The 112,165-nt window shown below is 68.0% G+C and carries 115 protein-coding genes and 1 pseudogene (1 of these 116 cut by a window edge); 39 read left to right on the top strand and 77 right to left on the bottom strand.

All coding sequences use genetic code 11. The features are described from left to right. Positions 1 to 1,233: the 3' portion of an ATP-dependent RNA helicase HrpA gene (hrpA, locus tag ACFVJ3_RS01715; protein WP_378450382.1), read on the top strand. 2,655 nt of this gene lie to the left of the window's left edge; 1,233 of the gene's 3,888 nt are visible here — the last part of the coding sequence; its start codon lies off the left edge, out of view; the stop codon is at positions 1,231 to 1,233. A gap of 124 nt (positions 1,234 to 1,357) precedes the next feature. Here the strand turns inward: hrpA and nrdR are convergent, their stop codons facing one another. Both nrdR and ACFVJ3_RS01705 read right to left on the bottom strand, forming a co-directional pair. Continuing rightward, positions 1,358 to 1,822, bottom strand: coding sequence for a transcriptional regulator NrdR (nrdR, locus tag ACFVJ3_RS01710; RefSeq protein ID WP_015890458.1), 465 nt, complete (start codon positions 1,820 to 1,822; stop codon positions 1,358 to 1,360). A 180-nt stretch (positions 1,823 to 2,002) separates the two neighbouring features. Beyond that, complete coding sequence (locus tag ACFVJ3_RS01705) at positions 2,003 to 2,497, bottom strand: LysM peptidoglycan-binding domain-containing protein (RefSeq protein WP_378450381.1); 495 nt, start codon at positions 2,495 to 2,497, stop codon at positions 2,003 to 2,005. Between the two features lie 264 nt (positions 2,498 to 2,761). Here ACFVJ3_RS01705 and lexA point away from each other — a divergent pair, with 264 nt between their 5' ends. Further along, complete coding sequence (lexA, locus tag ACFVJ3_RS01700; protein ID WP_378450380.1) at positions 2,762 to 3,493, top strand: transcriptional repressor LexA; 732 nt, start codon at positions 2,762 to 2,764, stop codon at positions 3,491 to 3,493. Between the two features lie 88 nt (positions 3,494 to 3,581). Here lexA and ACFVJ3_RS01695 read toward each other — a convergent pair whose 3' ends face one another. The 3 genes from ACFVJ3_RS01695 to ptsP form a co-directional block, all read right to left on the bottom strand. Next, positions 3,582 to 4,724, bottom strand: a complete 1,143-nt coding sequence (locus ACFVJ3_RS01695) for an acyl-CoA dehydrogenase family protein (RefSeq protein WP_378450379.1) — start codon at positions 4,722 to 4,724, stop codon at positions 3,582 to 3,584. Positions 4,725 to 4,835: 111 nt separating this feature from the next. Then, positions 4,836 to 6,152, bottom strand: a complete 1,317-nt coding sequence (locus ACFVJ3_RS01690; protein ID WP_378450378.1) for a uracil-xanthine permease family protein — start codon at positions 6,150 to 6,152, stop codon at positions 4,836 to 4,838. Positions 6,153 to 6,221: 69 nt separating this feature from the next. After that, positions 6,222 to 7,892: a phosphoenolpyruvate--protein phosphotransferase gene (gene ptsP, locus ACFVJ3_RS01685; protein WP_378450377.1), complete on the bottom strand. Its 1,671-nt coding sequence runs from the start codon at positions 7,890 to 7,892 to the stop codon at positions 6,222 to 6,224. A 196-nt stretch (positions 7,893 to 8,088) separates the two neighbouring features. Here ptsP and ACFVJ3_RS01680 point away from each other — a divergent pair, with 196 nt between their 5' ends. From ACFVJ3_RS01680 to ACFVJ3_RS01665, 4 genes are read left to right on the top strand one after another with little or no spacing between them, the layout of a single operon-like run. Then, on the top strand, positions 8,089 to 8,856 hold the full coding sequence (locus tag ACFVJ3_RS01680; protein ID WP_378450411.1) for a DeoR/GlpR family DNA-binding transcription regulator: 768 nt from the start codon (positions 8,089 to 8,091) through the stop codon (positions 8,854 to 8,856). After that, the gene (gene pfkB, locus ACFVJ3_RS01675) at positions 8,853 to 9,833 is read left to right on the top strand and encodes a 1-phosphofructokinase (RefSeq protein WP_378450376.1); all 981 of its coding nucleotides are present in this window, start codon (positions 8,853 to 8,855) and stop codon (positions 9,831 to 9,833) included. Before ACFVJ3_RS01680 ends, pfkB begins: the two co-directional genes overlap by 4 nt. Positions 9,834 to 9,849: 16 nt before the next feature. Next, positions 9,850 to 11,940 (top strand): fructose-specific PTS transporter subunit EIIC, encoded by a 2,091-nt coding sequence (locus tag ACFVJ3_RS01670; protein WP_378450375.1) that lies wholly within the window; start codon positions 9,850 to 9,852, stop codon positions 11,938 to 11,940. A 57-nt stretch (positions 11,941 to 11,997) separates the two neighbouring features. Continuing rightward, the gene (locus tag ACFVJ3_RS01665) at positions 11,998 to 12,255 is read left to right on the top strand and encodes an HPr family phosphocarrier protein (RefSeq protein WP_005261132.1); all 258 of its coding nucleotides are present in this window, start codon (positions 11,998 to 12,000) and stop codon (positions 12,253 to 12,255) included. Between the two features lie 13 nt (positions 12,256 to 12,268). Here the strand turns inward: ACFVJ3_RS01665 and ACFVJ3_RS01660 are convergent, their stop codons facing one another. The 7 genes from ACFVJ3_RS01660 to ACFVJ3_RS01630 form a co-directional block, all read right to left on the bottom strand. Beyond that, positions 12,269 to 13,591 carry an alpha/beta hydrolase gene (locus ACFVJ3_RS01660; protein ID WP_378450374.1) on the bottom strand — a complete coding sequence of 441 codons (1,323 nt, stop codon included), beginning with the start codon at positions 13,589 to 13,591 and terminating at the stop codon, positions 12,269 to 12,271. 68 nt (positions 13,592 to 13,659) lie between these two features. Further along, positions 13,660 to 14,775: a hypothetical protein gene (locus tag ACFVJ3_RS01655; RefSeq protein ID WP_378450373.1), complete on the bottom strand. Its 1,116-nt coding sequence runs from the start codon at positions 14,773 to 14,775 to the stop codon at positions 13,660 to 13,662. Beyond that, a complete protein-coding gene (gene hflX, locus ACFVJ3_RS01650; RefSeq protein ID WP_378450372.1) occupies positions 14,768 to 16,222 on the bottom strand; it encodes a GTPase HflX in 1,455 nt (484 codons plus the stop codon). The genes ACFVJ3_RS01655 and hflX overlap by 8 nt, the downstream gene beginning before the upstream one ends. A gap of 58 nt (positions 16,223 to 16,280) precedes the next feature. Then, positions 16,281 to 17,150, bottom strand: coding sequence for a diaminopimelate epimerase (gene dapF / locus ACFVJ3_RS01645; RefSeq protein ID WP_378450371.1), 870 nt, complete (start codon positions 17,148 to 17,150; stop codon positions 16,281 to 16,283). 60 nt (positions 17,151 to 17,210) lie between these two features. After that, the gene (locus tag ACFVJ3_RS01640; RefSeq protein WP_378450370.1) at positions 17,211 to 18,059 is read right to left on the bottom strand and encodes a TrmH family RNA methyltransferase; all 849 of its coding nucleotides are present in this window, start codon (positions 18,057 to 18,059) and stop codon (positions 17,211 to 17,213) included. After that, positions 18,056 to 18,985, bottom strand: coding sequence for a tRNA (adenosine(37)-N6)-dimethylallyltransferase MiaA (gene miaA, locus ACFVJ3_RS01635; protein WP_378450369.1), 930 nt, complete (start codon positions 18,983 to 18,985; stop codon positions 18,056 to 18,058). The genes ACFVJ3_RS01640 and miaA overlap by 4 nt, the downstream gene beginning before the upstream one ends. Continuing rightward, the gene (locus ACFVJ3_RS01630; protein WP_378450368.1) at positions 18,982 to 19,698 is read right to left on the bottom strand and encodes a class III extradiol dioxygenase subunit B-like domain-containing protein; all 717 of its coding nucleotides are present in this window, start codon (positions 19,696 to 19,698) and stop codon (positions 18,982 to 18,984) included. The genes miaA and ACFVJ3_RS01630 overlap by 4 nt, the downstream gene beginning before the upstream one ends. 203 nt (positions 19,699 to 19,901) lie before the next feature. On the opposite strand from ACFVJ3_RS01630, the gene ACFVJ3_RS01625 reads away from it, so the two are divergent. Continuing rightward, on the top strand, positions 19,902 to 21,287 hold the full coding sequence (locus ACFVJ3_RS01625) for a DUF349 domain-containing protein (RefSeq protein WP_378450367.1): 1,386 nt from the start codon (positions 19,902 to 19,904) through the stop codon (positions 21,285 to 21,287). 6 nt (positions 21,288 to 21,293) lie between these two features. Here ACFVJ3_RS01625 and ACFVJ3_RS01620 read toward each other — a convergent pair whose 3' ends face one another. Together ACFVJ3_RS01620 and miaB are read right to left on the bottom strand one after the other, a co-directional pair. Next, a complete protein-coding gene (locus ACFVJ3_RS01620; RefSeq protein WP_378450366.1) occupies positions 21,294 to 21,914 on the bottom strand; it encodes a hypothetical protein in 621 nt (206 codons plus the stop codon). Then, positions 21,911 to 23,428 carry a tRNA (N6-isopentenyl adenosine(37)-C2)-methylthiotransferase MiaB gene (miaB, locus tag ACFVJ3_RS01615; protein ID WP_378450365.1) on the bottom strand — a complete coding sequence of 506 codons (1,518 nt, stop codon included), beginning with the start codon at positions 23,426 to 23,428 and terminating at the stop codon, positions 21,911 to 21,913. Before miaB ends, ACFVJ3_RS01620 begins: the two co-directional genes overlap by 4 nt. A 210-nt stretch (positions 23,429 to 23,638) precedes the next feature. Between miaB and ACFVJ3_RS01610 the strand changes: the two genes are divergently transcribed. The 4 genes from ACFVJ3_RS01610 to ACFVJ3_RS01595 all read left to right on the top strand — a co-directional run bounded on the left by ACFVJ3_RS01610 (position 23,639) and on the right by ACFVJ3_RS01595 (position 26,951). After that, positions 23,639 to 24,367, top strand: coding sequence for an amino acid ABC transporter ATP-binding protein (locus ACFVJ3_RS01610; protein ID WP_378450410.1), 729 nt, complete (start codon positions 23,639 to 23,641; stop codon positions 24,365 to 24,367). Between the two features lie 82 nt (positions 24,368 to 24,449). Next, positions 24,450 to 25,283, top strand: a complete 834-nt coding sequence (locus ACFVJ3_RS01605) for a glutamate ABC transporter substrate-binding protein (RefSeq protein WP_378450364.1) — start codon at positions 24,450 to 24,452, stop codon at positions 25,281 to 25,283. Positions 25,284 to 25,374: 91 nt separating this feature from the next. Continuing rightward, entirely contained in the window at positions 25,375 to 26,055 is a 681-nt protein-coding gene (locus ACFVJ3_RS01600) for an amino acid ABC transporter permease (protein ID WP_005261143.1), read from the top strand. Next, on the top strand, positions 26,052 to 26,951 hold the full coding sequence (locus ACFVJ3_RS01595) for an amino acid ABC transporter permease (RefSeq protein ID WP_378450363.1): 900 nt from the start codon (positions 26,052 to 26,054) through the stop codon (positions 26,949 to 26,951). The genes ACFVJ3_RS01600 and ACFVJ3_RS01595 overlap by 4 nt, the downstream gene beginning before the upstream one ends. A gap of 91 nt (positions 26,952 to 27,042) precedes the next feature. On the opposite strand, the gene recX is transcribed toward ACFVJ3_RS01595, so the two are convergent. The 13 genes from recX to pgsA form a co-directional block, all read right to left on the bottom strand. Beyond that, complete coding sequence (recX, locus tag ACFVJ3_RS01590) at positions 27,043 to 27,558, bottom strand: recombination regulator RecX (protein ID WP_378450362.1); 516 nt, start codon at positions 27,556 to 27,558, stop codon at positions 27,043 to 27,045. Between the two features lie 9 nt (positions 27,559 to 27,567). Continuing rightward, on the bottom strand, positions 27,568 to 28,611 hold the full coding sequence (recA, locus tag ACFVJ3_RS01585; RefSeq protein ID WP_378450361.1) for a recombinase RecA: 1,044 nt from the start codon (positions 28,609 to 28,611) through the stop codon (positions 27,568 to 27,570). Between the two features lie 145 nt (positions 28,612 to 28,756). Further along, on the bottom strand, positions 28,757 to 28,951 hold the full coding sequence (locus ACFVJ3_RS01580) for a DUF3046 domain-containing protein (protein ID WP_073359969.1): 195 nt from the start codon (positions 28,949 to 28,951) through the stop codon (positions 28,757 to 28,759). 33 nt (positions 28,952 to 28,984) lie between these two features. Then, positions 28,985 to 30,133: a glycosyltransferase gene (locus tag ACFVJ3_RS01575; RefSeq protein ID WP_378450360.1), complete on the bottom strand. Its 1,149-nt coding sequence runs from the start codon at positions 30,131 to 30,133 to the stop codon at positions 28,985 to 28,987. 27 nt (positions 30,134 to 30,160) lie between these two features. Beyond that, entirely contained in the window at positions 30,161 to 31,705 is a 1,545-nt protein-coding gene (locus ACFVJ3_RS01570) for a glycerol-3-phosphate dehydrogenase/oxidase (protein ID WP_378450359.1), read from the bottom strand. Beyond that, positions 31,702 to 32,334 carry a TetR/AcrR family transcriptional regulator gene (locus tag ACFVJ3_RS01565; RefSeq protein WP_378450358.1) on the bottom strand — a complete coding sequence of 211 codons (633 nt, stop codon included), beginning with the start codon at positions 32,332 to 32,334 and terminating at the stop codon, positions 31,702 to 31,704. The genes ACFVJ3_RS01570 and ACFVJ3_RS01565 overlap by 4 nt, the downstream gene beginning before the upstream one ends. 236 nt (positions 32,335 to 32,570) lie before the next feature. Continuing rightward, entirely contained in the window at positions 32,571 to 33,287 is a 717-nt protein-coding gene (locus tag ACFVJ3_RS01560; RefSeq protein WP_378450357.1) for a PIG-L deacetylase family protein, read from the bottom strand. A gap of 16 nt (positions 33,288 to 33,303) precedes the next feature. Beyond that, positions 33,304 to 33,480, bottom strand: coding sequence for a hypothetical protein (locus ACFVJ3_RS01555; RefSeq protein WP_378450356.1), 177 nt, complete (start codon positions 33,478 to 33,480; stop codon positions 33,304 to 33,306). Positions 33,481 to 33,671: 191 nt separating this feature from the next. Next, positions 33,672 to 34,502, bottom strand: a complete 831-nt coding sequence (locus ACFVJ3_RS01550; protein ID WP_378450355.1) for a hypothetical protein — start codon at positions 34,500 to 34,502, stop codon at positions 33,672 to 33,674. Between the two features lie 15 nt (positions 34,503 to 34,517). Beyond that, positions 34,518 to 35,345 carry a PspA/IM30 family protein gene (locus ACFVJ3_RS01545; protein ID WP_009480014.1) on the bottom strand — a complete coding sequence of 276 codons (828 nt, stop codon included), beginning with the start codon at positions 35,343 to 35,345 and terminating at the stop codon, positions 34,518 to 34,520. 157 nt (positions 35,346 to 35,502) lie between these two features. Further along, a complete protein-coding gene (locus ACFVJ3_RS01540) occupies positions 35,503 to 35,889 on the bottom strand; it encodes a helix-turn-helix domain-containing protein (protein ID WP_378450354.1) in 387 nt (128 codons plus the stop codon). Positions 35,890 to 35,960: 71 nt separating this feature from the next. Next, positions 35,961 to 36,461: a CinA family protein gene (locus tag ACFVJ3_RS01535; protein WP_378450353.1), complete on the bottom strand. Its 501-nt coding sequence runs from the start codon at positions 36,459 to 36,461 to the stop codon at positions 35,961 to 35,963. Beyond that, complete coding sequence (pgsA, locus tag ACFVJ3_RS01530; protein WP_378450352.1) at positions 36,458 to 37,120, bottom strand: CDP-diacylglycerol--glycerol-3-phosphate 3-phosphatidyltransferase; 663 nt, start codon at positions 37,118 to 37,120, stop codon at positions 36,458 to 36,460. Before pgsA ends, ACFVJ3_RS01535 begins: the two co-directional genes overlap by 4 nt. Positions 37,121 to 37,237: 117 nt before the next feature. Here pgsA and ACFVJ3_RS01525 point away from each other — a divergent pair, with 117 nt between their 5' ends. Both ACFVJ3_RS01525 and ACFVJ3_RS01520 read left to right on the top strand, forming a co-directional pair. Further along, positions 37,238 to 37,762, top strand: coding sequence for an amino-acid N-acetyltransferase (locus tag ACFVJ3_RS01525; RefSeq protein ID WP_005240737.1), 525 nt, complete (start codon positions 37,238 to 37,240; stop codon positions 37,760 to 37,762). Positions 37,763 to 37,836: 74 nt separating this feature from the next. Beyond that, positions 37,837 to 38,121, top strand: coding sequence for a YciI family protein (locus tag ACFVJ3_RS01520; protein ID WP_005240736.1), 285 nt, complete (start codon positions 37,837 to 37,839; stop codon positions 38,119 to 38,121). Between the two features lie 43 nt (positions 38,122 to 38,164). On the opposite strand, the gene ACFVJ3_RS01515 is transcribed toward ACFVJ3_RS01520, so the two are convergent. The 6 genes from ACFVJ3_RS01515 to thyX all read right to left on the bottom strand — a co-directional run bounded on the left by ACFVJ3_RS01515 (position 38,165) and on the right by thyX (position 46,365). Further along, positions 38,165 to 39,148, bottom strand: a complete 984-nt coding sequence (locus tag ACFVJ3_RS01515; protein WP_378450351.1) for a TerC family protein — start codon at positions 39,146 to 39,148, stop codon at positions 38,165 to 38,167. Between the two features lie 209 nt (positions 39,149 to 39,357). After that, a complete protein-coding gene (locus tag ACFVJ3_RS01510; protein WP_378450350.1) occupies positions 39,358 to 41,928 on the bottom strand; it encodes a DNA translocase FtsK in 2,571 nt (856 codons plus the stop codon). 80 nt (positions 41,929 to 42,008) lie between these two features. Further along, positions 42,009 to 42,632: a TIGR03085 family metal-binding protein gene (locus ACFVJ3_RS01505; RefSeq protein ID WP_378450349.1), complete on the bottom strand. Its 624-nt coding sequence runs from the start codon at positions 42,630 to 42,632 to the stop codon at positions 42,009 to 42,011. A 25-nt stretch (positions 42,633 to 42,657) separates the two neighbouring features. Beyond that, positions 42,658 to 44,664, bottom strand: a complete 2,007-nt coding sequence (locus ACFVJ3_RS01500) for an RNase J family beta-CASP ribonuclease (RefSeq protein WP_378450348.1) — start codon at positions 44,662 to 44,664, stop codon at positions 42,658 to 42,660. Then, a complete protein-coding gene (gene dapA / locus ACFVJ3_RS01495; RefSeq protein WP_378450347.1) occupies positions 44,661 to 45,569 on the bottom strand; it encodes a 4-hydroxy-tetrahydrodipicolinate synthase in 909 nt (302 codons plus the stop codon). The genes ACFVJ3_RS01500 and dapA overlap by 4 nt, the downstream gene beginning before the upstream one ends. A 43-nt stretch (positions 45,570 to 45,612) precedes the next feature. After that, the gene (gene thyX, locus ACFVJ3_RS01490) at positions 45,613 to 46,365 is read right to left on the bottom strand and encodes an FAD-dependent thymidylate synthase (protein ID WP_378450346.1); all 753 of its coding nucleotides are present in this window, start codon (positions 46,363 to 46,365) and stop codon (positions 45,613 to 45,615) included. Between the two features lie 193 nt (positions 46,366 to 46,558). Here thyX and ACFVJ3_RS01485 point away from each other — a divergent pair, with 193 nt between their 5' ends. From ACFVJ3_RS01485 to ACFVJ3_RS01475, 3 genes are all read left to right on the top strand, one after another. Next, positions 46,559 to 47,371 carry a tyrosine-protein phosphatase gene (locus ACFVJ3_RS01485; protein WP_378450345.1) on the top strand — a complete coding sequence of 271 codons (813 nt, stop codon included), beginning with the start codon at positions 46,559 to 46,561 and terminating at the stop codon, positions 47,369 to 47,371. A gap of 27 nt (positions 47,372 to 47,398) precedes the next feature. Next, entirely contained in the window at positions 47,399 to 47,875 is a 477-nt protein-coding gene (locus ACFVJ3_RS01480) for a toxin-antitoxin system HicB family antitoxin (protein WP_378450344.1), read from the top strand. 102 nt (positions 47,876 to 47,977) lie between these two features. Beyond that, the gene (locus ACFVJ3_RS01475) at positions 47,978 to 48,412 is read left to right on the top strand and encodes an SRPBCC family protein (RefSeq protein WP_073359988.1); all 435 of its coding nucleotides are present in this window, start codon (positions 47,978 to 47,980) and stop codon (positions 48,410 to 48,412) included. A 4-nt stretch (positions 48,413 to 48,416) separates the two neighbouring features. Here the strand turns inward: ACFVJ3_RS01475 and ACFVJ3_RS01470 are convergent, their stop codons facing one another. The 5 genes from ACFVJ3_RS01470 to ACFVJ3_RS01450 form a co-directional block, all read right to left on the bottom strand. Then, positions 48,417 to 49,649 (bottom strand): winged helix-turn-helix domain-containing protein, encoded by a 1,233-nt coding sequence (locus tag ACFVJ3_RS01470; protein ID WP_378450343.1) that lies wholly within the window; start codon positions 49,647 to 49,649, stop codon positions 48,417 to 48,419. A gap of 45 nt (positions 49,650 to 49,694) precedes the next feature. Beyond that, positions 49,695 to 50,153, bottom strand: a complete 459-nt coding sequence (locus ACFVJ3_RS01465) for a flavodoxin family protein (RefSeq protein WP_378450342.1) — start codon at positions 50,151 to 50,153, stop codon at positions 49,695 to 49,697. Between the two features lie 29 nt (positions 50,154 to 50,182). Continuing rightward, on the bottom strand, positions 50,183 to 50,662 hold the full coding sequence (locus tag ACFVJ3_RS01460; protein WP_378450341.1) for a hypothetical protein: 480 nt from the start codon (positions 50,660 to 50,662) through the stop codon (positions 50,183 to 50,185). Beyond that, positions 50,659 to 51,417 carry a 4-hydroxy-tetrahydrodipicolinate reductase gene (gene dapB / locus ACFVJ3_RS01455; protein ID WP_378450340.1) on the bottom strand — a complete coding sequence of 253 codons (759 nt, stop codon included), beginning with the start codon at positions 51,415 to 51,417 and terminating at the stop codon, positions 50,659 to 50,661. Before dapB ends, ACFVJ3_RS01460 begins: the two co-directional genes overlap by 4 nt. 103 nt (positions 51,418 to 51,520) lie before the next feature. Further along, positions 51,521 to 52,138: a TIGR03086 family metal-binding protein gene (locus tag ACFVJ3_RS01450; RefSeq protein WP_378450339.1), complete on the bottom strand. Its 618-nt coding sequence runs from the start codon at positions 52,136 to 52,138 to the stop codon at positions 51,521 to 51,523. 90 nt (positions 52,139 to 52,228) lie between these two features. Here ACFVJ3_RS01450 and ACFVJ3_RS01445 point away from each other — a divergent pair, with 90 nt between their 5' ends. Next, entirely contained in the window at positions 52,229 to 52,714 is a 486-nt protein-coding gene (locus ACFVJ3_RS01445) for a MarR family winged helix-turn-helix transcriptional regulator (RefSeq protein ID WP_378450338.1), read from the top strand. Positions 52,715 to 52,728: 14 nt separating this feature from the next. Here the strand turns inward: ACFVJ3_RS01445 and ACFVJ3_RS01440 are convergent, their stop codons facing one another. The 4 genes from ACFVJ3_RS01440 to ACFVJ3_RS01425 all read right to left on the bottom strand — a co-directional run bounded on the left by ACFVJ3_RS01440 (position 52,729) and on the right by ACFVJ3_RS01425 (position 56,159). After that, complete coding sequence (locus tag ACFVJ3_RS01440; RefSeq protein ID WP_378450337.1) at positions 52,729 to 53,835, bottom strand: zinc-binding dehydrogenase; 1,107 nt, start codon at positions 53,833 to 53,835, stop codon at positions 52,729 to 52,731. Between the two features lie 34 nt (positions 53,836 to 53,869). Next, positions 53,870 to 55,216, bottom strand: a complete 1,347-nt coding sequence (locus tag ACFVJ3_RS01435) for a M16 family metallopeptidase (protein WP_378450336.1) — start codon at positions 55,214 to 55,216, stop codon at positions 53,870 to 53,872. Positions 55,217 to 55,289: 73 nt separating this feature from the next. Beyond that, positions 55,290 to 55,418 (bottom strand): hypothetical protein, encoded by a 129-nt coding sequence (locus ACFVJ3_RS01430; RefSeq protein ID WP_378450335.1) that lies wholly within the window; start codon positions 55,416 to 55,418, stop codon positions 55,290 to 55,292. Between the two features lie 69 nt (positions 55,419 to 55,487). Further along, positions 55,488 to 56,159: a HemK2/MTQ2 family protein methyltransferase gene (locus tag ACFVJ3_RS01425; RefSeq protein ID WP_378450334.1), complete on the bottom strand. Its 672-nt coding sequence runs from the start codon at positions 56,157 to 56,159 to the stop codon at positions 55,488 to 55,490. 156 nt (positions 56,160 to 56,315) lie between these two features. Here ACFVJ3_RS01425 and ACFVJ3_RS01420 point away from each other — a divergent pair, with 156 nt between their 5' ends. Next, on the top strand, positions 56,316 to 56,711 hold the full coding sequence (locus tag ACFVJ3_RS01420) for an SRPBCC family protein (RefSeq protein ID WP_378450333.1): 396 nt from the start codon (positions 56,316 to 56,318) through the stop codon (positions 56,709 to 56,711). On the opposite strand, the gene ACFVJ3_RS01415 is transcribed toward ACFVJ3_RS01420, so the two are convergent. The 4 genes from ACFVJ3_RS01415 to ACFVJ3_RS01400 all read right to left on the bottom strand — a co-directional run bounded on the left by ACFVJ3_RS01415 (position 56,708) and on the right by ACFVJ3_RS01400 (position 59,657). Continuing rightward, positions 56,708 to 57,964 (bottom strand): serine hydrolase domain-containing protein, encoded by a 1,257-nt coding sequence (locus tag ACFVJ3_RS01415; RefSeq protein WP_378450332.1) that lies wholly within the window; start codon positions 57,962 to 57,964, stop codon positions 56,708 to 56,710. The genes ACFVJ3_RS01420 and ACFVJ3_RS01415 overlap by 4 nt on opposite strands. A 64-nt stretch (positions 57,965 to 58,028) precedes the next feature. After that, positions 58,029 to 58,586, bottom strand: coding sequence for a DinB family protein (locus ACFVJ3_RS01410; RefSeq protein ID WP_378450331.1), 558 nt, complete (start codon positions 58,584 to 58,586; stop codon positions 58,029 to 58,031). 49 nt (positions 58,587 to 58,635) lie between these two features. Next, positions 58,636 to 59,241 carry a YdeI family protein gene (locus ACFVJ3_RS01405; RefSeq protein WP_378450330.1) on the bottom strand — a complete coding sequence of 202 codons (606 nt, stop codon included), beginning with the start codon at positions 59,239 to 59,241 and terminating at the stop codon, positions 58,636 to 58,638. Continuing rightward, a complete protein-coding gene (locus ACFVJ3_RS01400; protein ID WP_378450329.1) occupies positions 59,241 to 59,657 on the bottom strand; it encodes a VOC family protein in 417 nt (138 codons plus the stop codon). Before ACFVJ3_RS01400 ends, ACFVJ3_RS01405 begins: the two co-directional genes overlap by 1 nt. An 87-nt stretch (positions 59,658 to 59,744) precedes the next feature. Between ACFVJ3_RS01400 and ACFVJ3_RS01395 the strand changes: the two genes are divergently transcribed. Next, positions 59,745 to 60,707: a helix-turn-helix transcriptional regulator gene (locus ACFVJ3_RS01395; protein WP_378450328.1), complete on the top strand. Its 963-nt coding sequence runs from the start codon at positions 59,745 to 59,747 to the stop codon at positions 60,705 to 60,707. A 7-nt stretch (positions 60,708 to 60,714) separates the two neighbouring features. On the opposite strand, the gene ACFVJ3_RS01390 is transcribed toward ACFVJ3_RS01395, so the two are convergent. From ACFVJ3_RS01390 to ACFVJ3_RS01360, 7 genes are all read right to left on the bottom strand, one after another. Further along, the gene (locus ACFVJ3_RS01390; RefSeq protein ID WP_378450327.1) at positions 60,715 to 61,011 is read right to left on the bottom strand and encodes an MTH1187 family thiamine-binding protein; all 297 of its coding nucleotides are present in this window, start codon (positions 61,009 to 61,011) and stop codon (positions 60,715 to 60,717) included. Between the two features lie 903 nt (positions 61,012 to 61,914). After that, a complete protein-coding gene (locus tag ACFVJ3_RS01385) occupies positions 61,915 to 63,003 on the bottom strand; it encodes a DUF2332 domain-containing protein (RefSeq protein WP_378450326.1) in 1,089 nt (362 codons plus the stop codon). 11 nt (positions 63,004 to 63,014) lie between these two features. Further along, positions 63,015 to 64,205, bottom strand: coding sequence for a hemerythrin domain-containing protein (locus ACFVJ3_RS01380; protein ID WP_378450325.1), 1,191 nt, complete (start codon positions 64,203 to 64,205; stop codon positions 63,015 to 63,017). A gap of 29 nt (positions 64,206 to 64,234) precedes the next feature. Further along, positions 64,235 to 64,894 carry a TetR/AcrR family transcriptional regulator gene (locus ACFVJ3_RS01375; protein WP_378450324.1) on the bottom strand — a complete coding sequence of 220 codons (660 nt, stop codon included), beginning with the start codon at positions 64,892 to 64,894 and terminating at the stop codon, positions 64,235 to 64,237. Positions 64,895 to 65,252: 358 nt separating this feature from the next. Next, entirely contained in the window at positions 65,253 to 67,850 is a 2,598-nt protein-coding gene (locus ACFVJ3_RS01370; RefSeq protein WP_378450323.1) for an AMP-binding protein, read from the bottom strand. Beyond that, positions 67,850 to 68,719, bottom strand: coding sequence for an alpha/beta fold hydrolase (locus ACFVJ3_RS01365; protein ID WP_378450322.1), 870 nt, complete (start codon positions 68,717 to 68,719; stop codon positions 67,850 to 67,852). The genes ACFVJ3_RS01370 and ACFVJ3_RS01365 overlap by 1 nt, the downstream gene beginning before the upstream one ends. Then, positions 68,716 to 69,513: an SDR family NAD(P)-dependent oxidoreductase gene (locus ACFVJ3_RS01360; RefSeq protein ID WP_378450321.1), complete on the bottom strand. Its 798-nt coding sequence runs from the start codon at positions 69,511 to 69,513 to the stop codon at positions 68,716 to 68,718. Before ACFVJ3_RS01360 ends, ACFVJ3_RS01365 begins: the two co-directional genes overlap by 4 nt. Positions 69,514 to 69,767: 254 nt before the next feature. Here ACFVJ3_RS01360 and ACFVJ3_RS01355 point away from each other — a divergent pair, with 254 nt between their 5' ends. From ACFVJ3_RS01355 to ACFVJ3_RS01325, 7 genes are read left to right on the top strand one after another with little or no spacing between them, the layout of a single operon-like run. Further along, entirely contained in the window at positions 69,768 to 70,622 is an 855-nt protein-coding gene (locus ACFVJ3_RS01355) for a CoA transferase (RefSeq protein WP_378450320.1), read from the top strand. Continuing rightward, positions 70,619 to 71,794: a thiolase family protein gene (locus ACFVJ3_RS01350; protein WP_378450319.1), complete on the top strand. Its 1,176-nt coding sequence runs from the start codon at positions 70,619 to 70,621 to the stop codon at positions 71,792 to 71,794. The genes ACFVJ3_RS01355 and ACFVJ3_RS01350 overlap by 4 nt, the downstream gene beginning before the upstream one ends. A 9-nt stretch (positions 71,795 to 71,803) precedes the next feature. Further along, positions 71,804 to 73,471 (top strand): long-chain-fatty-acid--CoA ligase, encoded by a 1,668-nt coding sequence (locus ACFVJ3_RS01345; protein ID WP_378450318.1) that lies wholly within the window; start codon positions 71,804 to 71,806, stop codon positions 73,469 to 73,471. After that, positions 73,468 to 74,256 (top strand): enoyl-CoA hydratase/isomerase family protein, encoded by a 789-nt coding sequence (locus tag ACFVJ3_RS01340; protein WP_378450317.1) that lies wholly within the window; start codon positions 73,468 to 73,470, stop codon positions 74,254 to 74,256. Before ACFVJ3_RS01345 ends, ACFVJ3_RS01340 begins: the two co-directional genes overlap by 4 nt. 8 nt (positions 74,257 to 74,264) lie before the next feature. Then, positions 74,265 to 75,425 (top strand): acyl-CoA dehydrogenase family protein, encoded by a 1,161-nt coding sequence (locus ACFVJ3_RS01335; RefSeq protein WP_378450316.1) that lies wholly within the window; start codon positions 74,265 to 74,267, stop codon positions 75,423 to 75,425. Positions 75,426 to 75,471: 46 nt separating this feature from the next. After that, positions 75,472 to 76,230, top strand: a complete 759-nt coding sequence (locus tag ACFVJ3_RS01330) for a 3-hydroxyacyl-CoA dehydrogenase (RefSeq protein ID WP_378450315.1) — start codon at positions 75,472 to 75,474, stop codon at positions 76,228 to 76,230. 28 nt (positions 76,231 to 76,258) lie between these two features. After that, complete coding sequence (locus tag ACFVJ3_RS01325) at positions 76,259 to 77,413, top strand: acetyl-CoA C-acetyltransferase (protein WP_378450314.1); 1,155 nt, start codon at positions 76,259 to 76,261, stop codon at positions 77,411 to 77,413. A gap of 92 nt (positions 77,414 to 77,505) precedes the next feature. Here ACFVJ3_RS01325 and ACFVJ3_RS01320 read toward each other — a convergent pair whose 3' ends face one another. Next, positions 77,506 to 78,123, bottom strand: a complete 618-nt coding sequence (locus ACFVJ3_RS01320) for a TetR/AcrR family transcriptional regulator (protein ID WP_378450313.1) — start codon at positions 78,121 to 78,123, stop codon at positions 77,506 to 77,508. 150 nt (positions 78,124 to 78,273) lie between these two features. On the opposite strand from ACFVJ3_RS01320, the gene ACFVJ3_RS01315 reads away from it, so the two are divergent. Then, positions 78,274 to 78,999, top strand: coding sequence for a class I SAM-dependent methyltransferase (locus tag ACFVJ3_RS01315; RefSeq protein WP_378450312.1), 726 nt, complete (start codon positions 78,274 to 78,276; stop codon positions 78,997 to 78,999). Here ACFVJ3_RS01315 and ACFVJ3_RS01310 read toward each other — a convergent pair. Both ACFVJ3_RS01310 and ACFVJ3_RS01305 read right to left on the bottom strand, forming a co-directional pair. Beyond that, on the bottom strand, positions 78,965 to 79,171 hold the full coding sequence (locus ACFVJ3_RS01310) for a hypothetical protein (RefSeq protein ID WP_025432377.1): 207 nt from the start codon (positions 79,169 to 79,171) through the stop codon (positions 78,965 to 78,967). The two genes, ACFVJ3_RS01315 and ACFVJ3_RS01310, sit on opposite strands and share 35 nt — an antisense overlap. A 308-nt stretch (positions 79,172 to 79,479) precedes the next feature. Further along, complete coding sequence (locus ACFVJ3_RS01305) at positions 79,480 to 81,693, bottom strand: serine/threonine-protein kinase (protein ID WP_378450311.1); 2,214 nt, start codon at positions 81,691 to 81,693, stop codon at positions 79,480 to 79,482. Positions 81,694 to 82,014: 321 nt separating this feature from the next. Between ACFVJ3_RS01305 and ACFVJ3_RS01300 the strand changes: the two genes are divergently transcribed. Continuing rightward, positions 82,015 to 83,370, top strand: a complete 1,356-nt coding sequence (locus tag ACFVJ3_RS01300) for an MCE family protein (protein ID WP_378450310.1) — start codon at positions 82,015 to 82,017, stop codon at positions 83,368 to 83,370. Positions 83,371 to 83,413: 43 nt separating this feature from the next. Here the strand turns inward: ACFVJ3_RS01300 and ACFVJ3_RS01295 are convergent, their stop codons facing one another. The 4 genes from ACFVJ3_RS01295 to ACFVJ3_RS01280 all read right to left on the bottom strand — a co-directional run bounded on the left by ACFVJ3_RS01295 (position 83,414) and on the right by ACFVJ3_RS01280 (position 86,561). Beyond that, on the bottom strand, positions 83,414 to 84,037 hold the full coding sequence (locus ACFVJ3_RS01295; protein ID WP_378450309.1) for a maleylpyruvate isomerase family mycothiol-dependent enzyme: 624 nt from the start codon (positions 84,035 to 84,037) through the stop codon (positions 83,414 to 83,416). A gap of 105 nt (positions 84,038 to 84,142) precedes the next feature. Continuing rightward, positions 84,143 to 84,598 (bottom strand): SRPBCC family protein, encoded by a 456-nt coding sequence (locus ACFVJ3_RS01290; protein ID WP_378450409.1) that lies wholly within the window; start codon positions 84,596 to 84,598, stop codon positions 84,143 to 84,145. Between the two features lie 427 nt (positions 84,599 to 85,025). Beyond that, on the bottom strand, positions 85,026 to 85,172 hold the full coding sequence (locus tag ACFVJ3_RS01285) for a hypothetical protein (RefSeq protein WP_378450308.1): 147 nt from the start codon (positions 85,170 to 85,172) through the stop codon (positions 85,026 to 85,028). An 87-nt stretch (positions 85,173 to 85,259) separates the two neighbouring features. Continuing rightward, a complete protein-coding gene (locus tag ACFVJ3_RS01280) occupies positions 85,260 to 86,561 on the bottom strand; it encodes an MFS transporter (protein ID WP_378450307.1) in 1,302 nt (433 codons plus the stop codon). An 11-nt stretch (positions 86,562 to 86,572) separates the two neighbouring features. Here ACFVJ3_RS01280 and ACFVJ3_RS01275 point away from each other — a divergent pair, with 11 nt between their 5' ends. From ACFVJ3_RS01275 to ACFVJ3_RS01265, 3 genes are read left to right on the top strand one after another with little or no spacing between them, the layout of a single operon-like run. After that, on the top strand, positions 86,573 to 87,487 hold the full coding sequence (locus tag ACFVJ3_RS01275) for a LysR family transcriptional regulator (RefSeq protein ID WP_378450306.1): 915 nt from the start codon (positions 86,573 to 86,575) through the stop codon (positions 87,485 to 87,487). Beyond that, complete coding sequence (locus ACFVJ3_RS01270) at positions 87,484 to 88,122, top strand: 2-phosphosulfolactate phosphatase (protein WP_378450305.1); 639 nt, start codon at positions 87,484 to 87,486, stop codon at positions 88,120 to 88,122. The genes ACFVJ3_RS01275 and ACFVJ3_RS01270 overlap by 4 nt, the downstream gene beginning before the upstream one ends. Before the next feature lie 10 nt (positions 88,123 to 88,132). Then, on the top strand, positions 88,133 to 88,576 hold the full coding sequence (locus tag ACFVJ3_RS01265) for a protein-tyrosine phosphatase family protein (RefSeq protein ID WP_378450304.1): 444 nt from the start codon (positions 88,133 to 88,135) through the stop codon (positions 88,574 to 88,576). A gap of 81 nt (positions 88,577 to 88,657) precedes the next feature. On the opposite strand, the gene ACFVJ3_RS01260 is transcribed toward ACFVJ3_RS01265, so the two are convergent. The 3 genes from ACFVJ3_RS01260 to ACFVJ3_RS01250 form a co-directional block, all read right to left on the bottom strand. Continuing rightward, positions 88,658 to 90,931, bottom strand: coding sequence for a polyribonucleotide nucleotidyltransferase (locus tag ACFVJ3_RS01260; RefSeq protein WP_378450303.1), 2,274 nt, complete (start codon positions 90,929 to 90,931; stop codon positions 88,658 to 88,660). 312 nt (positions 90,932 to 91,243) lie between these two features. Further along, positions 91,244 to 91,513, bottom strand: coding sequence for a 30S ribosomal protein S15 (rpsO, locus tag ACFVJ3_RS01255; RefSeq protein WP_015890377.1), 270 nt, complete (start codon positions 91,511 to 91,513; stop codon positions 91,244 to 91,246). Between the two features lie 110 nt (positions 91,514 to 91,623). Next, positions 91,624 to 92,598 (bottom strand): bifunctional riboflavin kinase/FAD synthetase, encoded by a 975-nt coding sequence (locus tag ACFVJ3_RS01250; RefSeq protein WP_378450302.1) that lies wholly within the window; start codon positions 92,596 to 92,598, stop codon positions 91,624 to 91,626. A gap of 176 nt (positions 92,599 to 92,774) precedes the next feature. On the opposite strand from ACFVJ3_RS01250, the gene ACFVJ3_RS01245 reads away from it, so the two are divergent. After that, on the top strand, positions 92,775 to 93,488 hold the full coding sequence (locus ACFVJ3_RS01245) for a metal-dependent transcriptional regulator (RefSeq protein ID WP_378450301.1): 714 nt from the start codon (positions 92,775 to 92,777) through the stop codon (positions 93,486 to 93,488). Between the two features lie 4 nt (positions 93,489 to 93,492). On the opposite strand, the gene truB is transcribed toward ACFVJ3_RS01245, so the two are convergent. The 11 genes from truB to rimP all read right to left on the bottom strand — a co-directional run bounded on the left by truB (position 93,493) and on the right by rimP (position 104,500). Further along, positions 93,493 to 94,410 (bottom strand): tRNA pseudouridine(55) synthase TruB, encoded by a 918-nt coding sequence (gene truB, locus ACFVJ3_RS01240; protein WP_378450300.1) that lies wholly within the window; start codon positions 94,408 to 94,410, stop codon positions 93,493 to 93,495. A 38-nt stretch (positions 94,411 to 94,448) separates the two neighbouring features. Further along, the gene (gene npt / locus ACFVJ3_RS01235) at positions 94,449 to 95,132 is read right to left on the bottom strand and encodes a 4'-phosphopantetheinyl transferase Npt (protein ID WP_378450299.1); all 684 of its coding nucleotides are present in this window, start codon (positions 95,130 to 95,132) and stop codon (positions 94,449 to 94,451) included. Beyond that, positions 95,129 to 96,058, bottom strand: a complete 930-nt coding sequence (locus tag ACFVJ3_RS01230) for a metallophosphoesterase family protein (RefSeq protein WP_378450298.1) — start codon at positions 96,056 to 96,058, stop codon at positions 95,129 to 95,131. The genes npt and ACFVJ3_RS01230 overlap by 4 nt, the downstream gene beginning before the upstream one ends. Position 96,059: 1 nt before the next feature. Next, complete coding sequence (locus tag ACFVJ3_RS01225; protein ID WP_378450297.1) at positions 96,060 to 97,448, bottom strand: MATE family efflux transporter; 1,389 nt, start codon at positions 97,446 to 97,448, stop codon at positions 96,060 to 96,062. A gap of 12 nt (positions 97,449 to 97,460) precedes the next feature. Next, positions 97,461 to 98,462 carry a bifunctional oligoribonuclease/PAP phosphatase NrnA gene (locus ACFVJ3_RS01220; RefSeq protein WP_378450296.1) on the bottom strand — a complete coding sequence of 334 codons (1,002 nt, stop codon included), beginning with the start codon at positions 98,460 to 98,462 and terminating at the stop codon, positions 97,461 to 97,463. Between the two features lie 11 nt (positions 98,463 to 98,473). After that, positions 98,474 to 98,962, bottom strand: a complete 489-nt coding sequence (rbfA, locus tag ACFVJ3_RS01215; protein ID WP_378450295.1) for a 30S ribosome-binding factor RbfA — start codon at positions 98,960 to 98,962, stop codon at positions 98,474 to 98,476. 114 nt (positions 98,963 to 99,076) lie between these two features. Then, the gene (locus tag ACFVJ3_RS01210) at positions 99,077 to 99,367 is read right to left on the bottom strand and encodes a DUF503 domain-containing protein (protein WP_072937879.1); all 291 of its coding nucleotides are present in this window, start codon (positions 99,365 to 99,367) and stop codon (positions 99,077 to 99,079) included. Between the two features lie 101 nt (positions 99,368 to 99,468). Continuing rightward, positions 99,469 to 102,396 carry a translation initiation factor IF-2 gene (gene infB, locus ACFVJ3_RS01205; RefSeq protein WP_378450294.1) on the bottom strand — a complete coding sequence of 976 codons (2,928 nt, stop codon included), beginning with the start codon at positions 102,394 to 102,396 and terminating at the stop codon, positions 99,469 to 99,471. 105 nt (positions 102,397 to 102,501) lie between these two features. Continuing rightward, positions 102,502 to 102,855, bottom strand: a complete 354-nt coding sequence (locus ACFVJ3_RS01200; RefSeq protein WP_378450293.1) for a YlxR family protein — start codon at positions 102,853 to 102,855, stop codon at positions 102,502 to 102,504. A 44-nt stretch (positions 102,856 to 102,899) separates the two neighbouring features. Continuing rightward, complete coding sequence (gene nusA / locus ACFVJ3_RS01195; RefSeq protein WP_378450292.1) at positions 102,900 to 103,931, bottom strand: transcription termination factor NusA; 1,032 nt, start codon at positions 103,929 to 103,931, stop codon at positions 102,900 to 102,902. Further along, complete coding sequence (rimP, locus tag ACFVJ3_RS01190) at positions 103,928 to 104,500, bottom strand: ribosome maturation factor RimP (RefSeq protein ID WP_378450291.1); 573 nt, start codon at positions 104,498 to 104,500, stop codon at positions 103,928 to 103,930. Before rimP ends, nusA begins: the two co-directional genes overlap by 4 nt. Positions 104,501 to 104,697: 197 nt before the next feature. Here rimP and ACFVJ3_RS01185 point away from each other — a divergent pair, with 197 nt between their 5' ends. The 4 genes from ACFVJ3_RS01185 to ACFVJ3_RS01170 all read left to right on the top strand — a co-directional run bounded on the left by ACFVJ3_RS01185 (position 104,698) and on the right by ACFVJ3_RS01170 (position 107,076). Then, entirely contained in the window at positions 104,698 to 105,225 is a 528-nt protein-coding gene (locus tag ACFVJ3_RS01185; protein WP_378450408.1) for a hypothetical protein, read from the top strand. Beyond that, entirely contained in the window at positions 105,222 to 105,665 is a 444-nt protein-coding gene (locus tag ACFVJ3_RS01180; protein ID WP_112299238.1) for a ferritin-like domain-containing protein, read from the top strand. The genes ACFVJ3_RS01185 and ACFVJ3_RS01180 overlap by 4 nt, the downstream gene beginning before the upstream one ends. A 101-nt stretch (positions 105,666 to 105,766) precedes the next feature. Further along, the gene (locus ACFVJ3_RS01175; protein WP_378450290.1) at positions 105,767 to 106,252 is read left to right on the top strand and encodes a nuclear transport factor 2 family protein; all 486 of its coding nucleotides are present in this window, start codon (positions 105,767 to 105,769) and stop codon (positions 106,250 to 106,252) included. Continuing rightward, positions 106,249 to 107,076, top strand: a complete 828-nt coding sequence (locus tag ACFVJ3_RS01170; RefSeq protein WP_378450289.1) for an SDR family NAD(P)-dependent oxidoreductase — start codon at positions 106,249 to 106,251, stop codon at positions 107,074 to 107,076. Before ACFVJ3_RS01175 ends, ACFVJ3_RS01170 begins: the two co-directional genes overlap by 4 nt. Positions 107,077 to 107,085: 9 nt before the next feature. Here the strand turns inward: ACFVJ3_RS01170 and ACFVJ3_RS01165 are convergent, their stop codons facing one another. Next, positions 107,086 to 107,379, bottom strand: coding sequence for a hypothetical protein (locus ACFVJ3_RS01165; protein WP_378450288.1), 294 nt, complete (start codon positions 107,377 to 107,379; stop codon positions 107,086 to 107,088). 2 nt (positions 107,380 to 107,381) lie between these two features. Here ACFVJ3_RS01165 and ACFVJ3_RS01160 point away from each other — a divergent pair. Next, positions 107,382 to 108,077: pseudogene (locus tag ACFVJ3_RS01160) on the top strand (response regulator); the annotation flags it as partial. Here the strand turns inward: ACFVJ3_RS01160 and ACFVJ3_RS01155 are convergent. Beyond that, positions 108,042 to 109,622, bottom strand: a complete 1,581-nt coding sequence (locus ACFVJ3_RS01155; protein WP_378450287.1) for an MFS transporter — start codon at positions 109,620 to 109,622, stop codon at positions 108,042 to 108,044. The pseudogene ACFVJ3_RS01160 and the gene ACFVJ3_RS01155 sit on opposite strands and share 36 nt — an antisense overlap. Positions 109,623 to 109,725: 103 nt before the next feature. Between ACFVJ3_RS01155 and ACFVJ3_RS01150 the strand changes: the two genes are divergently transcribed. Next, the gene (locus ACFVJ3_RS01150; protein WP_378450286.1) at positions 109,726 to 110,325 is read left to right on the top strand and encodes a TetR/AcrR family transcriptional regulator; all 600 of its coding nucleotides are present in this window, start codon (positions 109,726 to 109,728) and stop codon (positions 110,323 to 110,325) included. Between the two features lie 57 nt (positions 110,326 to 110,382). Beyond that, positions 110,383 to 111,030, top strand: a complete 648-nt coding sequence (locus tag ACFVJ3_RS01145; RefSeq protein ID WP_378450285.1) for an FHA domain-containing protein — start codon at positions 110,383 to 110,385, stop codon at positions 111,028 to 111,030. Here ACFVJ3_RS01145 and ACFVJ3_RS01140 read toward each other — a convergent pair whose 3' ends face one another. After that, the gene (locus tag ACFVJ3_RS01140; RefSeq protein ID WP_378450284.1) at positions 111,031 to 111,993 is read right to left on the bottom strand and encodes an alpha/beta fold hydrolase; all 963 of its coding nucleotides are present in this window, start codon (positions 111,991 to 111,993) and stop codon (positions 111,031 to 111,033) included. Positions 111,994 to 112,165: the final 172 nt, after the last annotated feature.

The following is a 112,165-nucleotide window of genomic DNA, read 5'->3' as shown; positions in this document are numbered from 1 at the left end:
CCGGTCGGCTTCGACTGGCTGGTCCCCGGCATGCGCGTCGAACTGGTTACCGCCCTGATCAAGACACTCCCGAAGACCCTTCGCCGACAGGTGGTTCCGGCACCGGACTACGCGACCGCCGCGCTGGCCGCCGTGAAACCCCGCTCCGAACCGCTCGCCACGGCGATGGCACGCGAATTGTCGCGGCTCGGCGCCTGTCGCATCGACCCCAAGGACTTCGACGTCACCGCGCTCCCTGACCATCTGCGCATGACGTTCGCTGCCGTGGACGAGAAGGGCGCCGTCCTCGGCCGGGACAAGGACCTCGTGTCGCTGCGCAAGTCGCTCGCTCCCCGCGTCCAGGTGGAAGTGGCGAAAGCGGCCTCGAACTCGGAGCGGCCGCCTGCACTCACGTGGACCCCCGCCACCCTCGGTTCGCTCGAGGCCACCGTGACACGCGAACTCGGCGGCCAGAAGGTCACCGGCTACCCCGCCCTGGTCCCGGAGGGTGACGGTGTCGCCGTCCGCGTGCTCAGCACCGCCGCGGCGCAACGAGGCGCGATGCGCGCCGGAACGCGCCGGCTGCTCCTCGCCGCCGTTCCCACCCAGGCGAAGACGGTCACGTCCGGCCTGAGCAACGCACAGCGATTGGCGCTCGGGCAGAACCCCGACGGCAGCCTCGACGCCCTGATCGACGACTGCCGCAACGCCGCCGCGAACCAGCTGATCGTCGCGCACGGCACTCCGGTGCGCACACCGCAGGAATTCGACGCCCTCGTGGCGACGGCGCGCGCGGCGATGGCCCGGAATGTGGCGGTGCTCCTGCGACTGGTGTCGCCGGTACTCGAGGCGGACCATCGGCTCGCCGTCGTGCTGGACCGTGCCACCGGTGAGGCCGCCGACGACGTGCGGGAACAACGGCAGTCGCTGCTGTTTCCCGGATTCGTCGCCGACATCGGTGCAACACGCCTCCGCGACCTGCCCCGCTACCTCGCCGCCGCGGTGGCACGTCTCGAAGCCCTTCCCGCGAGCGCACCGCGCGACCAGAAGGGGATGGACGTTCTCGACCGGGTGTACGCCGGATACGAACGCATGCTCGCGGGTCTGCCGGAAGAACGACAGCACTCACCCGAGGTCGATGCGATTCACTGGATGATCGAGGAGCTGCGCGTCAGCCTGTTCGCTCAAACGCTCGGGACACCGATCCCGGTCTCGGAGAAGCGCGTGCTCAGTGCCATGGAGAAGGTGCGCTGACGCGCGGGGCCATGGAGAAGGTGCGCTGACGCGCGGGGCCATGGAGAAGGTGCGCTGACGCGCGGGGCCATGGAGAAGGTGCGCTGACGCGCGGGCCATGGAGAAGGTGCGCTGACGCGCCGGCTCAGGCGTCGTCTCGGGACTCGCGATGTTCGCGTAGCTCTTTGATCTCGCGCGCGAAGTCCTCGGCGGAGCTGAACGACCGGTACACGGACGCGAAGCGCAGGTACGCCACCTCGTCGAGATCACGAAGCGGACCGAGAATGGCGAGGCCCACCTCGTTGCTCGGGATCTCCGCGGACCCCGACGCCCGGACCGCGTCTTCGACCTGCTGGGCAAGAAGATTCAGTGCGTCATTGTCCACCTGCCGGCCCTGGCAGGCGCGTCGCACACCCCGCACCACCTTCTCCCGGCTGAACGGCTCGGTGACACCACTGCGCTTGACCACCGACAGGACGGCGGTCTCGACGGTGGTGAATCGGCGACCACACTCGGGGCACGAACGGCGGCGACGGATGGCCTGTCCTTCGTCGGCTTCTCGCGAATCGACCACACGTGAATCGGGGTGCCGGCAGAACGGGCAGTGCATGGCGATTCCTTCGTCGTAGCCGTCGTGGCCGCAACTGTTCGCCTCCCCCGATGGCGAACCGACGAAAACGGATTCACGCAGCGGATGCACGATCTCGACGCGACCACACGAAGTGGTGGGACTGACAGCATCCGAGACTACTCGGCCGGCCGATGGGACAGTCATGCAGAGCCACCCCCGTCACCGGGTAGAGGACGACGGGACGATCAGACTCTGGCCCGGGTGGAGCGCCGAATTGGACATGGCATTCAGCTCCATGATCCGCTCGACCACCTGTGCCACCGGCAATTCCGGGGAGATCCGCGCCGCGACCGCGGCCAGGCTCTCCCCCTGCTGCACCTGCACGACCTCCGTGGCCGCCGAGTTGCTCACACCGTCGGTGGTGGCCAGCTGAGCCACCCCGACGAGCCCGCACAACACACCCGCGGTGATCACGACGCTCGCGAGCACCATCCGCCAGCCGACGTCGTTCGCCCCGCGCGCGTGATCGGCGCGGGAGACACCGGCGTGGGTGGGCCGGTACGCGACGGCGCCGGACGACGGACGTCGCAGCTCGCCGTCGGTGCGACGCCGAGGCTCGGTCCGGTACGACCGTGCGGCCCCGGAACGGACGACACCCCGTTCGAGTGCCTGCCGGTTCAGCACTGCCTGCCGATGGAGAACTGCGTTGCTCATCGGTACCTCCGCTGCTCGTATCCGTTGTCGTATCCGCTACCGCCCCGGTCGGCGTCCGACCCCGCCGGGTGTTCGATCACGCGTTCGAAAGAACACATGTTCGATTTCTACCACGGCACTCCGACAATGTCTCTACTTCTCGCGACACGTGTCGAACAGATGTTTGAAACTCCGAGGAAAGCGGGATAGATTCGTGTCACGCGGCACAGCAGTCACATGCGACCCATACCGAGAAGATCCACATACAGACGGAGGCACCTCGCCATGAAGGACGACAGCTCGACCGACGGTTCGACTCCACGTGTGAGCGGTGGCTCCGCCGCCGGGTTGACCGACCGGCAGCGCCGCGTCCTCGAGGTGATTCGCACGTCCGTGAACGAGCGCGGATATCCGCCGAGCATCCGCGAGATCGGCGACGCCGTGGGGCTCACCTCCACGTCCTCCGTCGCTCATCAGCTGCGCACGCTGGAGCGGAAGGGTTTCCTCCGCCGGGATCCCAATCGTCCGCGCGCCGTGGACGTGCGCGGTCTCGACGAGGTGGCGGCGGGAGCGGCAGCGAACGCGAGCGCCGCCGTCGGGCTGGCCGCGGTCAAGTCCGGCGCCGACGGCGCCCCCCTGCCGGAACCCGCGTTCGTCCCGGTTCTCGGCCGGATCGCCGCCGGTGGCCCGATCCTCGCCGAGGAAGCAGTCGAGGACGTCTTCCCCCTACCCCGTGAACTGGTGGGCCAGGGCTCGCTGTTCCTGCTCAAGGTCGTCGGGGAATCGATGATCGATGCCGCGATCTGCGACGGCGACTGGGTCGTGGTCCGTCAGCAGAACGTGGCGGACAACGGAGACATCGTGGCAGCGATGATCGACGGCGAAGCCACCGTCAAGACGTTCAAGCGCACCGAGAACGAGGTGTGGCTGATGCCGCACAATCCCCTGTTCGATCCGATCCCCGGCAACGACGCAGTCATTCTGGGCAAAGTCGTCACGGTCATGCGCAAGATCTAGTCACTGCCGCTTGCAGACACGAGGAGGCCCCACGGCGATTGCCGTGGGGCCTCCTCGCATCCACCCCGGATACGCAGGTCGTGCCTCGTCAGAGATTGAGGCCGCGACCGATGATTTCCTTCATGATCTCGGTGGTACCGCCATAGATGGTCTGGACACGAGAATCCATGTACGCCTTGGCGATCGGGTACTCCTTCATGTATCCGTAGCCGCCGTGCAGCTGCAGGCACCGGTCGATCAGCCGGACCTGCGCCTCGGTGGTCCACCACTTGGCCATCGCCGCTTCCTGGACCGACAGCTTCTCGTCGTTGAGCAGTTCGATGAACTTGTCGACGAGGACTCGGACGGCCGTTGCCTCGGTGGCGAGTTCGGCGAGCACGAAGCGGGTGTTCTGGAAGCTGCCGATCGACTTGCCGAAGGCCTTCCGGTCGCGGCAGTACTGGATCGTCATGTCCAGTGCCGATTCCATTGCGGCCGCGGCCACCACTGCGATCGACAGCCGCTCCTGGGGAAGGTTCTTCATCAGGTAGAGGAAGCCCATCCCCTCCTCGCCGAGAAGGTTGGCGGCGGGAATACGGACGTCGGTGAAGCTGAGTTCCGCGGTGTCCTGCGCCTTCATCCCGATCTTGTCGAGGTTGCGGCCGCGTTCGAAGCCCGGCATGTCCCGTTCGACGACAAGGAGGCTGAATCCCTGCGCCCCCTTGTCGGGATCGGTACACGCGACAACGATGACGAGGTCGGCGTTGATGCCGTTGGTGATGAAGGTCTTGGAACCGTTGAGGACCCAGTCGTCGCCGTCGCGCACGGCGCGCGTCTTGATGCCCTGCAGGTCGCTGCCGGTGCCCGGTTCGGTCATCGCGATGGCCGTGATCAGCTCGCCCGACGCGAAGCCGGGCAGCCAGCGCTGCTTCTGCTCCTCGTTGCTCAGTTCGAGCAGGTACGGCGCGACGACGTCATTGTGCAGGGTGAAGCCGATGCCGCTGTATCCGCCGCGGGTGGTCTCCTCGGTGACGATCGCGTTGTACCGGAAGTCGCGCACGCCGCCGCCGCCGAATTCTTCCGGCACGGCCATACCGAGGTAGCCCTGTTTGCCGGCCTCGACCCACAGGCTGCGGTCGACGATGTTCTGCTCTTCCCACTTGGCGTGGTTCGGCTCGGCGTGCTGTTCGAGAAACTTGCGGTACGACTCCCGGAACAGTTCGTGCTCCGGTTCGAACAGGGTGCGCTCCACGCCGACTCCTCGTATCAACTATCCGGGTACGTCTCGTTCGACGGTAGAGGCGAGGAACTATGTGGTGAATGACCCAGGTGATCGGGATTCGTGACCCATCCGGTCACAGTGTCAGGGCTTGCGGAACCGCGCGAGCGAGCGCATTACCGGGTAGGCGACGAGGATGCCGACCGAACCCCACGCGATGCCACCGAGTTCCACGGATCCGATCGTCAGCGTGAGGTCGCCGATGCCGGCGACGAGCGCCGCGGCGACCACGGTGAGGTTCACGGGGTCGGTGAAATCCACCTCGGCGTCCATCCAGATGCGCACACCGAGGACGCCGATCAGTCCGTACAGCACGAGGGTGGCGCCGCCGATGACCCCGTTCGGCACGGTGAACACGAGGGCTCCGAACTTCGGTGAGAACGCGAGGACCACGGCGGTGCCGGCCGCGACCCAGTAGGCGGCGGTGGAGTAGACCCGCGTCGCGGCCATCACTCCGATGTTCTCGGCGTAGGTGGTGGTTCCGGAGCCGCCGCCGAATCCGGCGAGAGTGGTGGCCAGCCCGTCCGCGACGAGAGCGTCGCCGGCGACGTCGTCGAGCGAACGACCCGTCATGGCAGACACCGCCTTGACGTGGCCGACGTTCTCGGCGATCAGGACGATCACCACCGGGAGGGTCAGCGCGATCACGGACCATTCGAACGTCGGTCCCCGCAGTTCGGGGACGCCGAACCAGGCCGCATCCCGCAGCGCCGTCACCCGCTCCTCGGCGAGCCCGCCGATCACGGCGGCGAACACCCAGCCGACGACGACACCGACGAGGATGCCGAGACGGCCCAGCAGTCCCGGACCGAGCACTGTCACGAGCAGGATCGCCAGCAGCGTCACCCCGGCGATCAGCGGTTGCGATTCGAACGAATCCACCGCGGTGGGCGCGAGATTGAGCCCGATCAGGGCGACCACGGCGCCGGTGACGACGGGCGGCATGACGGCGTCGATGACCCGCGATCCGGCCAGCTTCACCGCGATACCCACCACGAGCAACAACAGACCCGCAGCGGCGACACCGCCGAGTTGCGCGGCGGGACCGGAACTCTGCGACGCCGTCAGCGGCGCGATGAACGCGAACGACGACCCGAGATAGCTGGGGATGCGGCCGCGGGTGATGAGCAGGAACAGGGCCGTCCCGATACCCGAGAACAGCAGTGTCGTCGTGACCGGAAACCCGGTGATCGTCGGCACCAGGAGGGTGGCGCCGAACATCGCGATGACGTGCTGCATCCCGATTCCGACCGTGCGCGGCCAGGTGAGGCGCTCGCCGGGAGCGACCACCTCACCCTCACCGATCCGCCTGCCGTCGCCGTGCAGCGTCCACCCGAACACCCGCGTGGGAGTGGACGGGCCGGCAGAGCCGCCGGGGGCGTCGGTTTCTTCTTTCGTCACAGTTCGCCAATAGTAGGCACGATCTGGGAGGTTCGCGCCTTCGGGACCGGATCCCGTCGCAAACCGGGACTACGCGCCCAGCACCCGTACCGCCGCGGCGCGCGCCTCCGTGGGATCGCTCGTGGCGAGCACGTCCTCGGCGGCACGACGGCAGTCGTCCAGCGTGACCGATTCCACCTTCGCCCCCACACCGGACACGGCAGCACCCGCGCAGGACAGCGACGTGACCCCAAGTCCGATCAGCACGCAGGCGAGCAGCGGGTCGGCGGCCGCCTCGCCGCAGACGCCGACCGGTTTGCCTGCCGCGATGCCCGCCTCGGCCGTGCGGGCGACGAGCGCGAGGACCGCCGGTTGCCAGGGGTCGGTGAGCGACGCCAGATCGGAGGACATCCGATCGGCGGCCATCGTGTACTGCGCAAGGTCGTTCGTGCCGATGGACAGGAAGTCGACGTGGCGCAGGAGACGGTCGGCCAGAAGCGCGGCGGCCGGTACCTCGACCATCACGCCGGGCACGAGTCCACGAGCGCGGACCTCCGCCGCGAAGGATTCGGCCTCGGCGGGAGTCGAAATCATCGGTGCCATCACCCACGGGTGCGACTGCGTCTGCTTCGCCGCGGCGGCGACGGCGTCGAGTTGCCTGCTGAGGATGCCCGGGTTCTGTTCGGCGATCCGGATTCCGCGGACCCCGAGCGCCGGGTTCGCTTCCTCGGCGTGGTTGGCGAAGCGCAGCGGCTTGTCCGATCCCGCGTCGAGGGTCCGGATCACGACTTTCTTTCCGGCGAACGCGTCGAGCACCTCGCCGTAGATCTCGGCCTGCTCGTCGACACCGGGCTCGGAATCTCGGTCCAGGAAGCACAATTCGGTGCGGAACAGTCCCACGCCGGCGGCAGCCGTCGCGCTCGCCGACCGCGCACCGGCCCCGTCCTGAACGTTGGCCAGAATCGATACGGAATGTCCGTCGCTCGTGCGGCCGGGACCCTCCCACGACTGAATGCGGACCCGTTCGGCGCGGCCGTGTTCGACGGCGGCGCGGGCCTCGACGGGGTCCGGTTCCACCACGAGTTCGCCCGCCGAGCCGTCGAGGAGGACGGGGGTGCCCGATCCGACGGATTCGAGGTCACGAACCGCGACGACACACGGGATTCCCAGCTGCCGCGAGATGATCGCGGTGTGGCTCGTGGGGCCGCCGAGGACGGTCACGAGTCCGACGATCAGCTCGGGATCGAGACCGGCGGTGTCGGCGGGCGCGAGGTCCTGGGCACACAGGATCGACGGTGTCGTCGGCACGGGGATGCCGGGTTCGGGCAGGCCGAGGAGTTCGGACACGACGCGGTCCCGGATGTCGCGCAGGTCGGTCACCCGTTCGGCCATCAGCCCGCCCATCTTGGTGAACAGGGTGGCGAACTGTTCGGTGGCCTCGGCTGCCGCTTCCTCGGCCGGGGTTCCACCGGCGATCAGCTTCTGCGCGGCACCGAGCCAGCCGCGGTCGGCCGCCATCGCCGCGTTCGCCTGCAGCACCTCGGCTGCGGCGCCGGAGACGCTCGCCGCACGGTCGCGCAGTCGTTGCGACACCACGGCGGCCGCTTCCTCGAAGCGGACCTTCTCCGCGTCGCGCGACGCCTCGTCGATCCGGGCCGATCCGGGCGCGACCTCCGGCCGCGGAGCCGGCCAGATCACCGGCGCGTAGGCAATGCCCGGTACCACCGGCGTACCTCGCACGATTTCACGGTCTTCGGTCATCGGGTCCTCCTGGCCGGCTTGTTCTGCTTCACACAGTCGGAAATGCGAATCGACTATGTGACGGAGATTACTCTCAACTCTTGACATGTCAACACACTCGGGCGTAAAACAACATGACACAACATTTCGTGTGATGCAGACCATAACGGATCACGTCACCGAACACTTCACCGACGAGAACAGGAACGGGGTCACGGTGTATCCGGAAGAACGCCAGCAAGCGGTCACGACGCTGATCTCGCAGCGGGGACGCATGTCGGTCGCCGACCTCTCCGACACGTTCGGCGTCACCACCGAAACCGTGCGCCGTGACCTCGCGCTTCTCGAGCGTCTCGGCCACATCCGCCGCGTGCACGGCGGCGCGGTGCCTGCGGGGTCCCTCACGGTCACCGAGCCCGGCATGACGGAGCGCGATCACACCCGCGCCGAGCAGAAGGACCGGATCGCCAAGCGCGCCGCCGCCTACCTGCCGCCGTCCGGTGGCAGCGTGCTGTTCGACGCGGGAACCACGACGGGGCGCATCATCCCGGAACTCCCGTCCGATCTGGACCTCACCGTCATCACCAACTCCGTGCCGATCGCAGCCCGGCTCGCGGGACTCAATTCGGTGACGCTCCACATGCTGGGCGGCCGGGTGCGCGGCATCACGCAGGCCGCCGTCGGCGAGGAGGCGCTGCGCATCCTCGACGTCCTCCGCGTCGACGTCGCGTTCATCGGCACCAACGCGCTCAGCGTCGGCCACGGCTTGTCCACACCGGACACCGAGGAGGCCGCGGTCAAGCGCGCGATGGTCCGGTGCGCCAACCACGTCGTCGTGGTCGCCGACTCGTCGAAGGTCGGCCGGGAGCACCTCGTGAGCTTCGCCCCCATCCACAGCGTCGACATCCTCGTCACCGACGCCGACATCAGTTCCGCAGACCGAGCCCACTTCCACGACCAGGGAATCGAGGTGGTGATCGCATGATCGTCACGCTGACCGCCAATCCGAGCATCGACCGCACCGTCAACCTGGCGGGGCGCCTCGAACGAGGAACCGTCCTGCGCGCGGCCGCCACCCACAGCGACCCCGGAGGCAAAGGCGTCAACGTCGCCCGCGCGCTCACGTCGGCGGGTGTCGCCGCTGTCGCCGTACTTCCGGGCAACGAGGGCGACCCCCTGCTCACCGCCCTGTCCGAGCACGGGATCGAGCACGTGACCGTGGCGACGTCCGGTCCGGCGCGCACCAACATCACCATCACCGAACCCGACGGCACCACCACCAAGGTCAACGAACCCGGCGTCGCGATGACGGCCGAGTCGCTCGCCGATCTGCAGTCGGAGATCATCGAACGCGGCTCGCGGGCCGAGTGGGTGGTGCTGTCCGGTTCCCTTCCCCCCGGCATTCCCACCGACTGGTACGCCACGCTCGTCGAGGCACTGCGCTCGGCGTCGTGCCGGGTCGCCGTCGACACATCGGACGCCCCGCTGCTCGCGCTCGCGGAACGGTTCCCCGCGGCCGCCCCCGACCTCGTGAAACCGAACAGCGAGGAACTCGCGCAGCTCACCGGCGCCGACGGGCAATTGCTCGAGGAGTCCGCGCTGCGCGGAGACCCGACAGCCACCGCCCACGCCGGCAGGCAACTCGTGGACCGCGGGGTCGAAGCCGTCCTCGCCACGCTCGGCGCCGCGGGTGCGGTTCTCGTGACAGAGGCCGGCGCCTGGTGGGCCACGCCACCACCGATTGTCGCCCGCAGCACCGTCGGCGCCGGCGACTCGTCGCTGGCGGGCTACCTGGCAGCGCACATGTCCGGTGCAACGCCCGCGGACTGCCTCCGATCCGCCGTCGCCTACGGCAGCGCGGCGGCAGCCCTTCCCGGCACCACCCTGCCGACCCCCGAACACGTCGACATCGACGCCGTCACTGTCACCGCCCTCAGCTCCCCCGCCCCCGATCCGGCCTGAACCAGAAGGAAACACCATGTCTCACTCGACACCCGCCCGCGATCCGGGGCCGCAGATCATCAGCGAAGATCTGATCTCCCTGGACACCGACCTCGGAGCCTCCAAGGAGGACGTGATCTCCGCGCTCTCCCGGCGTCTGGCCGACGCCGGTCGCGCCACCGAGGCGGACGCTCTCCGCGACGCCGCACTGGCGCGTGAATCACAATCGGCGACAGGACTTCCCGGTGGGATCGCGATCCCCCACTGCCGTTCCGAAGCAGTTGTGGCGGCGTCTCTCGGATTCGCCCGGCTCGCCCCGAAGGTCGACTTCGGCGCCCCCGACGGACCCGCAGATCTGGTGTTCCTCATCGCCGCGCCCGAAGGTGCCGGCGCGGAGCACATGAAGCTGCTCTCATCGCTCGCACGGGCACTGGTGCGCCCCGCCTTCGTCGGGGCCCTCCGCGATGCGAAGACCCCCGCCGAGATCGTCACCCTGGTGAACGACGTCCTGGCACCCGCACCCGCCGCCGCACCGGCGGCCGCGGCTCCCGCCGCCGCAGCACCCGCGGCGGCCGCCGCTGCAGCTCCGAAGCCCGAGCCTGTCACCCCGGAGAAGGAACCCGAGCCCGAAGAGGGACCGAAGCACATCGTCGCGGTCACGGCCTGCCCGACCGGCATCGCCCACACCTACATGGCCGCCGACTCCCTCGTCGCCGCCGGCGAACGCGCAGGCGTCGTCGTCCACGTGGAGACGCAGGGTTCGAGCGGAAGCACGCCGCTGGCACCCGGAGTGATCGCGGGCGCGTCGGCCGTCATCTTCGCCACCGATGTCGGGGTGAAGGGCAAGGAACGCTTCGCAGGCAAGCCGGTGGTGGCGTCGGGCGTCAAGCGCGCCATCAACGAGCCCGACACCATGATCACCGAGGCACTGCGCGCGGGCATGAACCCGTCCGCGGCCACCGTGGACGCGGGTAGCGCCGGCAGCGCGGCGGACGAGCCGGCCGGATCGATCGGCTGGGGCACCCACCTGCGCCAGGTGCTGCTCACCGGTGTCAGTTACATGATCCCGTTCGTCGCCGCCGGCGGTCTGCTGATCGCCCTCGGCTTCCTGCTCGGCGGATACGAGATCTCCGGTCCTGCGGAGGACATCGTCCTCAGCAACTCCCTCGGCCAACTCCCCGACGGTGGCCTGGCGACGTACCTGGGCGCGGTGCTGTTCCAACTGGGTTCGCTGGCGTTCAGCTTCCTCGTGCCCGCTCTGGCCGGTTACATCGCCTTCGCCATCGCCGACCGGCCCGGCCTGGCACCGGGCTTCACCGCGGGTGCCGTGGCGGTCTTCGTCGGCGCCGGATTCATCGGAGGCCTCGTCGGTGGTCTGATCGCCGGTGTGGTCGCGCTGTGGATCAGCCGGATCCCGGTTCCCCAATGGTTGCGCGGCCTGATGCCGGTGGTGATCATCCCGCTGTTCGCGACTCTGATCGTCGGCGCCCTCATGTTCCTGGTCCTGGGCCGTCCGCTCGCTTCGATCACGTCGGGCCTGACGAACTGGCTCAACGGTCTGTCCGGCAGCTCTGTCATCTTCCTCGGCATCATCCTCGGTCTGATGATGTGCTTCGACCTCGGTGGCCCGGTGAACAAGGCCGCATACGCATTCGCGGTGGCCGGCCTCAACGTCAACGATCCCGCCTCGCTGCGGATCATGGCGGCCGTGATGGCTGCGGGCATGGTCCCGCCGCTGGCGATGGCTCTCGCGTCGACCGTCCTGCGTCCCAGCCTGTTCAGCGAGGCGGAACGTGAGAACGGCAAGGCGGCGTGGCTCCTCGGCTCGGCGTTCATCTCCGAAGGTGCCATTCCGTTCGCCGCCGCCGACCCCCTGCGCGTCATCCCCTCGATGATGGCCGGCGGCGCCGTCACCGGCGCCCTGATCATGGCGTTCAACGTCACCCTCAGCGCACCGCACGGCGGAATCTTCGTCTTCTTCGCCATCGGCAACCTGCTCTGGTTCCTGGTGGCGCTGGCCGCCGGTGTCGTCGTCGCCGCACTGTGCGTCGTCGGCGCGAAAGAATTCATCAAGCCCGGCGCGTCCGACGCCGAACTCGACCCCGACGTTGCGACAGTCGCAGCGTAAGAGAAACAGATCGACCCGCTCGCCCCGCATCAACCCCACCGACAGAGGAGAGAGTCCATGCCCAGCACCACAGTCGCCGTCGGTTCGTCCATCGGCCTGCACGCCCGTCCCGCCGCCGTCATCGCCGAAGCGGTTGCCGCCGCCGGTGTGCCCGTCACGCTGGCCGTGGCGGACGGCGAACCCGTGGACGCCGGTTCCGCACTGCTCATCATGACGCTCGGCGCCACCAAGGGCACCGACGTCACGGTCACCAGCGACGACGCCGACGCCGTCGAGAAGGTGGCCCAGCTGGTGGCGGCCGACCTCGACGCCTGACCGGCACCCGCCGTCAGCTGGTGAGACCCAGCTGACGGCCGGTCCAGTCCATCTCCCGTTCGAGCGCCGCGCCCCAAGTGGCGCCCTCGTGCCCACCGGGGAGCTCGTAGTACCGCACGTTCAGACCGGCCGCCCGCGCGGCAGCGAACATCCGCTGCTGCTGCGGGCGGTATTCGTCGTCTGCGGCCCCGGCGACGAACACCCCGGTCACTTCCGGGAACTGCCGCGTCCTCAGCACGTCGACCGGATTGACCGCCGCGAACGCACGCTCGTCGCCGGCGAACGTCGCCGCGACCGTCCCCGCGTGATCGCCCAGCGAGGGCTCGTCCTGACCGAGGAAGTCGAGAAAGGTCGGGTAGATCCGCGGATAGTTCACGGCCAGCTGGATCGAACAGGTTCCCCCGTAGGAGAATCCGCCGATCGCCCACTGCGCCGGATCGTGCGACACCTGCAGGGACTTCTCGATCCACGCGGGGACGTCGCGGGCCACGTAGGTGGCAGCATTGCCCAACACCGAATCCAGACAGAGCGGATTCGCGTCCTGCGACCCCAGCGCGTCGACCACCACGACGACCGGCGCGAGGCCGTCGTGCCGCGCGGCATACGCATCCACCGTGGACCCCAACCGTCCGCTGCTGAACCAGTCCTGGGGCCGTCCCGGCTGCCCGGCGATCATCACCATGACGGGGAGCACCGCGCGGGGTGACGTCAGGTACGCAGGCGGCAGATACAGCACAGCCGGCCGGGCCGAGAATCCGGATTCGGTGCCCGGGATCTCCACTTCCGTCACCACACCGGATCCGGGTGTGCGCACCGGACGTGTCCACACCGAGTCCATCGGAATTCCGGACTGCACCATCGGCTCGAAGCCGGGGACGTCACCGAACGACACCGGCTCGACCACCGTCGACGGGCGGTGCCCGACCAGCGAACCCACGGTCGGGAAGACGCCGACCTCCGCATTGACCTGCCCGACCGCCGCGGCCGCGGCCATGGCCCCCGCCATCCCGATCACCACTACGCGCCGGACGCCGGGCTTTCGGAGCAGGAGAGCCGCGGCGAGTACGAGGATGCCGACGGCGAGCCAGATCCAGGCGTATCCCGCCGGCGGTATCTGATTGGGAAGCGGCCGGTATGTCGCCCACACGGCACCCCCGATCACCGCGGTCACGGGCACCGCGACCGCGGCGGCGCGGAGGATCGGCGGCCGGGCGGAACGCGACGCCGCGAGCATCACGACGGTGCCCGCCACCACGGCGACGGTCGATGCGGTCTGGGCGCGACCGTGCTCGAGCGACAGGTGGGCGATACGCGACAACAACTCGTGGGCCTGCACCCCGCCAGTATTCACACCGTGCCGGCCACCGAAAGAATCAGGCTCGCAACATTTCTCACAAAACAGACCTATCGGGCACGGCGGCGGACCAGGAAGCCGGCGCCGACCACGAGCACGACTGCGCCGCCGGCGACGCCGATCCCCCACAACGTTCCCGGCGACTGCGCCGACACCTCGTCCGCGGCTGTCTGCGTGCGGGCCTGCTCCTGCACCCTCGACACCGCCCCGGGCAGCATCTGAATCGGCGGAACGGGCCCCTCCCGCGCCTCGGAGGCGATCAGCAGGTCGCCGCTCTCGGTGAACGCGATCGACTCCCCCTGCGGCTGCTGCGGCACGTGTGCGCGCACCACAGGCCCCGCGGCGAACGCCGCGGCCAGGTCGCCGTCCGGCGCCGAGAACAGGAACACGTCGGAATAGCTGCGGACGGCGGCCACGGTTCCGTCGGCGGACACGGCGCCGCCGGTGAACATCGTCGAATGCACTGCCGGGGCCGTGGTGCCGCTCCCGGTGGTGGCGTCGTCGGCGCCGTTCGTCTCCGCGACGTCCAGCGTCCCCACCTTCTCGAGCGGGGTCGGGCCGGGGCTCGCGAGGTCGCCCACAGCGGCGCCCCCCGCAGGCCGGTACACGTTGCCCGCCCCGAACACTTCCTTCGTGACGATCAGCGGGGTGCCGTCGCGCTGGACGAGAACGGTCTCGGCGTCGTGTGGGCCGTCCGGATACGTCAGCCGATGCAGTTCTCCCGCGCCGGTGGCACGGTCCATCGCGATCAGTGCCACCGTGTCGCGTCGGCGGCCGTTGTCCCCGGTGTCGGCGAGCCACAGCCGGCCGTCGGGGCCGGACGATATGTCCTCGACGTCGTACGGATCGACCGGCAGCGGAAGCCACCGCTGGACGGCGCAGTTCCCGTCCATCTCCGCGACCGCGCGATCGGACCCGCTGTCACCGACCGCGTAGAGCAGTCCCCCCGCCGACACGAGCCCCGACAGCTCTTTCAGCGAGGCCTCGTCCGGGGTGCCGACCGCCGAATCGTCGGGAGTGCAGAGCGGACCGAACTCCGACGCGTCGACGGCCGTCTGATCGCGGAAGAAGGGCTCGGCGGACACGACCCCCGCCGAGGCGAGCGGTGTACACGCGGCGAGCACTGCGACCGCGACACGGGCCGACCACCGTGAGCGGTCAGGCACTGCCGCTGTACTGAACCAGTGCCGACGCCAGCGCTTCGGGCACCCGAGCATGGACGCGCGTGCCGTCCTCCTCGTGGGACGAGTCGAGGATCTGACCGTCCGAGTGGATCCGGGCCATCAGATCTCCCCTGTTGTACGGGAGGAGAACGCTGACCTCGATCTCCGGGCGGATAAGGACGTCGCTGAGATGCGCTCGCAACTCGGCGATGCCTTCCCCGGTCTGGGCGGACACGAACGACGCACCGGGCAGCAGGCCCCGCAACTGGGTCAACGTGACCGGGTCGGCCGCGTCGATCTTGTTCACCACGATGAGTTCCGGCGGCGCTGCGGCGTCGTTCTCCCGGATCACCTCGGTGATCACCTCGTGGACGGCCCTGATCTGATCCGTGGGCAGCGGATCGGACCCGTCGACGACGTGGAGCAGCAGATCCGCGTCCGTGACTTCCTCCAGCGTCGAGCGGAACGCCTCGATCAGCTGCGTCGGCAGGTGCCGCACGAACCCGACGGTGTCGGTGAGGACGTACTCGCGGCCGTCGTCCAGCGCCGCCCGCCGGGTGGTGGGATCGAGGGTGGCGAACAGCGCGTTCTGCACCAGCACCCCGGACCCGGTCAGCGCGTTGAGCAGGCTCGACTTGCCGGCGTTGGTGTATCCGACGATCGCGATGGACGGGGTCTCGCTGCGCAGACGCCTGGTGCGTTTGGTGTCGCGGGCGGCCTTCATGCCCTTGATCTCGCGCCGCAGCTTCGCCATCCGCTCACGGATTCGCCGACGGTCCGTCTCGATCTTGGTCTCACCGGGACCACGCAGACCCACGCCGCCGTTGCTGCCGGCGCGACCACCCGCCTGCCGGGACATCGATTCACCCCAGCCGCGCAGTCGCGGCAGCATGTACTCCATCTGGGCCAGCGCCACCTGCGCCTTGCCCTCCCTGGACGTCGCATGCTGAGCGAAGATGTCGAGGATGAGGGCCGTCCGGTCGATTACCTTGACCTTGACGACCTTCTCCAGCGCGGTCAGCTGCGCGGGAGTGAGTTCACCGTCGCAGATGACGGTGTCGGCGCCGGTCGAGAGGACGACCTCACGGAGTTCCTCGGCCTTGCCGGAACCGATGTAGGTGGCCGCGTCGGGTTTGTCCCGGCGCTGGACGAGGCCCTCGAGGACCTCGGACCCGGCGGTCTCGGCCAGAGCCGCGAGCTCGGCCATGCTGGATTCGGCCTGCGCCGCGGTTCCCTGCATCCAGACACCGACGAGCACCACGCGTTCGAGACGCAGCTGTCGGTATTCGACCTCGGTGACGTCTGTGAGCTCGGTGGAGAGCCCGGCAACTCGGCGCAGCGCGCTGCGGTCCTCGAGTTGCATCTCGCCGACCGAAGGGCGCCCGTCGTCGTAAGCGAACTCGGTGGAGTCGGAGATCGGCGATTCTTCTGTGCGATGTGTTTTCGTCATACACCCTCATGATCCCACGGAATGACGAGGGCGTGCACGTGCATTTCGCGCAGGGCGATCAGACGAGGCCGTTCCACCAGCCGTCGTCGAGGTTTCCGGACGCCACCAGGACGGACGGTCCACGCAACGTCGCCCGGCCGTCGGACAGCGCCACGGTGACCTGACCACCGGGAATACGGACATTCACCTCACCGGAGTCGGCCCCGTCGAAGCGCAGCGCGGCGGTGGCCGCGGCCACCGTGCCGGTGCCGCACGACCGTGTTTCGCCGACCCCGCGCTCGTGCACCCGCATGTCCACGGCACCGGAATCGATGCGGGTGAGGATCTCCACGTTGACGCCGTGCGGGAAGAAGCCGGGATCGAACCCGGGTGCGGCCGTCAGGTCGAGGGCCGAGAGGGACGCGGCCGTGAGGTGCGCATCGACACAGGCCAGGTGCGGGTTGCCGACGTCGATGCCGATCCCGTTGAACACCTTGCCGTCGATGGTCGCGGCGCTGGTTCCCAGATCCCGCACCACACCCATGTCGACGGTGACCTCGCCGAAGGCGCCGTCGGCCGAGTGCACGATCACCGGTTTGCCGCCGGCCCGGCTGCCGACCACGAACTCGTCGCGCGTCTCGAGGCCCGCCGCCCGGAGGTAGTGGGCGAAGACGCGGACGCCGTTGCCGCACATCTCCGCGATCGAGCCGTCGGCGTTGCGATAGTCCATGAACCAGTCGTCCTCGGACGTGCCGTCGGGGAGTTCGGCGAGCACACCGGCGGCAGCCAGCGCACCGGCCCTCGCGACGCGCAGGATTCCGTCGGCGCCAAGCCCGCGCCTGCGATCGCACAGCGCCGACACCCGCGGGGCCGACAGGTCGATGCGGACGTCGGGATCCGGGAGGACCACGAAGTCGTTCTCGGTGCCGTGTCCCTTGCTGAAATCCATGCGCACCACTCTAACGAATGGTCGAGAGGGTGCGGTTCATCTACGCGACCGCGGTGCGGTTCATCTTCGCTGCCGGGCGATTTCGTAGAGGGCGACGGCGCCGGCGGAGGGGGCGCCGAGGGAACTCGCTGCGCCTCCGATCGGGATGTTGACCACCGTGTCGCAGGCGTTGCGCCACGCGGCGCCCATCCCGCGCGTCTCGTTGCCGATCACGAGCACGGTGCCGCCGCCGAAGTCGTGGGCGTCGATGGTGACGGAGCCGGTTTCGTCGGTGCCGACGATGTGCAGGTCGGTTCCGGACGCGCGCCGGGCGTCGCGGAAGGCGAGGATCTCGTCGACGGACGAGACCGTGACGACGGGCATCGCGAACAGGGATCCGGTGGAGGCGCGGACACTCCGGGGGTCGAACGGATCTGCGCCGTGGCCGACCACCACGACCGCGTCGGCGCCGAACGCGTTGGCGGAACGGAGGAGGGTGCCCAGATTTCCGGGTGAGGCGGGGCGGTCGAACACGACGATCAGGGGGACGGACTGCAGTTGCAGATCCTTCAGTCGCGGGGTTCGTGTCTTCGCGACGGCGATCAGTTCCGGCGCGGTGGTGGTCTTCTCACCCAGTTCGGCCATCAGTTCGGCACTGACCCCGATCTGTTCGACGGACCGGGTCTCGAGCAGTTCCCGCGCCCAGTCGGACAGTGGCGGGCCGTCGATGCGGTGCAGCAGCGATTCGATCGGCCAGTCGTGTTCCAGCGCGAGGTTGAGGGGACGGACGCCCTGGATCAGGAAGCGTCCCGCTTTCGTTCGTTTGGCGCGGTTGGTGAGGTACGACTGCCACTGCTGAAAACGGGCATTGCGGGTGGTCACCAGCAGGGACGGGGCCGGACGGTTGCGTCCGGACGGTGCGCGGCTCATCGTTCTCCCAGTGTTCGGGTCTCGCCGAGGGTGCGGATCGTGGTGTCCGCGAGGTCGGGGTCGCTTCCGTCGACCCAGTGGATGCGGGTGTCGCGGCGGAACCACGACCGTTGCCTGCGCACGTAGCGCCGGGTGCCGATGAATGTGCGTTCCTGCGCCTCGTCGAGGTCGTATTCGCCGTCGAGCCACGCGAGGACCTGTGCGTAGCCGATGGCCCGGGGTGCGGTGACGCCCTCGCGCAGTCCCACGTCGATCAGCCCGCGCACCTCGCCGACGAGTCCCCGTTCGAACATCAGGCGGGTGCGGAGCCGGATCCGGTCGTCGAGGTCGGCGGTATCCCGGTCGACACCGACGATGTGCGTGCCCCAGCGCGGTTCGCCGATGCTAGGGGCCGACGCCGCGAACGGCTTCCCGGTGATCTCGACGACTTCGAGTGCCCGGACCAGGCGCCGGCCGTCGGTGGGGAGGATCGACGCCGCGGCGTCGGGGTCGACCCGGCCCAGTTCGGCGTGGACGGCCGCGACGCCCTTCTCGGCGAGGACGGTCTCCCAGCGCGCCCGGACCGACGCATCGGTGGCGGGGAAGCTCCACTCGTCGAGCAGCGACTGCACGTACATCATCGATCCGCCGACGATGACCGGCACGGCGCCGCGCGCGGCGATCGCCTCGACGTCGCGGACCGCCGCCTGCTGATAGTTCGCGACGGTGGCCGTCTCCGTCACGTCGAGCACGTCGAGCTGGTGGTGCGGGATTCCGCGGCGTTCGGCAGGAGCGAGTTTGGCGGTCCCGATGTCCATGCCCCGGTACAGCTGCATCGCGTCGATGTTGACGATCTCGCCGCCGAGACGTTCGGCCAGGTCCAGTGCGAGATCCGACTTTCCGGTGGCGGTCGGTCCGACGACGGCGATCGGCACGGGTGACGTCACGGACGCCACTCCCCCACGTGGTAGCCGACTCCGTACGGTGCCGCGCTGTACAACGTCCGGCAGGAGGCGGGCGTCGCGTCGAACACGCCGGCGAGAACCTGCCACGGGACGCGCCCGCCGATGCCGAGGGAATCGCACTCCGCGGGGTCGAGGGCCAGCAACGCGTCGCGGTCGCCGGTGTCGAGCGCCGCGTCGATCCTGGCCTGCACGCCTTCCGCACGCGGGTCGAACGCGCCCGGCGCCTTCGCCGTGAGGGTGTTCGCCCCGTCCGCGACGATCACCAGCCCCCGCGGTTCGGGGTCCCGGTCGAGAAGCGTGCGCAGTTCCGCGCCGTACTCGGCGCACTGTTCCGGCGACAGGTCGGCGGCGAGGATCCGCGCGTCGACGACGGCGTCCGGCGCGCACGTCCCCCGGATCCACCCGGCCGTGAGCGCAGCGAGCGGGAGGTCCGAGTCGGGTTCGCCTGCCGGACCGGGCCGCAGCGTGACTCGCACGTCGACGCCGTAGCCGCGATAAGTGCCCTGGGCGTCGGGCCGCACGTCCACCGCGGCGGGTGCCGCTCCGACCGCCACCCACTCGGTGGCGAGCGCGGACAACGCCTTCGCCGCCGTCTGGACCGCATCCCGCAACGGCGCCGTCTCCGCAGCGGCCGCCCCGGTCAGTTCGGGTACCAACAGCGGTGGGGACGGCACGAGGATTGCGGCGGTGAACACACAGTCACGCTAGTCGACCGTCCGCGCGGACCCGACATCCGATTCGGGCGCTGCCGTCAATCGGTACCAACGCGGACCGTCCGACCTGATTCAATAGTCCACAGGGCCCGTACCGGGTTGAATGGAGCCAGCACCCGTCCCGGGTCGTATGGAGCCAGTATTGCGTTCAGGCAGCCGTGACGCGCGGCAGAGATGAGGAACCGATGACCGACAGCAGCGACGCGAAGCCCGCCGTGGAGCCTGCCGCTCAGCAGCACGACACACCGAAGGCCAGCGTCCCGAAGCCCGGTGCCGCCGCGAAACCGGGCGCACCCAAGCCCCACCCCACACCGACACACGCCCTCTCCGCCCCCGCCGTCGCCGCCCCCGCCCACAGTGACCCGAGCAAGTTCGGCCGAGTGGACGACGACGGCACCGCCTGGGTGAAGACCGCAGACGGCGAACGGCAGATCGGGTCGTGGCAGGCCGGAGACGCGGCGGAAGGTCTGGCGCACTTCGGTCGGCGCTTCGACGATCTGGCAACGGAAGTGGCGCTCCTCGAAGCTCGGCTCAGCTCCGGCGCGGGCGACGCGAAGAAGACCAAGGCGGCCGCGCTCGCGCTCGCCGAATCCCTGCCGACCGCCGCGGTGATCGGTGACATCGATTCACTCGCGGCGCGACTCGATGTCATCATCGCCGGATCCGACGAGGCAGCCGCCCACGCCAAGCACGAGAAGGAACTGTCGCGGCAGGCGCACACCGAACGCAAGGAAGCGCTGGCCGCCGAGGCGGAACAGATCGGTGCCGAATCCACGCAGTGGAAGGCCGCCGGCGACCGGTTGCGCGAGATCCTGGACGAATGGAAGACGATCCGCGGTATCGACCGGAAGGTCGACGACGCCCTGTGGAAGCGGTACTCGAAGGCGCGGGAGGCGTTCAACCGGCGCCGCGGAGCCCACTTCGCCGAACTCGACCGCGAGCGCGCCGCCGCCAAGACCAAGAAGGAAGAGCTCGTCACACGGGCCGAGGCACTGTCCGACTCCACCGACTGGGGCCCCACGGCCGGGGCTTTCCGTGATCTGCTCGCCGAGTGGAAGGCCGCCGGCCGCGCACCGCGAGAAGCCGACGACAACCTGTGGAAGCGCTTCAAGGGCGCCCAGGACGTGTTCTTCGCCGCCCGCAACTCCGCGTCCTCCGAACGCGACGCCGAGTTCGAGGAGAACGCGGTCGCCAAGGAAGAGTTGCTGAAGAACGCCGGCCACATCGATCCGGCCAAGGACATCGACGCGGCGCGGGCCGCCCTCCGCGACCTGCAGGAGAAGTGGGACGCCATCGGCAAGGTGCCCCGCGAGCGAATGCACGACCTCGAGGGCAAGCTGCGGGCCATCGAGAAGCGTGTCCGCGACGCCGCCGACGAGGAATGGCGCCGCACCGACCCGGAGGCCCTCGCCCGGGCCGCGCAGTTCCGGGAGCGGGTCACGCAGTTCGAGGAGCAGGCCGCCAAGGCCACCGCGGCGGGCAAGACGAAGGACGCGGAGAGCGCCCTCGCGCAGGCCCAGCAGTGGCGCGAATGGGCCGACGCGGCCGAGGGCGCCGTCAGCGGCCAATAGGCACGATCAACCGACGTTCCAGTCGCCGCGTCGCTCCGCTTCGGCGGCAGCGGCGCGGCGTTCCTCTTCCGCGGCAAGCTGCAGCGCGGTCCGGCTCCAGACCACCTTCAACCAGTGGAACGTGAGCACGATGACGGTGAGCCAGCCGATGATCAGACCGATCCCCGGTCCGGCCGCCTCGACCCCGGGCGCTGGTGTCTGCCGCGACCAGATGGCGAGCATGCCGAACACGATGGACACGGCGGTTCCGGCGAGGGCAACCCAGGCGAGGGCCCAGCGGCGGGTGACGAGCGCCAGCATCGACACGACGACCCCGAACACCACCTCGAACCACACGAACAGCCGCGACGGCAGCGCAATCGTCTCCGCGCGGGCGTCGTCCCCGTACACCAGCACCTCCCAGCCGTTGGCGATGCCGGAGTGCGGCAACGTCAGCGAGCCGAGGAGCACGACCACCGCGACCGCGACGACGAGCGCACGCGCGCCCGGGTCGATCTCACCGGCCACCTTCTTCTCGGCGGCGTCGAAATCCTTCAGGTAACTCTCGATCGGCTCGTTCTCGGCACTCGAACCGTTGTCGCCGGCCCGGTTTCCGTCGTGCCGCTTGTCGTCGAACGGGGAGGTCATGCGTTGCATCCCATCTGGGCGGGTAGTGGTGCGGGCGCACCGATCTGCGGAAGTCCGAGTCCCACGCCGATCGGCGGGGTCTTCGGGGTGACACCCTTCTCGAAGGAGTCGCCCGCGCGGGTGCGGCGGTGGGTCAGGACCGAGGTGTCGGCGACGAGGTGGTGCGGGGCGGCGGCACTGACGACGACGGTGACGACGTCGCCGGGACGGACGTTGCCCTCGAGGTTGCCCTCCGGCCGGAAGTGGACGAGCCGGCCGTCGCGGGCGCGCCCACTCATCCGGGCGGTCGCCGCGTTCTTGCGACCCTCCCCGGCGGCAACGAGCAGTTCCACCTCGGCACCGACGAGCTTCTGGTTCTCCTCGAGGGTGATCTGTTCCTGCAACGCGATGAGACGCTCGTACCGTTCCTGGACGACGGCCTTGGGCAGCTGCTCGTCCATCTCCGCTGCCGGAGTGCCGGGCCGCTTCGAGTACTGGAAGGTGTAGGCGCTGGTGAAGCGCGCCTGCCGGACCACGTCGAGCGTGTCCTGGAAGTCTTCCTCGGTCTCACCCGGGAAGCCAACGATGATGTCGGTGGTGATCGCCGCGTGCGGCATCGCGGCGCGGACCTTGTCGATGATCCCCAGGAACCGCGACTTCCGGTAGGAGCGGCGCATCGCCTTCAGCACCCTGTCCGAACCGGACTGCAGCGGCATGTGCAGCTGGGGACACACGTTGGGGGTCTCGGCCATCGCCTCGATGACGTCGTCGGTGAATTCGGCCGGGTGCGGAGACGTGAAGCGCACCCGCTCGAGCCCGTCGATCTCACCGCACGCGCGCAGCAGCGCGGCGAACGCGCCACGGTCGCGGGGCTGGTCGGGATCGGCGAAGGACACGCCGTACGCGTTGACGTTCTGCCCGAGCAGGGTGACCTCGACGACGCCCTCGTTCACCAGGGCCTGCACCTCGGCCAGAATGTCGCCGGGCCGCCGGTCGACCTCCTTGCCGCGCAGCGCGGGCACGATGCAGAACGTGCAGGTGTTGTTGCATCCCACCGAGATCGACACCCAGCCCGCATACGCCGACTCCCGCTTGGCGGGCAGCGTCGACGGGAACGCCTCCAGCGCGTCGAGGATCTCGACCTCGGCCCGCTGGTTGTGGCGGGCCCGGTCCAGCAACGCGGGGAGCGAACCGATGTTGTGGGTGCCGAACACGACGTCCACCCACGGCGCCTTCTTCACGACGACGTCGCGGTCCTTCTGCGCCAGGCACCCGCCGACCGCGATCTGCATGTCGGGGTTCTGTTCCTTCGCCGGCGCCAGGTGGCTCAGGTTGCCGTACAACTTGTTGTCGGCGTTCTCCCGCACCGCGCAGGTATTGAAGACGACGAGGTCGGGCGCCTGCCCCGCGGCCGCCTTCGTGTAGCCGGCGTCCTCGAGGAGCCCCGACAGGCGCTCGGAGTCGTGCACGTTCATCTGGCAGCCGTACGTGCGCACCTCGTAGCTGCGGTGAGGGGTCTGGTCGATCGTGTCCACGTATGCCAGGGTACGGCCCGCGCCAAATCGCCTCGTCGCGGCCGGTGTGCGCCCGGACACACGCCCGAAGCCGGACAGTAAAGTTTCCGTGACATCCCGAGGATTCTCGGAGCAAATGGCAGGTGCTCCCGCTCCCAACACATAGGGTCATCGACTATGACGCAAGCCGACGACGCGACGCCAACACCCTCCACGGGCGCGGCCCCGTCCATGATCTCGATGAAATCGGTGAACAAACACTTCGGCGCCCTCCACGTCCTCCAGGAGATCGACCTCGAAGTCCCTCGCGGACAGGTTGTGATCGTCCTCGGACCGTCCGGCTCGGGTAAGTCGACGCTGTGCCGCACCATCAACCGCCTCGAGCCCATCGACTCCGGTGAGATCGCGGTGGACGGCAAGGTACTACCGGCCGAGGGCAAGGCCCTGGCGGCGCTGCGCGCCGACGTGGGCATGGTGTTCCAGTCCTTCAACCTGTTCGCCCACAAGACGATCCTCGAGAACGTGATGCTCGCACCGGTCAAGGTGCGGAAGAAGAGCAGCGCCGACGCGAAGGCGAAGGCCTACGAGCTTCTCGAGCGGGTCGGCATCGCCAACCAGGCGGACAAGTACCCGGCGCAGTTGTCGGGCGGTCAGCAGCAGCGCGTCGCGATCGCACGCGCACTCGCCATGAACCCCAAGGTCATGCTGTTCGACGAGCCGACGTCCGCACTCGACCCGGAAATGGTCAACGAGGTCCTGGACGTCATGACCTCGCTCGCCAAGGAAGGCATGACCATGCTCGTGGTGACACACGAGATGGGCTTCGCCCGCAAGGTCGGCCACCGGGTTCTCTTCATGGCCGACGGCCAGATCGTCGAGGACTCCGAGCCCGCCACGTTCTTCACCGCTCCCAAATCCGAGCGCGCGAAGGACTTTCTCGGCAAGATTCTCAGCCACTGACCCGAAGGAGTGCCGCCACGGCGCTCTCTCGGTCCACCGTGCTCCACACGCAAAACCCGTCATTTTCAATTGGAGGAACTCGATGAGGATCAACCGCTCGATTCGCGTGGGAATCGGCGTCATGGCGCTCGCCGTCGTCGCATCTGCCTGTGGCGGAGGTGAAGAGAAGAGCGCCTCCCAGAGCGCGTCCGAGGGAAAGCTCACGGTCGGAATCAAATACGACCAGCCCGGCCTCGGATTGCGCAACCCCGATGGTTCCTTCAGCGGCTTCGACGTCGAGGTCGCCGAGTACGTGGGCGGCAAGCTGGGTGTCGCGCCCGAGAACATCGAGTTCAAGGAGTCCCCGTCGGCTCAGCGCGAGACGTTGATCCAGAACGGTGAGGTCGACTACATCGTCGCCACCTACTCGATCACCGACGCCCGCAAGGAGAAGGTCGACTTCGCCGGTCCGTACTTCATCGCCGGACAGTCGCTCCTGGTGAAGTCCGACAACACCGACATCACCGGCCCCGATTCGCTCAACGGCGGAAAGAAGCTGTGCTCCGTCACCGGGTCCACCCCGGCGCAGAAGGTCAAGGACACGTACGCGCAGGACGTGCAGCTGCAGGAGTTCGACACGTACTCGGCGTGCGTCGAGGCGCTGCGTAACGGTGCGGTGGACGCCGTCACCACCGACGACATCATCCTCGCCGGCTACGCGGCGCAGTACCCCGGCGAGCTGAAGGTGGTCGGCGAGCCGTTCACCGAAGAGCGCTACGGCATCGGCCTGGCCAAGGGCGACGACGAGACCCGCGCCAAGATCAACGACGCCATCGAGGCGATGATCGCGGACGGCTCGTGGGAGCGTGCGTTCAACGAGACCGTCGGCGCGTCGGGCTACCCGATCCCCGCCCCGCCGACCGTCGATCGGTACTGAGCAACTCACTCATCCGGGTCGGACGACTTCCATTCGTGGAGTCGTCCGGCCCGGTTCGACACCAACCACCGGTGACCTGGGGAGACGGTAAGTGGACCTACTGAGCAAATACAGCGATCAGCTGATCGACGCATTCTGGACGACGGTGCAACTCACCGCCTTCTCGGCTGTCGGTGCTCTGATACTCGGCACCATCCTCGCGGCGATGCGGGTGTCACCGATCCCGGTCGCGCGTGGCGTCGGCACGGCGTACGTGACGATCTTCCGCAACACTCCCCTGACGCTCATCATCATTTTCTGCTCCTTCGGGCTCTTCCAGACGATGGGTGTCAAGCTCGCCCCCGAACAGTCGCCGACGTTTTTCGAGGAGAACAACTTCCGGCTCGCCGTGCTCGGACTCAGCGTCTACACCGCGGCCTTCGTCTGCGAGTCGCTGCGGTCCGGAATCAACACCGTGCACGTCGGCCAGGCGGAGGCGGGCCGGTCGCTCGGCCTCACGTTCTCCCAGAATCTGCGGCTGATCGTGCTGCCGCAGGCGTTCCGCGCGGTGACCGCCCCGCTCGGCAGTGTGCTGATCGCCTTGACCAAGAACACGACGATCGCCTCGGTGATCGGTGTGGCGGAGGCGTCGCTGCTGATGAAGGAAATGATCGAGAACGAGGCCGCCATCTTCGTCGTCGGTGGCATCTTCGCGCTCGGGTTCGTGATCCTGACCCTGCCGATGGGGCTTCTCTTCGGATACCTGAGCAAGCGATTCGAGGTTGCACGATGAGCAATTCCGCCACCGTCCTCTACGACGCGCCGGGCCCGAAGGCGAAGAACATCTACCGCCTGATTTCCGTCGCCGTCGCCGTCGCCCTACTGGTAATCGGCTACTTCGTCTACGCCGCGCTCGACGACAAAGGCCAGCTGACGTCGGCGAAATGGGATCCGTTCCTCGAATCGACGTCGTGGACGACGTATCTGATCCCCGGCATCCGCGGCACCCTCGTGGCGGCCGCCGTATCGATCCTGTTCGCGTTGATCCTCGGCGCGATCCTCGGCATCGGACGCCTGTCGGACCACCGGCCGGTGCGATGGGTGGCCGGTGGGATCGTCGAATTGTTCCGCGCCATCCCGGTGCTGATCCTGATGATCTTCTCGTACCAGCTGTTCGCCGAGTACGAGGTTTTCAAGTCGAAATACCTTGCGCTCGCCGCGGTCATCGTGGGTCTCACGCTGTACAACGGCTCGGTGATCGCCGAAATCGTCAGGGCCGGTATCAACTCGCTCCCCAAGGGACAGAGCGAGGCCGCCAAGGCGCTGGGTATGCGCAAGGGCCAGGTCATGCGCACCATCCTGCTTCCTCAGGCCGTCACGGCGATGCTCCCCGCGATCATCTCGCAGATGGTGGTGGCGTTGAAGGACTCCGCACTCGGTTACCTCATCGGCTACGTCGAAGTGGTGCGGTCCGGCCAGCAGCTCGGTGCGTTCTACGGCAATTACCTGCCCGCCCTGATCGTGGTGGCGATCATCATGATCGTCCTCAACTACACGCTCACCGTGGTGGCGACCAAGGTGGAGAAGCGACTGCGGGCCAGCCGGAAGGGCGGAGGCCCCAAGGGAGCCGTTCCCGAGCTTCCGGCGGTGTCGGTTCCGGGCATGGACATCACCGACAAGCGGGTGTGACATGACGCGGTTGTGACATGACACTGCTGTCGGAGGGAAATTACATTCCGTCCGACCGCAGTGTTGTTGTCTTGTCGTCGTCTCGTCGGCGTCAGGTCTCGTCGAACAGGCCGTCGGTTTCCGCATCGACTCGATCGAGTTGTTCCTTGACCACCTCGAAGGCCATGCCCTGGGGGAATCCGCGGCGCGCGAGCATGGACACCAGCCGGCGGACCGCACGGTCCCGATCGTCCGCGGACACCGTGCGCAGTTTCTTCGCGACCAGTTCCGTGGCCCGCGCTCGCTCGTCCTCGCTGTCGATCTGAGCGAGCGCCTCGGTAGCGTCTTCCTGACCGATCCCCTTGCGGCGCAGTTCCAGTGCGAGCGCACGTTTCCCCTTGCCGGAGTACGTGTGCCGCGAATGCACCCACTGCTGGGCGAAGTCGGCGTCGTTGACGAGTCCGACCTCGGTGAGGCGATCCAGTACACGCTCGGCGATGTCGGCCGAGTAGCCCTTCTTCGCCAGGCGCTCGAACAACTCCGCTCGACTCCGGGCACGATCCGTCAGGAGACGCAGGCACAAATCCTTGGCCTGCGTCTCCGTTCCACCTTCGCCCATAGGACGCACGGCGGCGCCTTAGAATTCGACCGGGGCGGCGTCATCCGTAGCAGCAGTGACGTCGGCGCCGATTCCGAGCTTTTCCTTGATCTTCTTCTCGATCTCGTCCCGGACGTCGGTGTTCTCCAACAGGAACTTGCGGGCGTTCTCCTTGCCCTGCCCCAGCTGGTCGCCTTCGTAGGTGTACCAGGAGCCCGACTTGCGGATGAACCCATGCTCGACACCCATGTCGATCAGCGAGCCTTCCTTGCTGATTCCCTGACCGTAGAGAATGTCGAACTCGGCCTGCTTGAACGGCGGGGCGACCTTGTTCTTGACCACCTTGACGCGGGTACGGTTACCCACCGCGTCGGTGCCGTCCTTCAGGGTCTCGATACGCCGCACGTCGAGGCGCACCGACGAGTAGAACTTCAATGCCTTACCACCGGTGGTGGTTTCGGGGGAACCGAACATGACGCCGATCTTCTCGCGCAGCTGGTTGATGAAGATCGCTGTGGTGCCGGAGTTGCTGAGCGCACCGGTCATCTTGCGCAGCGCCTGGCTCATCAGACGCGCCTGCAGACCGACGTGACTATCGCCCATCTCGCCCTCGATCTCGGCGCGGGGGACGAGAGCCGCCACGGAGTCGATCACGAGGATGTCCAGGGCACCCGAACGGATCAGCATGTCTGCGATCTCGAGTGCCTGCTCACCGGTGTCGGGCTGCGACACCAGCAGCGCGTCGGTGTCGACGCCGAGTTTCTGGGCGTAGTCGGGGTCGAGGGCGTGCTCGGCGTCGATGAACGCCGCGATGCCGCCGGCCGCCTGAGCGTTGGCGACGGCATGCAGGGCCACCGTGGTCTTACCCGAGGATTCCGGGCCATAGATCTCGACGACGCGGCCGCGGGGCAATCCTCCTATGCCGAGGGCGACGTCCAGCGCGATGGAGCCGGTGGGGATGACGGCGATCGGCTGACGCACACCTTCGCCCAGGCGCATCACCGAGCCCTTGCCGAAGTTCTTGTCGATCTGCGCCAACGCCAGGTCGAGTGCCTTGTCGCGATCGTGTGCCTGTGGTGCCATCGTCGTCCCCATTCTCGAGTCTCATCAGTGCTCTTCGGTTAGGTTAGATCCGGGTACCGACAAGAACCGTGACCACCGAACAACACCAGCATAGGGGAACGTGTGTTCGATTTGTGCGATCGGGCCCGTTCGACACGCCGGATTTCTACCTTCGTTGCGGTGGGACGTCGAACTCGACGCAGAGTTCACGCCACACCTCGCGGGGTTCCCGGCCGTCCTCGATGGCTTCGGCGGCGGTCTTGCCCCCGAGATTGAGCAGCACGTGGTCGACGAGTAGTGCGTCGCCGCGCATCTGCCCGAACTCTTCGCGGACGAGTTGGTGAAATTCGGTCAGTCGCACACAGCCACGCTAGCCGAACCTCGCGCCGAGCTCTCACCGCAGCGCGTCGCGGCACACCTCCACCGGATCGGCGACATCCGCGATGCTCCGGGCGGCCCGCCGCGCGGCGTCCGCATAGGCGCCGTTCGAGAGCACCAGTTCGACCGCCGCGCGGAGTGCTTCCGCACTCGGGGGACGCACCAGGACGGCGCTCCCCTGCCGCACGGCTCGATTCGCGAGCTCCCACTGATCGCCGCCACCGGGAACCACCACCACCGGGACCCCTGCGAGCAGAGCCTTCGCCAGCATTCCGTGTCCACCGCCGCAGACGACGGCCGAGGCCTCGCGCAGCATCGCGTCCTGACGGCCGAGCCCGGCTCGCGCCCAGGGCGGAACCGTGGCCGGCGATCCGTCCAGTATCGACGCGATCACGCGGACGCCGGCCCCGTCGAGTCCCGCGAGCGTCGTCTCGAGCATGCCCTCGGCGCCGGTGAATGCGGTCGACGGAGCCACCATGACCAGAGGGTCGGCGCCGTCCGGCGCCCCGAGCACCTCGTTCGTGGGTTCCCACAGCAGCGGCCCGACCAGGTGCGCCTCGGCGGGCCAGTCCGGCCTCGGCACCTCGAGCGCGGGGAGTGTCGCGATCAGCCGGCGCACCGGTCCCGGGTCCTTCGCCGGCAGTCCGACGCCGACCCGGGCCTCGGAGCGTTGCCGCTCACCCTGCCGGATCGACCGCGCCGTCGCGGTGCGCATGAGCGTGTCGCGGACCCTGCCCCGAATTCCGACGCCCGGAGCCAATCCGCTTCCGATGGGCGGCAATCCCCTGGACGCGGCGTACAGCGGGTGGGGGGACAGCTCGACCCACGGGATCCCCAGCCGCTCCGCGGCCATACCCCCACCTGCGGTGAGGATGTCCGAGACCACGAGGTCGGGTCCCATCGCGCGCAGGTCGGGGAGCAACTCGGTGGAGATGTGCGCGGCGCGGGCGTGAATGCGCGCTCCCGCATCGCGGTCGTCGTCCGTCGGGCGGGGCGCGAGACCTTTCAGCAACTCGGCCGGCACACCGGCCGCCCGTGCGGGCTCGACCCACCGTGTGCCGGTGAACAGGACCGGTTCGTCCCCGGCCTCGATGAAGGCGAGGCACAACGCAAGGGCAGGAAAGGCATGTCCGGGATCAGGCCCGGCGACCACGGCGACTCGCACGAACCACAGAGTCTCACACGGTCGGCGTCACCGTTTCTCGAACACCGCCTCGGCGGCGCCGAGCGACCGGGCACGGTCGGCGGGGACGAGTCCGATCCGGGTGCGCCGGTCGAGCAGGTCGTCGACGTCGAGTGCCCCCTCGTGGGTCACCGCGAACTCGAGTTCGGCGCGGCTCACGTCCACACCCTCGGCGATCGGCGCCAGCAGTTCGGGGTCGGCGGCGGCGATCAGCGCCGCCTCCGTTCCGTAGCGGGCGAGCAGCGCCGGCGGGGCCGAGACCTTCCGCAGCGCTTCGGGTGTCGCGGCACCGACGAGCGGCAGGGCCCGCGTCCGGCACGGGCCCGCGTCCAGTCCTGCCACCTCGACCGCGGCGTCGACGGCGTCCTCCGCCATCTTGCGGTAGGTGGTCAGCTTGCCGCCGACCACACTGACGAGACCCGTGTCCGAGCGCAGGATGGCGTGGTTGCGCGAGAGGTCCGCGGTGGATCCGTCCCCGGTGTCGAGCAGAGGTCGCAGCCCGGCGAACGTCCCGAGGACGTCCGAGCGCTGCAACGGAACCTCGAGCGCGGTGTTGACCGTGTCGAGAAGGAAGTCGATCTCCTGCTCCGATGCCACCGGAACGTCCGGAACGGGTCCCGGCGCCGCCTCGTCGGTCAGGCCGAGATACACGCGGCCGAGCTGTGCGGGCAGCGCGAAGACGAAGCGATTGGTCTCACCGGGGATCGGAACCGTGAGCGCCGCGGTCGGGTTCCCGAGCCGCTCGGCCGGGAGCACCAGATGCGTGCCGCGACTGGGCCGCAACGTGATCCCGGGATCGATCTCACCCGACCACACGCCCGCCGCGTTGACCACGGTGCGCGCCCTGATCGGCAGTTCCGAGCCGGTCAGCTCGTCGCGCAGGGTCGCGGACGTCCCGGTCACGTCGTACGCGCCCGCCCGGGTGAGCACCGTCGCACCGTGAAGCGCGGCGGTGCGGGCGAGGGACACCACGAGCCTGGCGTCGTCGATGAGCTGGCCGTCGAATGCCATCAGGCCGCCGCGCAGGCCTTGCCGCCGCACCGCGGGGGCTAGTTCGACCACCCGGTCGGCCCGGACCGTCCGTGATCGCGGCAGGACCGACGACGGTGTGCGCGCACTTGCACGCAGCAGGTCACCGGCCAGGAATCCCGTGCGGACGAGGGACTTGCCGAACAGCGTCGTCGAATCGAGGACGGGCACGAGCTGCGGGAGAGCCCGGACGAGGTGGGGGGCCGTGCGGGTCATGAGGATTCCGCGCTCGACCGCGCTCTCGCGGGCGATGCCGACGTTGCCCGATGCCAGGTACCGCAACCCGCCGTGGGCGAGTTTCGAACTCCACCGGCTGGTCCCGAACGCGAGATCCCGCTTCTCCACGAGCACGACGTCGAGGCCGCGTGACGCCGCGTCGAGCGCGACACCGACGCCGGTCACTCCGCCGCCGATCACCAGGACGTCGACGACTGCACCGTCCGACAGCTGGTCGAGTTCGCGCGCCCTTCGCGCGGCATTCAGAGCCGACGAGCGGCTCACGGGCGGCGTGTTCGGGTGGTTCACCGGTCTCCTCGATCTGTCGGGTGGTTGTCGGCGGCGTCCGGTGCCAGATAGGCGCCGACAGCGTGCCGGAGTTGCTCCGTCAGGGCGTCGCCGGGAAGTTCCTCGGCCACCATCACGGCAGACTGGACCGCGGACTGTGCGATGAGCAGCACCATCGTGGCGATCTGACGGCTGTCCCCCGCGCGGATCGAGCCCTGGTCCTGCCCCGTCGACACTGCGAACGCGACCTGGTCGATGATCGCCCGCTGGCTCGTACCCAGCCGCTCGAGGATGTAGGTCGTGAACAGTTCCTGATCCGAACGCAGAATCTTCACGAACAGCGGATGGTCGCGCACCTCGGTGGACACGTCGACCACGGCGTCGACCAGCTGGCGGTGGACCGATTCCTCGGCGGAGAAATCGGGCATCACGGCAGCGATCTCGCGAGTCATGAGATCGGCGACCACGGCCCTGGTGTCCGACCAGCGCCGGTAGACGGTCGGCCTGCTGACCCCGGCGCGCCGGGCGACCTCCGCCAGTGTGGTGCGGCGCAGTCCGAAATCGAGGATGCACGAGCGTGCGGCGTCGAGAATGGAGTCCTCGACGCTCGCTGAGGTGTCGTCACGCGACGGAGAATTACGAATAGACATTGTGTGTAACACCGTAACGCATGAATCCCCTGGCGGCACCGAACCGGCACTCGAATCGCATCACGCAGGCCGGCCACGAGGCCCAGCCCTCCCCGACGTCCGGGATTCGAGCAGCGCATGCACGGCCGGAGGGTGAGGTGACAGGAGGCGCTTGCGCGTTGGAGGAAAGCCGAGGAAACCACGCTCCTACGCCCGCAGAGATCGGGGCATCGTCACGATTGCGATGGCTCCCGGCCTCAGCCGAAGAAGTAGAGCTCGAATCCCACCGCGCGCTCGGCGTCGAATCCCGGTTGCGGCCCGGTCACCATCTCGACCTGGGCCCTCGCCTGCTGCCCCACCGGGACGTCGCTGAGCGCTTCGAGGTAGCGGACGTGCTCGGCCAGCGAGAGCACTGCACGATCCACCGTATGGGTGACGTCCACCGCGTGGGTGGGGGTCATCGTGTTGACCGCGACCCAGCGGACACCGCGCCACGGCGGCAGCCCGGACTCCCCCAGCTCAGGAAAAATCCATTCGTTCGCGGCGTCCGCTGTGGCGTCGAGTACGGAACGTCCGAGTGCGCGGTGGTCCGCACTGTTCAGCTGGCCGGGCCCCCAGGTGTCCGCGAAGTTCGCCGTCACCACGAGATCCGGGCGATGACGACGGATCGCCGTGGCGAGGTCGCGGCGGAGCGCGAGACTTTCCACGAGAGTGCCGTCGGGGTACCCGAGGAACGCGACATCGGTCACTCCCACCACGGCCGCGGAACGCCGCTCCTCCGCCTCCCGCAGCGGGCCCGACTCCGTGGGGTGCAGGCCCGCGATCCCCGCCTCCCCGCTGGTGGCGAGCACGTAGCGGATGTCCTTGCCCTGCTCGGTCCAGCGCGCTACGGCCGCCGCTGCGCCGTATTCGATGTCGTCGGGGTGCGCGACGACGACGAGCCCACGATGCCAGTCCTCCGGTACCGGTTCCATGGGTAGAGCATGCCTGTCAGCTCCGCGTGATGTCCGATTTCTCGCCGGATCCGGACATCGCCTTGATCAACAGGTACACGCCGAAGATCACGGCGCTGACCACGAGAATCCAGAACAGACCCTTGACGAGGGTACCGACGACCGCCAATGCGATCCAGATCGCCGCGACCGCCAGAACAATCTTCCAGAACATGATTTCCTCCACTCACGTCTCCCCGATCGATTTCTGCGCCCGACATCTGGTCGACCCCACTTATCGGGTACGCACACCAGCCTGGCACGGCGGAGCGAGTAAATCACCAGGTCAGCGTAAAGATCAGGGAAAGATCAGGGTTCTCCCCCACACGATTTCCCGGAAGTCACCGGACGGGTCGATCGACGACATCAGCGGTAGCGGCGAACGATGTCGTCGATCTCGCCGAGAGCCGCCGCGAGGCCGGCGAGCTTTTCCGTCGCCGACACCAGTTCTGCACGTTCGTACGCCAGTTCGCCGACGGCACTTGTCGTTCCGGGAACGGCGACCTCCGCGGCGGCGGCCACCAGTTCTTCGAACTGGTCGACGCCGTCGTCGAGTTGCGCGGCGGCGGAGGCGATCGCCCGGTGGAGCGGTGCTGCCGCGGCCCGGCTCCCCCGGGCGGCGTCTTCCATGGACGTGATGTCGAGGGCGACGGCCTGCAGGGCGGCGGCCGCGGAGCGGGCCGTGGAATGGGTGTCCTCGATGTCCTCGCCGCTGATGCTCCCGGACCGGGACAGCACGCCGAGAATGCCGTGCAGTGCCCGTTCGCTGTGCACGAGTCGCTCCATCGGCTCCCGGGCGGCCGAGGACGGCTCCGGAAGTACCCGACGGGCAGGCAGGCCCGGTGGCAACGTCACGGCGTCGAGCTTGCGGTAACGGCTGACGGCCAGCACGGCGGGTACCGCGAACACCACTGCGCCGCCACCGGCCATCAGCATCGACCACTCCGGTGCGGCCATGAGGGCGAGACCTGCGGCGCCGGTGGCCGAGGATCCGGACACGATGCCGTAGCGCTTCGCGCGACGCCGGGCCCGCCTCTTCTTCCGCAGCAGCCGTTCCCGGGGGTCACGCCACCTCTGCGCCGCGTCCACGACGGACTCACCGGCGTCGCGCAGCGCGCCCTGGATCCCGGCAAGCCCGGACACGACAGTGGCCGACCGGACTTCGCGTCCAGGTCGGCCACCTCGGGTGGAACTCATGCGAATACTGTTCGGCTACTGCGCAGCACCGGTCTGGCCCGCTGCCGGCGGCTGCTTGTCGAGGTTCGGGCTGGCAGGAGTCGCCGGCGCGTTGGCAGCACCGCCGGACGGCAGGGCGTCGCCCTTCATCGAGGCCCGGATCTGCTCGAGCCTGCTGTGTCCGGCCATCTGGATGCTCGCCTGCTGCACCTCCATCATGCGGCCCGACACCGAGTTCTGTGCCAGCTCCGCGGAACCGAGGGCGTCGGCGTAGCGGCGCTCGATCTTGTCGCGCACGGCGTCGAGACTGGGCGTGTTGCCGGGAGCCGAGAGGGTGCTGTCCATCGAGCGCAGCGACTCGCTGACCCGTTCCTGCATTTTGGCCTGCTCCAGCTGGCTGAGCAGCTTGGTGCGCTCCGCGACCTTGGCCTGCAGAGCCATCGCGTTCTGCTCCACGGCCTTCTTCGCCTGTGCGGCGGCCTGCAGCGATTGGTCGTGCAGTGCCTTGAGGTCCTCGACTCCCTGCTCGGCGGTGACGAGCTGCGCGGCGAACGCCTCGGCGGCGTTGGTGTACTGGATCGCCTTCTCGGTGTCGCCCGCGGCCTGGGCCTGGTCGGCCAGGTTGACGGCCTGACGGGCGTTGGCGTTGAGCTTCTCCACCTCGTCGAGCTGGCGGCTGAGCTTCATCTCGAGCTGGCGCTGGTTGCCGATGACAGACGCGGCCTGCTGCGACAGGGCCTGGTGCTGGCGCTGCGCATCCTCGATCGCCTGCTGAATCTGAACCTTGGGGTCAGCCTTCTCATCGATCTTGGAATTGAAGAGCGCCATCAGGTACTTCCATCCCTTGACGAAAGGATTAGCCATGGGTTTGATCCTGCCTCCATCTGTTGCGCCGCGCGATGCGCGACCCGATACGCGACCGTCACGCACCGGAACAAGGGCTGCGCCCCGACTGCCTGTCTGAACCGCCGACAACGAGATCGGCGGTTGATTGAAATCTATCGGTTCGGCACGGGTGTTGCTACGCGGCAGCCAGCGCCTGCGCGGGTGCAGGGATGACCACCCGGGTGTCGCGGGCGATGGTCGTCGAACTCGGTCGTGCGCTCGCGGCGGGAGCCTCGGCGGGCGCGGATTCGACCGCGTGCCGCTGTGTGCCCGCACGCTTGGCCGAAGAACCGTCGGACAGCGATTCGCTGACGTCGACGAGCACATCGGAGAGTGGGACCGCCAGCGCGTCGCAGATCGCCGCCAGGAGCTCACTCGAGGCTTCCTTGCGTCCTCGTTCGACCTCGGACAAGTACCCGAGGCTCACGCGAGCACTGTTGGAGACCTCACGCAGGGTCCGGCTCTGCGAAACGCGCGTACGCCGAAGACTGTCACCGATTGCCTCACGCAATAGCAGCGCCATCTCGCTCCTCCTTCATCCGTCACCTGTCTCGCCTATCTCAACGCGCGAACAGGACCGATTGGTTCCCGACCTTAGCCTGCGGATGTTTCCTGCACACGATCGAGGAGTCCCGACACGGCGGCGGAAACCGCAGATTTACGGATCTGCCACCGGTCACCTGTCAATCGGAGCTCGCGGACGGCCGTACCGGACGCCCCGGAAATGCTCAGGAACACGGTGCCGACCGGATGTCCGTCCTGCAGGTCGGGGCCCGCGACACCGGTCAGTCCGACGCCCCAGTCGGCGCCGCAGCGGGCGCGGGCACCGTCCGCGAGTGCGCGTGCCGTGGACGCGGCCACGGGCCCGTCCGCGGCGAGCCGGGTGGGATCGACCCCGGCGAGGGTGGCCTTCAGGTCGGTGGCGTAGACGACGAGCCCGCCGCGGAGCACGTTGCTGGCGCCGGGCACTCCGGCGATGGTCGCGGTGAGCAGTCCCGCGGTGAGCGATTCCGCGGTGGCCACCGTCTCGCCGCGCGCGGTGAGCACGGCGACGAGGTCGCCGGCCCGCGTGCCGTCCACCAGCGGATCGGTCACGCCCCGGTGCTCGCGTTCGCCTCGACCTTGTGCACGCCGGCTCGCAGGCGGGCCGCCTGCACGACGTAGTCCAGCCCCGTTACCACCGTCAGCAGCACGGCGGCACCCATGAGAACCCAGCCGGCGACCTCGAACCCGTCGGGCAGCGGCAGCAGGTAGTAGCCGATTGCGATCGTCTGGACGAGAGTCTTGAGCTTGCCTCCCCTGCCTGCAGGGATGACGGCGTGTCGCAGGACCGCGAACCGGAGCAGGGTGATGCCCAGTTCCCGGACCGCGATCACCGCTGTCACCCACCAGGGCAGGTCGCCGAGAATCGACAGCCCCACGAGGGCCGCTCCGATCAGCGCCTTGTCGGCGATGGGATCGGCGAGCTTGCCGAAATCGGTGACGAGACCGTACTTGCGGGCGAGTTGCCCGTCGATCCGGTCGGTGATGGCCGCGACCGCGAACACACCGGTGGCGATCAGGCGCCACGTCGTCGAGTGTCCGTCGCCGACGAACAACACGACCAGGAAGACCGGGACCAGCAGGATCCGGAGAATTGTCAGGATGTTCGCGATGTTCAGAAGTGGTACGGCCGTCTCACTCGCGGGTTCCACCGACGGATCCGGGACCGCCGGTTGGTCGGCGGCCGTCCAATCCTCGCGCTGCGTGCTCATCGGAGCACCGCAGCGTCGAACTGCACCCCGGAACGCAGCGGGGAGTGGGGAGGATTCACAGGTCGTACCGGCACGTGCCTAAGAATATCGGTACGGCCGTTGGCTAATGTTCACGACATGACTTCTCGGACGCCGGACACCGCCGACAATCAGCTGATCGTGCGGCGAGCACGAACCTCCGACGTTCCCGAGATCAAGCGCCTGATCGATATCTACTCCGGCAAGATCCTGCTCGAGAAGAACCTCGTGACCCTGTACGAATCCGTCCAGGAGTTCTGGGTGGCCGAACGCGACGGCAACGTGATCGGTTGTGGCGCAATGCACGTGCTGTGGGCAGACCTCGGCGAGGTGCGCACCATCGCGGTCGATCCGTCGGCCAAGGGCCAGGGCGCGGGCCACCACGTGGTGGCCAAGTTGATCGAGGTCGCGCGGGAACTCGAACTCGAGCGTCTCTTCGTTCTCACGTTCGAGGTCGACTTCTTCGGCAAGCACGGATTCGTCGAGATCGACGGCACACCCGTGACCGCCGAGGTCTACGCCGAGATGTGCCGCTCGTACGACACCGGTGTCGCCGAATTCCTCGATCTGAGCTACGTCAAGCCGAACACCCTCGGCAATACCCGAATGCTTCTCACCCTCTGAAATCCCAGCGTGTGAGACAGAAGTGCCCTGATCCCATTTTTTGTTCGACGAACCCGTCCCGAGAGAGCGAGAACATGTCCCTGTTCGTAGTGGAGTACACGTATTCGGCCGATACCGTCGCCGGACGCGACGAGCATCGCCCCGCTCACCGCGAGTGGCTCGGTGAGCTCGCCGAGCGCAAGACCGTCGTGTCGTCCGGCCCGTTCGCCGACGGCAGCGGCGCATTCATCATCGTCGACGCCGCCGACGCGGAGACCGTGGAACTGCTCTTCACCCACGACCCGTTCGCCCGGAACGGACTCGTGGCGGCCTCGCGGATCGTCGAATGGGTTCCGGTGCTCGGCGAATTCAGTTCCTGACTCGACGAGCACCGGACACCCTCGAGCACGACGCCCGGCGGACCTACTGCGCCGGCGTCGTGTTCCGCGTCTTGAGAAGGCTGGCGACGGTGGTCACTGCCAGCACGCCGAGGATGACGGCGAGCGAGAACACCGTCGACACCTCCGGCACGGCCACGTGCTCGCCGCCGTTGAGGAAGCCCAGCGTGTTCTCGTGCAGGGCGTGCAGCACGAGCTTGACGCCGATGAACGCGAGGATGATCGACAGGCCGTACGACAGGTACACCAGGCGGTCCAGCAGACCACCGATCAGGAAGTACAGCTGACGCAGACCCATCAGCGCGAACGCGTTGGCCGTGAAGACCAGGTACGGCTCCTGGGTGAGTCCGTAGATCGCGGGAATCGAGTCGAGTGCGAACAGCACGTCGGTGAACCCGATGGCGACCAGCGCGAGCAGCAGCGGCGTCACGACGCGCTTGCCGTCGATCCGCGTGACGAGCTTGTCGCCGTCGTAGGTCTCTGTGGTGGGGAGGATCTTCTTCGCGACGGCGACGATCTTGCTGTCGCGTTCCTCCTCCACCTCCTTCTCGTGCCCGTGATCACGTACCAGCGTGTACGCGGTGTAGATGAGGAACGCACCGAACAGGTAGAACACCCAGCTGTAGGTGTTGATCGCCGCGGCACCGACCCCGATGAAGATTCCGCGCATCACCAGCGCCATCACGATGCCGATCAGCAGCACTTTCTGCTGGTATTCCCGCGGCACCGCGAATGTTCCCATGATGATGACGAATACGAAGAGGTTGTCGACCGACAACGCCTTCTCGGTGACGTAACCGGCGAAATACTCGCCGCCGTACTGACTTCCCCACAACCACATCACGACCAGGCCGAACAGGATCGCGATACCGATGTAGACCGACGACCAGAACGCCGACTCACGGAACGTGGGGGCGTGCGGTGTGCGCACGTGCGCGAAGAAGTCGAAGACGAACAGTCCGAGAATCACCACACAGGTGACGACCCAGACCAGCAGTGACACATGCATGTACACAGACCTCCGGTAGACCTAGCGGGTACCGGAGGTCTCTCCCGCCGCGCCGGAACCTTCTGTCCGAGCGACTGACAGCCCCGGATCGGCAATGGTGCCGATCGTGTTGACGATGCTGTCACAGAGGTGGGGATACTCCCCTCCAATTCGGTGACCATTCAACCACACTGCGCGAGAATCGCCCATTTCGGACACGCGCACGCGGGCTACTCCTGGTCGGACGGCGCCTCGTTCGGGTCGCCGCCACGGATCGACCACAGCAGACCGTCGAGTTCCTCGGGCTTGATGAGCACCTCACGAGCTTTCGAACCCTCGCTGGGGCCCACCACTCCCCTGGTCTCCATCAGGTCCATCAGGCGGCCGGCCTTCGCGAATCCGACACGCAGTTTGCGCTGCAGCATCGACGTGGACCCGAACTGACTGGAGACGACGAGTTCCACCGCCTGCAGCAGCACGTCCATGTCGTCGCCGATGTCGGGATCGACGTCCTTCTTCTCCCCGACCTTGGCGGCGGTGACGCCGTCGGTGTATTCCGGCTCCGCCTGGTTCTTGCTGAAATCGACGACCGCGGAGATCTCTTCGTCGGTGATGAACGCGCCCTGCAGGCGTGTCGGCTTGCCTGCGCCCATCGGCAGGAACAGCCCGTCACCCATACCGATCAGTTTCTCGGCGCCGGGCTGGTCCAGGATGACCCGCGAGTCGGTCAGGGACGACGTCGCGAAAGCGAGCCGTGACGGCACGTTTGTCTTGATCAGACCCGTCACGACGTCCACCGACGGCCTCTGTGTTGCCAGCACGAGGTGGATACCGGCGGCGCGAGCCTTCTGGGTGATCCGGACGATCGCGTCCTCGACGTCGCGCGGCGCGGTCATCATGAGGTCCGCGAGTTCGTCGACGATGGCGAGAATGTACGGATACGGCCGGTAGACCCGTTCGCTACCGAGTGGCGCGGTGATCTCACCCGACTTCACCTTGGCGTTGAAGTCGTCGATGTGACGCACGCGGTTGGCCTGCATGTCCTGGTAGCGCTGTTCCATCTCCTCCACCAGCCAGGCCAGGGCGGCCGCGGCCTTCTTCGGCTGGGTGATGATGGGCGTGATGAGGTGCGGAATGCCCTCGTAGGGCGTCAACTCCACCATCTTGGGGTCGATGAGGATCATCCGCACTTCGTCGGGTGTCGCGCGGGACAGCAGCGACACCAGCATCGAGTTCACGAAGCTCGACTTACCGGAACCGGTGGAACCCGCCACCAGCAGGTGCGGCATCTTCGCGAGGTTGGCGCTGACGAAGTTGCCCTCGATGTCCTTGCCGAGACCGATCACCAGCGGGTGGTGGTCCTTGCGGGTGCTCGGGGCGGTGAGCACGTCGGCGAGGCGCACCATCTCGCGGTCGGAGTTGGGGACCTCGATGCCGACCGCGGACTTGCCTGGGATCGGCGCGAGGAGGCGCACGTTGTCGGTGGCGACGGCGTATGCGATGTTGCGGGCGAGCGCAGTGATCTTCTCGACCTTCACGCCCGGTCCGAGTTCTACCTCGTAGCGGGTGACGGTCGGGCCGCGGGTGAATCCGGTGACGGCTGCGTCGATCTTGAACTGCTCGAGGACCTCGGTGATGGCCTCGATCATCGCGTCGTTGGCGGAACTGCGCTTCTTCGGCGGATCGCCCTCGATGAGCAGCGACGTCGGGGGCAGCGTGTAGTCGCCCTCGACCACCCGGTCGGTCACGAACTTGTCGACGTCGGGCAGCGGTTCGGGTTCCGGCTTCGGGGCGACGACCGGCTTGGCCTTGGCGCGCGCCGGTTTCGACGCCGGCGCAGGCGCCGGTTCCGTGGCGGGCTCGGTGTCCCACAGTCCGAGCACCTCCGTCTTCGCGGTATCGCTGACGTCGTACTCGTTGGTCGGATAGTTGTCGGCGGGGGCACCCCGGGCCCCGGTCTTGCAGTCGTCGACCGGGTAGCCGTCGGCGTCGAACAGCGTGGGGTCGTATTCGCCGTCCTCGTAGTACTCGCTGTCGTAGCCGGCGTAGTGGTCGCGGCCGAACGACGTTCCGAAGTACGACTGCAGCTTGCCGGGCACCTCGCGGACCGTGGTTCCGGTCAGCAGCAGGACACCGAACAGTGCCGCCATCAGCAGCAGCGGTGCGGCGAGCCAGACGGTCAGGCCGTCCGTCAGTGGACCTCCCGCCGCGTACCCGACGAATCCGGCGCCGCGGGTCCTGCCCGCGGTGTCGGTGGGCGAACCGGTTGCGATGTGCCAGAGACCGAGGGCGGGCAGACCGACCAGCAGCGATCCCAGGACCAGCCTCGGCTGGATCTCGGGTTTCGGCTCGGTCCTTATCAGGATCACCGCGACGGCGACGCCGATCAGGGGCAGGACGCCGGACGCGCCACCGAACACGGCACGAACTCCGGTCTCGATCCACTCGCCTACCGGACCGCCCGCGGAGAACCAGATTCCGCCGGCGACCACGACGCTGATCGCGATCAACCCGAGCGCGATGCCGTCGCGCCGGTGACCCTGTTCGATCTCGGCGGCCTTGCCGACGGTGCGGGTCGTGGCCCCGACGCCCTTCGCCATCAGCGACCAGCCGGCACCGATCCCCCGGCCCACCGACTTGAGGGGGCCAGATGTAGACGATTTCTTCGAGGTGGACTTACGCGGGGCGCTGACCGTCCGGGTCGTGCGGGACTTGGGCTTGGACGTCGTCGAGCCGCCTCGCACGCCCGTCCTCGCCGTGGACGTCGTGCTCGAACCGCGGGCGCTCGCCTTACCTGCCATGGCTCTCAGATTAGTCGCTACGGCACCTTCCGGACCATCCGCAACACCCGTAACACGGGGAGACCTGCGGCGAAATGCCCTCAGAACCCTCGGTCGAGGGAGGTCACGGCCTCGATGTCGGCGGCCTCACCTTCGGTCTCGATCCGTACCTGATCCCGGCCGAACGCGTGCAGGGCGAGTTCCGACGGTTCACCGCGCAGGATCACCCGGCCTGCACCGGCCTTGCGGACGGTGGCCTGCTCCCCGGACGGCCGCTCGAGCACCACCGTCACCGGGGAGTGGCGGTAGCCGAGCTTTCCGACCTTGCGCGCGAGACCCCACAGCGCGTCCTGGCTCTTGTCGGGGAGGACCCGCGGCTCCCACCCGTCGTGGGCGCGGCGCACGTCCTCGTGGTGGACGAACATCTCCCCCAGGTTCACCTGTGCGTCCACCCAGTACATCGGTGACCACATCGGCGGACCCGACCGGACCTCGTCCAGCAGGCGGCTCCACGGACGTTTCGCCGTCTCGTTCTGGACGTGTTCGGTGTAGCCCGCGAGCCGACCCACGACGATGCCGGGGGCAGCGTCGAGGCGTCGTTCGCGCACGATCAGGTGGGCGGCCAGGTCCCGGTTGGTCCACGTCCCGCAGAGGGTCGGGGCGTCGGGACCGAATTCGGCCATCGAGTCGACGAGGGCGAGGCGTTCATCTCGGGCGAAGGTCACCCGACCGAATCTACCTGCCGGAGAACTACTTGCCCTCGGCCGACGGCACCGCGATGACGGTCGGGACGATCATCGGCCGGCGACGGTACTTGTCCGCCACCCATTTGCCGACGACGCGCCGGATCGCCTGGGCGATGCGGTGAGCATCGTTGATGCCCTCGGTAGCCAAGCGCAGGAGTTCCGCCTCGACCAGCTGAGCCGCATCCTTGAGGGCCGTGGGGTCGTCGGAGAATCCGCGTCCGGACACCTCGGGGGTGCTGACCGCACGACCCGTGTGGTCGTCGATGACGACGTTGATGGCGATGAACCCGCCCTCACCGAGGACCAGCCGGTCCGACAGCGTGGAGTCGCCGACGTCGCCGACGGACAGTCCGTCGACGTACACGTGTCCGACGGGAACCTGTCCGACGATCTCGGCGAGACCGTCGACCATGTCGACCACCACCCCGTCCTCGGCGAGCACGATCCGCTCCTCCGGCACGCCGGTGGCCTTCGCGAGGGCGGCGTTGGCTCGCAGGTGACGCCACTCGCCGTGGACCGGCATGGCGTTGGTGGGCCGGACCGCGTTGTACAGGTACAGGAGCTCTCCCGCCGACGCGTGACCGGAGACGTGCACCTTCGCGCTCTGCTGGGTGACGACGGTGGCGCCGCGCTTGGCGAGGCCGTTGACGACGGCGAACACGGAGTTCTCGTTGCCGGGGATCAGCGAGGACGCCAGCACGACGAGGTCGTTGGCCCGGATGTTGATCTGCCGGTGCTCACCGCGGGCCATCCTCGACAACGCCGACAGCGGTTCACCCTGCGAGCCGGTGGAGATGAGGACGAGCCGGTCGTCGGGCAGGTTGGCCGCGGTGTCGATGTCGACCACCAGGCCGTCCGGCACGCTCAGGTATCCGAGATCCTGTGCGATCTGCATGTTGCGGACCATCGACCGGCCCACGAACGCGACCCGCCGGTTGTACCGGTGGGCGACGTCGACCACCTGCTGGATGCGGTGCACATGGCTGGCGAAGGAGGCGACGATCACGCGCTGTTTGGCCTTGCCGATCACGTTGTCCAGCACTCCCCCGATCTCACGTTCGGGGGTGACGAATCCCGGCACCTCGGCGTTGGTGGAGTCGACGAGGAACAGGTCGACGCCCTCGTCGCCGAGACGGGAGAAGCCGGCGAGGTCGGTGAGTCTGCCGTCGAGCGGGAGTTGGTCGAGCTTGATGTCACCGGTGTGCAGCACGACTCCGGCGTCGGTCCGGATCGCGACGGCGATGGCGTCGGGGATCGAGTGGTTGACGGCGAAGTACTCGCACTCGAACGGACCGTGCTCCGTGCGCTGCCCCTCGACGACCTCGACGAGGTTGGGGCGCTGGCGGTGCTCCCGGCACTTGGCGGCGACGAGCGCGAGCGTGAACCGGGAACCCACCACGGGCAGGTCCGGCCGCAGGCGCAGCAGGAACGGGATGGCGCCGATGTGGTCTTCGTGGCCGTGGGTCAGGACGACGGCCTCGACGTCGGCCATCCGGTCCTCGATGTGCCGGAAGTCCGGCAGGATCAGGTCGACACCCGGCTGCTGGTCTTCCGGGAACAGCACACCGCAGTCGACGATGAGCAGCTTGCCCTGGTGCTCGAAGACGGTCATGTTGCGACCGATCTCGCCGATGCCGCCGAGCGCCACCACCCGCAGACCCTTGAACGGAGCCTTCGGCGGGGCGCCGAGACGGGCCGTCGGGTCGACCGAAGCCGGCCGCGTGTCCTGACGCTTGGTACCGCCGCCACGCCTGCCGGAGCGCGACGACGACTTGTTCGCGGCGCCGCCCTTCGTGGAGGAGGTCTTCACGGGCGCGGACTTGGCCTGCTCCGATTTCGGCGCCGTCGGCTGGTCCGCGACAACGGGCGCCGACTTCGGCGGCTCGGCGACGACCGGAACCGACTTCGGCGGCTCGGTGGCCGGGGGCGCCGACTTCGTCGGCTCGTTCGCTGTGGGGGAAGGGGGACCGGCCTGGCGGCTGGCGCTGCGACGACGAGGCGGTCGAGTCACGCGAGCACCCCCGCAGCGTGCAGATCGGCGGCCAGGAGGTCGAGCTGATCGTGGGTGGGTGCCACCTGCGGCAACCGGGGTTCGCCGACGTCCAGGCCGATCAGGCGCAGACCCGCCTTCGATGCGCTGACGCCGCCGAGACGCGCCACCGAGCGGATGACCGGGATCAGGCTGAGGTTGATCGCGCGGGCGCGGGCGATGTCACCGGCCGCGAACGCCGTGTGCAGTTCGCGCAACCGGCCGGGCACGAGGTGCCCGATGACGCTGACGAATCCCGTCGCGCCCACCGACAGCCACGGCAGGTTGAGTGGATCGTCACCCGAGTAGAACTGGAGGTCCGTGGTGCCGATCAGCTCGGCGCCCGCGTTGAGGTCGCCCTTGGCGTCCTTGACCGCGACGATGCGCGGGTTCTCGGCGAGGCGCCGGATGGTTTCCGTCTCGATGGGGACCACGGAGCGGGGTGGAATGTCGTAGAGCATGACCGGAAGGTCGGTGGCGTTGGCGACGGCGGTGAAATGCGCGAACAGTCCGGCCTGCGGCGGACGCGAGTAGTAGGGGGTGACGACGAGGAGGCCCTGCGCGCCCGCGCGGGCGGCGTCACGGGCGAGTTCGACGCTGTGCGCGGTGTCGTTGCTGCCCGCGCCGGCGATGATCTTCGCGCGGTCGCCCACCGCGTCGATCACTGCCCGGAGCAGCTCGAGCTTCTCGTTCTCGGTGGTCGTCGGCGACTCACCGGTCGTACCGGCGAGGACAAGGGAGTCGCACCCGTTGTCGACGAGGTACGCCGCGAGGCGGACACCGGCGTCGACGTCCAGCTTTCCGTCCGAGGTGAACGGCGTCACCATCGCTGTGGACACGGTGCCGAACGGACGCTCGACTGGAGAAGCGGAATCACCGTAGGTCATGGTCAGAAGGCTACCCGGTGACCCAGGTACTTTTGCACACCAGTCACGCGTCGGCGGAAAACGTGCTCCGCGCCACCTCCGTGCCGTCGCCCCAGTCCAGTACCTCGAAGTCGCCGAAGACATTCGGCGCGGCGGCCTGCAGCTGCCTCAGGCACTCGACCGCGACGCGGCGAATCTCCACGTCGGCGTGCTCGGTGGCCCGCATCGAGACGAAGTGCCGCCACGCGCGGTAATTGCCGGTGACCACCACGCGGGTCTCCGTCGCGTTGGGCAGGACAGCCCTCGCGGCCTGCCTCGCCTGCTTGTTGCGCAGCGGCACGCTGGAGGTGTCCGCCAGTTTCGTTTCGAGGGCCTCGAGGAGTTCGTCGTACGCCGCCCGGCTCGCGTCGGTGGCCTTCGCGAACAGCTCCTCGAGTACCGGGTCGCCCGCGATCGCGGGCGGGACGACGACGTTGCCGTCGTTCTCGCGCACGAAGCGCTGCGACAGCTGCGAGTAGGAGAAGTGGCGGTGCCGGATCAACTCGTGGGTGCAGGACCGGGAGATGCCGGTGATGTAGAAGCTGACGGTGCCGTGTTCGAGGACCGACTCGTGCCCGACCTCGAGCAGATGGCGCAGATATCCGGCGTTGGTTGCGGTGCGGGGGTTGGGTTTGGACCAGCTCTGGTAGCACGCCCGGCCCGCGAACTCCGCCAGCGCTTCGCCGCCGTCGGCGTCGGTCTCCCACGGAATGTCCGCCGGCGGAAAGAACTCCGTCTTCGCGACGAGTTGCACCCTGAGCGGCACGGTCTGCGGCACTGCGCTGTTCCTCCTACCGAACTCCCTGGTCGGGAGTCCCTCCTCAATGCATCGACCCTAGTCGCAGCGTTGATCGGGGGCTCGGCGTGCCCCGTCCCGGAACAGCCCGGTTCCCGTGAGTTCACCCGCGCGTGTCAGTCTTCGTCTCACCCACTCTTTCCGTGGTGTCGCAGATCCGCGAGGGAGACTTCCTGTGCAGTACCGGACCGGTCGCGCACGCCGCGCCGTCGTGATCGCAGTTCTCGGGACAGCAGTTCTCGGGGCCGCTCCCCCGGCGTTCGCCGGACCGCCCGCGGCGGGACCGTCGGTTGCCGAGAGGCCGGCACAGGCGGCGACCGCGCCGCGTTCGCTCGGGCTCGAGGGTGCCCGAAACGCCCGTGACGTCGGCGGATACCCGACGGCCGAAGGTGCGGTCGTCCGTTCCGGTCTGGTGTTCCGCACGGACGCGCTGGACAGGCTGACCCCGCGCGACCTCGCACAACTCGAATCCTCGAACGTGACGGTCGTCGACGACCTCCGCACGACATACGAGCGGGCACTCGCGCCGGACCGGCTTCCGGCCGGAGCAGCCGGGAACTGGCACGACGTGCTCGGGCAGTCACCGATCACCACTCTTGTCGACATGCCCGCCGCCTACCGCGCCTTCGTGACGGGCCCGGGGGCGAACGAGGCGTTCTCGGCGGTTCTGCACGACATCGCGGCGTCCGACGGCGCCGTGATCTACCACTGCAGCGCAGGCAAGGACCGCACCGGATGGGCGACGGCTGTGCTGCTCACCATCCTGGGCGTGCCTCGCGACGCGGTGACTGCGGACTTTCTGCTCAGCAACACCTACCGCGGCGCCGATCCGGGGCATCCCGGACTGGACGGCGTCGACCGAGCGTGGCTCGACACCGCGTTCGACACGGCCGTCGCCACCTACGGCAGCTTCGACGCCTACGTGTCGGAGGGACTGAAGTTGTCCGACGGCGACATCTCTCAGCTGAAGTCACGACTGCTTGACTGACGTCACCAATGACGCCATGCTGGCGTCATGGACCTCGGCATCTACGTCTCCCGGCTGCGAGACGACCTGAACGCAGCAGCTGCACTCGGCGACGAGCAGACTCGGGCGACCGCCGCGGCGCTCGCCGCCGCGGTCGAACCCGCCGCGCGCCTGCTGCTCCTTTCGGCGCTCACCGATTTTGCCGGTGAGGTGTCGTCCGAACTGGGCAATCGCACCGTCGGTGTGCGTCTGAACGGCCGCGAGGTGGCCGTCGACGTGCACCGCACACCTGCCGCTCCCGGGCCGCAGGGCGAACGGACCGCGAGCGCCGAAGACCTCGGTGCCGCCTTCGATGACGTCACCGGTGACATCAGTCGCGTCACCCTGCGTCTCATGGATCAGATCAAGTCCAAGGCCGAGGAGGCCGCCTCCGAGAACGGTGTGTCGCTCAATTCCTGGGTGTCGCAGGCGGTCCAGGGTGCGCTCAAGGACCAGATGCGCCGCACCGGGCGAGACAATTTCTGAGCACCACAGCACTCACTCCACGCTCCTCTCGGCGGCGGTGATGTAATTACGTCGCATCAGCCACACGGTGAGAGTCGCCAGAGGCTCGAAGGAGCGAAGAACATGGCCGTTTCCGGCGTCAAGGAATTCGAGATCAAGGCCGATCCGGCCACGGTGATGGCCGCGATTGCTGCGGTGGATCGCCTGCCCGAGTGGTCCTCGGCCCACAAGTCGGTCACCATCGAGAGCACACACGACGACGGCCGCCCCCACCGCGTTCGCATGAACGTCTCGATCCTCGGCATCAGCGACGAGCAGGTGGTCGATTACACCTTCGAGGGCGACGACACCGTGTCGTGGCACCTCGTCGAGAGCGGCCAGCAGAACGCGCAGGACGGCTCGTACGTTCTCACCGAGTCGGGCGCCGGCACCAAGGTGACGTTCGAGTTGACCGTCGACCCGAAGATCCCGCTGCCCGGGTTCCTCGTGAAGAAGGCGCAGAAGACGGCACTCGAGACCGCGAGCAAGGGCCTGACGAAGTTCGTCGAGAGTCTGTAGTTCCTCACTCTCCTCGCGGCCTCGCCGTCGCGGCCGCGAGGAGGGCACCGAGGTTGCCGCGATCGTCCACCCGGATGTCGTCCAGACCCAACCACGTTGCCATTCTTCGCAGTTCCGGGAGCAGCGCCTCCACCACGCGCCCCGGACTCCGGTCGGGTTCTACGAATGCGGATCGCACGTCGAGCGTTCCCGACGCGCGGTCGGCCTTGAGATCGACCCTCGCGACCAGTTCACCGTTCAGCAGGAACGGAAAGACGTAGTACCCGTGGACCCGTTTGTGTGCGGGGGTATAGATCTCGAGGCGGTACCGGAAGTCGAATATCCGCTCGGTCCGGGGACGGCAGAAGATCAGCGGATCGAACGGGCACAACAGCGCGGCTCCCTCCACCTTCCGGGGAACCCGGACGTCGCGGTGGACGAATGCGGGCACATCCCAGCCGCGGACCCCGACCCGTTCGAGCACCCCGTCCTCGACGAGTTCCTCGATGGCCGAGGCGGTCTGCGCCGGCGACAATCGGTAATAGTCACGTAGATCGGGTTCGGTGGCCACACCGAGGGCCCGCGCGGACCGCTGCACGAGGCCACGGACGGCGTCCTCCTCCGAGACTTCCTCGGCGAGAATCGCTTTCGGCAGCACACGTTCGCTCAGGTCGTAGTGACGGGTGAAGGCGACCCGTTTGTCCACTGCGAGCGCGCCGGACGCGAACAGTTGCTCGCACACCACTTTGGTGTCGCTGCGATCCCACCACGGCCCCTTGTGGTCCGGTCGGTCGACCTCGAGGTGTTTCTCCACATCTCTCGCGCTGCACGCACCGACGGCACCGATCACGTCGAGCACGTCGGCGGCGAGCGTGGGATTGCGGTCGAGTACGCGGGATTCGCCGGACCAGCGACCGTGCCGGTACCGGTGCATCCGCCAGCGCAGCAGGGGCCAGTCCTCGACGGGGATGAACGCCGCCTCGTGCGCCCAGTACTCCGCCAGCATCCGGGGTGCACGGGCGGAGTGCGACCACGCTGCCGAATCGACCAGCCCGCGGTCGTACACACCGAGACGGCTGAACAGCGGGACGTAGTGGGCGCGCACGGCCACTGACACCGAGTCGATCTGGAACAGCCGCACCCGGTCGAGGACCGAACGGACGTGCCTGCGCGTCGGCGCCCCGGCCGGTTTCCGGTCGGCGAAGCCCTGCGCCCAGAGCGCCGATCTCCGGGCCGCGGCGGCGGTCATCTCACGCATGCCCGCAGCCTGCCATCAACCACCGACACAGTCACGGCAGCGACGTCAGGCGCCCTCGGCCAGCGTCACCGCGACCGTCGCACCGAGTTCGTAGCACCGCTCCCGCGCGCTCGCGTCGAGCGATCCGGTCAGTTCCAGGATCTCGGCCACCTGGGTGAGCGCCAACCCGGTCACGATCTTCTGCACCGACTTCACGGCGCCGGCGGTGTCGTTGTTGCCGTGCACCCAGAGCCCGTAGGGACGTCCGGCGACCGCGTCGAGGCACGGGTAGTAGACGGTGTCGAAGAAGTGCTTCAGCGCACCGGACATGTAGCCGAAGTTGGCCGACGTCCCGAACAGGAACCCATCGGCTGCCAGGACATCGGGCACGGTCGCGCCGAGAGCGGGGATCGACTTCACCTCGACGCCGTCGATGTCGGGGTCCCGCGCGCCTTTCAGCACGGCTTCGAGGCACTCACGGGTCACCGGCGACGGCGTGTGGTGGACGACGAGTAGTGACTTCACAGTCGTCAGCGTACGACCGGGTCCGTTTACTACCGGCCGGGTTCGCCTTCCCGTTCGACGCGTTCGAGTTCCACGGCCCGTTTCATCGTCTCCCGGGCCCTGCCGCGGTCGCCGGCGTAGTCGTAGGCGCGGGCGAGCCGGTACGAGTTCCGCCAGTTGTCCGGGTCTGCTTCCCACTCGGATTTGACCTGCTGGAACAGTGCGTCGGCCGCGTCCCGGTCGATGCGGCCCGAGGGGCGCTTCGGCAGATCGCCGACTTCCAGTTCGAGTCCCTCGTCGGCGATGCGGCGGGACAGATGCTGATGCTGGAATCCGGCACGGAGCGTGGCGAAGACGATCCAGGCGCCCAGGAACGGCAGGATCAGGACGCCGACACCCAGGCCGATCGGGGCTGCTCCGCCGTCCTGGATCAGCTCGATCCCCCGTCGGCCGAGAAGGACGAAGTAGAACGCCAGCGCCGCGACCAGCAGTCCGATCGTGACGACGGTCCTGGTCGAGCCGTCCTTCACAGGTCGAGGAGGGGGTCGATACCGACGGTCAGGCCGGGTCGGGAGCCGATCTCCCGCACCCCGAGCAGGACGCCGGGGGCGAAGGAGTTGCGGTCGATCGAATCGTGCCGGATGGTCAGCGTCTCGCCCTGCGTGCCGAGGATGACCTCCTGATGGGCGACGAGACCCGCCAGCCGCACGGAGTGCACCCGCACGCCGTCCACGTCGGCACCGCGCGCACCGTCCAGTTCGGTGGTCGTGGCGTCGGGGCTCGGTCCCACACCCGCCTTGCGGCGGGCCTCCGCGATGAGCGCGGCGGTTCGGTAGGCGGTGCCGGACGGCGCGTCCGCCTTGTTGGGGTGATGCAACTCGATGACCTCGACGGAATCGAAGAATCGTGCCGCCGCCTCGGCGAAGCGCATGGAGAGCACGGCACCGATCGCGAAGTTCGGGGCGATCAGGACGCCGACCTCGGGTCGCTCCGACACCCACGACCGCACGGTGTCGAGCCGGGCCTCGTCGAACCCCGTCGTGCCCACGACCGCATGAATACCGTTGGACACGAGGAACTTCAGGTTGTCCATCACCACGTCGGGGTGGGTGAAGTCGACGACGACCTGCGTTCCGGCCTCGACGAACGTCTCCAGCCTGTCGCCGTGATCGACCTCCGCGACGAGTTCGAGGTCCGGTGCCTGCTCCACCGCCTCGCAGATCGCTCGGCCGACCTTGCCCTTGGCCCCGAGAACCCCGACCCTGATGGGTGCTGCTGCGCTCACTTCTCCACGCTCCGTCCAGTCACAACGATTCGCCCGAAAGCCTACGCAATCGCCGCGTGCCGACCGGTGCGCAGGGGCGGGGCGGGAGACCTGCGTCTCGTCGTCAGACGCGGCCGGCCTCGTACTCGGGGTGCCACTGCGGTGATCGGCCGAGCAGCGACAGCACCGCGCCGAAATCGGCGGAGTCGGCGGCGGTCGGCAGTCCGGGCGCGAACGCGGTCCCCTCGCGCAGCCGGTCCGCCCCGTCCGGCACGAGACGTGCGATGGGGAGAACCGCGGCCACCATGCCGGATTCGGGCGCGAAGTCGAGGCCGAGCGACCGGGCGACGTCCCACGAATGGACGACGTAGTCGAGGAAGTGGAACCCGACGGCCGTGGCTGCGGGGAACGGGAACTCGATGCTGATCTCCGGCAGCCAGAACTGCCGCTCGCCGACGCCATCCTGGGCGAAGGCCTCGATGACGGTGTCGGCCGCCGAGCGATACGCGGCAACGGGATCCGCCGACGCGTGCGGTTGCCAGTTCGACAGGTCGGGACCGCCGCCCCCGGCCGCTGCGGCGAATCCGAGGTGCTGCACGGTCATGTGGGCCAGCAGTTCGCCGAGAGTCCACTGCGAACACGGTGTCGCGCGCTGCAGATCCTCGCGCGTCACCTGCGACACGAACTCCACACTCGATTGCACGGCGCGGGTATCCCAGCGCCGGACCTCGTCCACATCCATCGTCGACACCTCGTCACTCGAATCGAATTGATATGCGTCCGCTTATCATCTACCTCAGTAGATGATCGGTCAAGGTGTATTTTCTGCGATATGCCCAGCCTCGACCCGACGAACGGACAGCACGAACGCACCCGCCCCGACCTCGCGGCGATGACGACAGCCCTGAACCGGTCGCTGGTGGCGGCGGAACTGCCCGTGCTCGCGGAACACGGGCTGACCATGTGGGGATACGTCGTGCTCCTGGCACTCGACGAGCACCCGCTGCGCACCCAGGCCGCGCTCGCGGAAGTGATCGGCGCCGACAAGACCCGGATCATCGGCGTGCTCGACGACCTGCAGGACCGCGGCCTGATCGACCGTCAGCGCGATCCCGCGGACCGCCGGGCCCGGCTGCTGTCGCTGACCCCGGACGGGCACGACGTGCGCGACTCCGCGCAGGCGGCGATCCGGCGGGGCGAGGAGCGGCTCTTGGCCAGATTGCCCGCGCGCGACCGCGAGGGTTTCCTGTCCGCCCTGATCGCGCTGTCGGCACTGCCGGTCGACGACGTCACCGGGCGCCCGGGCGACACCACCTGACGGAATTCGCGCGATCAGTCGAACACGATGATCTGCCGGATCGCCTTGCCGTCGGCGAGTTCGTCCATGCCGCGGTTGATGTCGTCGAGCGTGATGCGGGAGGAGATGAGTTTCTCCACGGGAAGCTTCCCGTCGCGCCAGAGGTCCTCGTAGATCGGGATGTCCCGGGACGGCACCGCCGACCCGAGGTAGCTGCCGATGATCGTGCGGGCCTCGGCCACCAGGGTGAGCGGGGAGATCGACGACCGCGCGTCGGGGGACGGCAATCCGACGGTGATCGTCTTGCCACCGGGAGCGGTTGCGCGAACAGCCGATTCGAATGCGCGCGCATTCCCGGCCGCCTCGATGACGATGGGTGCCCGGACACCGGCTTCCTCGAGCTCCGCCGGGGTGTAGACGGCCGTCGCGCCGAGTTCGCGTGCGGTCTGCAGCTTCTCGGGAACGGCGTCGACGCCGATGACCTCGCCGGCACCCCGGGAGACCGCCGTCAGGATCGCGGCCATCCCCACCCCGCCGAGCCCGACGACCATCACGGCCTGGCCGGGTTGCGGGTCGCCGGCGTTGAGGACGGCACCGCCACCGGTGAGGACCGCGCATCCGAGCACGGCCGCCACATCCGCTGGAACGTCGTCGCCGACGGGAACGACCGAGCGGCGGTTGACGACCGCGTGCGTCGCGAATCCGGACACCCCGAGGTGGTGGTGCACGGCGTCGTCGCCGCGGTGCAGTCGCGCTCCCCCGTCGAGCAGGGTTCCGTCGTTGTTCGCACTGGTCCCCGGGACGCACGGCATGCGGCCGTCGGTGGCGCAGCCTTCACATTCACCGCAGCGAGGGAGGAACGTCATGACCACACGCTGTCCGACCGCGACGTCGTCGACGCCGGCGCCGAGCTGGGTGATCCGCCCCGCAGCCTCGTGCCCGAGCAGCATCGGGACCGGGCGCACCCGGTTGCCGTCGACGACGGACAGGTCGGAATGGCACAGGCCCGCCGCCTCGATCCGGACGAGGATCTCGCCCTCGCCGGGCTCGTCGAGGTCGAGTTCGGAGATCGTGATCGGTGCCGACTCGGCGAACGGGCGTGTTCTCCCGATCTCCTCGAGTACCGCTCCACGGATCTTCATCTCGGGCTTCTCCTCTTGTTTCGGCGAATCCTCGTTACCGGACGATGCCGCGCACCGAGGCCGGCAGGTCACGCTTGCGACGATACGGTCCGACGACGGCGGCGCCGAACGGGCGCTGCAGCAGGACTCTGGCGACTTCGCGCACCTCGTCGGTGGTGACCGCGTCGATCTTGCTCAAGGTTTCGGTGATGCTGCGGTGATTGCCGTAGTTGAGCTCGCTGCGACCGATGCGGTGCATCCGGGAACCCGAATCCTCCAGTCCCAGAACCAGTCCGCCCCGCAGCGATCCCTTGGCGCGGGCGCACTCGGCGTCGGTGATGCCTTCGGCGGCCACGTTCGACAGCACCTCCCGGATCACCGTGGTGACCTCGCCGAGGTTCTCGGGCTGGCACCCGGCGTAGATCGAGAACGCACCCGTGTCGGAGAACGTGTCGATGCCCGAGTACACGGAATACGCGAGTCCCCGGATCTCCCGCACTTCCTGGAAGAGCCGGGAACTGAGTCCGCCACCGACCGCGGCGTTGAGCACCGACAGCGCCCAGCGGTGCGACTCGTGCCGCCCGAACGCGCGCACCCCGAGGGAGAGGTGGACCTGTTCGCTGTCCCTGTTGGTCAGGCTGAGTGTCGGCTCCGTCCGCAGGCGCAGGGTGCCCGCGCGTCGTGGGGCGGGTTCGGACGCCGATTCGAGGTGCCCGGCGAACGCACGCCGGACCAGCTCGACCGTCGGTTCGTGCTCCACGTTGCCGGCGACGGCCACCACCATGCGCGGCGGTGTGTAGCGCCGCACGTGGAACGAATGAAGTTGGGTGCGAGTCATCGATTCGATCGATTCGATGCTGCCGATGACGGGCCTGCCGACGGGATGGTCGCCGTAGAGCGCGGTCAGGAACGCGTCGCCGAGGAGGTCTTCCGGGTCGTCGTCGCGCATCGAGATCTCTTCGAGGACCACCTGCCGTTCCACGTCGACGTCGGAGGACCGGCAGCGGCCCCGCAGGACGACGTCACTGACGAGGTCGATGGCGAGGGGCAGGTCGTCGTCGAGCACGTGCGCGTAGAAGCAGGTGTGTTCCTTGGACGTGAACGCGTTGAGCTCGCCGCCGACGCCGTCCATCACCTGCGCGATGTCGAGGGCGCTGCGCGACGGCGTGGCCTTGAACAAGAGGTGCTCGAGGAAGTGCGCGGCCCCCGCAACGGTGGGCTGCTCGTCACGCGATCCGACACCCACCCAGACGCCCACGGACGCGGATCGGACACCGGGAACGTATTCGGTGACCACCCGGAGCCCGCCCGGGAGCACGGTGCGCCGGACGCCGGCATCCGGCTCGTGGAGGGTCGGCGCTTGGGTCAGTGTGGCAGTGCGGCTGCGATCGATCTTGGCCATGTAGTGGTTCAGCAGTCCTCGAAAGCTGGGCGTCGTCGAACGGCAAACTTTACACGCGGCACCCGACAGTCGTTCACCAGCGTCGACGATGTGGTTGCGAGCCGATCAGCTCGCCGTTCCGGGCGACGTCGCGGCTGCGGTAGCCGACCGTTCCCGCGACACCGAGGAAGAATCCGAAGACGAGCAGCAGCACCCCATCCATGGAATCGCAGTTGCCACGAGATCGTGGCAACTCGGACAAACCTCCGGGAACGCGGACGCCGTCGGCGGGTCAGCGTAGGGCGTCGCCGGACCGGAGGTCGGCCGCGGCCAGCACCGCGATGCGCTCGGTGCGCTGGCCCGGCCGGATCATCTCCCGCGCCTCCAGCATCCTCGTGCGGGACGAGAGAGCGGGACCGAACGGCACGTCCTCCGACGCGACCACGTCCACCCGCAGTCCCCGTTCCTCCAGCATCGCCCGCGTCTTGTCCACTCCGTTGAGCGTCGACTGGACGAGGAGCAGGGTGCCGCCGGGGGCGAGAAGGTCCGGGGCCTCGCTGCAGATCCGATCGAGCACGGCGCGCCCGTCGACGCCGGCATCCCATGCCCGCGCGAGCACCCGGCCCGGCCTGCCGTCGTCCGTCGCCGGCGCGTAGGGCGGGTTGGCCACGACCACGTCGAAGCGAAGCGTCCGGACGGAGTCCACCAGGTCGCCCCTCACGACGCGGATCGTCCGGCGGTTCAGTTTGGCGTTGAGCCACGTACTGATCGCGGCCCGGCGTGACACGTCGACCGCCGTCACCCACCCCGCTCTCGCCGCGCACGCCTCGACACTCAACGCCCCTGTGCCACAGCAGAGATCGAGCACACGGGTGCCCGGTCCGAGATCTCGGGCCGCCAGCACCTCGGCGAGCAGCCAGGTGTCACGCTGGGGCCGATACACCCCGGGTAGACGAACGAGCATGATCGGCTCCCTCCCTCGCCGTTCCCCACAAGCGTGGCCAGTACCCCGAGTTACATGCAACTCGACACGGGCCAATTCACCCGGTGTTCACGTCCGCCCCCTCCCCGAGCCGCATCTGCGGTGTCTGCCGGGGTCGAAACCGGGTATTCCTTCGCCGTGCCGCATTCCTTCTCAGCTGATTCCGACGCCTCGGTGGACGTCGCGTGGGCGCTCATCTCTCGGCCCTCACGCTGGCACGAGTGGGCGCCGCACGTTCGCGGCGCGTGGGGTCTCGGATCCCCCGAAATTCAGGCCGGCCGGCGTGGAGCGGCGCGACTGCTCTGGATCGTGCCCGTTCCCGCATCGATCTCGGCCAAGACACCGGGCCGTTCCTGGACGTGGCGGGTGGGACCGATGGCGCTCGAGCACGCCGTCGCACCCCGCGGTGCCGGCTCGCGGATCACGATGACGATGTCCGCTCCCGGACCCCTCGACTCCATACTCGCGGCGACCTACGGCCCGGTGGTGCGGTCTCTCGTCCGTCGACTCGGCCGGGTCGCGGGCGAACGCTAGCCGACGGCCATCGGCGGCGCGTCGTTCGGAGCGAGTTGAGCGCCGATCTTCCGGAACAGCCTGTCCGCCTCGTTCTTGTAGGACCCCGCGTCGTCGAAGGCGGCCTGCTCGTAGGTGACGGCGACGGCGATGGCGATCTTCTGCGAGGGCAGATACGCCTCGGCCGCCGCGGATCCGCTGAACAGCGGGTTCTGCATCAGCCAGTTGCCCACGATCGGCAGTCCGAGCCCGTAGGTGTAGCTTTCCGATTGCGGAAAGCAGGTGGTGCAGCCGGGCAGCGCGGTCGTCTTGCCGCGCAGGTCCGTCGACACCATGGCCTCGTAGGACTCGGGCGAGAGCAGCTCACCGGTGCCGATGGCGACAGCCGTGTCGTGGAGATCGTAGATGTTCGTGGTCTGGATGGCTCCGTGAGTGATGGTCCACGACGGGTTCCAGTACGTGGATTCCTCGTAGAACGGTGCACCGGGCGGGATCTGCAGGGCCTCACGCCGCTCGGACGAGAACGCGTGCAGGACGGGTTCGGTGATCGCCGCCGTCCCCGGATCCGTGGTGTTGTCGAGGCCGAGCGGACCGAGCACCTTGTCCTGCATGAGTTTCGTCATCGGCTGACCGGTGATCTTCTCGAGAGCCAACCCGAGGATGACGTAGTTGGTGTGGGCGTAGTTCCAATTGGTCCCGGGTTCGTAGAGGAGAGGCTTGGACGTCGCGAACGCCAAGAGTTCCTCAGGCGTCCAGTTGCGGAACGGCTCCGCGTAGAGGGCGTCGGCGAATTCGGTGTTGCCGATGACGTAGTCGACGTAGCCCGACGTCATCTGGGCGAGCTGTCGGAGCGTCACGCGGTCGGCGTTCGGAACGTCGGGCAACCACTTCGACACCGTGTCGTCGAGACTCACCTTCTTCTCGTCGACGAGTTGGAGCAGCAACGTGGAGACGTAGGAGATGGCGACGGCTCCGTTGCGGAAGTGCATGTCGGTGGTCGCCGGCACCCCGGTCATCGACTCCCCGACCGCCTGGGTGACGATTTCCTTGCCGTCGACCGTGACGCGCACGATCACCGCCTTCAGGTGGCTCTCCGCCATGGTGTCGCGCACGATCTTCATCACGACGTCGGCCTGCGCCGGATCCGCCGCCGCGACGGCAGAACCGCTGCTCGCGTCAGAAGAGGACGAATCGGAGGACGAGGTGTTCGACGTGCACGCGGCCAGGAGAGCGAGGACGCACACCAACAGGAGAACCCGCCGATTCGGTGCCATACCCGAGCTTCGCAGATCCGGGCGGCCCCGGGAGTGAAACCTGTGGAGCCGACCCGGATTCCGGTCAGGGTATCGGCCGGTGCAGATAGAGATCGCGGAGCAGCGCCACCTCGGCGCCGTGATGGATGACCTCCCGGTTGATGTGCAACACCAATGCCGCCATCGAATAATCCGCGAACGGTCCCTCGCTCGGGCCGCACGGCCGGGCGAAACCCTCGACTCCGAGGCTTCGGACACCTGCAGACCAGGCCGCATAGTTGTCGTCGAGTTGTGCAAGCGCCTCAGCCGCGGTGCCGGCGTAGTCGAACGTCTGATAGTCGACCGGCGGCCCGCCGAAGTGACTGGCGATCCGCATGCCGAAGACGCCGACGATCACGTGCCCGAGCCGCCACGCGATGGTGGTGACCGGTGGCGGGTCCGGTTCGGGAAACGCGAAGTCGATAGTGAACGCGCCGCTTCCGGCCTGAACCGGCGCCTGCGACTCGCCGCGCGGGCGAACACTCCAGCCGTCCGGCGCGGGTTCCCAGAAATACTCCTCGTCGGTCAGCCCCTCCAGCCGGGGACGCAACTGCTGCTCCCAGTGCCAGCCGAGCTGATCGGCGAGTTCGTGCGGCCAGTCCATGTCGTCTCCCGTCTCCCCTGTCGCCGATCGGACACCGGTCCCGCGACGGCTACCGCACACCGTCCGGGACCCGGACCCCCGGATGATTGGCCCGGAGGTTCATCGCCGCCAGCGTGACCGTCCGCTCGATCCGCCGCTGCCTCGTGTCCGGCTTCCTGGCTGACGCTATCCACTCCAGGATCAACCGTGTCGAAGACGGCGGAAACTTTTCGAAGTTCGCGCGTGCAGCGTCGTTTCGCCCGAACGCTGCCCGCAGATCGCCGGGGACGACCGCGCTGTCCCCATTCGCCATGTTCTCCCAGGTGCCCTTGGCCTTGGCCAGATCGATGGCGGCATAACCGTGCTCGGTCATCAGTCCCTGCTCGATCATGTCCGCCGCGCGCCGCCGGTTCACCCGGCTCCAGATGCTGCGCGGGGTGCGCGGGGTGAAACGCAGTTGAGAACTGTCGGTGTCTCGTCTGCGGTGCAGGCCGTCGATCCACCCGAAGCACAGGGCCTGCTCGATCGCCTCGTGGTATCGCACGCCCGGCGTTTCGCTGTCCTTGTGGTGGATGATCAGCCAGACCTCGTTCTCGGTCCGGGAATTCTCCGAAAGCCAGGCACGCCACTGGGCGGTCGTGCGAGCGACGACGGTGTTCACATCGTGGGTGTCCATCAGGCGCCTGCCTTCGCAGCCAGAATGTCCAGGTAGTGCTGATTGAACATCACGCCGAGGATGTTCCCGAACGGGTCGGCCACGGACGCGGTGACGAATCCCGGCCCGTGATCGACCGGCTTTCCGTGCAGGGTGGCACCCAGCGACAGCAGTCGCTCGACGCTCGCCTCCAGATCGTCGACGTGCCAGTAGGTCATCGTGTTCTCGGCTCCGCATGACCGGTCGGGCGCCGTGAACCGGCTGTCGATGATGCCGAGTTCGTGCTGGTAGTCGCCGATCCGGAACTCGATGTAGGCGGGCGCCCCCTCCACCGAGCGCACGAAGTACGGCTCGACCCCCTGTAGTTCGGTGTACCAGGCCCGGGCGGCCGTGAGGTCGTCGGCGTAGAAGTTGACGGTGGTGAGTCCTCGCAACATGGGTGGTTCCTCCTCGGTCGGTGACAACACCCATCCTCCGACTCAAAGTGCTCACCAATTGAGCACTTTCCGAGGGAGACTTAAGACATGCGCGCTGACCGACTCGTCGCGACCCTCCTGCTGATGCAGTCCCGGGGTCGGGTGACCGCCGCCGAAGTGGCCGACGAACTCGAAGTGTCCGTCGCCACCGCTCGCCGTGACCTGGAGGCGTTGTCCGCTGCGGGCATCCCCGTCTACCCGCAGTCCGGGCGCGGCGGCGGGTGGTCGCTCGTGGGCGGCGCTCGCACCGACCTCAGCGGGTTGTCCGCGACCGAGGCGCAGGCCCTGTTCCTGCTGGTCGGCCCGGCCGCCGCTGTCTCGGGCGAGGCCAAGGCGGCGCTGCGCAAACTCGTTCGGGCACTGCCGCAGACCTTCCGGGCCGATGCCGAGGCCGCCGCCAGTGCCACCATGATCGATCCCACCCGGTGGGGCGAGCGCGATCGCCGCAGGCCCGAGATGGTCGACCTGCTGCAGGCCGCCGTGATCCGGCGGCGGAAAGTGCGCCTGACCTATACGAACAGCGCCCGGCAACGGTCCGAGCGGCTGGTCGATCCGTGGGGTCTCGTCGACAAGGACGACATCTGGTATCTCCTGGCCGGGACCGAACGGGCGCAGCGGACCTTCCGAGTCGACCGGATCGTCCACGCCGAATCGACGGAGCAGCCCGCCGAGCGCCCCGACGACTTCACACTCGCCGCGGCGTGGGAAGACGTGGTCGGCGAGGTGGAACAGCGGCGCTCGACGATCTGGGCGACCGTGCTCATCGACGCCAGGTTCGTGCCGATACTGCGCGATCAGTTCGGGCGGCACTGCCACACGGACGGTGCGGACGACGACGGTCGCGCCCGGGTCCGGCTCGCCGCACCGACCCCGTTGGATATCGCCCGGAACCTCGCCGGCTGGGGTGCGACGGTCGAGGTGCTCGAACCGCGATCGGTCCGGGCCGAGCTCGCCCGGATCGGCGCGGAACTCGCCCGCAACTACGCCGGCGAACACGGTGAGGGCGCATGACCGAGCCTCAGTCGGTCAGGTAGCGCTCGACCGACTCGACCTTCGCTCGCAGCTGATCACTGCGCCCCGGCCGGATATCCGCTTTGAGAACCAGACTGACCCGCGGAAACTGTTCCAGCAGAACGTCCGTCGCACGCCTCACGACGGCCATTACCTCGTCCCACTCACCCTCGACGGTGGTGAACATCGACGTGGTCTCATTGGACAGCCCCGACTCGCGGACCACCCGCACGGCAGCGGCGACCGCTGCACCGACGCTGTCGGAATCCCCGCCCATCGGGCTGACACTGAAGGCCACCAGCATGCGCTCTCCTTCTCTGTGAATCGATGGGCACCATCGATTCACATCGTCCGGGTTTCCGCTGCACCCCGATCGCCCGCCCGAACAGGTCGTTCCACAGACACACGTCGGGCGGCGCCCCTGGTCAAGGGGGCGCCGCCCGCGAGCACGAACATCTGGTTACCAACCTGCATGGTTGCGCGGGGTGAAATGTGGCCTCGGCGTCAGACATCCCCCCGTCTGACGCAAGCCCACCGCGCTGAGCCCAGTTAGTGGGCCGTGCTTTTGCGTGGGTGCCTACAACTCGTGCTGGGCGCCACGACCGAGAGGTGGAATCTTCTCTTCCGGTCCAACCTTGGTCTGCCGTGGATCCGTACCTCAGGTCTACCCCGCATATTCAGTTAAGGCAACGAACGTGAGCTCGAGCGCCGGCCGATACTTCCAATTCGCCCAGTAGGCGAGCCGCGAGGTCACCGACCCGGTCCGCTGGGCACGACGGACCTCACTGCTGAGGCGTACAAAGGAAAGACACGGCTCGGCAGTGGCAAGACAGGCCGCCAATCGCGCGATCTGACGTGACGGGAAGCGCGATCTCCTCCACCACGCGCACAGAGAGGACATCGCATGGGAGTTCCGTGGGCATCACGGGCACGATCGGATTCGTACTGGGAGCAACAAGTCTCCGGCGAAGCGCGCGGCTGCGACAGTAGCGAAGCGAGAAAATCCTCACCCGCCGACACACGCCCGACCCTGGCCGACCACAGCCTGACTCACCGCAACACTGACGCCCCACCCCCCGATCACAGCGAGTAAATTTGCCGACCTCGGGAGACGACGCCGACCTCCGTGCTTCGTCGGTGAGCGGCGCCGTGCGATCAGGATTCGACCCGGACGATCCCCACATCGTTGCCGGCGCCGGGCACTCCGTCAGGAGTCTGCCAGCCACGCCAGCAAGCGCCCCTGAGACCAGCAGCGGCCGATGGCCTCGGCGTGCAGAGCCGACCCGTCGAACACTGCCAAACCGATGATGCTGTGGCCGGAGGCGCGGCGATCGCCAAGTGTCGGTATCGTCGGCGCGACTCCGACTCCCTCCGCTGACACCCACGCCACCGGCCGGCTGGCCGCCGCTTCGTCGAGGCGGTGCAGGAAGCGCAGCCGGTTCTCGAGCGGGAAGCGCGACAGCGCCCACGTCGTGGTGACGACAGGCATGGCGTCCGCGGGCACACTGGCGACGGCGTCCGGCATCACCTCGACGGCGTCACCGTGCAGCAGCAGCGGAGGGCCTGTCGCCGCCAACGCCATCTCCGCCTCGAGCCTCGCGGTCCGCTCCGGCTGATCCGGCCACAGGCAGGCGCGCAACCATCGGGCCTCATCCGCGTCGGTCACGTCGACCGGATCGAGGTCGACGCCGACCCGGGCGACCACCTCGGGCATCGCCCGCGTCGGCACGGGCCTGTCCCCCACGATCGACGCCGACAGCTGCACGGGAGAGGACGGGTCGCCCAGCGACTGTCCGTTGCCGTACGTGATGCCCACGCGATCGACATTGAGATTGAGCCCGGCCGAACAGTCCACGTCGATCAGCCCCACCGAATTCGCGCCGACCCGGCGCGCCGCCTCGGCAATGGCCGGATACAGCACGGCGCAGCGTCCGGTCTCGTTGGCCCGCATCTTCCGACGCACGGCAAGCGCCACGACCGAGTCGGTCATTCGCAGCAGCGTGTCGATCGCCGCAGCGGCGGCAGCGTCGCCGTCCGCCGCGGCATAGGCCGCGGCCAGCGCCGGGGCGCGTCCCGCGAGGGCGAGGTCGTGCAGCGCGGCGAGGATCACCGTGGGGTGCCGCTTGCGCGCCTGCGCCGCCTCGATGGCGCGCAGCGCCTCGTCGGATTCACTCAGGGCGACGGCGACCCGCGCGTACAGCGGCGACGTGTCGGCGGCGTCGACCTCACCGAAGCGTCGGTACACCTGAGCGAGTGTGCGGGCCCTACCCACGAATACGGCGCTTCCTGCAGTCACCTGGCATCACATCAAGCCGTTCGGGGCAGGGGCCCGGTCGGCGTGCCGGCGAGCGCCTGCCGTCGCAGCGCCTCCAGATTCTGCCGTATCTGCGGCCGCATGTCCCGGTGCTGCGGCTGCAGGCGTGAGTAGAGCGAGAGCAGCGGGCGGTACGGCAGTACGTCGATCCGATACGAGTGCGTCACCCGTGTCCTGTCGCCGTCCGCTCTGAAGGTGTATGACCAGGTGGTCGAGTCGTGGTACAGCGGGTTGCGCCGATCCGACACCGTGTGGAATTCGAACTTCCTGCCCGGATCGGCGGCGGTCACCTCGCAGACCCGGGACCAGCGCATGTGATGTGCGCGGTTGTGCCCCCGGAATCGGGCGCCCACGCTCCCCGGCGGCCGTCCCGGTAGCCATGCGCAGCTGCGGCACTCGGGGCTGCGTTCGCTGATACGGGTGACGTCGGCGACCGCGTCGTACAGCTGCCGAGCCGGGACGTCGATCCACAGTTCTGCCGAGCCCTCGGTGCGGGGTGGCCGGTGAAGCCGCGGGCTCACGTCCAGATCGGCGCCCCACCGGGCGGCGCATGCCCGCCGATATGGTCGTTTGAACGTATGGATCAGCATGAACCGGGTCGCGGGATCGACTTTGCCGACGGTGACGTCGTAGTCTTCCCGATCGACACCGTCGACAATCCAGTGAGCTTCGACCCCCAGCTCCCGCTTGGTCTTCGAGGCGATGAACACCTGCTGCTCCACGTCATCCCACTGACGACGGGTCAGGGTGCGGGCGACGACAGGCATCATCTCGTCCTCTTCGCGCTGCAGATGCGGCAACAGAACCTGTTCGAGAGCGATGAGGGAATGCGAAAGGTCTTCTCGGGCAGCCGGATGCGCACGATATTCGGTTGCCGCAGCGGTGACGTGCTCCATCTCGGGGCCGATTCGCGCGTGGTCCGCGTCCATCGCGTCGAGCAGTGCTCCGGCGGCCGGGTTCAATTCACGGACCAGCGGCCAGAGCCCACGGTCCTCTCCGCTGTGGTGCAGGTACAGGAAATGCATCATCCACACGAGATGATCGGCGAGGGCGACCCGCTGGGTCTGCGCGGGCGGAGGTGCTGTGCGCAGCACCTGCACGGCGCGAGCGATATCGCGGCGCAGCGCGCTGTGGACGATGCGCATGATCCGAGTGTCGGCGGGCGGCAGAGTGTCGGTTGTCATGACCTACTCCAGACAATGGCGCCCGTGTGTCACACCGGGCGGTCGAGGATTTCTTCGATGCGGTCGATCAACCATGACTCGTAGCGGACGCGACTCCAACCGCATTCGTCCACGAGCAGGGCGTAGACCTGGTCGCCGGTCTGGACCCACAGTTCGTCGACCTGACCGGTATCGGCGTGACGGCCCATGATGAGGTTTGCGACGTCGGCGACCGAGCGCCTGCGCTGCCCCTCCAGGTCGGCGGCCACCGCTGCGAGCGTGGCATCCGCCGTCGCACCCTGGCGGATTGCCACGGCCAGGCGGTAGATGCGCTCGTTGATCCTGGCGATCATGCGCGCACCCGTCTCGGTGCGGTCGCCGGTCGTGCGCCCTGTACCGATCGCCGTGTAGACGGGCCGGTCGGCCAACGGCACCTGAGCGTCATCGCCGACGATGGCGACCTCCAGCGCCGCCTTCAACAGGTGGGCCTTGGATCCGAACGTCGTGTAGACGGTTTCGACTGAAACCGCCGAGGCCCGCGCGACATCCCTCATGCCGGTGCCGACCCAGCCGTGCTCGGCGAACAACCTGGTGGCGGCCTCGAGTACGACCGCCCGGGTCTGAGCTGCCTGCATCCGACGCAGCGGAGAGCGGTACCGGCGGGTCCCCGATCCGCCCGGCTCCGCCGAGTCGTACTCGACCGTTGCCATACCCCCATTCTAGAACGCATGAGTTTTCAATACAACACTGTTCAAGGGATTTTCGGGCCCGGCCCGTCCCGACCCGAACACGTTCAGGGAGCACCCCTTCCCGCACACTGTGGCCGGTCGGAGAACCGCGACCGGCCGGGTGCGTCGCCCGCCGGCGAGATAGGCGAGGCGGGAGCGAGCCGTCGCTCGCGCGGTGGGGCCGATCCAGATCCTGGACGCCTGCCGTCAGCGCCGGCGCTCAGGCGGTCTCAGTCGAACCGACGGGTCGGCTCTGGCGCTGGATGCCCAGGTGAAACGCCACCACACCGCACAGCCGGAGTCATTCGGGCGCCCTCGTTCAGGTCGCACTACGGAGGGTTCAGCTGGTGGCAGCCTCCACCGTCCCGAGTTCGAGGAGGCACACGTCGGGCTGTTCGGTGACGCCGGGCATCGAGGTCACGAACCAGAAGTCACCGTCCCGGTCGACGCGAAACAGGTCGCCGGTGGCCATCCACTCGTCGTCCCCGCCGAACACACCGCGCAGCGCGATGTCGTTGCCGGCGAATATCTTCCCCGAGGCGTCGACGAGCAGTTGGCCGACCTCTCCGGGCCGGGCAGGCACCGCGTAGCCGTCCTCGCCGGTGCGGATCCGGCCGTCCTCCATCTCGACGACGCACACTCGTGGCGTCCCCGGCAGCGGTTTGCCCACCGAACCGATCTTGCGGCCGCTGACATTGCCGAGGATGGCGTCCGAACGCGTCGAGGCGTACATCTCCAGCACGCCGATCGATTCGAACCGGTCACTGACCCGCCGCCACAGGTCGGCCGGCATCGCCGAGCCCACGAAGAGCCGAATGGGGTGGTTCTTCCGGATTCGCTCCGGCGCGTCGACCAGCGGCTCGAGCATGTCCCGGGTATAGGTCACCACCGTGGCCCGGTACCGGCGCACCTGAGACCAGAACGTCTCCGGGTCGAACTCGTCGATCAGTGCCACGCGGGCACCGGACGCGGTTGCGGCGGCCGTCGCCAGCAGTAGGCCGGTCGGGTGGTGCAGCGGGCTGCTCGAGTAGATCGTGTCGCCCGGGGTCAACGCGCACGCGGTCGAGGCTGCCAATGCGGAGATCGCCCACCGCCCGTTGGTGATCAGATCGGCGCGGGTCTGCTCCCCCACCCCGCCGAAGAGTACGAACGCGACGTCGCCGGCGCACCCCGGGTTCGCCCGGTACCAGGCGGGCAGGCGCACGTGGTCGGGATCCACCTGCTCCAGGTCGACCGCGCCGGAGGGGATGACGCGGTCTTCGTGGACTGCGCCGAGCACGAACACCGGCAGCGCGGTTGTTGTCGCGGTCGCCGCGTGCTCGGGGTCGGCCAGGATCTTCGTCACGTGCCCGAGCCGTACCTCTTCGTCGAGGTCGTGCCCCGGGCGGTGTAACACGGCGACCGCACCGATGCGGTTGAGGGCCGCGATTGCGACGAGTGAGCTCGGGCGGGTGTGCATGAGCACTCCGACGCGCTCGCCCTTGCGAACTCCCGCCGACACCAGCCCGCAGACCACGCTGTCGATGCGCTGTTTGGTTTCCGCGTGGGTGTGCACGCGATCGGCGAACAGGAAGGCCGCCTTGTCAGGTCGCGAGCGGGCCAGGCCGTCGAGCAGCGCACCGTAGGAGATCTTCGTGCGCGGACCCATCGATTCGAGCCGCACCAGGCGGGGCGCAGCAGCGACCGCCTCCCTCGACAGCTCGACGACCGTGTTTGCCAGGTGCTTCCCGGCGCGCGACAGGGTGGCGGGGAGGCTGAGCCCGGTCTCGGCGACGAGACCGGCGCCGTAGGTCAGTCCAGCGACGCTTCCGCGTGGGGCCGGCTGCTCGTTGCCGGAGGACGGCTCGAGTTCGTGTATGAAGTCCGGCAGGTCGCCCTCGCCGTTCGTCCAGCGCACCCACGCACCGATGCCGGGCCAGGTTTTCTGTTTGGCGTGCGAGCTGACGGGCAGCCCGAAATGTCCGACGGGCAGCGTGCATTCGTGGATGTCGGCGTTGGGTGCCGCCCGCCGGACGGCGCGCACCGTTGCCGGCGGTGCCAGAAAGTCGGCCTCACCGACGAAGGTGAGGATCGGACAGGTGATATCCGCGAATCCGACGGTGCGGTCACCGATCACGACGCCGCCCTCGACCAGGCGGTTGTCCGCGAGCAATTCGAGCAGTTCGACGAGAGCCGGACCAGACCAGCTGACCCACGCACCGGTCTTGAGGAATTTGCGTTGCGGTTCGCGTGGCAGCAGCGACTCGCGGTCGTGCAGGGCGAGCAGGAACTCGATGTCGTTGCGGATGTTGCGATGCGGGCTCGACCAGTTGAACAGCTGCGTGACGAACCATCGGGGAAGGCCGGTCTTGCCGATGATCTTGCTCTCCAGCCCGACGATGCCCCAGAACAGGTCCTGCGGAACGATGCGGTCGATGTCGAGGGTCGTCAGAGGGCTGCCCAGGGCGATCACGCTCGCAACCCCGGCATTGCCGAGATATGCGGTCGCCGCGTAGCAGAAGATGCCGCCCTGGCAGTACCCGACCAGGTGCACGTCCCGACCGGTCGCCTGCCGCACCCGCTGCACCGCGTCGACCACGGCGAGCACGTGGTCACCGAAGGTGCGCGCGTTGCCGCCCGGCTCGACCGCCGGATCACCGAAGTCGACCACCCACGGGTCGAGGCCCTGCTCGCGCAGCATCGCGACCGCACTGGTCTGCGGCGAAATATCCCACACGACGGCAACCTGCGACAGCGGCGGTACGAGAATGACCGGCGACAGCCCGGCCGGCGAGTCCGGGTAGTAGTGCCGGAGCCGGTACACCGGTTCGTGCGCGACGACGTCGTGCGGTGCGGGATCCTCCTCGGTCTTGAGGCCGCCGTACCTGGCGACCTCGATGCCGTTGACGATGGTTGCGATGACGCGATCGATGTTGCTCGCGCTCGGGGTGGAGCCCATTAGCTTTCTGCTTTCGGTTTCGGTTGGTTGCAGGGGGTGGACAGGATCAGGTCGGCGATGCGGCCCGGTTCCTCGAGTTGCGGGCAGTGGCCGCAATTGTCGAGGGTTTCGAGCGTTGCGGTGGGCACCGTGGCCAGGAAAGCGGGCGCGCTGTTCGGATCGGCCAGCCTGTCCTTGCGGCCCCAGATCAACAGGACCGGTATGCGGATCCGGTCGGTCCGCAGGGGGTCGCGATCACCCTCCCGACTCAGCGCGAGCAGATCGCCGCGCAACCTGCCCACATCGCGCATGCCCTGCACGTGCTCCGCGTACCGCAGCGCGAGCCCCGCCTCGCCGCGGCCCGCGGCTAGGCCACGCGCATAGAACCGCGCGGCGCCGCGGCGGACCAGCGTTGCGGGGACGGGTGCCCGGTCGACGAACTGCAGCATCGGGTCCAGGCAGCGTAGGACCGCCGTGAGATATCGCAGCCGCCAGCCGTAGGCCAGGCCTGCCGGCCCGATGCCGACCACGGCGCTCAGCGATACCTCGCTGCGCGCGGCCGCGCGCAGCGCGAGCAGGCCGCCGAGCGAGTTTCCCACCGCAACCGCATCGCCGTGCTCGGCGTAGGCACGCACGAATCCGTCGACGAACGCGTCGTGGTGGGGCAACGCCGGGCGGGCCAGCCGATCGGCGCGACCGCTGCCGGGCAGATCGACCGCCACGGCGCGGCGCCCCCGGCTCGCGAACACCTGCATGAGCGGGCGCCACGAGTCCGCCGAGTCGGTGAAACCGTGCAGCAGCAGGATCGGCGGCCCATCTCCGTCGACTTCGAGCACTCGTGTGGATACGCCGGCGACGACGACCCGCCGCTCGCTGATCGGGTGACTCATGAGAGCAGCAACCCACCGTCCACCACGAGCTGGCTACCGGTCATGTAGCTGCTGGCATCGGAAGCGAGGAAGACCATCGCCGCGGCGAGTTCGGCCGGATCGCCGAGGCGGCCCATGACGAGTCGGTGACCGATGAGTTCGCCGGGGAGGCCGTCGGTCATCTCCGAGGGGAAGAACCCCGGGAGCAGTGCGTTGACCCGAATTCCCTTGCGCCCCGACCACTGTCGTGCGAGCGACCTGGTGAGACCGATGAGCCCGGCCTTCGACGCCGAGTACGCCGTCGTCGGGGCGTCGAGCGTGGTGTGCGCCATGACGCTGGCCACGTTCACGATCGACGAGCCCGGCGCCATCGCCAAGGCGACCGCCTGAGCCATCGAGAAGCATGCCGTGAGGTTCACCGCGACGACACGTTCGAACTCGGCCAACGACAGCCGCGAGGCGGGGGCGTGGTCTTCGATGCCGGCGTTGTTGACCAGAACGTCGACGCGCCCGAACCGCTCCACGGCCGCATCGACCACCTTGCGGCAGTCGTCGGCGTTCGAGACGTCCGCGGCCACAGCGAGGCCACGGCGACCGGTGCCGGTCACCGTGTCGAGGGTTTCTTCCAGCAGGTGTGCGCGCCGTGCGGCCACCACCACGTCCGCACCGGCCTCGGCACATGCCGCGGCGAACGCGACCCCGAGCCCCGACGACGCTCCGGTGATCACGACCACCTTGTCCTGGAGGCGGAACTTGTCGGCCAGGACGGGCCGGGTACCTGCTGCACCGGCGACGGTGAGTTGGGCATTGCTCATGACTGATTCCCTCAGTTGTGGTGATTGCGTGCTGCGGTTGAGCCCGGTTGCGACAACGGCACTCGACTCTCACCGCACCGCCCGTGTTGGCATCACATCCTACTATACAACCGTATCGTAAAACATTCTTATGTAAAGCCCACCGCATTGCGCACTCCGAGTCGCCCCGACTTGCGCGCCGCAATATCGGCGACCAGTTCTATTTACAAACAAATATTTTCCGATACAGTTGTATAGCAACGAAGGGAATGTTGATGCGCGAATCCAAGTCGCTCGACGGCGTGCGAGTCGTCACGCTTGCCGTGAATCTGCCGGGACCACTCGCCGTCGCCCGCCTGCAGGCGATGGGAGCGGCGGTCACCAAGATCGAACCGCCCGAAGGGGATCCGCTTCACAGCGCGTCACCGCAGTGGTATCGCGAACTCACGCAGGGCCAGAAGGTTCTCACGCTGGACCTGAAGGATCCGGCGGCACGCGAACGCCTGGACGCCGAGTTGGCTGCCTCCGACCTACTGGTGACCGCCATGCGGCCCTCCGCGCTGCGCCGACTCGGGCTCACCGAGCTGCAGTCGGTCCACCCGCGACTCGCGCACGTGGAGATCGTCGGCCACGACGGCACGCTCGAGGACCTACCCGGTCACGACCTGACCTACCAGGCGGTGAACGGCACACTGCAGCCGCCGCTCATGCCCACCGTCCCCGTCGCCGACATGCTCGGCGCCGAACGTGCCGTGTCGGCAGCGCTACTCGCTCTCGGTGCGTCGTCGAAAACATTTGAGGGACAACGCTACCGAGTAATACTCGCGGATGCGGCAGCCGATGCGGGCGCCGCGGTGCGCCACGGCCTGATGGGGCATTCCTCGACCCCGCTCGGTGGCGCCGTCCCCGGATACGGCATCTACGCCACCTCCGACGGGCACATCGCCCTCGCGGCGCTCGAACCGCATTTCTGGTCCCGCACCCGCGACGCCCTCGGCGTCGCGGGGGAACGCGACGAACTCGAGCGCATCTTCGCCACCCGCACCAGCAAGGAATGGGAAGAACTCGCCGAGCGGGTCGACATACCCCTCATCGGAATTCAGACACCTGAACAAGGAGTACCAGCATGACCATTCGCGAAGCCGTGATCGTCGGCGCCGTCCGCACCCCGGTCGGGCGGCGAGGCGGGGCGCTGAGCGCCTGGCACCCGGTCGACCTGCTAGGACAGACGCTGCGGGCGCTGGTCGACCGCACCGGCATCGATCCCGCCCGGATCGACGACGTGATCACCGGTTGCGTACTGCAGCAGGAACAACAGGCGGGCAACATCGGCCGGCACGCCGTGCTCGCCGCCGGCTTTCCGGAGTCGGTGCCCGCGGTGACCGTCGACCGGCAGTGCGGGTCGGGTCAGCAGGCGGTCAGCTTCGCCGCGCAGGGCGTGCTCGCGGGCTCCTACGATCTCGCGATCGCCTGCGGTGTCGAGTCGATGTCGCAGGTGCCGATGCCGGCCGCGATGGTGCCCGGGGCGCCGCTCGGACCGCACTACAGCCCGCGCGAACTCGCCCGCTACGACGGCACCCTCGTGGCGCAGGGCCCGTCGTCGGAGCTGATGAACGAAAAATTCGACCTCGGCCGGGCTGCCCTGGACGCCTTCAGCGCCAGCAGCCATAGGCGCGCTCTCGCCGCGACCCGGGCAGGAAAGTTCCGCAAGCAGCTGGTACCGGTGCGGGTGAACCCGGACGATCCGGCCAGCGCGCTCGTCGACCGTGACGAGGGCATCCGCGAGCACCTCGACCGCGACAAGATGGCATCGTTGAAGACGGTGTTCGCCGCCGACGGGCGCACCACCGCCGCGAACTCGTCGCAGCTCAGTGATGGCGCCGCAGCCCTGCTGATCGCCGACCGCGCGTTCGCCGAACGCCACGGACTGGTCCCCAGAGCACGGTTCCGCGCACTGTCGGTGGCAGGCGCCGACCCGGTCCTCCAGTTCACCGCGGTCCTCGACGCCACCCGCAAGGCCCTGGAGTTCTCCGGTCTCGGGGTCGACGACATCGATCTGTTCGAGGTCAACGAGGCCTTCGCCGGGGTCCCGATCATGTTCGCGCAGGAATTCGGGGTCCCCGACGACAAGCTCAACGTCAACGGCGGATCGGTCGCCATCGGCCATCCCCTCGGATCGACCGGCGCCCGGATGCTCACCGACCTGCTGTGCGAGCTCGAGCGCACCGGCGTGTCGGTTGGGCTGCAGACCATCTGCGAGGCGACCGGCACCGCCAACACCACCATCATCGAACGCATCTGAGGAGCAGTGATGACGAACGCGATCATCCAGGGCTTACCGTCCACACACGGTGACCACTACCAGCTGAACACCACCACCCTGATCCGGCACTCGGCCCGCACCTACCCGGAACAGCAGATCGTGTTCCGCACCGCGGACGGCGGGTGGGACCGCTACACCTACGCCGACGCCTACCGCCGGATCCAGCAGGCGGCGAACGTCCTGACCCGGCTCGGGATCGGGCCGGCCGACATGGTCGGCATCCTGGACTGGAACAGCAAGCGGCACTACGAGTTGTACTGGGCGATACCGGGTATCGCCGCGGCGATGCTGCAGATGAACCTGCGGCTGTCGTCCGAGGACCTCGCGTACGTGGTGGGCCACAGCGACGCGCGCTTCATCTTCGTCGACGAGTCCCTGCTGCCGGTCGCCGAAGCCCTCGCCCCGAACGCACCGAACGTCAAGGGCTGGGTGCTGATGTCGGACAAACCGATGTCGCAGATCAGCACCACGCTCGAGAACGTCCACCACTTCGAGGAACTCATGGCCGAAGCGAGCGAGGTGTACGACTGGCCCATGATCGACGAACACGCCACCTACAGTGCGTGTTACACCACCGGAACCACGGGGCGGCCCAAGGGAATCTACTACTCCCACCGCGGAATCTACCTGCACACCATGAGTCAGGCCGCCGCGCTCGGCATGAGCGCGGACGACGCCGTCATGCTCATCACCCCGATGTTCCACGGACAGTCGTGGGGGCTACCGCAAACCGGCACCTACACTGCCGCGAAGATCGTGCTTCCCGGCCGGTACATGGCCGAGGACACGTCGGTACTGGTCGACGAGATGATCGCGGAAGAGGTCACCGTCGCCAACGGTGCGCCGGCGATCTTCGAGCCGATGCTCGACTACATCAGGACCCTGGACGTCAAACCCGATTTCCGGCGGACGAAACTGCTCTCCGGCGCCACCGAACCGCCCCTGTCGATGATGCGCGGCTTCCACGACCTGACCGGGGCCGACATCCTGCACGGCTACGGCGCCACCGAGACCACGCCCTTCGTCACCGCCAACGGTGCGATCAAGCCGTCGCTGCGCACCACGCTGACCGACGAGCAGAAGTGGGATCTCAAACGCTCGCAGGGTCTTCCGGTCAACGGCGTGGACATCCGGATCGTCGACGCCGACGGCAACGACCTCCCGCACGACGGACAGGCGCAGGGTGAGATCCTGCTCCGCGGGCCCTGGATCATCGAGCGCTACCACAAACTCGACGACGACAGCGACCGCTTCCAGGACGGGTACTGGCGGAGCGGAGACGTCGGCAAGATCGATGCCCATGGTTACCTGAAACTGACCGACCGGATCAAGGACGTCATCAAGAGCGGCGGCGAATGGATCTCGTCCATCGACATGGAGAACGCGATCGTCGCCCACCCGAAGGTCGCCGAAGCCGCTGTTGTCGGCGTCCACCACCCGCGCTGGCAGGAACGGCCGGTGGCACTGGTCGTCACCACGAACGGCGACGACCTGCCGATCGAGGAGATCCACCGCGTCCTCGACGGGTCGTTCGCCAAGTGGCAGCTGCCGGACACGGTCGTCTTCCTCGACCACCTACCGCGAACCAGTGTCGGCAAGCTCGACAAAAAGGCGATGCGCGCAGCGCACGCCGATATCTACAAGGACACCCTGTGAGTGACACACCGGCAATTCTCGTCACAACCCGGCAGGGCGGCATCGCGATCCTCGAGATCAACCGCCCCGCTTCGAAGAACAGCATGAGCAACGATCTGCTCGCCGCGATGGCCGCAGAGTTGCGCGCCCTCCGGCACGACGACGACATCCGCGCGGTGATCATCACCGGGGCAGGCGGAACCTTCTGCGCCGGCGCCGACATCACCGGCTTCGACACTCTCCGCGACGCCGCGCTGCTCGGCGCGCGGGAGGAGTTCGGGGGCACGTTCTGGTCCGACCTCGCGGCCTTCCCCAAACCCGTTGTCGCCGCCATCGAGGGGTTGGCGCTGGGCGGCGGGTGCGAACTGGCCCTCGCCTGCGACATCGCCATCGCCGGCGAATCCGCGAAATTCGCAGTGCCCGAGGTCAAGCTGGGAGTGATCCCCGGCGCCGGGGGCACCCAGCGTCTGGTCGGTGCGGTCGGAAAGTCGAAGGCCATGGCAATGTTGCTGTCCGGTGACTTCCGCACCGCCGACCAAGCCTGCGCCGCGGGCCTGATCGCCGAGACGGTCCCGGACGGTGAGGCGCTGGCGCACGCCGTTGCTCTCGCGCAGCGGATCGCGAAGAATTCCCCACTGGCGGTGGCGCTGGCCAAGGACGCCGCCCTGCGCGCACTCGAGACGTCTCTGAGCCAGGGCCTCGAACACGAAAAACGCAACTTCCACATCGCCGTACGGTCTGCGGACTGTCACGAGGGGCAGTCCGCGTTCCTCGCCAAACGCGCTCCCGCCTTCACCGGAAAGTAGAACCCGACATGTCTGAACTGTTTCCCGACTACCGCTCCCCGTGGGAGAACGAGGACCAGCAGGTGCTGCGGAAGCACGCCGCCGAGTTCTTCGGCAAGGAATGCACACCCCACCAGGAACGCTGGGCCGCGCAACACCAGGTCGACCGTGACTTCTGGAACAAAGCTGGTGCCGCCGGTCTGCTGTGCCTCGACCTTCCCGAGGAATTCGGTGGTGGCGGTGGCAACTTCGGCCACGAAGCAGTCGTCCAGCAGGAGTTGACGTTCGCCCACGATTCCGCCTTCGGGTTCGGGGTGCACTCCACGATCGCCGCCCACTACATCTCGGCGTTCGGCACCGCCGAGCAGCGGGCGCGGTGGCTGCCGAAACTGGTCACCGGTGAGCTGGTCCTCGCCATCGCGATGACCGAACCCGGCACCGGATCGGATCTACAGTCGGTGCGAACCACCGCCATCCGCAACGGCGACGACTACGTGATCAACGGGTCGAAGACGTTCATCTCCAATGGCTCGCATTGCGATCTGCTGATCATCGTCGCAAAGACCGACGCCGCCCTCGGAGCGAAAGGCATCTCGCTGCTCGTCGCCGAAACCGATGGCCTGCCCGGCTTCGAACGCGGTCGCGTCCTGCAGAAGATCGGTCAGCACGGTCAGGACACCCGCGAGCTGTTCTTCACCGACATGCGTGTTCCCGTCGGCAACCTCCTCGGTGAGGTCGAGGGCCAGGGCTTCTACCAGTTGATGCAGCAACTTCCACGGGAACGGCTGAGCATCGGCATCACAGGAGTCGCCATGGCCGAGGCCGCCGTCACCGAGGCCATCCGCTACGCCAAGGATCGCTCCGTGTTCGGCAAGTCGGTCCTCGACTACCAGAACACCAAATTCGTGCTGGCGGAGTGCAAGACGGAGGTCCTGGCCGGCAAGACGCTGATCGACCACTGCATCCAGCGGGCCATCGACGGCACCCTCGACGCCGCGACCGCGTCGATGGCCAAGCTGTGGGGATCGGAGAAGCAGTGCGAGATCGTCGACCGCTGCCTGCAGATCTTCGGCGGCTACGGCTACATGATGGAATACCCGATCGCCCAGATGTACACCGCGGCACGCGTGCAGAAGATCTACGGCGGCACCAACGAGGTCATGAAGGACCTCATCGCCCGCACCCTCTGACCCGCCCACTTCGTTCGTCCCCTCATTACTTCACAGGAGTACACCCATGAACATTTCCGGCACCACCGCCCTGGTCACCGGCGGCGCATCCGGCCTCGGTCTGGCCACCGTCACCGCGCTGGCGAAGTCCGGCGCCCGAGTGATCGCGCTCGACCTGCCGTCCGCCGACCCGGCCGACCTCACCGCACTCGGCGAGTCCGTGCAGTTCGTGCCCGCCGATGTCACCGACGAAGCCGCGGTCACCGAGGCCGTTGCACTGGCCAATATCGACCGCGGACTGCGGATCGTGGTGAACTGCGCCGGAATCGGCAACGCCGTCAAGACTGTCGGCAAGGACGGGCCGTTTCCCCTCGACGCGTTCGAGCGCATCATCAAGGTCAACCTCACGGGGACCTTCAACGTTATTCGCCTCGCCGCCCACGCGATGTCGCAGAACGAGCCGGTCGCAGGTGAGCGCGGAGTCATCGTGAACACCGCGTCGGTCGCGGCGTTCGACGGGCAGATCGGACAGGCCGCCTACTCCGCGTCGAAGGGCGGCGTCGTCGGGGCCACCCTGCCCATCGCGCGCGACCTGGCGTCGCTGCAGATCCGGGTGAACACCATCGCCCCCGGTCTGTTCAAGACCCCGCTGCTCGCCACCCTCCCGGAGAAGGCGCAGCAGTCGCTCGGCGCCCAGGTCCCGCATCCCAGCCGACTCGGGGACCCCAGCGAATATGCCCACCTCGTCGAGGCGATTGTCACCAACCCGATGCTCAACGGCGAAACCATCCGCCTCGACGGTGCCATCCGCATGGCACCGCGGTAGCGAAGTCCCGGCAACGAAGGAGCAGCACGTGGCAGAGGCATACATCGTGGACGCAGTTCGGACCCCGGTCGGCCGACGCGGGGGTGGCCTCGGCGGCGCGCACCCCGTCGACCTCGCGGCGCACGTCATCCGAACCCTGATCGGGCGCAACGATTTCGACCCAGCTGTGGTGGACGACGTGATCCTGGGGTGCCTGGACACCATCGGGGCACAGTCCGGCGACATCGCCAGGATCGCTGCGCTCGGCGCCGGACTGCCGGAGTCGGTGCCGGGGGTCACCGTCGACCGGCAGTGCGGGTCCTCCCAGCAGGCGGTGCACTTCGCGGCGCAGGCCGTGATGAGCGGGACCGCGGACATCGTCGTGGCCGGCGGCGTCCAGAACATGAGCCAGATCCCGCTGATGTCGTCCGTCACGGCCGGCGAGCCGTACGGCGCCACCGACCCGTACTCGGGTTCGAAGACGTGGACGGCCCGGTACGGCGGCGAAGAGATCTCCCAGTTCCGGGGCGCCGAACTGATCGCCCGGCAATGGAACTTCGACCGCTCCGCGATGGAGGCCTACGCCCTCGAAAGCCACCGCCGGGCCGTGCACGCCCTCGATCAGGGGTACTTCGAGGCCGAAATCGAACCCTTCGACGGCGTCGCCGTGGACGAGTGCCCGCGCGCGGACACCACGGCGGTGAAGATGGCCGCACTGCCCACGCTGACCCCGCGGGGGCAGCTGACCGCCGCGGTGTCCAGCCAGATCAGCGACGGCGCCTCGGGGATGCTCATCGCCTCCGAGTCGGCGGTGCACCGATTCGGCTTGACCCCGCGCGCCCGCGTGCACCACATGAGCGTGCTCGGGGCGGATCCGATCATGATGCTCGCCGCCCCCATCCCGGCGACGCGCCGGGCCCTGGACCGGTGTGGTCTGTCCATCGACCAGATCGACGCCTACGAGGTCAACGAAGCCTTCGCGCCCGTCGCGATGGCCTGGCTCCACGACATCGGAGCAGATCCGGAACGGCTGAATCCCAACGGCGGCGCGATCGCCCTCGGCCACCCGATCGGGGCGACAGGCACCCGGCTGATGACCAGCCTGCTGCACGAATTGGAACGCACCGGCGGGCGGTACGGACTCCAGACCATGTGTGAGGGCGGCGGCCAGGCGAACGTCACCGTCATCGAACGGCTCGGCTGACGTCCCTCGGCCGGAACGACAGTGCGGGTGCACCGGAGGGTGCACCCGCACTGGTTTCTGTCGTGGTCGGTGACCGGCGGGCCGTGCCGAGGTCACGACTTCGGATCAGGAGCCTCCATGCCCACCACCAGAACCGGCCGATCCGCCACCGGCGCATCCGGGCCGGCCAACTGCTCCCACATCGTGTTGATCATCGGCGCGAGGAACAGCTGCCCGAGTTGACGCACGAGGACCTCGACCACCTGCACGCTGTCCCGCTTCTTCGTCGAGGCGACACCGGAGTCCCGTAACTTCGTGATCTCCGCGTACGTGAGGTCGGTCAGACGCTCGAGTAGACGACCCCTCGGGCCGGCCGGATCGAGCAGTGCACGCCGAATGTAGTTCACGACAGTCGGATTCGCCTCCAGCATCCGGCCGACCGCCTCGTCGCGCGCCGACGCCACCTCGGCCGGCGACCCCGCACTCGCCGCCCCCGCGATCGCCGTCGCGAAATAGTCGATGACCAACTGCTCGACGGCATCTCGGATACCGGCTTTGGTCTTGAAGTGATGCTGCACCAGCCCCACCGTGACTCCCGTGGCCGCGGCAACCGCCCGCATCGACACCCGATCCTCCCCGTCGCGGGAATACAGATCGAGCGCCGCATTACGAATACGGGCTTTCGCCGTCAGGTCCGCATCGCTGGCACGTGGATCAACCAGGGGTTCCATCGTTCACCTCACCTCTCCTCCGCGTCACTATACAGCTGATCAACAACCAATACGATTGGAAGCGCTTCCGCCACGCGTAGCCCGCTCGCCCCACGGGGATAGCGCGACGGTTGGGGCCCCACGGAAGCTCCGATCGGACATGATCAGATCGTGGCGACCTTCAACGACTACGACACGTACGCGTCGGCGTATCACGCCGACACCGAGGACAACGTGTACAACGCGTTGTACGAGCGACCCGCGACGTTGGCGCTGGTCGGCGACGTCGCAGGCAGGAAAGTACTGGATGCGGGATGCGGCAGCGGTGCGCTGTCGCAGGCACTCGTCGCCGCCGGTGCCGCCGTGACCGGCGTCGATCTCAGCACGGGCCTGCTCGCGATCGCCCGGACGCGCCTGGGTCCCGACGCGCCGTTGATCCGGGCGGATCTCAACCAGCAGTTGCCCATCCGGTCATCGACCTTCGACGTCGTCGTCGCATCGTTGGTGATGCACTACGTCCACGATTGGTCGAGACCGTTGACCGAATTTCGCCGGGTACTCGTGCCAGGCGGGTTCGTGGTCATTTCGACGCATCACCCGTTCGTGGACTTCAGGCTTGCCGGGCACGGCGACTATCTCGGAACGTACGAGTTCACGGAGGAATGGGTGAAGTCCGGCGAGACCTTCCACATGAAATTCTGGCACAGGCCGTTGCACGCCATGTTCGACGCATTCACCGCAGCAGGATTCACCGTCGAACGCATTTCGGAGCCGCGGCCCGGTCCAGCGGTGCGCGATCGCTCCCCCGAACACTTCGAGCTGCTCAGCCGTGAGGCGCCGTTCATCTTCTTCACCCTGCGCGTCAGGGAAGATGCATCAGCTTCCTGGCGAGGGTGAAGAGGCGGCGCGCCAGCCTCACCACGGGCAGGCCCAGAGGAAGCAGGATGACCGTCACGCAGAGCACCCCACCGACGAGCCATACCACCGCCGCGACGATGCCCAGCACCGTGCCGAGTATGGCCGTGAGTATCCCGAGTACCACGTCGAGCAGGCCCCGTAGTAATCGCATGACGACCTCCTGACCTCCCGGTTCCAGTCTGCGCGCCGACGGGCCGAAGCGCACCTCTGAAGCCGCCCTCCGGGGCGGGAATACCGCTGCACCGAACACCGTTGAAGGGCGCGACGGTGTTCGACCCAATGCCCCGGGTACCACATGAAAAATTGTCGCTTCGAGCGACCACTTGCCGAGAGGCGCACTGGCGGACACCGTCACCCCTATCGTGTCAGACCTACACTGCGTAGCGTGCCAGGGAAGGAAGTGAAGCCGCTGACACCGTCAGGTGCCGGCGGCTTCTTGCGTGCGCTGGGCATGTTGCGCTACGCCACCCGCTCCAGCGCGCGCACGTCGGCATCGAGCTTCCGGTACAGCCAGTACACGGCGACGAACGCGAGGCCGGAGGCCGCGCACAACCCCAGGACCGAATCGCGCACGAGGGGAAGCTCCGCAGGCTCGAGGGTGCTGAATCCGGCGAGCACCCCGACGAGCGGCACGGACGCCGTCACCGCCAGATAGACCGTCGTTCTTCGACGCAGACCGCGAAGGACGACGGCGTCGTGCGCAGTCGTGAGGCCGTGGCGCAGATAGATGGGGTAGACACAGCGAACGACGTAGAACGTCGACAGAAAGAACGTGTAGGCGACGGAGATGGTGCCCGCCACCAGAACAGTCGTCGCCGCATGGACCATCAGCCGGGCCGGGAGGTCGGTGAACCAGCGAAGAAACGTCACCCCCGCCACGGAAGCGCAGACCGCGAAGACGAAGGTGTTCAGCGCACACATATCGCCCCAGACCAGTGTTCGCGACCGCACCCGCGAGAGGACGGCCTCGTCGTAGCGTCTGCCCTTACGCAAACCGCGAGGAACCGCGAGCAGATCACGCGACATGTAGGCGTAGATGAGGACCGCCAGCGGCCAGGCACAGAGATTGAAAACGATAGTGCTCGTGTAGAGCCTCGAGTAGGTGGCATCGGAGAGGCGATCGTTGAGCAGTTCCTGGAGGTGCACAGCCAGATAGATCGTCGCCAGGCCGATGCCGACCAGCGAGGACGACCACAGGACGGGAGTGGGAAATCGCGACAGTCGCGCCCGCCAGCTGTTCGGGGGCGGATACACCAGGTCGCGGGACCGCTCTTCGAGGCACAGGTCGAGTTGCTGGGCCAGTTCCGAACCGGACGGGTAGCGGTCGTCGCGGTCCGGCGACAGACACTTCAGAAGCACGCGGCGCAGCGCCATGGGGCAATCCGGCGGAAGCTCCGACAGGAACTTCGCCTCGACGGGCCTGCGCCGCAGTTCGAGCATGCGGCCCAGCGACGTCTCCGACTCGCCGGCGGACGTCTCGTCCGCGAAGGGACGGCGTCCCGTGAGCAACTCCCACAGCATGACAGCGAGCGCGAAGATGTCGCTTCGCGTGTCGAGGTCGGCGGCGGTCGCCGGCGAGCCCGGATGGCAGGCTTCGAGCTGTTCGGGCGACATGTATGCCAGCGACCCGCCGAAGTACGCCAGCGGACTCGTGCCCTTGATGCGATTGCTGGCGCTGACGTTGAAATCGGCCAGCTTCGGAATTCCCTCGGCGCTCAGCAGCACGTTCGCGGGTTTGATGTCTCGATGCAGCACACCCCGCTCGGATGCGTGCTGAAGCGCGTCCGCGAGTCGGCGGCCCAGCCAAGCGACAGTCTCCGGCCACGTCAGTGAGGCGGCCCGTGTTCGAACAGCGGATTCGCTGGGCCGAACTTCACCCTTGGCGGCAAGGACCCCGTCGACGGCGTCGAGCAGTAGTTGACCACTGCGGTGTTCCGCAGGCGTCGAGCGCAGCAAGTGCACCACGTCGAGCAGCGTTCCTCCCGGTAGGTACTGCATGTAGAGCAGCTTCAGCTCGCCGTCGGCGATCAGTCGCTGGTCGAAGATCCGCACGATGTATTCGTGGTCCAATTGGGCGAGCGTTTGAGGCTCGATGCCGTGGTTATGGGAAATCTTGACCGCGACCAGTCGCTGCATCGACTGTTGCCGAGCCAGATACACCTGAGCGAAGGCGCCGGACCCGATCTTCATCAGGAGGTCGAAATCGTCGACACGGTCGCCGACATCGATGTTGCCCAGAACAACTTGCGCCCTGGGGCGAGCAATCATCGTGCTGCAGTAGTCACCCATGAGCGCGTCGAACTCCGGGCCACCCGCCGTGGTGGCCGCCTCAGCGGCCACGGTTGCCGTATCGACTCCGTGCGCACTTCGGCGCAGGGCGTGGAATTCCTCGTACACCAGGTCGGCAGGAAGCGGACCGTCCTGCAACTCTGAGAACTCCGCACGGTATTCGGTCAGTCGTTTGGGGAAGCAGTGGCGAACCCAGCGGTATTCGAGGTCGATCTTGATCAGTTCGATCAGAATCGAACGCCGCTCCGCCTGTTCACGGGGTAAGAACGCGGACAGGTCAGGCGGAGACCCGGACCCCCAAGCCTCTGAAAATCGTGCCACGACGGTGGCAAGCGCTGTGCGGGTTCGTTCGGCTGATTCGACCAGATCGGTCGGCTCGTACATCGGTCGCTCGGAGTGCACCCCGGGCGATCACCCGGCGACTACGCGCGATGTGGCCTTGTGTCGTTGTCGACCCACATTGTGTCCTTCCGCCGAATCTCCCCGCTCAAGGGTATCGCTCCGATACGAGCGCATGGGCGGCAAAGCGGATCGGCCACGGCAGTGGCGACTGCACAGCCGAAGCCGACCGTCGTCGAGTATTCGTCGGCACCTGCGCCGATGCAGCACCAGACCCACCTTGTGCGAGGCACGATAGATCGGGAGGTTGGCGCCGCGGACACGGTCTCAGCGGCAGCCACCGACGGCGATCGTGAGGGTGGTCGAATGAGCAACACGACTTCTGTCGTGGGCAGACGGGTGCTGGGGCTGGTGTTCTTCCTCGTCCTCGCGCTGTTCCTGGCACTCTCCGTGGGAATGTTCGACAAGACCTTCACCAAGGTCGTCAAGGTCGACCTCGTCACCGACACCGCCGGAAACGCACTGCCGCCCGATGCTGACGTGAAGGTCCGTGGCCTCATCGTCGGCGAGGTGCGCTCCGCGTCCTCCCAGGAGGACGAGGTCACCCTGGCTCTCGCGATCCAGCCCGACAAGGCGCAGCTGATTCCGTCCACCGCGACGGCGCGGCTGCTGCCCAAAACGCTGTTCGGTGAACGGTACGTGTCGCTGATCGTTCCGGACGGCGACACCGCTCCGCCGATCCAGGCCGGCGATACGCTGCGTCAGGACACGAGCGGCAACGCCGTCGAGGTCGGCGAGGTTCTCGACGGTCTGCTGCCGCTCCTGCAGGCGATTCCGCCGCACGAGCTGGCGAACACACTCGGCACGTTGTCCCAGGGATTGAGCGGCCGCGGCGCCGAACTCGGCCTGACCCTCGACCGGCTCGAGGCGATCTTCGGCGGCCTCGACACGGAACTTCCCGCCATCCAGGAGGATCTGCGCGGTCTGGCGGACTTCTCGCAGACGTATTCCGAGGCGGCACCCGACCTGGTCGACGCCCTCGACAACCTGCGTACCACCGGGAACACGGTCGTCGAGAAACGAGGTGAGATTGCGCAGCTGCTCGCGACACTCACCGGAACGAGTTCGTCCACCGCGGACTTCTTGCAGACCAACGCCGAATCGATTGTCAGTATCGCCGCAGATTCGCGTGAGGCACTGCAACTCCTCGGCCGCTACTCGCCGAGCTTCGGCTGCACTCTGGCGGACTTCGTGAAGGCCGAACCGATAGCCCGAGAACTGCTCGCCCTGGACGATCCATATCCCGGCGGTCGCGGTTCTGTTCAGTTCATCAACCCGAAGGGTCGCTACCTGCCCAACCAGGACGAGCCGCGCCTGCTCGACAACCGCGGACCGGCTTGCTACGACGACGTCACCGCACGCGGCGGGAATTTCCCGCAATACCCGGGCGGATCGTTCAATGACGGCTCCTACCAGGTGCCCTCGCGGAATCCCGGCCGCTCGACCATCGAATACTTCCCGGCGCCCGCCGGGGTCCCCGATCAGGTCCCGGGGTACGGAGCCCAGATCACGCCCGCAAGTTACGCGGGTTCGACGATGGAGCAGGACACGCTGGACGTCGTCTACGGCGAGGCCGGTGGCATGGCGCCGGAGGACGTGCCGAGCTGGACGACACTCGTGGGCGCCCCGACCATGAGGGGAACCGAGGTGGCCTTCAAATGACGACGTTCCGGGGACCGTCGCCCGGCCCCCGGAAGGCAGATCGTCAGATCGCCGCCGCGAGGACCTCGACTCCAGGTCCGTCGAGGTCGTCCAGCGCCACCCTCCGACCGGAGACGGCCAGGAGGAGTGAAAGTGCGGCGCCGCTCACCTCGGGACCGTCGCCGATCGACACGTCGGCGTCCGCTGCCGTCAGCCGGACACGGGCCACGAGTCCTTTGGCGCCACCGAAGGACGCCGGGGTGCGCGTCTGTAGGCGGAGCGATCTGCCGACCGCCTCCGCCGGGTAGACGCGGGTGAGTCCCAAGGGCCGACGAATGTCCTCACCGTGGACGATCTCCTCGACGAGCCGGCTGTCGAGGGATGCCGGAGGCGTCGACGTGCGCGACGCCACCTGACGAAGCCGCTCCAACGTCTCCCGCGGTGAGGCACCGCGCTCGCGTTCCACGCCGCGTGCGTTCTGCCGGTCGAAGTCGAACCGCGCGCGAGCGAGGCCGATCATGAAACCGAGGCGCGTCGTCCGAGCCGTGTCGACCAGGTGGGCGACCACGTCGTGCACGCTCCACTCGCCGCAGAGCGAAGGCTCGTCCCACCGCGCGGCGTCGAGGTTCCCGAGGTCGTCGATCAGCGCCGCACGCTCCGCGTGCACCATCGACCAGACATCTTCCACAGTTCGCTCCTTCGGTCGGCCACATCGTGTGCAAGGTACGACCCGTCGAGCCGCGGAAACTCATCGCTGCTCGAGGAACAAACGAATGAGAGCCGACCCACGTGGTCAGCTGTCGATGGTGAGCAGGTCTGCGAGGTTGTCCAGGCTTGCCCGCACCGTGCGTGAGTACGCCTTTGCGACTATCGGGTCAGCCAGCTTGCCGAAGATGCCTCCGAGGCCACTTTCGCTGTCGGTCCGATAGGTGAACAGGGTGCCGCCGTCGACTTCCTCGAGCCTCGTCGTCGCAGTGAAGCCGACCTTGCTCTCCACCGACTTGGACGTGGCCACCTTCAACGGCTCGTACTCGACGAATTCGGTAACCCAGTCGAGCCGCCTACCCAGAATGCGGGTTACCCCGCGCCACCGGGTACCCACCCCGAGTTCCCCGTCGGTGAGCTGCTCGCATTCAACGGTGGACGCCTCCCACGACGGCCAGTTCTCCGCAACGGTGACAAAGCTCCACACTTCCGACGCAGGACGGGCAATGACAACGGACTGCTCGACAACCGGCATGGTGATCATCCCTTTGTTGGTGGCTGGATCGGATTCGACCTGCCTCTTCCCGCTCCTCACTCGATGTGGGGCCAGAAGACTCGAGACCGGTCTGTTTGATCTTCCCCTCTGTGCCGGGTCGCTGTCACTGATGGTTAGCGCATCAAAGCGCTGGTAGACGGCGTTGACGAAAGAGGTCGCACAAGGGACGGCCACCTCGACCTTGTCCAATCACATCGCCAAAGCGAAGTGGCAACGGGAACGGCTCTACAGCGAGACTCGTCGCCGACTTGCCGAGCGGCCCGAACACCGCATCCGGCGGCACTTCGGTGCGCCTCCAGGGAGTCGGTGTGATTTGGGCGAATCACGCTGTCCCATGCCTCGAGCGGAACGGCGACACTTGTATTTCTTCACGCACTTTCGGGTCTGACGGCCGAGGACCCGACCGACTCTCGGGTCAAGGCTGGGGAGCGTCACAGGCTTCGGTGTGGCCGTCGAACGCGCACAGGTGGCTTGGCTCCGGTCCCCCGAACAGTGCGATCGCCAACCCCAGAACGCCTACACCGCCGGCCAACGCCGCACCGAGCATGAACACCTCGCTCATCAGACCCTCCCCTCACGTCCTGTCCCATTACAGCAGGCCCCCATTCGGGCTCGGGCTCCGGCCTGCCGGAGAGATCGCAACTCCCCTTCAGCAGGATTCGACGGCATCGACGCGACGTGCGGTTGTCGACGGGAGGAGCGCGAGGACGAGTGCCAGCACCGTCAGCACGAGGACGAGCACGGCCACGTAGACCCATTGTCCGCTCGCCCAGGCGATTCCGCCGATCCAGCCGAACAGGCTGGACCCGGCGTAGTAGGAGACGTTGTACAGCGCCGTCGCCTGTGCGCGACCCGTTTTCGCGTGGGCGCCGACCATGCCGGATGCGACGGCATGGCCGACGAAGAGTCCGGCGGTGATCGCGGCCACGCCGAGGAGTATCAGGACCAGCGGTCCGGCGACGCTCAGCAACGTCCCGCCGGCCATGAAGGTACACGCCAGCACAAGCACAGTGCGGTGACCGAGCCGGCCCACCAACCAGCCGGCGGCGCGAGAGCCCGCCGTGCCCGCCAGATAGGCGAGAAAGATCAGCGACACCACCGTGGGCGCGAGGTGGTACGGAGCCGCCTCGAGGCGGAAGGGGAGGTAGTTGAAGACAGCCACCATGCCACCGACGAGAAGCGCACCGATGCCGAACAACGCCAGCAGGCGGGTATCGCGCAAGTGGATGGCAAGAATCCCCGCGGACGGGACGGGCGATCGCCGGCCCCGTCCGGTCGGTAGCAGCGCGATCAGGATCGTCATCAGGATTGCCAGACCTACGCCGAGGATCGCCAGTGCCGGACGCCACCCGAGGTGATCGGCGACCGGGACGACCAGAAGGCGACCGCTCAAACCACCCAAAGATGTTGCTGCAATATAGGAACCGGCCAATGCTGCGGTCCGCGCAGGTGCCCCGACCTCGTGGAGCAGTGTCATCGCCAGCGCTGGTAGCCCACCGAGCGCCACGCCTTGGACGAACCGTCCCGCCACCAGGGCGTCGAACGTCGGGAGCCACGGGACGGCCACGGCGAGCAGTCCTGCGGTTGCCGCCGAGTACCGCATCGCGGTGGGGCGCCCCACTCGATCCGAGAACCGGGCCCACGGCAGAACCGACAACGCCAGCCCGAGCGTGGCGGCCGAGACCAGGAGAGCAGCCTGTGCCGGGCTCACGGACGCGTCGTGCCCGATCTGTGTAAGCAGCCCTTGAGGCGCGTACATCAAGGCAAAGGTCGCCACTCCGGCACACCACAGGGCCGCCGAGAGTCGGCGGTCCGGATTTCCCGGCGGCGGCGTGTTCTGGAGGGCAGCCGCTGCGCGGATGTCCTTCTCCGTGAGGTGTATGGCGGACATGAAGTCGACGTTAGATCCGAGGCACTGATGAATCCAATGCAGAACTATCCACCTACTCATACAGTTGAGTTATGAATAGCGAGGCCGTCAAGGCGCTGTTGCCGCATCTTCCCGTCCTCGTCGCGCTCGGCGAAGTCGAACATGTGACTGTCGCTGCCGCGATGCTCGGGATGCCCCAGCCCACGGTCAGCCGGATAGTCCGCCGACTCGAAAAGCAACTCGACATCCCGCTCCTGGAACCGGACGGCCGCGGCGTGCGCCTGACCGACGCCGGCCGGACACTGGTGCCCTACGCGCAACGCGCACTCGAGGCGGTGGTGGACGGCCTCGACGCCGTGCAGTCCGAAGACCGACAGGCGCGGGCCACGGTTCGGGTTGCCTTTCAGATGTCGCTCGGCGAGCACCTCGTGCCCGAGTTGATTCGCACCGTCCGCGCGACGGATCCGACGATCCGGTTCGTCCTCAGCCAGGGCGCGCGCCGCACGTGCCTGGACGCCCTCCTCAACCGCGAGGCCGACATCGCGCTCGTCTCCCGTCTCATCCCACCGCCGGAGGGCCTGACGGTCACGCCGCTGTTCGAACAGCCGCTCGTCGTCCTGGTGCCCTCCGAGCACCCGCGAGCCGCCTCGACCTCGACGACGATCCGTGACCTTGCCTCCGAGCCGATCGTCACGCTCAAGCCAGGCTACGGACTCCGAGGATCCCTCGACGACCTGTTCGCGCGAGCCGGCGCCCTACCCACGATCGCGTTCGAAGGAGAGGACCTGCACACCGTGCACGGCCTGGTCGCATCCGGCTTGGGCGTGGGCATCGCGCCGGCCACGGACACCTCCCCACCCGGGTGCGCGCAGATTCGCCTCGACGATCCCCGAGCCTTCCGCGACATCGGTGCCGCGCGCCTACCCGGTCCCCCGAGCGCCGCGGTCACCACGGTTATCGCCGCCCTCACGACGCTCACCTCGACCGAGAGCAGGGAGACGACGTGAATCGCGAACATCTCCAGCTCGATTACGGCCTCCGTTTCGACTGGGGCCTGCCGGGGGCGAAAGCCATCGGCGCCGCCGCCGACGTCGCGGTCGTGGTCGACGTCCTGTCGTTCACCACTACCCTCACCGTTGCGGTCGACGCCGGCATCGACGTCCTGCCCTACCGGTGGAACGACGATTCCGCGGAACGCTACGCCCGTGATTCGGACGCAGTCCTCGCCGTCGGACGCAGTCGGACTGCGAACGGGCAGATCAGCTTGTCGCCGAATACGATTCGACGGACCGCGGCTCCGCGCAGGTTGGTGCTTCCCTCGCCGAACGGGTCGACCATCAGCTTCGAGCTCGGCGCCGGAACCGGCGTGTGCGTCGGAGCGTCCCTACGGAATGCGACCGCGGTCGCCGGCTGGATCGCCCGGCACTGCACATCGACGTCGGTGGTGTCGGTGATCGCCGCCTGGGACACCGCCCGGCGTGGCGTCGCGGACACCCTCCCGCAATCCCTGACGGTGTGTGCGTCGGGACGGGAGTTGTGCGCCGCGGGATACCCGGAAGACGTCGCAATCGCCGCCGAGGTGGACCGGAGCACCGCCGTCCCGGTCCTCGAAGATCGGGTCTTCCGAACGGCTTCGCCATAGAGTGAGCGCCATGTTCGATACCTGGGACGCCGGCGCTCCCGGAGTCCTGCGCCTGCCCTCCGGGCGTCTGGTTCGCGGCCGGGCGCTGAGGCGACCACTCCCGGACGGTCCCCTCCCCGATTTCGCCGTGTACCTGCTGGGGCGCACGCCGCCGCCGGTGCAATGGGACTCACGGTGGGTCCGCTGGCCCGATTTCGCATTGCCGCGGGGCCGCGACGACACCCTCGAAGCGCTGGGTGAGGTGTGGCGCCGCGCCGCGACGGAGCGGGTGGAGGTGGCGTGCGGGGGCGGTCGCGGCCGCACGGGCACAGCCCTCGCCTGCATCGCGGTGCTCGACGGGGTCCGGGCGGAGGACGCCGTCGCGTACGTCCGGCAGCACTACCACCGTCATGCGGTCGAGACGCCGTGGCAGCGGCGGTATGTCGGACGGTTCACCGCGGCACCGACCTCCTGACACACCCACCGACACACGAAGACGCCGACGGCCCCGCACGAGAATTCGTGCGGGGCCGCCGACGTGATGACTGGGAGAAGGCTACTTCTCGGCAGCCGCCTCTTCGCTCTGCTCGGCCGGAGCCGCAGCGCCGTCCTCTTCGACGGGGATCAGCGAGATCTTGCCGCGGTTGTCGATATCGGCGATCTCGACCCGCAACTTCGAGCCGACGCTCACGACGTCTTCGACCTTGGCAATGCGCTTGCCGCTGCCCAGCTTCGAGATGTGCACCAATCCGTCGCGGCCGGGGAGGAGCGACACGAACGCACCGAAGGCGGTGGTCTTGACGACCGTGCCCAGGAAGCGCTCGCCGACCTTCGGCAGCTGCGGGTTGGCGATGGCGTTGATCATGTCGATCGCGGCCTGCGCGGACGGGCCGTCCGTCGCACCGACGAACACGGTGCCGTCATCTTCGATGGAGATGTTGGCGCCGGTCTGCTCGGTGATGGAGTTGATCATCTTGCCCTTGGGGCCGATGACCTCACCGATCTTGTCGACGGGGACCTTGATGGCCGTGACGCGCGGGGCGAACGGGCTCATCTCGTCGGGGGTGTCGATGGCCTCGGCCATGACCTCGAGGATCGTCGCGCGCGCGTCCTTGGCCTGCGACAGCGCGCCGGCGAGGACCTTGGACGGGATGCCGTCGAGCTTCGTGTCGAGCTGCAGGGCCGTGACGAAGTCCTTCGTGCCCGCGACCTTGAAGTCCATGTCGCCGAACGCGTCCTCGGCACCGAGGATGTCGGTGAGTGCGACGTAACGGGTCTCACCGTCGACCTGGTCGGAGACGAGGCCCATGGCGATACCGGCGACCGGAGCCTTCAGTGGCACACCGGCGTTGAGCAGTGCGAGCGTCGACGCACACACGGAGCCCATCGAGGTGGAGCCGTTGGAGCTGAGTGCCTCCGAGACCTGACGGATGGCGTACGGGAATTCCTCGACGCTGGGCAGGACGGGCATGAGGGCCCGCTCGGCCAGCGCGCCGTGACCGATCTCGCGGCGCTTCGGCGAACCGACGCGTCCCGTCTCACCGGTGGAGTACGGCGGGAAGTTGTAGTGGTGCATGTACCGCTTGGTCGTCTCGGGTCCGAGAGAGTCGACCTGCTGCGCCATCTTCACCATGTCGAGGGTGGTGACACCCAGGATCTGGGTCTCGCCGCGCTCGAACAGAGCGGAACCATGTGCACGCGGAACGATGGCGACCTCGGCCGACAGCGAACGGATGTCCGTGATGCCACGGCCGTCGATGCGGAACTGGTCGCGCAGGATGCGCTGACGGACCAGCTTCTTCGTCAGCGAGCGGAATGCCGCGCCCAGTTCCTTCTCGCGACCCTCGAAGTTCGGGGCGACCTGCTCGAGGACCTCGACCTTGATCTCGTCGGTCTTGTCGTCGCGCTCCTGCTTGCCCGCGATGGTCAGTGCCGCGCTGAGCTTCTCCGCTGCGGCGGCCTCGACGGCTGCGAACACGTCGTCCTGGTACGCCGGGAAGACGGGGAAGTCACCGGTGGGCTTGGAGGCCTTGGCCGCAAGCTGCTGCTGCGCGGTGCAGAGGCGGGCGATGAACGGCTTGGCGGCCTCGAGGCCCTCGGCCACGATCGACTCGGTGGGAGCCTGCGCGCCACCGTCGATCAGGGAGATCACGTTGTCGGTGGCCTCGGCCTCGACCATCATGATCGCGACGTCGGCGTCGTCACCGCTGCCGGAGACGATGCGGCCGGCGACGACCATGTCGAAGACGGCGTTCTCGAGCTGCTCGACGGTGGGGAATGCAACCCACTGGCCGGCCTTGTTCTCGTCCGACGTGATGAGCGCGACACGCACACCACCGACGGGTCCGGAGAACGGCAGTCCGGCGATCTGGGTGGAGGCGGACGCGGCGTTGATCGCGACCACGTCGTACAGGTCCTGCGGGTTCAGGCTCATCACCGTGACGACGACCTGGATCTCGTTGCGCAGACCGTCGACGAACGACGGGCGCAGCGGGCGGTCGATCAGGCGGCAGGTCAGGATCGCGTCCGTGGAGGGGCGGCCCTCACGACGGAAGAACGAACCGGGGATGCGGCCCGCCGCGTACATGCGCTCCTCGACGTCCACCGTCAGGGGGAAGAAGTCGAAGTGCTCCTTGGGGTGCTTGCTGGCGCTCGTCGCGGACAGCAGCATCGTCTCGTCGTCCAGGTAGGCGACGACGGCGCCGGCGGCCTGCTGCGCGAGGCGGCCGGTTTCGAAACGAATGGTGCGGGTTCCGAAGGACCCGTTGTCGATCACGGCGGTGGATTCGAACACGCCCTCATCGACCTCTACTGCGGAATTCTCTGTCATCTCTTCTTTTCACTTCCCTCTCGTCTTCGCCGTACCCGCGGGGGCGTTCTCACCCTCCTGGCGAGAACTGCGCACCTGAGGGACATCCCCCTCTCGAGTTCTCGGGATGTCGCTGTGCGGAGGCGGCCGTCGATCGAAGTCCCCCGGACCGTGTCCGGAAGACCACTACCGAAGACCGACACCACATTCTCGGGTGCATACGGTAGTGCTGCCCTCGGCAGCTAACGCCGATAGCCAGCGAGGCCCAGTCTAAGCAAGGCCCCGCCGGCTACCGGAGTGATTTGCGATCGAAATGACCGCTGTGTGCGAAACTCAGCGACGCAGGCCGAGACGCTCGATCAGCGAGCGGTAACGCGCGATGTCGACCTTCTGGACGTACTTGAGCAGACGACGACGGCGTCCGACCAGCAGCAGGAGGCCGCGGCGGGAGTGGTGGTCGTGCTTGTGCATCTTGAGGTGTTCGGTGAGATCGACGATGCGCTTGGTGAGCATGGCCACCTGCGCCTCCGGCGAACCGGTGTCGGTCTCGTGCAGGCCGTACTCGCTCAGAACCTGCTTCTTTTCTTCGGTGGTCAATGCCACTGGTTCACTCCTGGTGATGACGTTCGCGTGCAAGGATCGAAACTCGGCGCGGCCACCGCGAACCGCAGCGCACGCCAGCGGTCTACTTTACCAGCTGAAATGGGACGGCTTTACCGCACGTCCTCCGACGCCGCCAGGATCGCGCGCGCACGCTCGGCGTCCTTCCCCATCGCGACGATCAGGTCGTCGACCGAATCGAATTTTTCCATCCCGCGGAGGCGCTCGACCAGATCGACGGCCACGTGCTGGCCGTACAGGTCGGCTTCGCGGTCGAGGACGAAGGCCTCCACGGTGCGCGTCCGCCCGGAGAACGTGGGATTGGTGCCCACCGAGACGGCAGCCATGTATCGCTCGCCTGAGGTGACCATGCCCAGGTCGACTCCGTGTCCGAGCACGGTGAACCAGGCGGCGTACACGCCGTCAGCGGGAATCGCTGCGTACATGGGCGGCGCGACGTTCGCGGTCGGATAGCCGAGCTGCCGTCCACGACCGTCTCCGTGGACGACGACACCCTCGACGCGGTGCGGGCGGCCGAGGGCCTCCGTCGCGGCCGCCATGTCGCCGGCGTCCACGCACGAACGGATGTAGGTGGACGAGAACGTGACCGCATGCTCTGCGAGCAACGTCACACCGTCGACCGCGAACCCGAACCGGTCGCCGATCTGACGCAGCAGGTCGACGTTGCCCGCGGCCTTCTTCCCGAACGTGAAGTTCTCACCGACGACGACGTCCGCCACGTGCAGGCGCTCCACGAGGATCTCGTGGGCGTAGCGCTCCGGCGTCAGCTTCATGAATTCGGCGGTGAACGGCATGACGCAGAACACGTCGATGCCAAGCTCCTCCGCGAGCTCCGCCCTGCGGGCGAGCGTCGTGAGCTGGGCGGGATGACTGCCCGGACGAACCACTTCCATCGGATGAGGATCGAAAGTCATGAGCACGCTGGGTATTCCACGCGTGCGGGCAGCCGCCACCGCTCGACTGATCAGTTGGGCGTGACCTCGGTGCACGCCATCGAATACGCCGATCGTGAGAACACAACGACCCCAGTCGGCAGGAACCTCGTCGAGACCACGCCATCTCAGCACGAGTGGCAGCCTACGGTGCCGCGCGCCGATGTTCATCTCCGGACCGGGTGTCCGGCTGCCCCGCGCGCCGGGGAAGCGCCACGACCTCGCGGTTCGCGGTCGCCGGGGCCGTCACCCGGCAACGGATCAGGTGTGTCGATGTGTCTCGCCGGTAAGACTTGCCTAAGCTCGTTGGCGTGGCCGTGAACAAGAATGACCAGAGCGTGACCGAGGATTCGACCTCCGAGACCGGGACTCTCTCGGCAGTGGCGCAGGACTACCTCAAGGTCATCTGGACCGTTCAGGAGTGGTCGCAGGAGCGGGTGTCCACGAAATTGCTCTCCGAGAAGATCGGGGTGTCGGCATCCACCGTGTCGGAGGCCATCCGGAAGCTGTCCGACCAGGGTCTCGTCGATCACGCCCGGTACGGGTCCATCGCCCTCACCGAGGCGGGGCGCGTCGCCGCCGTCGGAATGGTCCGCAGGCACCGCCTCATCGAGACGTACCTGGTACACGAACTGGGGTACGGCTGGGACGAGGTGCACGACGAGGCGGAGGTACTCGAACACGCCGTCTCGGATCTGATGATCTCCCGGATGGACGCCAAGCTCGGCCATCCCGAACGCGATCCGCACGGCGATCCGATTCCCGCGGTCGACGGCTCGGTGCCCACTCCCCCGGCGCGTCAGCTCAGCGACTTCGTCAACGGCGAGAGCGGCCGCATCGCCCGGATCTCGGATTCCGACCCGGCGATGCTGCGGTACTTCGACTCGGTCGGGGTGGCACTGGACGTCACGGTCAAGGTGCTGGAGCGACGCGACTACGCCGGAACCGTGTCGATCCGGCTCGGCGCGCAGGAGGACTCCATCGAGCTCGGAAACCCCGCAGCCCAGGCCATCTGGCTGGTGTGAGCCGCTACCTCAGGGTCGCGGGGCGGACCACCATCACCGAACTGGCCCGCCGTCCACGTTCCTGGAGCAGCGCGATCGTGTGCCCGCTCGGATCGATGGCGGCGTAGACACCTTTGATTCCGATCGGCTCGAGCCACCGGCCGTGACTGATCGATTCGGCCTCGTCCGCGTCGACCTGCCGGTGCGGGAACGCGGTCTGCGCGGCGGCGTCGATGTCGAGACTGACCCCCGGCTCCTCGGACAGCTGTTCCAGTGTGCGCGCGTGCTCGAGCGTGAACGGTCCCACCCGGGTCCGTCGCAGCGAGGTGAGGTGCCCGCCGACGCCGATCAGCGCGATCCCCAGATCACGCGCGAGCGCCCGGACGTAGGTGCCGGAGGAACATTCCACCTCGACGTCGAGGTCGACGAACGTGCCCTCGGTTCGCCTCGCCACGACCTCGAACCGGGACACCGTGACCGACCGGGGAGCGAGTTCGAACTCCTCGCCCGCACGGATCAGTGCGTGCGCCCGCCGGCCGTCCACCTTGATGGCGCTGACGCTCGACGGGATCTGCTGGATCTCCCCGGTGAGGGTGTGCACCTGCGCGGCGATCTCCTCGTCCGTCACGCCGGACGCATCGGCGGATGCGACGACCTCGCCCTCGGCGTCGTCGGTCGTGGTGGCCTGACCCAACCGGATCGTGGCCGTGTACGCCTTGGTGGTCAGCGCCAGGAGCCCCAGCAGCTTCGTCGCCCGCTCCACACCGAGGACCAGCACCCCGGTGGCCATCGGGTCGAGAGTGCCCGCGTGCCCGACCTTCCGGGTGCCGAGCAGCTTGCGGCACCGGGCCACGACGTCGTGGCTGGTGACGCCCGCGTCCTTGTCGACGATGAGCAGTCCGGCGCCGACGAGACCGGAAGAGGGCTTTTCACGTGCAGACACGAGGTCCGATTCTGCCAGCCGTCGTCACCGCACCGAAATCAGTGCACCGCAATGGCGGTGATGATCAGGCCGTCGGACACCATCCACCGCCCGTCGAACGACGCCAGCGGCGGGCCGTGGACGGTCTCTCCGGAGATCAGAAGATCCGAGTGGAACGTGCCCGTGCCGTCCCCGGACGCCTCGAACGTGATGTGCGCGTCCTCGAACCCGAGCCACCGGGCCGTGAGCGGGAACCACGCCTTGTACGTGGCCTCCTTGGCACAGAACAGCAGCCTGTCCCGATGCACCGGACCGCCGGTGGCGGAAAGCCACTGCCCGGAGTCCGCCGTTCCCGACAGCCAGTCGCGTTCGGCGGGCAGGCTCACCGCGTCCAGCACGCCGTCGGGCAGCGCCTCGTGCGGTTCGGCGTCGATCCCCACGGACCGCACCTGCATGGCGTAGCCGAGCACCGCGCCGCGGTAGCCGTCGCAGTGCGTGAGGCTTCCGACCACGCCGCGCGGCCACACGGGGGAACCCTTGTCGCCCCGCAGAACAGGGGCCTGGTCCACGCCCAGCTTTGTCATCGCCAGGCGGGCGCAGTGACGTGCGGTGGTGAATTCGCGGCGTCGCTTCTCCACGGCCCTGCCGATCAGCGCCTCCTCCTGAGGGTGCGGACGCAGGCCCGGCGGATCCTCGAACAGCTCCGACGACACCACTCCGACAGGCAGAATTCTCTCGATCACAGGGCCCCCCTCGCCCGCATCTTCTCCACTTCGGCTTCCTGTTCGGGAGTGACCTTGAAGTGGCCTCCCCACTTGTTCAGCGTTCCCGGCGGATACTCCGGCACCGGGAGAATCTGCCGCAGGAGCCGGTCCGGGAGTCCCCTCCTCTGCCACTCGCGTGGGTAACCCAGCGACACCTCTTCGAACCGCACGCCGTCGTAGTAGGTGGTGCGCGGAATGTGCAGATGCCCGTACACGGCGCAGACGGCGTTGTACCGGGTGTGCCAGTCCGCGGTCAGTTCGGTACCGCACCACAGGGAGAACTCCGGGTACCACAGCACCTGCGTCGGTTGACGAACCAACGGGAAGTGGTTGATCAGCACGGTGCGGGTGCCGGCGGGCAGGGCGTCCAACCTGGCCTTCGTCGTCTCGACGCGGTTGCGACACCAGGCATCCCGGGTTCCGTACGGTTCACTCGACAGCAGGAACTCATCCGTGGCCACCACGTTCTTCTCGCGCGCGATCGCGAGACCTTCCTCCTTGGTGGTGGCGCCGTCGGGCAGGAACGTGTAGTCGTACAACAGGAACATCGGGACCAGCGTGATCGGGCCGTCCTCGGCCTCCCACACGGGAAACGGGTCCTCGGGGGTGATGACGCCGATCTCGCGGCACATGGTGACCAGGTAGTCGTAGCGGGCGGCGCCGTGGATCTGCACGGGATCCTTCGCCGTCGTCCACAGTTCGTGGTTGCCGGGGACCCAGATGACCTGGGCAAAACGACTCCGCAGGAGTTTGAGCGCCCACCGGATGTCGTCGGTCTTCTCCGAGACGTCGCCCGCGACGATCAGCCAGTCGTCGGGCGAGTCGGGATAGATGTCCTCGGTGATCGGGCGGTTGCCCCGGTGCCCCACATGGGTGTCGCTCACCGCCATCAATTTGGGTGCCACGTCAACCACCTTTCCGATCGTGTTCCGCCGCCGGATCGATGTCCGATCCGTGTCGTGCCTGCAGGTCGGCCCCGACCACTGCCCAGCGGCCCGTTCCGACGCGCCACACGACCGCGAGCATCCGAAGAATTATGAACACCGTGAGCCCCGTCCAGATTCCCGCCAGGCCCCAGTCGCGCAGCATCGACAGCCAGATCAGTGGCAGGAATCCGACCAACGCGCAGGACAGCGTGGCGTTCCGGAGGAAGGCGACGTCGCCGGCCCCGAGCAGCACTCCGTCGAGGGCGAACACCACTCCGGCGACCGGCATGATCGCGACGAAGAACCACCAGGCCACCGCCATCTCGTCGAGCACGGCCTGATCGGAGGTGAACAGTTCGGGGATCACCCCGTGGCCGAGAGCGAAGAGCAGGGCGAGCCCTGTCGCGAAGATCGTGGACCATCGGGTGATGCGCCACGACAGCCGCGTGGCGCCCTTGGCGTGCCCGGCGCCCAGCGCGGCACCGACCAGCGCCTGTGCGGCGATCGCCAGGGAGTCGAGGGTGAGGGCGACGAGGTTCCACAGCTGCAGCACCACTTGGTGGGCGGCGACCGCGGCGGCGCCGAACCGGGACGCGACGGCGGCGGCCGAGAGGAAGCACGCCTGGAAGGCCAGGCTCCGTAGGATCAGATCGCGGCCGAGCACCATCTGGGCGCGCATGACGTGCCACCGCGGACGCAACGGCACCCGCTCGACCACCAGCGATCCGACGAACATGCTCGCGGACACTGCCTGCCCGATCACGTTTGCGACCGCCGAACCCTCGAGTTCGAGCCGCGGCGCACCCCACAATCCGTGCACCAGCACCGGGCAGGCCACGGCCGACACGACGAGACCGACGATCACGAAACGGAGGGGCCGCACAGTGTTCTGCACACCGCGCATCCACCCGTTGCCCGCCATCGCGACGAGGATCAGCGGGGCCCCGAACACCGCGATCCGCAGCCAGCTCTCGGCGGCCGCCGCGATGTCCGAGCCGCCGGCGATCGCCGACGTGACCGGCCGCGCGAACAGGTGGGCCAGCGCGATCACGAGCGCGCCGATGCCCAGTGCCAGCCACGTGGCCTGCACGCCCTCCCGGACCGCGCCGCGCTCGTCGCCGGCCCCGTGCAGGCGGGAGGCGCGCGCCGTCGTGCCGTAGGACAGGAACGTCAGCTGCGTGCTGACCTGGGCGAGGATGAGACCGCCGACGGCGAGACCCGCGAGCGCCAGAGCGCCCAGCCGGCCGACGACGGCGATGTCGAAGAGCAGATAGATCGGTTCGGCTGCGAGGACGCCCAGCGCGGGCAGCGCCAGACCGAACACCGTCCGGGCGGTCGCGTCGCCCGTCACTTCCGAGAAGTCAGCCAACGAATTCGGACCTCAGCCGAGCGATTCGACGAGCGAGGTCACGATCTCGTCCGCAGAGTTCTCGGCCGTATAGCCGGCGGCGAACCGATGACCGCCGCCGCCGAGATACCCGGCGACGACCGAGACGTCCACGTCGGACTTCGATCGCAGCGACACCGACCACGTGCCGTCCACGGCCTCCTTGAGGACCGCGGCGACCTCGGCCTCGGACGTCGTCCGGACGATGTCGATGACGCTCTCGATCTCCTCCGAGCGGAGGTCGCCGATGTAGGCCTGCCGGATGACGGCGTAGACCAGTCCACGCCCTCCCGCTGCGTCGGGGACGAGCGTCGCCGATCCGAGCACCGAGGACAGCATGGGCAGCCAGCCGAACGGGTGGGTGTCGAGCAGACGCCGGGCGATGCGGGCTCCGTCGATTCCGGTGGCGAGCAGCCTCTCGGCGAGAGTGTGAGTGCCGGGCTGCACCCAGCGGAACGAACCGGTGTCGGTCACGAGTCCCGCGTACAGGCAATGCGCGAGGTCGGCGTCGATGTCCACACCCCACAGGTCGAACATCTGCGCCACGACAGCGGTCGTCGACTCCGCGGACTCGTCGATCAGGTTCATGCGACCGAAGCGGGTATTGGACCGGTGGTGATCGATGACGAGGGTCTCCCCCGCGTTCGCGAGCCGGTCGGCGAGCTTCCCGAGACGCCCGGCACTGCCGCAGTCGACGGTCACGAGCAGATCGACGTTGCGGCGCACCTGATCCGCCGGCACCAGCAGATGGGTGCCCGGCAGTTCGCGCATCGACTCCGGCAGTTCGTCGGGCGCGGCGAACGCGACCTGCACCGGAATCCCTTTGCGCTCGAGCACCAACGCCAGGGCGAGTCCGCTGCCGATCGTGTCGGCATCGGGTTGGACGTGACACAGAATCGTCACCGACGTCGCGTTCTCGAGAACGGCGACCGCCTGCGGCAGAAACACCTCGTGACGATCGAGATCAGACAGGGACGTCTCCTGAGTGTGGGTCATGTCGGTTCGTGTCAGTCCGCCTGGCGGGAACCGGTGGGCTCGTCGACTTCGGCGTCGTCCGCGTCCTCGGCTCGGGGCTCCTTGTACGGGTCGGGGTCGCCGGCCGGCGACGCACCAGCTGCGACACGCGCGACCTCGTCGTCGGCGGCGCGAGCGCGGGCGAGGAGTTCTTCCATGTGCCGTGCCGTGTCGGGGACCGTGTCCGCGACGAACGTCAGCGTCGGAGTGAACCGGACTCCGGTGCCTGCACCCACCTTCGAGCGCAGAACGCCCTTCGCCTTCTCCAGCCCCGCGGCTGCGGAGGCGACGTCCGGTTCGGACTCGAGGTCGGCGCCCATCACGGTGTAGTACACGGTGGCGTCGTGGAGGTCTGCCGTCACCTTGGTATCGGTGATCGTGACGAACGCCAGGCGAGGGTCCTTGATTTCGTGGTCGATCGCCGTCGCGACGATCGTGCCGATGCGCTTGGCGAGTTTGCGTGCCCGGGCGGGATCCACCATGACAATCAGACTCCTCTTCCTGGCCGCTGGATAAGTTGTGAAGTTGCGTGTGTAGCTGTAGTTCATTCTGCACGCCGGGCCGCAGATGCGGCGGGGCGGGCAGGGCACTCCGAGTCAGTCCTCGGGGCCGAAAATCCTTCGCCGGACCGCAAGGAGTTGCAGTTCCGGCAGCCCGGCGACGTGCCGCTCGCACGTGTCGAGTACCTCGTGTACGTGATCGACCGCCGAGCTCGCCATCGTGACGCCGAGCATCGACCGGCGGTACCGATCCTGTTCTCCGGTCTCCGCCGCCGAGACGCCGTAGCGTCGCAGCTCCGCCAGAACCGGTTTGACCATTGCACGCTTCTCTTTCAGAGATCGCACGTCACCGAGCAAGATGTCGAGCTCGAGCGCACCGACGTACAAACTTTCCTCCTTCGGGGAGACGTGCGCTCCCCCGGCCGATCGAGTCGGCCGGAGAAGCGCACGCCGGATGACGCTGCTGCGTCACCCCAAACGGATGGCGACTAGTCGCGCGGCTTTTCCCGAAGCTCGTAGGCCTCGATGACGTCACCGACCTTGATGTCGGTGTAGGTGACCGTCAAACCGCACTCGTACCCCTCGCGTACCTCGACAGCGTCCTCCTTCTCCCGCTTCAGCGAGGAGATGGTGACGGTCTCGGCGACAACCGTGTTGTCACGCAGCAGCCGGGCCTTCGCATTGCGACGGATGGTACCCGAGGTGACGAGGCAACCGGCAATGTTGCCGACCTTGGACGAACGGAACATCGCGCGGATCTCCGCCTTGCCCAGCTCGACCTCTTCGTAGATCGGCTTGAGCATGCCCTTGAGCGCCTTCTCGACCTCGTCGATGGCCTGGTAGATCACCGAGTAGTACCGGATGTCGACGCCCTCGCGGTTCGCCAACTCGGTCGCCTTGCCCTCGGCGCGCACGTTGAACCCGATGATGATCGCGTTCGACGCAGCGGCCAGGTTGACGTTGGTCTCGGTGACGCCACCGACACCGCGGTCGATGACCCGCAACTGCACCTCGTCGTCGATCTCGATGCCGTGCAGTGCCTCTTCCAAGGCCTCCACGGTTCCCGAGTTGTCGCCCTTGAGGATGAGGTTGAGCTGCGACGTCTCCTTGAGAGCCGAATCCAGGTCCTCGAGGCTGATGCGCTTGCGGCTCTTCGCGGCCATAGCGTTGCGCTTACGCGCATTGCGCCGGTCGGCGATCTGACGGGCGATGCGGTCCTCGTCGACCACGAGCAGGTTGTCGCCTGCACCGGGGACCGACGTGAAGCCGACCACCTGGACGGGACGCGAGGGCAGGGCCTCGAGCACGTCGTCGCCATGCTCGTCGACCATGCGGCGCACACGTCCGTATGCGTCGCCGGCCACGATCGAGTCGCCGACCCGCAGCGTTCCGCGCTGGATGAGCACGGTCGCGACGGGGCCGCGTCCACGGTCGAGGTGCGCCTCGATGGCGACACCCTGAGCGTCCATGTCCGGGTTGGCCCGCAGGTCCAGGGCAGCGTCCGCCGTCAACAGCACGGCTTCGAGCAGTGCGTCGATGTTGGTGCCCTGCTTCGCCGAGATGTCGACGAACATGGTGTCTCCGCCGTATTCCTCGGCGACCAGTCCGTACTCGGTGAGCTGCTGCCGGATCTTGTCCGGGTTCGCGCCTTCCTTGTCGATCTTGTTCACCGCGACCACGATCGGCACGTCGGCCGCCTGGGCGTGGTTGACCGCTTCCACCGTCTGCGGCATGACGCCGTCGTCGGCGGCGACGACCAGGATCGCGAGGTCGGTGGCCTTGGCACCACGGGCACGCATGGCCGTGAAGGCCTCGTGACCGGGGGTGTCGATGAACGTCACGAGACGCTCGTTGCCGTCGAGCTCGGTCAGCACCTGGTAGGCACCGATGTGCTGCGTGATGCCGCCGGCCTCGCCCTCACGGACGTTGGCCTTACGGATCGTGTCGAGCAGTCGGGTCTTACCGTGGTCGACGTGGCCCATGACGGTGACCACCGGCGGACGGGACTCGAGGTCCTCTTCGCCACCTTCGTCTTCGCCATAGGTGAGGTCGAAGCTGTCGAGCAGCTCGCGGTCCTCGTCCTCCGGGCTGACGACCTGCACGACGTAGTTCATCTCGCCGCCGAGCAGTTCCAGCGTCTCGTCGTTGACCGACTGGGTCGCCGTCACCATCTCGCCGAGGTTGAACAGTGCCTGCACCAACGCTGCGGGGTTCGCGTCGATCTTCTCCGCGAAGTCCGACAGGGATGCACCGCGGGCGAGGCGAATGGTCTCGCCGTTGCCACGGGGCAACCGCACGCCGCCGACGGCGGGCGCCTGCATGGAATCGTATTCCTGGCGCTTCTGACGCTTCGACTTGCGACCACGACGCGGGGCACCACCGGGACGACCGAACGCACCTGCTGCCGCACCACGCTGACCGGGGCGTCCACCGCCACCGGGACGACCGCGGAAACCACCTGCGGGTGCTCCGCCACCGGGCGCACCTGCGCCGGCACCGGGGGCTCCGCCACCGCGGTATCCACCGCCGCCGCCGCCACCACCGGGACGACCGCCTGGGGCTCCGCCGGGACGGCCGGGACGACCGCCGGGAGCGGGACGTGCCGAACGAGCAGGCATCGCGCCCGGGTTCGGGCGAGGAGGCATCGAGCCGGGGCTGGGACGGGGCCCACCCTGACCGGGAGCCGGACGGGGACCGCCCTGACCCGGTGCCGGACGAGGTCCACCCTGACCCGGTGCCGGACGGGGACCGCCCTGACCCGGTGCCGGACGAGGTCCACCCTGACCGGGAGCCGGACGGGGTGCACCCGGACGCGGGGCGCCGGGAGCGGGACGGGGCGCCGGACGCTCGGCGGGAGCCGAGGAGTACGGGTTGTTACCGACACGCGGGGCCTTCGGGCCCGGGCGGGGTCCGCCGGGCTTGGCGCCCGTGGACGGAGCCGCGGGGGCACTGGCGGCCGGGGCTGCGGGTGCGGCCGGAGCCGGGGCAGCCGGGGTGGGGCGACCGGGCTTGGGAGCGTTAGCCGCCGGTGCAGCCGGAGCGGCAGCACTTGCTGCGGGTGCGGCACTTGCTGCGGGTGCGGCCGGAGCCGGGGCCTGCGCCTCGGGGATGGCCGCGGGGGCTGCCGCAGCAGGTGCGGCCGGAGCCGGCTTCGGGCCGGGACGGGGACCGCCCGGCTTCGCTGCGGTCGCCGGGGTGCTCGGCGCAGCTGCGCCGGGCTTGGCAGCCGGACGGGCTGCGGAATCGGCGGACTTCGCCGACGGGAAGGACTCCCGTAGACGCCTGGCGACGGGCGCCTCCACCGTGGAGGACGCCGACTTCACGAACTCGCCCTGCTCCTTGAGCGTTGCGAGTAGTTCTTTACTTGTGACACCGAGTTCTTTAGCCAACTCGTGCACGCGGGCCTTGCCTGCCACTGCTCTCCTCACTGATGAGGTCGAGCAGGAGGCTCCCCTGAGAGGGGCCCGCACGACCTCGGGTTATCTCCGATGGACGATCATCGCTGGTGCTTCACGGTGTGCTCATGAGTGCTTGTGCCTGTTCTGTTCGAGAGGTACTGCTCTGGGTGGGTGCCCTGCTCGTACCCAGTGGTCGACTTCTGACGCGTCGACACTTCCGGTCACTCGCAGTGCTCTGCCGAATGCTCGGCGTCGTTCCGCGAGACTCAGGCAAGCCTCGGCGGGGTGCAGCCACGCACCTCGACCAGGAAGCCTGCGCCTCGGGTCCGGGGCGAGAACATGACCTTGCGGCCCACTCTCACTAACCACAACCCTGAGCAGATCGACAGCCAGCGCGCGCTCCCTACATCCTATGCATGTTCGGACCGGTGAACCGGTAGGAACGCGCGCGGAATCGGGATGCTCATGCTGAACCATTGACCACTCTACCGCCGACTCGCCCCGATCTCCGCATTCCCGGCTCAACGACTGGTCGCGGCGGGTCCGCCTGCCGACTCGGGGGCGGGTGCGGCGTCACTGCGGATGTCGATCCGCCACCCGGTCAAGCGCGCAGCAAGGCGGGCATTTTGCCCCTCCTTGCCGATGGCGAGGGACAGCTGGAAGTCGGGGACGACGACACGCGCGGCCCGCGCGTCCGGGTCCACCACAGTGACGGAGACCACTTTCGACGGTGACAGCGCGTTGCCGACGAACCGGGCCGGGTCTTCGTCGAAGTCGATGATGTCGATCTTCTCGCCGGCGAGCTCACTCATCACGTTACGCACCCGCTGCCCCATCGGACCGATGCAGGCGCCCTTGGCGTTGAGTCCCTGCACGCGCGACTGGACGGCGATCTTCGACCGGTGGCCGGCCTCGCGGGCGACGGCGATGATCTCGACCGAACCGTCCGCGATCTCCGGAACCTCGAGTGCGAACAGCTTGCGGACCAGGTTCGGGTGGGTGCGCGACAGCGTGATCTGCGGTCCGCGCTGCCCACGGGCCACACCGACGACGTAGCACTTGAGCCGCTCGCCGTGCTCGTAATTCTCGCCGGGCACCTGCTCGGCGGGCGGGATCAGACCCTCGGCGCCGCTGGATTCACTGCCGATCCGCACCACGACCATGCCGCGCGAGTTCGCGCGGGTGTCGCGCTGGATCACACCGCCGACGATCTCACCCTCGTGGGTGGAGTACTCGCCGAAGCTCCGCTCGTGCTCGGCGTCCCGCAGCCGCTGGAGGATGACCTGGCGGGCGGTGGTCGCGGCGATCCGGCCGAAACCTTCCGGGGTGTCGTCCCACTCCTCGCCGACCATGTTGCCGTCGGCGTCGACGTCGTGTGCCATCACACGGACGATGCCGCTCTTGGTGTCGACGTCGATCCGTGCGTGCTGGTGATGCCCCTCGGTATGCCGGTAGGCGGTGAGCAGTGCCGTCTGGATGGTCGAGATGACGGTCTCGATCGAGATGCCCTTGTCGGCCTCGATGGCGCGCAACGCCGCAATGTCGATATTCACTTGTCCAACCCCTCTACTACTTCTTCATCTTCCGACGCGTCCGCGTCCGCGGGTGCCACGCGACCCTCCGGAATCCCGCCCGCGAGTTCCAGCTCTCTCGGATCGGGTTTCGAGAATTCCACCTGCACAACAGCTTTCTGAATGTCCGGGAGTGCGACACGCCGAACCTCCGGGCCCGTGCGCGAGCCGATCACCACCGCGACCGAGTCGCCGTCGAGGACGCCGATCCGACCCACGACGGTCTCGTGCGCGAGATCGATACGCGCCTTGCGGCCGCGGGCCCGGCGCCAGTGCCGCTCGTGTGTGAGCGGACGGTCGATACCGGGAGATGTGACCTCGAGCGTGTACGGCGACTCCCCGAAATCGGACACCGAATCGAAGACCTCGGAGATCTCGTGGCTCAGGTTCGCAACCGCGTCGAGTTCGAGTCCGGCGTCGCTGTCCACCATGACCCGGACCGCGCTGTGCCGACCCGCGAGGGTGACTGCAACGCCCTCCAAGTCGTAGCCCTGGCGTTGCACCAGATCGGAGATGAGCTCCGTCACCCTCTCCTTGGATGGAACCGGCATCGGGAAGCTCCTCGTTTCAGTTGTCGCTCGTCGTATATCCGTGGTCTGGCAGGTCATCGCGCCGCGCATGCAGCACCACGAACCCGCCGGGACGGGTTCGAGCATCTAAGAGTAACGCCGATTCGAGGCGCCCGTGACCAGCCCCGGTGCTCGATTCCCGGGATCGCGGCCCGACCTGGCACCATGGACCGGTGCTCATGCCCACCGTCTCCCGGCCCCCGACATCCGGTCCGGCCGTGTCCCGGCGCACCGCTCTCCGGTTCGCAGCAGCCTCGGCCTTCGGCGTCGCGAGCGTCCCCCTGTTGGCGGGTTGCGCCGACGACGCGGACTCCGACACCGAGGTCGATTCACTCGTCGCGCAGTCGCGTCTGGCTCGTCGCGACGCCGCCGGCGCCGCGGCCACGATTGCGCTGCTCCCCGATCGCGGCGCGGCACTCGAACTCGTCCGTGTCCAGCGCACCGCACATGCCGACGCGCTGGATACCGAAATCGCCAGGGCTGCAGGAACTTACCCTGACGGCACCGCACCGACCACGTCCGCTGCCCCTTTGACGACACCGACCGCACCGGCGCCGCCGCCCGGTCTCGATCAATTGCGGGCCGACCTGGCCGAGTCGCAGCGCAGCGCAGCCGATTCGGCGCGCACACTGACCGCCTACCGAGCGGGGCTCTGCGCGTCGATCAGCGCCGCGTGCGGAACGTATCTGGCGGTGGTGCTGCCGTGACGACACCCACCGAAGCCGAGGGTAAGAGCCTCGCCGACGCGCTGACAGCCGAACATTCCGCGGTATTTGCCTACGGAGTGGTCGCCGCCTTCTCGAATCCCACCCGCGCCACCCAGGTGGCCACCGCCGCCGCGGCCCACCGGGCGCGCCGGGACGGGCTCCTGGACACGCTGACCGCGGCAGGACTGACGGCCCCGGCCGCCGAGGCGGGCTACACCCTGCCGTTCCCGGTCACCGATCCGATCACGGCCGCGCAGCTGGCGGCCCAGGTGGAGGCCGACACCGCCGTCGCGTGGCGGGCGGTCGTCGAACACGGTGAGACGGAGGACACCCGCACGCTCGGCGTCACCGCGCTGACCGAGGCGGCCGTCAGGGAGGCCACCTGGCGCGTGGCACTCGGGACCGATCCGGTGACCGACCCGTTCCCCGGTCAGCCCTGACGGTGCGCAGGTTCCCGCCCACCGGGATTCTGCACCCATCCGACGCGTTCCCGGCCTAGCGTCTCTCCCGACACGGTGAACGGCAACGGGAGGACGGCGGCGTGGACGAACGCTCGGTGGAGCAGCGTCTGACGGACCGGGAGCGGATCGACGCGATCAAGGCGCTCAAATACCGCTACTGGCGAGCGTGTGACGGCAAGGATCCGGACGCGTTCCGTGCCTGCTTCGTCTCGTCCGGGGCGTCGATCGACTTCGGCCCGCTGGGCCGGTTCGACGACGCCGACCGGCTCACGGACATCTTCCGCAGGATCGCGCTCCACGAAGTGGACGGCAAGCACGTGATCCTTGACATGCACCACGGCTTCCATCCGGACATCGTGCTGCACAGCGACACCGAGGCGTCGGGCGCGTGGACGCTGAAGTTCCGCCAGGTCGATCTGCTGAAGCGGACGGAGACGGTGTCCTCCGGCGAGTACGACGACGCCTACCGCCTCGAGGACGGCGACTGGCGAATGTCGCGATGCCACTTCACCACTCGATGGTCGATCACCCGCCCGCTCACCCCGGACACGGTTGTCGTCCAGTGAGCGGCGGGGTAGCTCTGGTCACCGGGGGGAGCCGCGGCGTCGGCAAGGGCGTGGCGACGGCGCTGGGAGCCGCCGGATGGACCGTCTACCTCACCGGGCGCGGCCCTGTGACCGACGACAGCCCGCTGTCGGTGTCGGCACGGACGGTCACCGGCGCCGGTGGGACCGGCATCGCGGTGGCCTGCGATCACCGCGACGACGAGGACGTGCACAGCCTGTTCGCCCGGATCTCGGACGAGCAGGCCGGCCGACTCGACCTGCTGGTCAACAACGTGTGGGCCGCCCCCAAGGGATTCGGCGGGTTCAGCACGCCCTTCTGGGAGCGGCCACTCGGCGACTGGGACTCGCTGATCGGCGTCGGACTGCGCGCCCATTACGTCGCGTCCGTGGAGGCTGCGAGGTTGATGGTGCCCCGACGCTCCGGGTTGATCGCGAACATCTCGTCTTTCGGGACCCGCGGGCATCTGCACTCGGTGCTGTACGGCATGTCCAAGGCAGGGCTGGACAAGATGGCCAGCGACATGGCGGCGGAGCTGGCTCCGCACGACGTGCGCGCGGTCTCGCTGTGGCCGGGCATCGTGCGGACGGAGATGATCGTCGCCAGCGGCCTCGAAACCATCGCCGGCTTTCCCGTCGCGGACGCAGAATCCCCCGAATTCGTCGGCGAGGTGATCTGCGCCCTGACCGCGGACCCCACCCTCGCGGAGCGCAGCGGCCACACCTTCGTCACCGCGGAACTGGCCGTCGAATACGGCATCACCGACACGCACGGCCGGACCCCGCCGTCGCACAGGGAACCCTTCGGCGGCGGCCCGCTGTACTGAGCCGCCGGCTCAGTTCACGTCGCGCCGGCGGACGAGACCGGAGCAGTCGCAGGAGGCGCTGTCTGCGATCAAGATCGCGAGCCGCGACGCGATCGGCAACGTCCATGCGCTGCTGGCATCACTGCGGGGCGGCCAGGACAGCCCGCCGATCGCGCCCACCGCCGGGATCGGGGACCTGGACGGTGTGGTCGAGCGCGCCCGCGCCGCGGGTCTCGCGGTGACGACCGTCGTCGAAGGCGCACCGAGGCCGCTGCCGACCGTGGTCGACGTGGCTGCGGCGCGGATCGTCCAGGAGTCGCTCACCAATGTGGCCCGCCATTCCGGGGGCTCGTCAGCGCACGCGCGCTGGGTGCCGAGCTGACCGCCGGGATCAAACCGGGCGGCGGCTTCCGGGTGCAGGTGACGCTCCCCTTCGGCGGCGACACGGCGGGCCGGGCATGACGATTCGCGTGCTCGTCGCCGACGACCCGGCTCTCGTGCGGGCGGGGTTCGCCGCCCTGCTCGACGCGCAGGCCGACATCACCGTGGCCGGTCAGGCCGAGAACGGTGAGCAGGCGGTGAGCCTGACTCGATCGCTGGTCCCCGACGTCGTCCTCATGGACATCCGGATGCCGGTGCTCGACGGGCTGGAGGCGACCCGCCGTATCGCCGCCGATCCCGCGCTGTCCGGCGTGCGGGTGGTGGTGCTCACCACGTTCGAGCTGGACGAGTACGTGTTCGAGGCGATGCGCGCGGGAGCGACGGGTTTCCTCGTCAAACACACCGAACCCGCCGAACTGGTGCGGGCGGTCCGCGTGGTGGCCGACGGGGTGCTGTCACCGTCAGTGACGCGGAAGCTGGTCGCGGAGTTCGCGTCCCACGCCAAACGTCCGCCGCAGCCCACCCGCCTCGACGACCTGACCGAGCGCGAACGCGAGGTGATGATCCTGATCGCCGAGGGGCTCACCAACGCCGAGATCGGCTCACTACTGTTCCTGAGCCCGGCCACCGCCCGCACCCACGTCAGCCGGATTCTGTTGAAACTCGGCGCCCGGGACCGCACGCAACTGGTGGTCATGGCGTACGAATGGGGCCTCGTCCGGCCGGGCTGGCAGGACTGATTCCGTCGACGCCAGGACCGCCTTCGATCGTCCCGGCATGAGGGCCGCGGCGACGACCGCGACCGCCACGAATCCGGCTCCGACGTACAGGGCGGGCGCGAGGGCGTCGATGTATCCCGTCGGAGTCAGACTGCCGCCCGCACCGAGGAACACCGCGGTCAGGAGCGCGATGCCCAGCGCGACCCCGATCTCACGAAGCGTCGCGTTGGTCGAACTGGCCGTGCCGTGGTCGGCCTCGGGCATATCGGCGAGGACGGCGGTCGCGTTGGGAGCGAACGTCAGCCCCATACCTGCGCCCGCCATCACGAACGCCGGAATCATGCTGCCGTACGTGGCGCCCGGAACGATGAGCGACGCCATCCAGAGCAGCGACAATCCTTGCAGGACGAGTCCGGTGACGAGGAGGGTCCGGACTCCCAGCCGCGGCGCGAGCAGGCCTGCGATCGGCGCCACCAGCATGGGTGCGGCCGTCCACGGCAAGGTTCGCAGGCCGGCCTCGAACGGGGAGTACCCCATGACGATCTGGAGGTACTGCGACAGGAGGAAGACGGCGCCCATCATTCCCAGTGTGAACGTCAGCCCGATGACGTTGGCCAGGGAGAACTGACGGGACCGGAACAGCCGCAGCGGCATGACGGGGAAGGGTGTGCGCAACTCGCGTACCACGAACGCCGCCAGCAGCACCGCCGCTGCGACGAGAGCACCGAGCACCGTGGCGCTGGTCCAGCCGTCGTCGTTGCCGTGCACGATGCCCCAGACTCCGAGGAACACGGCGGCTCCGGCCAGAACGACGCCGAGCGGATCCAGCGGCTGCCGCTTTCCTTTCGACTCGCCGAGCGCATAGAGCGCCAACGGGATCGCGACCGCTGCGACGGGGACGTTGATCCAGAACACGGCCTGCCACGACACCCCGTCGACGACGGCGCCGCCGACCACCGGGCCCAGGGCAACACCGAGTCCCGAGACGCCACCCCAGATCCCGATGGCGAGGGCACGCTTGGCGAGCGGCACGGCACCGGCGAGCAGGGTGAGGGAGAGCGGCATGATCGCTGCCGCGCCGATGCCCTGGACGGCGCGCGCGGCGATCAGCATCTCGGAGGTGGTCGACAGGGCCGACGCGATCGATGCCAGCGCGAAGAGCACTATGCCCCAGAGGAATACACGGCGTCGACCGAGGCGGTCGCCGAGCGCGGACAGCGTCAGCATCAACGTCGCGAAGGCGAGCGTGTAGGCGTTCATGAACCACTGCAACTGCCCCACCGACGCGCCGAGGTCGCGCTGGATCACCGGCAGGGCGCTGGTCATCACCAGATTGTCGAGTGTGGCCATGAACATCGGTATCGAGGCGGCGACGATCGCCAGCCATACCGGCACCAGCCGGCCGCGGCCCTGCCCCGGGGGAGGCGCCGCCGATTCGTGTTCCAGTCGTTCGGAGAGTGTCGTCATGACGGGTCCTCGTATCCGAGTCGTGAGTACGGGATGACAGAAGTTGTAAGCATCAGATGATTACTTATTTCGAAGACTAGTAATCGACTGATAACATGTCAACATGGCACCGCCCGTGAAACAGACCCGCATGAGCGCGACCGAACGTCGCGAACTCGTACTGGCCGCCGCCTCCCGCGCGTTCGCCAGGGACGGCTATCACGGCACCAGCACCGACGCCGTCGCACGCGAGGCGGGGGTGTCCCAGCCCTACGTGGTGCGCATGTTCGGTTCCAAGTCGCGGCTGTTCGCGGACGTCTTCGACCGCGCGATGCGTCGGATCATGGACACCTTCGAGCCCTATTTCGACGATGTCGCCGCCGACCCGGAGAACGACGAGTCGTGGCTCCCGATGGGCATCGCGTACACCGAACTACTGGAGGACCGCGACCTCCTGCTCGTGATGATGCACGGCTTTACGTCCGGCGCGAACCCGGAGATCGGCGCGCTGGCCCGCGACTGGATGTCCCGGCTCTACACACAGATCCGGACGCGCACCGGGTGCAGCCCCGAACGGGCCCGCACCTTCATCGCCAACGGAATGCTGCTCAACACCCTCCTCGCCATGCAGGTACCGGAGCATGCCGGGCAGGATCCGGCGCTCGAGGAACTCGCCGTGTGCGCGTTCGGCAGCACCCTGGACGCCGTGGGCTCCGAGAACTGATCCGTGATCGGCGATTTCCGCTCTTGATCTTGCTCATCGGACACACGGCGGGGCACGATGGAAGCGTGCGGAAGGGGCGTCGCCGTGGACCGAGCCGTGGAGTCTCGACTGAGCTATTCCGACCGGGAGGGTCACCACCACACAGTGGACCTCTCCCCCGCTTCCGCGCGCGTCACGATCGGACGGTCGCCCGGTTCCGATCTACTCCTCACCGAGGACGACGAGGTTTCGCGGCTCCACGCCGTCCTCGAATGCGTCGGCACGCACTGGACCATCCTCGACGACGGGCTCTCCCGTAACGGCACCTTCGTCAACGGCGAGCGGCTCGCGGGGCGTCGGCGGCTCCGGCAGGGCGACAGCATCCGCATCGGCGGAACGAAGATCCGATACCTGGAATTCGGCGGCGCACTCGACGAGGCCACCCGGATGGGGACCGACATGCCCGAGGTCCGGTCCCTCACCGATACCCAGCGGGCGGTCCTCACGGCGCTGTGCCGGCCGTACAAGCACGGCGCCGCGTTCGCGAATCCCGCCTCGAACCAGCAGATCGCCCAGGAACTGTTTCTCAGCGTCGACGCGATCAAGACTCACCTGCGCGCGTTGTTCGCGAAGTTCGGCGTCGGCGATCTCCCCCAGAACCAGAAGCGGGTCAGCCTTGCCGAGCGGGCCATGCGCAGCGGCATCATCAACGAGCGCGATCTCTGATCAGCCGACGGCCATCAGTTCGCGGTCGAGCGCGGCGGTCTCACCGTGGGCGATCCGCTCGACGAGGCCGATGATGGCGAGCGCGACGTCCGCCGCACGCTCGAGGATCACCGAGTGGCCGGCTCCGTCGACGCTCACGAGCTCCGAAGCGGGCAGCTTCGAGGCCATCGCGACCGAATGCTGGAGCGGGGTGAGCATGTCCACCGAGCCGCACAGGATCAACGACGGAATGTGAGCCAGCGCGGCGAGGGAATGCCGCTCGTCGAACCCGAGCAGGGATTCGAGGAAACTCGACATGGTGACGACGGACGTGGTGTTGGCCATGGCCGCGACCAGCGCCGCCAGGCGAGGATCGACGACCCGGTTGCGGGCGCCTGCCGCGCGGGCGATCGCCGCACAGACGGTGCGTCCGACCCTCTTCGATCCGTGCACGACCCGGGGTGCCCGGCGCACTGCGGAGCGGAACAGCGACACCGCGGGGCTACGCAGGTGACGACCGAGACCGGCCTCGGCGAGATCGCACGCCGCGGTGGAGATCAGGGCCATGCCGACGATCCGCGAACCGATCGTGTGCGGGTTCTGCCGGGTGTAGGACAGTGCGGTCATTCCGCCCATCGAGTGCCCGACGAGGACGACCGGACCGTGCGGGGCGACGGCGTCGAGCACCGAGCCGAGGTCGCGGCCGAGCTGATCGATCGTGTAGGTGGCGGCCGGCGCCTCCCCCGACTCTCCGTGTCCCCGGTGATCGTAGAAAACCATGCGAACGTCGTTGCACCAGAATCGGACCAGCTGTTCGCGCAGTGCCCACCAGGACTCGGTGCGTAGGCAGTGACCGTGAACGAACACCACCGTGGTGGCTGCGTCGGGAGAACCGAACTCGCGAACTGCGAGCGTGATCCCGTCGTCGGTCCTGACCGTGAGGCGACGGCCCTCGTGCTCGTGCGCAACCGGGGTGTTCGTCATGATGGCCTCCTCGGTTTCTTCGCTCGCGGCTGGTGAAGCGTTACGTTCTTGCTTGTCCTCCACTGTGCCGTGCATGGTCTTCACCAACCAGGACCCCCAGTGGTGGCCGGTGCACCCGGAGGTGTTGGCCTTTCCACCCCTGAGGTGGGTGGACGCGGGCACGCCGAAGCCC

It is taken from the genome of Rhodococcus sp. NPDC127593 (assembly GCF_042671975.1).
GTDB lineage: Bacteria > Actinomycetota > Actinomycetes > Mycobacteriales > Mycobacteriaceae > Rhodococcus_F.
This window is presented reverse-complemented; position numbering and strand designations above follow the sequence as displayed.

Bases quoted from the DNA above. Each gene is read 5' to 3' on its own strand.
- nrdR (WP_015890458.1), bottom strand. From the start codon at position 1,822: ATGCACTGCCCGTTCTGCCGGCACCCCGATTCACGTGTGGTCGATTCG.
- ACFVJ3_RS01705 (WP_378450381.1), bottom strand. From the start codon at position 2,497: ATGAGCAACGCAGTTCTCCATCGGCAGGCAGTGCTGAACCGGCAGGCA.
- lexA (WP_378450380.1), top strand. From the start codon at position 2,762: ATGAAGGACGACAGCTCGACCGACGGTTCGACTCCACGTGTGAGCGGT.
- ptsP (WP_378450377.1), bottom strand. From the start codon at position 7,892: ATGACCGAAGACCGTGAAATCGTGCGAGGTACGCCGGTGGTACCGGGC.
- pfkB (WP_378450376.1), top strand. From the start codon at position 8,853: ATGATCGTCACGCTGACCGCCAATCCGAGCATCGACCGCACCGTCAAC.
- ACFVJ3_RS01670 (WP_378450375.1), top strand. From the start codon at position 9,850: ATGTCTCACTCGACACCCGCCCGCGATCCGGGGCCGCAGATCATCAGC.
- ACFVJ3_RS01665 (WP_005261132.1), top strand. From the start codon at position 11,998: ATGCCCAGCACCACAGTCGCCGTCGGTTCGTCCATCGGCCTGCACGCC.
- hflX (WP_378450372.1), bottom strand. From the start codon at position 16,222: ATGACGAAAACACATCGCACAGAAGAATCGCCGATCTCCGACTCCACC.
- dapF (WP_378450371.1), bottom strand. From the start codon at position 17,150: ATGGATTTCAGCAAGGGACACGGCACCGAGAACGACTTCGTGGTCCTC.
- ACFVJ3_RS01640 (WP_378450370.1), bottom strand. From the start codon at position 18,059: ATGAGCCGCGCACCGTCCGGACGCAACCGTCCGGCCCCGTCCCTGCTG.
- ACFVJ3_RS01625 (WP_378450367.1), top strand. From the start codon at position 19,902: ATGACCGACAGCAGCGACGCGAAGCCCGCCGTGGAGCCTGCCGCTCAG.
- ACFVJ3_RS01620 (WP_378450366.1), bottom strand. From the start codon at position 21,914: ATGACCTCCCCGTTCGACGACAAGCGGCACGACGGAAACCGGGCCGGC.
- ACFVJ3_RS01610 (WP_378450410.1), top strand. From the start codon at position 23,639: ATGATCTCGATGAAATCGGTGAACAAACACTTCGGCGCCCTCCACGTC.
- ACFVJ3_RS01605 (WP_378450364.1), top strand. From the start codon at position 24,450: ATGAGGATCAACCGCTCGATTCGCGTGGGAATCGGCGTCATGGCGCTC.
- ACFVJ3_RS01595 (WP_378450363.1), top strand. From the start codon at position 26,052: ATGAGCAATTCCGCCACCGTCCTCTACGACGCGCCGGGCCCGAAGGCG.
- recA (WP_378450361.1), bottom strand. From the start codon at position 28,611: ATGGCACCACAGGCACACGATCGCGACAAGGCACTCGACCTGGCGTTG.
- ACFVJ3_RS01565 (WP_378450358.1), bottom strand. From the start codon at position 32,334: ATGTCTATTCGTAATTCTCCGTCGCGTGACGACACCTCAGCGAGCGTC.
- ACFVJ3_RS01560 (WP_378450357.1), bottom strand. From the start codon at position 33,287: ATGGAACCGGTACCGGAGGACTGGCATCGTGGGCTCGTCGTCGTCGCG.
- ACFVJ3_RS01555 (WP_378450356.1), bottom strand. From the start codon at position 33,480: ATGTTCTGGAAGATTGTTCTGGCGGTCGCGGCGATCTGGATCGCATTG.
- ACFVJ3_RS01550 (WP_378450355.1), bottom strand. From the start codon at position 34,502: ATGAGTTCCACCCGAGGTGGCCGACCTGGACGCGAAGTCCGGTCGGCC.
- ACFVJ3_RS01545 (WP_009480014.1), bottom strand. From the start codon at position 35,345: ATGGCTAATCCTTTCGTCAAGGGATGGAAGTACCTGATGGCGCTCTTC.
- ACFVJ3_RS01540 (WP_378450354.1), bottom strand. From the start codon at position 35,889: ATGGCGCTGCTATTGCGTGAGGCAATCGGTGACAGTCTTCGGCGTACG.
- pgsA (WP_378450352.1), bottom strand. From the start codon at position 37,120: ATGAGCACGCAGCGCGAGGATTGGACGGCCGCCGACCAACCGGCGGTC.
- ACFVJ3_RS01525 (WP_005240737.1), top strand. From the start codon at position 37,238: ATGACTTCTCGGACGCCGGACACCGCCGACAATCAGCTGATCGTGCGG.
- ACFVJ3_RS01520 (WP_005240736.1), top strand. From the start codon at position 37,837: ATGTCCCTGTTCGTAGTGGAGTACACGTATTCGGCCGATACCGTCGCC.
- ACFVJ3_RS01515 (WP_378450351.1), bottom strand. From the start codon at position 39,148: ATGCATGTGTCACTGCTGGTCTGGGTCGTCACCTGTGTGGTGATTCTC.
- ACFVJ3_RS01510 (WP_378450350.1), bottom strand. From the start codon at position 41,928: ATGGCAGGTAAGGCGAGCGCCCGCGGTTCGAGCACGACGTCCACGGCG.
- dapA (WP_378450347.1), bottom strand. From the start codon at position 45,569: ATGACCTACGGTGATTCCGCTTCTCCAGTCGAGCGTCCGTTCGGCACC.
- ACFVJ3_RS01480 (WP_378450344.1), top strand. From the start codon at position 47,399: ATGGACCTCGGCATCTACGTCTCCCGGCTGCGAGACGACCTGAACGCA.
- ACFVJ3_RS01475 (WP_073359988.1), top strand. From the start codon at position 47,978: ATGGCCGTTTCCGGCGTCAAGGAATTCGAGATCAAGGCCGATCCGGCC.
- ACFVJ3_RS01470 (WP_378450343.1), bottom strand. From the start codon at position 49,649: ATGCGTGAGATGACCGCCGCCGCGGCCCGGAGATCGGCGCTCTGGGCG.
- ACFVJ3_RS01450 (WP_378450339.1), bottom strand. From the start codon at position 52,138: ATGGATGTGGACGAGGTCCGGCGCTGGGATACCCGCGCCGTGCAATCG.
- ACFVJ3_RS01445 (WP_378450338.1), top strand. From the start codon at position 52,229: ATGCCCAGCCTCGACCCGACGAACGGACAGCACGAACGCACCCGCCCC.
- ACFVJ3_RS01440 (WP_378450337.1), bottom strand. From the start codon at position 53,835: ATGAAGATCCGTGGAGCGGTACTCGAGGAGATCGGGAGAACACGCCCG.
- ACFVJ3_RS01435 (WP_378450336.1), bottom strand. From the start codon at position 55,216: ATGGCCAAGATCGATCGCAGCCGCACTGCCACACTGACCCAAGCGCCG.
- ACFVJ3_RS01430 (WP_378450335.1), bottom strand. From the start codon at position 55,418: ATGGATGGGGTGCTGCTGCTCGTCTTCGGATTCTTCCTCGGTGTCGCG.
- ACFVJ3_RS01425 (WP_378450334.1), bottom strand. From the start codon at position 56,159: ATGCTCGTTCGTCTACCCGGGGTGTATCGGCCCCAGCGTGACACCTGG.
- ACFVJ3_RS01415 (WP_378450332.1), bottom strand. From the start codon at position 57,964: ATGGCACCGAATCGGCGGGTTCTCCTGTTGGTGTGCGTCCTCGCTCTC.
- ACFVJ3_RS01410 (WP_378450331.1), bottom strand. From the start codon at position 58,586: ATGGACTGGCCGCACGAACTCGCCGATCAGCTCGGCTGGCACTGGGAG.
- ACFVJ3_RS01405 (WP_378450330.1), bottom strand. From the start codon at position 59,241: ATGGACACCCACGATGTGAACACCGTCGTCGCTCGCACGACCGCCCAG.
- ACFVJ3_RS01400 (WP_378450329.1), bottom strand. From the start codon at position 59,657: ATGTTGCGAGGACTCACCACCGTCAACTTCTACGCCGACGACCTCACG.
- ACFVJ3_RS01395 (WP_378450328.1), top strand. From the start codon at position 59,745: ATGCGCGCTGACCGACTCGTCGCGACCCTCCTGCTGATGCAGTCCCGG.
- ACFVJ3_RS01390 (WP_378450327.1), bottom strand. From the start codon at position 61,011: ATGCTGGTGGCCTTCAGTGTCAGCCCGATGGGCGGGGATTCCGACAGC.
- ACFVJ3_RS01380 (WP_378450325.1), bottom strand. From the start codon at position 64,205: ATGACAACCGACACTCTGCCGCCCGCCGACACTCGGATCATGCGCATC.
- ACFVJ3_RS01375 (WP_378450324.1), bottom strand. From the start codon at position 64,894: ATGGCAACGGTCGAGTACGACTCGGCGGAGCCGGGCGGATCGGGGACC.
- ACFVJ3_RS01370 (WP_378450323.1), bottom strand. From the start codon at position 67,850: ATGGGCTCCACCCCGAGCGCGAGCAACATCGATCGCGTCATCGCAACC.
- ACFVJ3_RS01365 (WP_378450322.1), bottom strand. From the start codon at position 68,719: ATGAGTCACCCGATCAGCGAGCGGCGGGTCGTCGTCGCCGGCGTATCC.
- ACFVJ3_RS01360 (WP_378450321.1), bottom strand. From the start codon at position 69,513: ATGAGCAATGCCCAACTCACCGTCGCCGGTGCAGCAGGTACCCGGCCC.
- ACFVJ3_RS01355 (WP_378450320.1), top strand. From the start codon at position 69,768: ATGCGCGAATCCAAGTCGCTCGACGGCGTGCGAGTCGTCACGCTTGCC.
- ACFVJ3_RS01350 (WP_378450319.1), top strand. From the start codon at position 70,619: ATGACCATTCGCGAAGCCGTGATCGTCGGCGCCGTCCGCACCCCGGTC.
- ACFVJ3_RS01345 (WP_378450318.1), top strand. From the start codon at position 71,804: ATGACGAACGCGATCATCCAGGGCTTACCGTCCACACACGGTGACCAC.
- ACFVJ3_RS01335 (WP_378450316.1), top strand. From the start codon at position 74,265: ATGTCTGAACTGTTTCCCGACTACCGCTCCCCGTGGGAGAACGAGGAC.
- ACFVJ3_RS01330 (WP_378450315.1), top strand. From the start codon at position 75,472: ATGAACATTTCCGGCACCACCGCCCTGGTCACCGGCGGCGCATCCGGC.
- ACFVJ3_RS01320 (WP_378450313.1), bottom strand. From the start codon at position 78,123: ATGGAACCCCTGGTTGATCCACGTGCCAGCGATGCGGACCTGACGGCG.
- ACFVJ3_RS01310 (WP_025432377.1), bottom strand. From the start codon at position 79,171: ATGCGATTACTACGGGGCCTGCTCGACGTGGTACTCGGGATACTCACG.
- ACFVJ3_RS01305 (WP_378450311.1), bottom strand. From the start codon at position 81,693: ATGTACGAGCCGACCGATCTGGTCGAATCAGCCGAACGAACCCGCACA.
- ACFVJ3_RS01300 (WP_378450310.1), top strand. From the start codon at position 82,015: ATGAGCAACACGACTTCTGTCGTGGGCAGACGGGTGCTGGGGCTGGTG.
- ACFVJ3_RS01290 (WP_378450409.1), bottom strand. From the start codon at position 84,598: ATGATCACCATGCCGGTTGTCGAGCAGTCCGTTGTCATTGCCCGTCCT.
- ACFVJ3_RS01285 (WP_378450308.1), bottom strand. From the start codon at position 85,172: ATGAGCGAGGTGTTCATGCTCGGTGCGGCGTTGGCCGGCGGTGTAGGC.
- ACFVJ3_RS01280 (WP_378450307.1), bottom strand. From the start codon at position 86,561: ATGAGTAGGTGGATAGTTCTGCATTGGATTCATCAGTGCCTCGGATCT.
- ACFVJ3_RS01275 (WP_378450306.1), top strand. From the start codon at position 86,573: ATGAATAGCGAGGCCGTCAAGGCGCTGTTGCCGCATCTTCCCGTCCTC.
- ACFVJ3_RS01265 (WP_378450304.1), top strand. From the start codon at position 88,133: ATGTTCGATACCTGGGACGCCGGCGCTCCCGGAGTCCTGCGCCTGCCC.
- ACFVJ3_RS01260 (WP_378450303.1), bottom strand. From the start codon at position 90,931: ATGACAGAGAATTCCGCAGTAGAGGTCGATGAGGGCGTGTTCGAATCC.
- ACFVJ3_RS01220 (WP_378450296.1), bottom strand. From the start codon at position 98,462: ATGACCCACACTCAGGAGACGTCCCTGTCTGATCTCGATCGTCACGAG.
- rbfA (WP_378450295.1), bottom strand. From the start codon at position 98,962: ATGGTGGATCCCGCCCGGGCACGCAAACTCGCCAAGCGCATCGGCACG.
- ACFVJ3_RS01200 (WP_378450293.1), bottom strand. From the start codon at position 102,855: ATGGTTCAGCATGAGCATCCCGATTCCGCGCGCGTTCCTACCGGTTCA.
- rimP (WP_378450291.1), bottom strand. From the start codon at position 104,500: ATGCCGGTTCCATCCAAGGAGAGGGTGACGGAGCTCATCTCCGATCTG.
- ACFVJ3_RS01185 (WP_378450408.1), top strand. From the start codon at position 104,698: ATGCCCACCGTCTCCCGGCCCCCGACATCCGGTCCGGCCGTGTCCCGG.
- ACFVJ3_RS01155 (WP_378450287.1), bottom strand. From the start codon at position 109,622: ATGACGACACTCTCCGAACGACTGGAACACGAATCGGCGGCGCCTCCC.
- ACFVJ3_RS01150 (WP_378450286.1), top strand. From the start codon at position 109,726: ATGGCACCGCCCGTGAAACAGACCCGCATGAGCGCGACCGAACGTCGC.
- ACFVJ3_RS01145 (WP_378450285.1), top strand. From the start codon at position 110,383: ATGGAAGCGTGCGGAAGGGGCGTCGCCGTGGACCGAGCCGTGGAGTCT.
- ACFVJ3_RS01140 (WP_378450284.1), bottom strand. From the start codon at position 111,993: ATGACGAACACCCCGGTTGCGCACGAGCACGAGGGCCGTCGCCTCACG.